Below are 113,304 nucleotides of genomic sequence, written 5' to 3' on the forward strand. Positions count from 1 at the left end.
GACCAGGGCCTGGCGTGTCATGCGCGTTCCCTTTCTCGCAGCTCCCGCCGCAGGATCTTGCCGGAGGCCGCACGGGGCACTCCGTCGGTGAATTCGACGCGGCGCACCTTCTTGTACGGCGCGACGCGCTCGGCGACGTAGGTCATGACATCCGCCTCGGTGAGGTCGGCGGCGTGCGGCTGCCGTACGACGTACGCCTTGGGGACCTCGTTGCCGTCCGCGTCGTATACCCCGATCACGGCCGCATCCGCGATGCCGTCGTGGGTGAGCAGGAGGGCCTCGAGTTCGGCGGGGGCCACCTGGTAGCCCTTGTACTTGATCAGCTCCTTGACGCGGTCGACCACGTAGAGCCAGCCGTCGTCGTCGACACGGCCCACGTCGCCGGTGTGCAGCCATCCGTCGGCGTCGATCATCGCGTCCGTCGCGTCGGGGCGGCCGAGGTAGCCCTTCATGCGCTGCGGGCCACGGATGGCGATCTCGCCCTCCTCGCCGACGCCGAGGTCCTTGCCGGGGTCGTGCAGGGACAGGATGCGCATCTCGGTGCGCGGCAGGAGCTTGCCGACGGTGCCCGGCGGCGGGTTCTCCGCGCTCAGCGGCACCACGTGCGTGCCGGGCGACAGTTCGGTCATCCCGTACGCCTGGAGGACCGGCCGGATTCCCAGGCGGTCGGCACATGCCTTCGCGAGGGCGGCGTCGAGCGGGGCCGCGGCGCTGACGACGTACTCGACCGACGAGAGGTCGTAACGTTCGACGGCCGGGTGCTTGGCGAGGGCGAGGACGATCGGCGGGGCGACGAACAGGGCGTTGATGCGTTCGTCCTGGATCGCCTTGAGGAACTGCTCCAGGTCGAAGCGCGGCAGGGTGACGACGGTCGCGCCGTGCGACAGCGGGATGTTCATGAGCGCGGTCAGTCCGTAGATGTGGAAGAACGGGAGCACCGCCAGCACCCGGTCGCCCGGCTTGACCGGGATGAACGGATGCAGCTGCGCCATGTTGGTGGCGATGCTGTGGTGGGTGAGCATGACGCCCTTGGGGACGCCGGTGGTGCCGGAGGAGTACGGCAGTGCGGCGACGTCCGTGCGGGGGTCGATGTCGACCTGCGGTTCGGGGTCCGTGGAGGCCAGCAGGTCGAGTACGGAGCGGTGGCCGGGCGCGCTGTCGCAGACCAGCACCTCCTCGATGCCGCCGGCGAGGGCGGCGGCCCGGCGGGCGGTGCCCAGGAGCGGGGAGACGGTGACGATCCAGCGGGCGGACGAGTCGCGCAGCTGCTTGGCGAACTCCTCCGGCGTGGACAGCGGGTGCACGGTGGTCACCGACGCCCCCGCGCGCGTGGCGGCGAAGAACACCGCCGGGTAGGCGATCGTATTGGGACTGTGCAGGGCCAGCACGTCGCCCTTGCGCAGGCCGGACGCGGCCAGGGCGGCGGCGATCCTGCGGTGGAAGGCGTCGAGTTGCGCGTAGCTGAGGGTGGTGCCGTTCGTCCCGTCGACGAGGGCGGGGCTGTCGCCGTACTCGGCGGCGCGTCCGAGGACCGCCTCGTGGACGGGCAGTTCTATGTCGGCCGTATCGGCGTACTCGCTGTGGAACACCATGAGGACGATCCCCTTCGACGCGGTGGTGCGACGGCATGACGTGACAGTGCGACGCGTGCGGGTGCGCTGCGCGGATGCGGGTGTGCGCTGTGCCGGTGCGACGTGGTGGCGCTGTGAGGTCGGGTGCTGGGGGTGCTGGGCGGTCCCGGTGCGGGGGGAGGTGCTGTGCCCGTGGTGGCGCGGTGCGGTCCGGGGCCGGCGGTACTGGGCGGTGCCGGTCGTGGCGCCGCTCGGTCCGGTACGGGTGCGGAGGGTCAGGATGCGTGCTGTCAATACGACTTGGGGAGACCCAGGGACTGGTGGGACACGAAGTTCAGGATCATTTCCCGGCTGACGGGGGCGATGCGGGCGACCCGGGAGGCGACGATCATCGTGGCGAGTCCGTACTCGCGGGTGAGGCCGTTGCCGCCCAGCGTGTGGACCGCCTGGTCGACCGTCTTCACGCAGGCCTCGGCCGCCGCGTACTTCGCCATGTTGGCGGCCTCCCCCGCGCCCGCGTCGTCGCCCGCGTCGTAGAGGGCGGCTGCCCTGCCCATCATGAGGCGGGCCAGTTCCAGCTCGATGTGCGCCTGCGCGAGGGGGTGGGCGATGGCCTGGTGGGCTCCGATGGGCGACTGCCAGACGGTGCGCTCCTTGGCGTACTCCACCGCCCTCCTGAGGGCGTAGCGGCCCATGCCGACGGCGAACGCGGCGGTCATGATGCGCTCGGGGTTGAGCCCGGCGAAGAGCTGGAGGAGCCCGGCGTCCTCGTCGCCGACGAGGGCTTCGGCGGGCAGCCGGACGTCGTCCAGGACGAGTTCGAACTGCTTCTCCGGGGCCTGGAGTTCCATGTCGATCTGCGCACGTCCGAAGCCGGGGGCGTCGCGCGGGACAATGAAGAGGCAGGGTTTGAGCCTGCCGGTGCGCGCGTCCTCGGTGCGGCCGACGATCAGGGTCGCGTCGGCGATGTCGACGCCGGAGACGAACACCTTGCGTCCGGTCAGCACCCAGCCGTCGCCGTCGCGGCGGGCGGTGGTGGTGATGCGGTGGGAGTTGGAGCCGGCGTCGGGCTCGGTGATGCCGAAGGCCATGGTGAGGCGGCCGTCGGCGAGTCCGGGCAGCCAGGCGGATTTCTGTTCCTCGGTGCCGAAGCGGGCGATCACGGTGCCGCAGATGGCGGGCGAGACGATCATCATGAGCAACGGGCAGCCCGCCGCCCCCAGTTCCTCCAGGACGATGCAGAGTTCGGAGATGCCGCCGCCCCCGCCGCCGTACTCCTCGGGGAGGTTCACGCCCAGGTAGCCGAGCCGGGCGGCGTCCGCCCACAGCTCGTCGGGGTGTTTTCCGGCGGCGACGACCTGGGCGAAGTAGTTCCGTCCGTAGCGTTTGCCGAGGGCGGCGACGGCGGCGCGCAGCGCCTGGTGTTCCTCGGTCTCGACGACAGTGGTGTTCATGCTTCCGGTTCCTCCCGTGCTTCCTGTACGAGGGCTTCCTGTACGGCGGCTTCCTGTACGACGGCGAGCAGTGCGCCGACCTCGACCTGGCGGCCGGGGGCGGCGTGGAGCGCGGTGAGCGTGCCGGCGGCGGGCGCGGAGACCTTGTGCTCCATCTTCATCGCCTCCAGCCACAGCAGGGGCTGGCCCGCCGCCACCCGGACCCCCTCCGCCAGCCCTTCCGCGATCCGTACGACCGTCCCCGGCATGGGGGCGAACAGGGAGCCCGGGGCGGTGCGGGCCTCGGGGTCGGGGAACCGGGGCGCGGCGTGCAGGGTGTGGGAGCCGGCGGGGGTGTCCACGTACACCCGGTCGCCGTGCACCGCCACGTGGTGGCGCAGCCGCACCCCGCCCGTTTCGAGGACGACCTCGTCGGGGGTGACGGAGACGACCAGGTCGACGCCCTCGACCCGGTAGCCGCCGTCGCGTCCCCGCCGGTAGCGCACCTCGTGCGTGCCGTACGTCTTGCGCTGCGGCTGCGAGGGGACGTTGCGCCAGCCCCCTTTGAAGCGGCCCCCCCGGCGGGCGGCGTCCGCGAGGGCGGCAGCGACGGCGGCGAGTGCGGCGCCGGGCCGCTCCCCGGTCAGGTCGGGGAGGTGCCGGTCGTAGAACCCGGTGTCCTGTTGTCCTGACGTGAAGTCGGGATGCAGCAGCGACCGTACGAGGAGGTCCCGATTGGTGACGGGGCCGTGCACGCGGGCGCGTACGAGCGCGTGGGCGAGCTTGCGCACGGCGGCGGCACGGGTGGGCGCCCAGGCGATCACCTTGGCGAGCAGGGGGTCGTAGTTGACGCCGACGAGGTCGCCGCCCTCGTAGCCGCTGTCGAGCCGCAGGCCGGGCCCCTCGGGGACGTCCAGGGCGTACAGCGGTCCGGTCTGCGGCTGCCAGTCGTGGGCGGGGTCCTCGGCGTACAGGCGTGCCTCGACGGCGTGTCCGCGCGGCTGCGCAGGGGCGTCGGGAAGGGGATGACCTTCGGCGACCAGGAGCTGGAGGGCCACCAGGTCGACGCCGAACACGGCCTCGGTGACGGGGTGTTCGACCTGGAGGCGGGTGTTCATCTCCAGGAAGTACGCGCGGCCGTCCGCGTCGAGCAGGAACTCGACGGTGCCCGCGCCGACGTACCCGACGGCGCGCGCGGCGGCGGTGGCGGCGTCGTGGAGGGAGGCGCGGAGTTCGTCGGGCAGCCCGGGGGCGGGGGCCTCCTCGATCACCTTCTGGTGGCGGCGCTGGAGCGAGCAGTCCCGGGTGCCGAACGCCCGGACGGTGCCGTGCGCGTCGGCGAGCACCTGCACCTCGATGTGACGGCCGCGCTCCACGTACGGTTCGGCGAAGACCTCGCCGTCGCCGAAGGCGGACCGCGCCTCGGCGGCAGCCGCGGTCAACTCGCCCGGAAGGTCGGCCAGTTCGCGTACGACGCGCATGCCGCGTCCGCCGCCGCCGGCCGCTGCCTTGAGGAGCAGCGGCAGGTCCGCCGCGGTCGCCGCGGCCGGGTCGACGGGCGCCAGCAGCGGCACCCCCGCCTTCGCCATCAGCGCCTTCGCCCGCGTCTTGGACGCCATCGCCTCGATGGCCTCGGGCGGCGGCCCCACCCAGGTCAGTCCGGCGTCGCGCACGGCGCGGGCGAAGCCGGCGTTCTCCGACAGGAAGCCGTAGCCGGGGTGCACGGCGTCCGCACCGGCCGCGAGGGCCGCCTTCACGATCAGGTCGCCGCGCAGGTAGGTGTCGGCGGGAGCGGCGCCCGGCAGCCGTACCGCCGCGTCGGCCACGCGCGCGTGGAGCGAGTCGGCGTCCGGGTCGGAGTGCACGGCGACGGTGGTGATGCCGAGTTCGGCGCAGGTGCGGAAGACGCGGCACGCTATTTCGCCGCGGTTGGCGACGAGCAGGGAGGAAATCACTGGGTTCTCCGGGATCATCGGTGGCCTCTCACATCCGGAAGACGCCGAAGCCGCCGCGCGCGCCCCCGACGGGGGCGGTGTGGATCGCGGACAGGCACAGGCCGAGGACGGTGCGGGTGTCGCGCGGGTCGATGACCCCGTCGTCGTACAGCCGGCCGGACAGGAACATCGGCAGGGACTCCGACTCGATCTGCTGCTCCACCAGGGCGCGCAGCCCGGCATCCGCCTCGTCGTCGTACGGCTGCCCCTTTGCGGCGGCGGAGGCGCGGGCGACGATCGACAGGACGCCGGCGAGCTGCTGGGGGCCCATCACGGCGGACTTGGCGCTGGGCCAGGCGAACAGGAAGCGCGGGTCGTAGGCGCGCCCGCACATGCCGTAGTGCCCGGCTCCGTAGGAGGCGCCCATCAGGACCGACAGGTGCGGCACGGTGGAGTTCGAGACCGCGTTGATCATCATCGCGCCGTGCTTGATGATGCCGCCCTGCTCGTACTCCTTGCCGACCATGTAGCCGGTGGTGTTGTGCAGGAAGACCAGGGGGATGTCGCGCTGGTTGGCGAGCTGGACGAACTGGGCGGCCTTCTGCGACTCCGCGCTGAACAGCACCCCCTGCGCGTTGGCGAGGATGCCGACGGGATAGCCGTGCAGTGCGGCCCAGCCGGTGACCAGACTCGTCCCGTAGAGCGCTTTGAACTCGTCGAAGTCGGAGTCGTCGACGAGGCGGGCGATCACCTCGTGGGGGTCGAAGGGCGTCTTGAGGTCGCCGGGGACGATCCCCGCCAGTTCCTCCGCGTCGTACCGGGGCGGCCGGGCGGCCGGCGGGTCCGGGTGCGCCTTGCGCCGGTGGAGGCGCGCGACGATGCGGCGGGCCTGCCGCAGCGCGTCCGGCTCGTCGACGGCGTAGTGGTCGGCGAGACCCGACACCCGCGCGTGCATCCGGGCGCCGCCCAGCGACTCGTCGTCGCTCTCCTCGCCGGTGGCCATCTTCACCAGGGGCGGGCCGCCGAGGAAGACCTTCGACCGCTGCTCGATCATCACGGTGTGGTCGGACATCCCGGGGACGTAGGCGCCCCCGGCGGTCGAGTTGCCGAACACGACGGCGATCGTCGGGATCCCGGCGGCGGACAGGCGCGTGAGGTCGCGGAAGAGCGCCCCGCCGGGGATGAAGATCTCCTTCTGGGAGGGCAGGTCGGCTCCCCCGGACTCGACGAGGCTGATCAGCGGGAGCCGGTTCTCGTACGCGATCCGGTTGGCCCGCAGCGCCTTCTTCAGCGTCCAGGGGTTGGAGGCGCCGCCGCGTACGGTCGGGTCGTTGGCCGTGATCAGGCACTCGACGCCCTCGACGACGCCGATGCCGGTGACCAGGGACGCGCCCACCGGGTAGTCGCTCCCCCAGGCGGCGAGCGGCGACAGTTCCAGGAACGGGGTGTCCGGGTCGATCAGCAGCTCGACGCGTTCCCGGGCGAGCAGCTTGCCGCGCGCCCGGTGCCGTTCGACGTACTTCTCCCCGCCGCCGGCCAGGGCCTTCGCATGCGCTGCTTCCAGATCGTCCAGTTTGGCGAGCATGGCGGCACGGTGGGCGGCGTACTCGGGGCTCGTGGTGTCGAGCGCGGAGGCGAGCACGGTCACAGGAGGACCTCCGGTATGTCGAGGTGGCGGGAGCGCAGCCATTCGCCGACCGCCTTGGCCTGCGGGTCGAAGCGCGCCTGCGCGGCGGCGCCCTCGCCGAGGAGTCCCGCGACGGTGAAGTTGAGGGCGCGCAGGCGGGGCAGGACGGTGCGGGTGACGTGCAGGGCGGCCGTCTCCGGCAGGAGTGCGCGAAAGCGCTGGACGGTCAGGGTGTGGGCCAGCCACCGCCAGGCGTCGTCGGTCCGCACCCACACGCCCACGTTCGCGTCGCCGCCCTTGTCGCCGCTGCGCGCTCCGGCGACAAGCCCGAGGGGGGCACGCCGAGTGGGGTGCGCCCGGTGCGCGGACAGCGGCTTCGGAAGCTCCGGCTCCGGTACGTCGGCGAGTACCCGCGTCCCTGCGGGGCCCGGAACCGGCACCTCGCTCCCGTCGGGCAGCACGGCCGTGTGCGCGACCCGGCGGGCGTCGAGGGTGTGCGCCTCGAAGATCCCGTACGGCGCCCCCTTGCCGGGCGGGGCGGTGACGTGGAAGCCGGGGTAGCTGGCAAGGGCGAGCTCGACGGCCGCACCGCTCACCGCCCTCCCGACCGCCTCCTGCTCCGCGTCCCGTACGACGAGGCGCAGCAGCGCACTCGCCGTCTCCTCGCTCCCGGCGTCGGCCCGGTCCGTCCGGACGAGCTCCCACCGCACGTCGGCGGGCCGCTTCCCGCCTGGTCGCGCGGGCGGGGGACTCGCGAGGGCCGGGCTCTCGGGGGCGGCACTCGCGGAGGCGGCACTCGCGGTGCCGGGACCCTCGAAGGCGTCCTCCACCTGCCCCCGCACCAGCGCGGCCTTCTCCTCGATGTCGAGCCCGGTCAGCACGAACACCACTTCGTTGCGCCATCCACCGAACCGGGTCACCCCGGCCTTGAGCGTGGGTGGCGGCGCCTCCCCGCACACCCCCTCGATCCGCACCCGGTCCGGCCCTTCCCGCACCAGCCGTACGGTGTCGAGGCGGGCGGTGGTGTCGGGCCCGGCGTAGCGGGCGCTGCCGGTCTCGTACAGGAGCTGGGCGGTGACGGTGCCGACGTCGACGACGCCGCCGGTCCCGGGGTGCTTGGTGATGACGCAGGAGCCGTCCGCCTGGATCTCGGCGAGTGGAAAGCCGGGCCGGCGGACGTCGTGCGCGCCGAAGAAAGAGTAGTTGCCGCCGGTGGCCTGGGCGCCGCACTCCAGGACGTGCCCGGCTACGACCGCGCCCGCGAGTTTGTCGTACTCCTCGGGACCCCAGCCGAACCAGTGCGCGGCGGGCCCGGTGACGAGTGCGGCGTCGGTGACGCGCCCGGTGACGACGATGTCCGCCCCGGCGTCGAGGCAGGCGGTGATGCCGGCCCCGCCGAGGTAGGCGTTGGCGGTGAGGTCGCCGTACTCCTTCGCGCGGCTCCACCGCCCGGTCGCCATGAGGTCGTCGCCGTGGACGTACCCGACCCGGACGCCGATCCCGAGCCGGTCGGCCAACTCCCGCACACCGTCCGCCAGTCCCGCCGGATTCAGCCCGCCCGCATTGGTGACGATGCGCACGCCGCGCTCGTGGGCCAGCCCGAGACCTTCCTCCAGCTGCTTCAGGAAGGTGCGCGCGTACCCCTTGGCCGGGTCCTTCAGACGCTCACGGCCGAGGATGAGCATGGTCAGCTCGGCGAGGTAGTCCCCGGTGAGAAAGTCGAGCTCGCCCCCGGTGAGCATGTCGCGGACGGCGTCGAAGCGGTCGCCGTAGAACCCGGAGGCGTTGCCGATCCGGAGGGGGGTGCGGGGGGACTCGGTGGGTACGGCGCCGGGGCCGTGGCCTGCGGCACTCACGAGACGGGGCCTTCCGGCTCGGCCCCCGCAGGCTCGGGCCCCTTCGGCACCGGCCCCTCCGTCCCGCTCCCCTTCGGCGCACGCCCCTCCCCCGGCGGGCCGGCGAAGGCCTGTGCGATGTCCAGCCACCGGTTGGCCTCGTCGCCCTCGGCCCGCAGTGCCAGATCGTCGCGATGGGCGCGCTGGGTGACCAGCAGACAAAAGTCGTGGGCGGGCCCACTGACGCGCTGGGCGGCACCCTCGGGCCCGTACACCCACAAGTCACCGCCAGGGCCCATCAGTTCGACCCGGAACTCCTCCCGGGGCGCGGCGATCCCCCGTACGAGATAGGCATAGTCCCGGGCCCTGACACCGATCCTCGCGACCTGCCGCAGCCGGTCGGTCGGCACCCGCCGCACGCCGAGGGCATCGGCGATGTCCTGCCCGTGCGCCCAGGTCTCCATGAGTCGGGCGGTGGCCATGGACGCGACTCCCATCGGCGGCCCGTACCAGGGGAGGCGCGTTCCGGCGGGGGCGGTCCTGAGCACCTGCCACAACCGGTCCCGCCCGTCCCGCCAAGCCGCCAGCAGCTCCCGGGGCGGTTGCGCGGCCCCGCTCTCGGCCCCCGCGTCGACGAACCCGTGCGGATTCTTCTCGGCCTTGGCGACCTCGCCCCGGAAGGCCTCCGGGTCGGTGGCGGCGAGCAGGGCGACGCTGTCGGTCCAGGCGAGATGAGCGATCTGATGGGCGATGGTCCAGCGCGGCGCGGGAGTGAGCAATCGCCACTCCCGTTCCCCCAACTCAGCGACCAGCAGATCTACTTCACGGCTCTCGTCGCGCAAATCGGCAAGCACGGCGTCGAGTTCGGACACGTAACGCTCCCCTCGGGGCACGGATGCGTGTGCGGAGCATGGCAGCCATCGGAGAAACAAGCAAGCATGCTTGAATTTGTCGGCGCACACGCTTCCGGCTCATCCGGCCGGCGAGGCCGGACGTCGTTCCGGACATTGCGCGCCGGGACGGCGTGTACACCGCCCGGCAGGCCGTCGTCGCCGCGCACACGCGGACCGCGCCGTCGGGGTCGCGGGCAGCACACGGATCGCATTCGAGACCCGACCGGCGCGCATGGCACGTGAGTTGCACGGCCTGGAGCGGGCGACGGACCCGTGACAGGATGCCCGGACCCGCCAGGACCTCGTCGACGTCTTGGCGACCGCGAACGAGAGGGGATGACATGGGGCAAGGACCCGTGCCACTGACGGATCACGAGATCGCGGAACGCCTGGAGGACCTGCCGGAATGGCAGCAGGTCGGCCACGAGATCGTCCGACGGTACGAGATCGGCTATGACGAGGCCGTCGCCGCCGTCGTCACGATTGCCGACCGGGCCCGACGGGTGCAGCACCACGCGGGTCTCGACCTCCGCGCCGACAGTCTGACCGCGCGGATCACCACGCACGATGCGGGGAATGTACTGACCGCCGCGGACTTCGACCTGGCGTACCGGATCGACGCTATCGTGGCTGCCCACCAGGCGCTTCCGCTGGACTGATCGCGGACGCATGAAGGACACCCCCACGTGGGCGGCCGGGGGGATGCTCACAGACCCCACCGGTGTCGGGTACTGACACCAGCACGCGCCACGCGAGACCCGACAACGCTCACGCGTGACGCCCGCCGTGTGCACTGTCAACGAGGTTTCTCATAGCCGTGCGAAGTGGACTTCTATAACGCGGGCACGGTGGCCGTGCCCGACCTGCGACCGTGCCACCTGGCCCGAGCACCGGGGAATGCCCCGGGCATGCAGTGCCGCCCGCCGATACGCCGTCCAGGCGCAGCCCGGCGCGGTGCGCTTCAACATGGCCAGGGAACCGTCCAAGCGGTACACCACAGCGGGGTCCCGGGGCGGTTGGTGCGCCCCAGGGCCTCGTACCGGGTCCGGCCGTCCTCTGCCGGGGGACCCCGCCAAGGTTCATTCAGCGCTCAACCGAGCCGGTGTCCACGCCGACTTGACTGGCAAGAGTTGCGTGAGTCCACCCGCCCGCCGCCATCGCCGCGCGTAACGTGCGCGCGCTCAGTCGTTCGCCGTCGGGCCGGTGCGGACGACCGCCTGGTCGCCGTGGGGGCCGAACAGGTGCAGGATTTCCACCGCTTCGGTGCCGGCGGGGCCGAACCAGTGGGGTTCACCGGTGTCGAACTCAGCCACCTGACCCGGCCCCAGAGTGAGCTCGCGCTCCCCGAGAATGAGGCGGAGCTCACCTGCGAGCACGTAGAGCCATTCGTAGCCGGAGTGGGTCACCAGGCGCGGCTCGCGGTGCGCGAGCACCTGCTTGAAGACCTGGACGCGGCCCGGGTACTGCGTCAGCGGGACGAGGACGCTGCCGGGCTCCCGGCTCCGCGGCTTCAGGTGGACCCGCGGATCACCGGTGGGCGGAGCGGTCACCAGTTGGTCCAGCGCGACGCGGTGGGCCCGGGCGAGCGGGATGAGCAGGTCGAGCGTCGGTCGCCGCCGGCCCGACTCCAGCCGCGACAGCGTGCTCACGGAGATTCCGGTGTCCTTGGCGAGCGTTTCGAGGGTGAGGCCGCGGTCGCGCCGCAAGGCACGCAGCCGTGGCCCGATGCTGTCGAGGAGTTCCGCGAGTTCGGTGTCCATGCAGCCATTTTGCGGTTTCCGCAAATTTCCTGGGCCCGGCCCCTCCCCCGGCCCGAGCCTGGGCGGCAACCGATCCCGTAGAAGGGGGACCTCCCGTGGTCGCCACATCCCTGACCACCCCGCCCTCCCCGCTGAGCGCGCGCCGACGCTGGACCGTGCTGACCGTCTGCGCGCTCAGCATGTTCCTGGTGGGGGTGGACACCACCATCGTCAACGTGGGCCTGCCCGAGGTCGGCCGGGGCCTCGACGTGGGCACCCGCGGCCTCGAATGGGTCGTCAACGCCTACACCGTGGTCCTGGCCAGCCTCCTCATCGTTTCCGGCGCGCTCGCGGACCGCTTCGGGCGCCGCCGGGTCTTCCAGTGCGGACTGCTCGTCTTCGGCCTGGCCTCTCTCGCCTGCGCCGTCGCCCCGTCGTTCGGCATGCTCGTCGCGGCCCGGGCCGTTCAGGGAGTGGGGGCCTCCATGCTGAGCCCCGTGGCCCTGGCGATCGTGGTGAACGCGATGCCCGACCCACGGGAACGGGCCCGGGCCATCGGCGTGTGGGCATCGGTCTTCGGGCTCAGCATGGCGGCGGGCCCGGTCACCGGCGGGGCGCTCATCGCCGCCTTCGGCTGGCGTTCGGTGTTCTGGATCAACGCCCCGGTCGTCGCCGCCGCCTTGGTCCTGGTCGCCGTGTTCGTACCGGAGTCCCGTGCGAAGCTCCCCCGGCGCCTCGATCTGCCCGGCCAGGTGCTCCTCACCGTGGTTCTCTGCCTCTCCGTCGGCATCCTCGTCGAAGGACCCCGCATCGGCTGGGCCTCGCCCACAGCACTCGCCGCCTACGCCGTGATCACAGCGGCGACGGCCGGTTTCATCCTGGTGGAATCGCGCCGCAGCGAACCCCTGATGGACCTCGCTCTCTTCCACCGGCCGCCGTTCGCCACGGCGGTCCTCGGTGCCGTGGCGGTGTTCGTCGCGCTGAACGTGAGCCTGCTCCTCAACACCTTCTACCTCCAGCACACGCGCGGCTGGACACCGCTTGCGGCCGGTGCCGTGACCCTGCCCATGGCACTCGGGGCGACGTTGTGCGCGCCGTGGGCCGGGGCTCTGGTGGGACGTTCCGGGCCGAGGCGTCCGCTGATTCTCGCGGGCGGATTCACCGCAGCCGGCGGTCTGTGCCTGATCAACCTGAGCCAGGACACGAGCGTCCCGCAGATCCTTCTCGCCCACCTGCTGATCGGCGTCGGGTTCGGCTTCGCCAACGCACCCCTGACCAATACCGCGGTCAGCGGTCTGCCGCCGTCCCGGGCGGGCGTGGCGGGGGCGATCACCTCCACCGCGCGCCAGGTCGGTGCGGCGGTCGGTATCGCCGTAGCCGGGGGTCTGGTCGCGGGTGCCGGCCCTGCCGGTATCACCGCCGCCGCACGTCCAGGATGGCTGCTCGTGACGGCCTGCGGACTGTTCCTCCTCGTCGTGGCGCGCGCCTCGCAGCCCGCGGCCAGCAGGACCCGCTAGTACGCAGAGGTTCACGCCGGGCTTCCGCGTCCACCTCCCGGACGGGAGAGCCCGCGACCCCGGCCTCCTGTCATGATCACCCGATGAGTGACGGCAAGCGCGTACACCCGTCCAAGGTGGCCGGCGACCGGGCGTCGCTGACCTCGTTCCTCGACTACCAGCGCGCGACCCTCGCCATGAAGTGCCAGGGTCTGACCGGCGAGCAGCTGAAGCAAAAGGCGGTTCCGACTTCGGGTCTGTCGCTCCTCGGCCTGGTACGGCACATTGCCGAGGTCGAACGGGGTTGGTTCCGGCTGGTGCTGAGTGGCGAAGACTGCAAACCTCTCTGGGCCGGGAGCGACGGCGAGCCCGCCGAGTTCCAGGTGGATGACGCCGACGTGGATGAGGCGTTCTCCTGCTGGCGCGAGGCGTGCGAAGGCTCCCGTGCCGTTGTGGACGCAGTCCAGTCCCTCGACGACACGGTGGACTTCAGGGGCGAGGTGATCTCGCTCCGGTACGTCCTCCTCCACATGATCGAGGAGTACGCGCGCCACAACGGCCACGCCGACCTGGTCCGCGAGGCGATCGACGGAGAGGTGGGCGAGTAGGCGTCGGTCGGCCCGGCCCGACGGCCGGGCCGCTCTACAGCGTCGCCACGAATGCGTGCCAGGCCTCGGCGGGGAAGGTCAGCGCGGGGCCGGTGGGGCGCTTGCTGTCGCGGACGGCGCGCCCGTCAGCAAGGGTGCATGCCACCTCTACGCAATCCCCTTGCTGGTCCGAGTACGACGACTTGGTGAACGGGCTTGTGATTTCAGTGGTCACAGTTCCTCTTCCAATTGCCTTGGTGCAGCGAGGAGTCGCTGAATCCGTTCCGCACTCTCTTCGGGGGACAGCGCGGCGGAACGGAGCCGGTCGAAGATATTGACGTACAGAGCCAGGTCCTCCGGCCCCTCGACCACAGAGGTGTTCGGCGCGTTCCGCACCGCTACAGCCTCCACGTGCGGCTCCAGCCCGAAGGAGAACGCCACGAACGCTCCGGACATGCCTGCTGCCACGCTGGCAGCGGTGGGGAGCACCTGGACCGTGACGTTCTGCCTGCGGCCGGCGTCGAGTAACCGCACCCATTGACCACTTGCCAAGTGCGGGTCGCGAGCCAACGAGGTGATGGCCGGCTCCCAGATGATCGCGGTGAAGTGCGTCCCGCCCTCTTCGATCCGTCTTTGGCGCTCCTGCCGGACTTTGACGGACTGGGCCACACGTTCCGGGGTGAAGAAGGTCGGCCCGGACCGGATGACGGTCTCCGCGTACTCCGGAGTCTGCAACAGCCTCGGAATGAGTGCGGGTTCCCAGGAGCGGATGTAAGTGGCGTCGCTCTCCAGCGTGATGTGGTCCGCATAGTCGGGGCGCACGATCTCTTGGTAGTCGAGCCACCAGCCCCGTTCATTGCTGGTGCGGGCCCATCCCTCCAACCGCTCACGCTCTCCCCGGTCTTGTACGCCGTACCGCTCCAGCAGAGTTCGTACTTCCAGCGCCGAGGCCGAGACCTGGCCACTCTCCAGACGACTCACCTTGGTGACGGACTTCATGATCGACTCAGCCGCTGCGGCCTGGTCCAGGCCTGCCGCCTCCCGGTGGCGCTTCAATGCCGCCCCCAGCCTCCGGCTCCGGACGGTGGGCCTACCACCTGCGGGCATGCCAACTCCTCTCCACGTGCTCCCAGTTTGCCGTCTCAACTCCAAGCCGAGCCAGCCAGACCGCACCGCCAAAAAGTCCGCAAATTTGCGAGAGAGCTACTTGCGGTAGCGAATCGAACGCCTCTAGCTTGATTGCGTGACGTGCTGCAAGCGAATCAATGCAGTGCGTGATCTTCGAGTCAAAACCGAAACCCCCGCGACCGTGCGACCGGTCCGGGGGCGTGGCCAACGCTTAAGAGGAGCGTCGACGTGCTGGATTTTATCTCTCGACTCTGCGGGCCGCTGCTGCGGGTCCTGTTTCCGCCATCGGGGCGGCATCGGCCGGACGTACCCGGCCCTCGGCCTGCGCGCCGGGACGTGGTGCGGCGGCGGCTCATGGTCTGCCGGGCCGCACTCCCCCTCGCGCCGCTCGGCTTCTCCGTGGCGCACGGAGGCGTGCCGCTCGACCTGGCGGCCCGGCGCTCGTACCAGCGGCAGGAGCGCGTGCAGACCCGGCTTCGGCGGGAGCGGCGGCGGGCACTGTGGCTCGCCACGTACGGGATCGACGTAGGGCCTCGCGTGATTCACGGAATGGCGGTGCGGTGATGGGTGAACGGGAGGACTTGGTGGAGTTGCGTTGGCAGCGGCATCCCAGGTGCGTGGGACTGGCACGTGGGGAGCTCCGCAAGTCCCTGGCCTCGTGGGGGCTTTCGGAGTGCGAGTTCACGGCCGTACTGGTGCTCTCCGAGCTGCTGACCAACGCCGTCCAGCACGCCCGGGTGCCGGGGCGGCAGGTGGCCACCCGGTTCAGCCGGAGCGGGTCCATGGTGCGTATCGAGGTGCACGACGCTTCCCCCGTATGGCCGGAGGTGAGGGTTCCGGACCCGTACTCGTGCGGCGGACGCGGGCTCGGGCTGGTGGCCGAGCTGTCCGACCAGTGGGGCGTGAGTGACCGTACCGGGGTCGGGAAGTGCGTCTGGGCAGAGCTGGGGCCGGGGTAGCCCTCAGCCGCCGGCTCCGTACAGGGGGGACGGGAACTCCGCTGCCGTGCCGGATGGCTCGGCGGCGGTGGTTCCGGCGGGGGGGGGGCGGGCTGCCTGGTCCCGCAGTGCCGCGTGGCGCGGTGCCAGGTGGCGCGGTTCCGCCGCGGGGCAGGGGGTGCCGGACCGTGCCGTCCGGCCGCACCCCCGGGGCTGCCGCGGGGCTCCGCAACCGCCCCTACGCCGACGGCACCTTCCGCCGCGACTGGCTGCGCACCGCTCCCACACTCGCGCCGATGACCAGCGCGATGGCCAGCGCGTCCACCAGCGACAGCGCCTGGTGCAGCACGAGGAACCCGGCCCCGGCCGCGATCGCCGGCTCCAGGCTCATCAGCACCGCGAACGTCGACGCCGGCATCCGCCGTAGGGCGATCATCTCCAGCGTGTACGGCAGTACGGACGACATCAGCGCCACGGCTGCCCCCAGCAGGAGCGTCATCGGGTCGAACAGCTTCGCCCCCGCGCTCACCACTCCCAGCGGCAGGCTCAGCACCGCGGCCACGCCCAGCGCCAGCGCCAGCCCGTCCGCCTGCGGGAACCGCCGCCCGGTCCGTGCGCTGAAGACGATGTACGCGGCCCAGCACGCTCCGGCACCCAGCGCGAAGGCCGCCCCCGCCAGGTCCAGCCCGCCGAACCCGGCGACCCCGAGCAGCGCCACTCCCGCCAGGGCGAGCCCGGCCCACACCACGTTGATCCACTGCCGGGTCGCGAACACCGACAGGGCGAGCGGCCCGAGCACTTCGAGCGTCACCGCGGCCCCCAGCGGAATCCGCTCCGCCGCCTGGTAGAACAGCCCGTTCATCCCCGCCATGGTCACGCCGAAGATCAGGACCGTCGACCAGTCCGCCCTCGTGTACCCGCGTACCTTCGGCCGGCAGATGACCAGCATCGCCAGAGCGGCCAGGGCGAGCCGGAGCGCGACCACGCCCGCCGCCCCCGTCCTGGGCATGATCAGCACGGCGAGCGAGGCCCCGAACTGGACGGAGAACCCCCCGGCCACCACCAGCGCCACGGGCCCCAGCCCACCGCCCCGCATGCGCCCGCGCAGCCCACCGCCCTTCAGCCCGCCCTTGCTCGCGGCGAGGACACCGGCCTCGGCGTCGGCGGTGACTCCGGCGGGAGCCTGAACCTCGTTCACTGTGATGCACCTCTTGTTCAATGGGCTGTACCTCATGGTGGCATGCCAGGTAGCTGCACCGCACCGGATTTCCGGGGCGGGCCCGGCCCCCCGCCCCGCACTACAGCGCGTCCGCCAGCACCTCGGCCAGGTGACGGGCGCGCGGTCCTTCCGTCAGCTGCTCCAGCTGGGTCCGGCACGAGTAGCCGTCGGCCAGGAGTTCACCGCCGGGCACCAGCGCCCGGACGGCGGGCAGCAGCTGGTCCTCGGCGCAGGCCGTGGACACCTCGTAGTGGCCCTTCTCGAAGCCGAAGTTCCCCGCCATGCCGCAGCAGCCACCCACCAGTGTGCCGGTCAGACCGGCCCGGTCGCGCAGCCGGCGTTCCGCGTCGTCGCCCAGGACGGCGTGCTGGTGGCAGTGGGTCTGGCCCGCGACCGGGCGGTCCAGCCGGGGCGGGGTCCAGTGCGGGGCGTACTCCTCCAGCGTCTGCGCGAAGGTACGGACGCGGGCGGCGAGGCGGGCCGCCGCGGGGTCGTCGGGGAGGAGCTCGGGAAGGTCCGTGCGCAGGGCGGCGGCACAGCTGGGTTCGAGGACCACCAGGGGGAGGTCCCCGGTGCGCGGTTCCCCGCCGGCCGCTCGCACGGAAGCGGCGGGCAGGCCCTGGCCGGCCGGCTCCGCGGTGGCGCCCGGCAGCTCCCCGCCGATCGCCCGCACGGTACGGCGCATGACCTCACGGGCCCGGTCGAGCTGGCCCGTGGAGACGTACGTCAGCCCGCAGCACAGGCCCGCGCGAGGCAGCCGTACCCGCAGACCCGCCGCCTCCAGGACGCGTACCGCGGCGATGCCCACGGAGGGCGAGAGGTGGTTGGTGAAGGTGTCGGGCCACAGGAGCACCGTCGGGGCCCCGGCGGCGACGGGGACCGGGGGGCGTGTGCGCGCCCAGTGGCGGAAGGTGCGGGGGGCCAGCTGCGGAATCCTGCGCTCCGGGGCGATGCCGGTCAGCTTCTTGGCCAGGGCGGACAGGGCGTCGACCCGGGCCGCCGCGTTGGCCTGCCGGGCGAAGGGGGCGGCCAGCCGCAGCCACTCGGCGAGGCGGCCCAGCGCGTAGTGGGAGGGCGGCCTGAGGCGGCCCCGGTAGTGCTGGTGGAGGAACTCGGCCTTGTAGGTGGCCATGTCCACGCCCACCGGGCAGTCCGTGCGGCAGCCCTTGCAGGAGAGGCAGAGGTCGAGGGCCTCGGCGACCTCGGGGGACCGCCAGCCGCCCTGGACGACCTCGCCCGCGAGCATTTCGTGCAGCAGCCGGGCCCGGCCGCGCGTGGAGTGGGCCTCCTCGCCGGTGGCCCGGTAGGAGGGGCACATCACGCCCGCGCTGCCCGCCACCGACTCCGTGCGGCACTTGGCCACGCCCACGCACCGGCGGACGGCGGCGGAGAAGTCGCCGCCGTCGTGCGGGTAGGAGAACGCGAGGCCGCGCACCGGCTCCGCCGGCAGAACGGCGAAGCGGAGGTTCTCGTCAAGGCGGGCGGGGCGGGCCAGCACGCCCGGGTTCATGCCGCCCGCCGGGTCCCAGACGTCCTTGAAGCGGGAGAAGAGGGAGACCAGTTCGGGACCGTACATCCGGGGCAGCAGTTCTGCCCGGGCCTGGCCGTCGCCGTGTTCGCCGGAGAGGGAGCCGCCGTGGGCGGTGACCAGGTCGGCCAGTTCCTCGGAGAACCGGCGGAAGGCGGCGATTCCCGGTGCGCTCAGCAGGTCGAAGTCGATGCGGACGTGGATGCAGCCGTCGCCGAAGTGGCCGTACGGGGTGCCGCGCAGGCCGTGCGCCGAGAGCAGCGCCCGGAAGTCGCGCAGGTACGCGCCCAGCCGGGCCGGGGGTACCGCGCAGTCCTCCCAGCCGGGCCACGCCTCGGAGCCGTCCGGCAGCCGGGTCGCCGTCCCGCTGGCGTCCTCCCGCACACGCCACAGGGCACGCTGCGCCGCCGCGTCCGCGATCACCACGCCGTCCACCGCGTCCGAGCAGCCCCGGACGATGTCCTGGGCCCGCGCCCGTGCCTCGGCCGCGCTGTCGCCGCCCGTCTCGACGAACAGCCAGGCCGCGCCGCGCGGCAGCAGCGCCCGCTGCCGCTCCGGTACGAGATCGGCGGCCATGCCCTCCACCGTCAGCGGCCCGTACGCGAGGACGCCGCACGCCGCCTCGGCCGCGGCGCTCTCGTCCGGGTGGCCCAGTACGGCGAGGGCACGCGCGCGTGGCGCTTCCACCAGGGAGACGACGGCTTCGGTGACCACGCCGAGGGTGCCCTCGCTGCCGCAGAAAGCGCGGGCGAGGTCGACGCCGTTCTCCGGGAGGAGGGCGTCGAGCGCGTACCCGGAGATGCGGCGCGGAAGCGCGGGGAATCCGGTCCGCAGCAGCGCGAGGTTCTGCTCGACGAGGGGGCGCAGGCCCGGCCGCAGCGTTTCGGGCACGCTGTCCCAGCCGCCGCGCGACAGGTGCAGTTCCTCGCCGCCGTAGGTCAGGACATTCAGTGTGCGCACCTGGTCGGCGGTGGTGCCCCAGGCGACCGAGTGCGACCCGCAGGAGTTGTTTCCGATCATGCCGCCGAGGGTGCAGCGGCTGTGGGTGGACGGATCGGGGCCGAAGGTCAGCCCGTACGGGGCCGCCGCCGCCCGCAGGTCGTCGAGCACGACGCCGGGGCGGACCAGCGCCGTGCGGGAGCCGGGGTCGAGGTCGAGGATCCGCCGCAGGTGCCGCGTGGTGTCCAGGACGACGCCCGTGCCGGTCGCCTGGCCCGCGAGGGAGGTGCCGCCGCCGCGCGGGACGACGGGCACGCCGTGGGCCCGGCAGACGGCGAGGGCGGCGGCGACGTCGTCGGGGTCGCGCGGGGCGACGACGCCCAGCGGGACCCGCCGGTAGTTGGAGGCGTCCATCGTCATGAGGGCGCGGGCGGCGGCGTCGAAGGACACCTCGCCGCGGACGGCCGCCCTGAGGTCCGCCGCGAGGGCGGAGGTGGGTCCGGATGCCAACTCGGTCGTCTCACGCCGCTGTTCAGCCATGCGCCCAGGATGCACGGTGCGGCCTATCGGTCGGAGTCGGCCGACTTGTCCCTCGTATTTATCGGGAATACGAACAAGAACTTTCCCAACTGATCATCAACTCTCTTATAGTGAGCACGCCTTACGGCGGATTTCCCGCTTCCGATCCTCCCTGCGCACTCCTCCCCCGCACTCTTCTCCCTCGCCCCCTCAAGAGGCCCCTCGCCATGTCCACGCGTCGAGCGTCCGCACTCGCCCTGTCGATCACGGCGGTCCTCAGCGGCCTGCTGCTCCTGTGGGCGGTGCTCGCCGCCCCCGAACAGGTGCGGTCCCCGCTGGCCTGGGGCGGGGGCCTGGCGGCCGTCCTGCTGACCGCCGCCGTCACCACCGCCACGTACGCCGGCGGGCAGGTGCGCGCCCTGCGCGACACCCTCGCCCGCAGGGACGACGACGCCCACCGGTTCGCCCACGAGACCGTTCCCGGCCTCGTCGGACGGCTGCGCTCCGGCGAGTCGACCGGCACCGCCCTCGCCGAGACCACCCGTTCCCTGGGCGAGCGCGCCGACGCCACCGCACGTGCCCTGCTCACCACGCTGGCCACCGAGGTCGGCCGCGGCGAGGCGTCCCGCGCGGCGGCGATGTCCGCGTGCGCGAACGCGGCGGGCCGCATGCAGGCACTGTCCACGAGCATGCTCGCCGACCTGCGCGAGATGGAGCACCGGCACGCGGACGAGGACGTACTCGCCGACCTGCTGCACCTGGACCACCGCACCGCCCAGGCAGGACGTCTCGCGGACAGCATCGCCATCCTCACGGGCGCACGTTCCGGTCGCCGCTGGGCGAAACCGATCGTGATGGAGTCGGTGCTGCGCGGGGCGATGGGCCGCATCAACGGCTACCAGCGCATCCGGCTGCACTCCACGAGCCAGGCCGCGGTCGCCGGTCACGCCGCCGAGGGCGTCATGCACGCGCTCGCCGAACTCCTCGACAACGCGGCGAACTTCTCCCCGCCCACGGCCGAGGTGCACGTCTACGTGGAGGAGGTCCCGGCCGGCCTCATCATCACCGTCGAGGACAGCGGCCTGGTGATGAGCGACGTGCAGCTGCGCCGCGCCGAACGCGCGGTGTCGTCGTCCGAACCGCTCGACCTGACGGGACTGTCGGGCACCCGGCTGGGCCTCGCGGTGGTCGGCTGCCTGGCCCGCAAGCACGGCCTCAAGGTCTCCTTCCGGCCCTCCGCGCGCGGCGGCACGGGTGCGCTGATGCTGCTCCCGCAGGAACTCCTCACCCAGCAGCCGCAGCCCAGCGCCCCCGCCCTGCGGCACGACACGGGCTCGACGCGGCTTCCGGCGCCCACCGCCGGCACCGGGCGCGAACCCACGGCCGGCGCCCCGCTCAAGGCGGCGACGCTCCCCGAACGGGAGAGCCTGCCGCCGGTACGCGCGAACCGCGAGCACTCCGCCGTACGCGACGACCGCGACCGTGGCCTGCCCCCCGTACGCGACGACCTCGCCTCCCCCGCCGCCCGGGACGACCTGGCCCTCCCCGTACGGGACCGGGAAGCCGTCCCCGACCACGCGCGCGCCGTGCAGCCGCCCGCGCCCCGCGCCGCGCTCCCCGCCGAGACCCGGAGCGTGGGCCAATCCGGGACCCGCGCCGGCCTCCCCGCGGAGACCTCCGAGCCCTCCGCACCCGAGACCCCCGCACCCGAGACCCCCGCATCCGAGACCACCGGCAGCCTCCCCCGGTTCGGCGACAGCGGCCTGCCCCAGCGGCGTCGCGGCCGGACCCTCGCCGCCGCGCACCCCCAGGGCCCGGACGCGCCGGCCAGGCCCGCCCCGCGGCCCGCCGAGCGCCGGGCCGCGACGAACCGCTTCAGCACGTTCCGCAAGGCAGTCCAGGGCCAGGACCAGGACGCCGCGCAGGACCCCGCCCCGAAGACCCCCCGCAGCACCGCCCCGCACCCGGAAGGCAACGACAACCGATGAGCGCCACCACCGACGAGAAGCTCAACTGGCTGCTGGAGAGCCTGCTGGAGCGCACCCCCGGCGCCCGGCACGCCCTCGTCCTGTCCCGGGACGGCCTGAAGCTGTGCCGCACCCCCGAGCTCTCCGTCGACCAGGCGGACCAGCTGGCCGCCATCGCCGCCGGCATCCAGAGCCTGACGCACGGCGCGTCGATCGAGTTCGGCGACGGCAGCGGCGGAGTGCGGCAGGCGATGGCCGAGTTCTACGGCGGCATCCTGTTCATCGTCGAGGCGGGCGCGGGCGCACACCTCGCGGTCGTCGCCGACGAGGACTCCGACGTCGGCCTGATCGGCCACAACATGAGCGAACTCATCGAGCAGCTCGGCGAGCACCTGAGCGCCGAACCGCGCACCGGCGACACGCACACCGCACGCGGCAGCACGGGCAAGGACGCCGACAGCACCCTTCCCGCATGAGTGCGCCCGGCACTCCGGGCGCACCGGACCGAAGGACCTCGCCGGGACGGCCGGGGCGCCCCGCGCACCGCAAGGCCCCCCGCCCCGGCCGCGACGACTCCCCCGACCGGCTCTACACCGTCACCGGGGGCCGCAGCCGTACCCATTCCGACGCGTTCGACCTGGTGACGCTGGTCGTCGCGGAGTGCGACCCGACGCCGGGCATGCAGTCCGAGCACGCGGCGATCCTGCGGATGTGCGACTACCCGATCGCCGTCGTCGAGATCGCCGCCGAACTCGGCCTGCCGGTCGGCATCACCCGCATCCTCCTCGCCGACCTGCTCGACACGGGCCGCATCAGCGCCCGTCACCCGCGTTCCGCCCCGGAATCCGCCCAACTCCCCGAACCCGAACTCCTGGAGCAGGTGCTCGTTGGCCTCCGCAACCTCTGACGCGACGACCGGTCAGGCACAAGAGCAGGCACAGGTCCCGGCCCCCCGCCCGGCCCCGGACCGTACGGGCGGCCCCCGCCTGTCCCGCACCGCCGACAACGGACTCAAGATCGTCATCGTCGGCGGCTTCGGCGTCGGCAAGACCACCCTGGTCCGCTCCGTCAGCGAGATCCGGCCCCTCAACACCGAGGAGACGATGACCCGCGCGGGTGAGGCCATCGACGACCTCAGCGAGGTCAGCGGCAAGTCCTCGACCACCGTCGCCTTCGACTTCGGCCGCATATCCGTGGATGCGCGCACGGTCCTCTACCTGTTCGGGGCGCCCGGCCAGGAGCGCTTCTGGTTCCTCTGGGACCGCCTCTTCTCCGGCACCCTCGGCGCGGTCGTCCTCGTCGACACCCGCCGGCTCGCCGACTCCTGGTACGCGATCGACCGGCTGGAGCACCACGGCACGCCGTTCGTCGTCGCCCGCAACGACTTCGGCGACGACAACCACACCGACGCCCAGGTCCGCGAGGCTCTCGACCTGCCCGACCACGTGCCGATGGTCACCTGCGACGCCCGTAACCGCACGTCCGCCAAGTACGTGCTGATCACCCTCGTCGAGCACCTGCACGCACTGTCGACCACGGCCCGGGAGAGCGCCCAGTGACCACACCACCCCCGGGCTGCCCGGCGCACGCCCCGTCCGCGGCGGACGCCTTCGCCGAGACGGCCGTCCCGCTGTCCGGGCCCCGCTTCCAGACCGATCCGGTCGCCCTCTACCGCGAGATGCGCCGCGAACACGGCCCGGTCGTCCCGGTCACCCTCCCCGGCGACCTCCCGGCCTGGCTGGTCGTCGGCTACCGCGAACTGCACCAGGTCACCTCCGACCCGGTGCTCTTCTCCCGCGACTCCGAGCTGTGGAACCAGTGGGAGCGGGTGCCCGCCGACTGGCCGCTGCTGCCCATGATCGGCCGCCGCCAGCCGTCGATCCTCTACACGGTCGGCGAGCGCCACACCCGCCGCGCCCGGATGGTCAGCGACGCCCTGGAGGCCGTCGACCCCTTCGAACTCAGGCGGTACGCCGAGCAGTTCGCGGACGGCCTGATCGACACGTTCTGCACCCGGGGCGAGACCGACATCGTCAGCCAGTACGCGATGCTGCTGCCCGTCCGCGTACTGGCGAAGATCTACGGCATCCCCGACACCCAGGGGCCGGGCCTCGTCACCGCCCTCAATGACATGATCGACGGCCGGGAACGCGCCCTCGCGGGCCAGCAGCACGTCGTCCGCACCGTCAGCGAACTCCTCGACGCCAAGCGGACGGTGCCGGGCCAGGACGTGGCGTCCCGGATGCTGGCCGACGCCGACGCCTCGGGTCCCGACGGCTTCGACACCGAGGACGTCCTCCAGGACCTGATGGTGATGATGGCGGCGGGCCACCAGCCGACCGCCGACTGGATCGGCAACACGCTGCGCCTGATGCTCACCGACGACCGCTTCACGGCCTCCCTGTCCGGCGGCCGGCACAGCGTCGCCGAAGCCATGAACGAGGTCCTCTGGGAGGACACCCCCAGCCAGAACGTGGCCGGCCGCTGGGCCGCCCGCGACACCCGCCTCGGCGGCCGGGCCGTCGCCGCCGGAGACCTCCTGCTGCTCGGCCTGGCGGCCGCGAACGGCGACCCCCAGATCCGTACCGACGCCTCCGTGCTGACCGGTGGCAACAACGCATTCCTCTCCTTCGGGCACGGCGAGCACCGCTGCCCGTTCCCCGCCCAGGAGACCGCCGAGGTCATCGCCCGTACCGCGGTGGAGGTCCTGCTCGACCGGCTTCCGGACATCGACCTGGCCGTCCCCGCCGACGCGCTCGTCCGCCGGCCCTCCCCGTGGCTGCGCGGCCTGTCCGCGCTGCCGGTGACGTTCACGCCGACACCCGCGCTCGCTCTGTGACCGGCCCGCCCGCACCGCTGCCCGCCGGCTGACACCCACCCCCACGGTGACGCCCGCCCCCACGACGCCCGATCCCGCCGACCCCCCACGGTGACCCCCACGTACCCACCCCTGCGCGCCCGGTGACGCTCACGCCCTCACCGGCGCCCACGCCCACACCTGCCCACGGAGGCCACGGATGACCACCGCACCGGACACGAACACGACCGCCGCGTCCTCCCCGGACGCCGCCCCGCAGTCCTGCCCGCACACCGGGGCCACCGGCACCCAGGACGCCGGGACGATCGTCCTCGACCCCTACGTCCGGGACCTCGTCGGGGAGGGCGCCCGGCTGCGCGCCGCCGGACCCCTCGCGCACGTGGAGCTCCTGGGCGGCGTGCGGTGCTACGCCGTCACCCACCACACCGAGGCACGCCAGCTCCTCAACGACCCGCGCCTGGTGAAGGACATCGACCACTGGAACGCCTGGCAGCGCGGCGAGATCCCGATGGACTGGCCGCTGATCGGCCTCGCCAACCCGGGCCGCTCGATGCTCACCGTCGACGGCCCCGAGCACCGCCGGCTGCGCACCCTGGTCGCGCAGGCGCTGACCGTGCGCCGGGTGGAGCGGCTGCGCGGCAGCATCGAGGACCTCACGAACACCCTGCTGGACGGCCTGGCGAGGCACGGCGCCGACGAGGTCGTCGACCTGAAGGCCGAGTTCGCCCAGCCGCTGCCCATGAAGGTCGTCACCGCGCTGATGGGCGTCGAAGGAGTCGACGGGCCGCGCATGAAGGAGGTCTTCGACCGGTTCTTCTCCAGCGAGACCGAGCCCGGCGAGATGCCGCGGATCATGGCGGAGATCGACGAGGTCTTCACCGCCGTCCTGGAGGAGAAGCGCGCGCACCCCGCCGACGACCTGACCAGTGCGCTCCTCCAGGCGGGCGAGGAGGGCGACCGGCTGACCGAGGAGGAGCTCCTCAACACCATCAAGGTGATGATCATCGCCGGTCACGAGACCACGATCAGCCTGCTCCTCCAGGCCGTCATCGGCCTGGAGACCCACCCGGAGCAGCGCGCGATGGTCCTCTCCGGGGAGGTGCCGTGGGAGAACGTCGTGGAGGAGACACTGCGCTGGTCCACCCCTACCTCGCACGTCCTGTTCCGGTACGCCACCGAGGACATCCCGGTCGGCGACACCGTCCTGCCCAAGGGCGAGGCGCTGATCGTCTCCTTCGGCGCGATCGGCCGCGACGAGCGGGTGCACGGCGACACCGCGGAGGACTTCGACATCACCCGCGACACCGTCAAGCACATCGCCTTCGGCCACGGCCCGCACGTCTGCCCCGGCGCCGCGCTGTCCCGGCTGGAGGCCGCCGTCGCTCTGCCCGCGCTGTACGCACGCTTCCCGGAGCTCACCCTCGCGGTGCCCGCGTCCGAGCTGCGCAACAAGCCCGTGGTCACCCAGAACGACCTCGTCGACGTCCCGGTCCGGCTCGGCAAGCAGGCCTGACCAGCACCTGTGCCCGGCGGAATCCACCGCGCGAGCCGGAGTGGCAGTCGTCTCATCCGCCGGACGGGTGTCACACCCGCCCCCGGAAGCGGCTACCCTCCGGCTCGTGGCTGAGATCCGGATTCCCGCTGACATCAAGCCCGCCGACGGCCGTTTCGGCGCGGGCCCCTCCAAGGTGCGGACGGAGGCGCTCGACGCGCTTGCCGCCACCGGCACTTCACTCCTGGGTACGTCCCACCGCCAGGCCCCCGTCAAGAACCTGGTCGGTTCGGTACGGGACGGCATCCGCGACCTGTTCTCGCTGCCCGAGGGGTACGAGGTCGTCCTCGGCAACGGCGGCTCGACGGCCTTCTGGGACGTCGCCACCCACGGCCTCATCGACAGCAAGTCGCAGCACCTGTCCTTCGGCGAGTTCTCGTCGAAGTTCGCGAAGGCCGCCAAGCAGGCCCCGTGGCTGGCCGACCCGACCGTGATCGCCTCCGACCCGGGCACCCACCCGGTGCCGAAGGCGGAGGCGGGCGTCGACGTCTACGCGTACACCCACAACGAGACCTCCACCGGTGTCGCCGCCCCCATCGAGCGCGTGGCGGGTGCGGACGAGGGCTCCCTGGTCGTGGTGGACGCCACCTCGGGCGCCGGCGGTCTCCCCGTCGACATCACCGAGACCGACGTCTACTACTTCGCCCCGCAGAAGTCCTTCGCGGCCGACGGCGGCCTGTGGGTGGCGGCGTTCTCCCCGGCGGCCCTGGAGCGCGCGGCCCGCATCCACGCGTCCGGCCGGCACGTCCCGGAGTTCTTCTCGCTGCCCACCGCGATCGACAACTCGCTCAAGAACCAGACGTACAACACCCCCGCCCTCTCCACGCTCTTCCTCCTGAACGAGCAGCTGGCCTGGCTGAACAAGCAGGGCGGCCTGGACTGGGCGGTCAAGCGCACCGGGACCTCCTCGGACGCCCTCTACTCGTGGGCCGAGACCTCCACGTACGCGACCCCGTTCGTCACCGACCCCGCCAAGCGCTCGCAGGTCATCGGCACGATCGACTTCGCGGACGGCGTCGACGCGGCGGCGATCGCCAAGGTGCTGCGCGCGAACGGCATCGTCGACACGGAGCCGTACCGCAAGCTGGGCCGCAACCAGCTCCGCGTGGCGATGTTCCCGGCGATCGACCCGGCGGACGTACAGGCACTGACGGCCTGCATCGACTACGTCATCGAGCAGCTCTGACGCCTTCGGGCGGCACGCAGGCAATGGGCCCCGGCACGCGGCGCGCGCGCCGGGGCCCATTGCTGTCCTCCGGCAGGAGTGAACTCGACCTGGCGGAGACCCTCCGAGCCGGGGGCCCGGGGCCACGGGCAGCTCCGGAGCCCGGAAACCCCTACCGGCTGAGCCGCCGGAACCTCCTCACCGCCAGGGGCAGAAAGACCGCCGTCACCACCAGCGGCCACACCACCCCCATCAGCACTGCGTTCTCCTCCACCCAACTCCCGCCGCCGGCCACCGGGTTGCCGAACAGCTCCCGTGCGGCGGTGACGGTGGAGGACACCGGGTTCCAGGCCGCGACCGTCCCGAGCCAGCCGGGCATCAGTGACGACGCCACGAAGAGCCGGGCTCTGCTCGGCCCGCGCACCCTGCACAGTCTGGAGGTGTCCCTGGCCGGGCTGCGCGGCATGACCGGATTCACCGATCCCGAGCTGATCTCGGTCATCATCGCCCTCCAGAGTTTCGCCACCGGCATCGCCCGCATGGAGGTCGAGACGACGGAGGCGGCGGAGGAGACCGGGCTCGACCACGAGTCGTTCTGGGCGGGCCAACAGCCCTATCTGGAACGGGCCATGGCGAGTGGGGTGTACCCGGTGATGGCGGGGCTGGCGGACGACACGTTCAACTACGAGTTCGACCACTTCGAGTTCGGGCTGGAGCGGATGCTGGACGGCTTCGAGGTACGGGTGGCGGACGGGGAGGCGGGAGCGCGACAGGAGTAGGGGGCCTTGGTGCGGAGCCGCGCGGTGGCCCCCTTGCACGGCTCCGCCGCGCGTCTCAGACGCCGGACGGGCTGAATGGCACCCCGCCCGCTACGCCCCGCGGCTCCGCTTGCGTCGCAGTCCCGCCCACAGCAGCACCGCTGCTCCGATCACCACCAGCGCGGTCACCCCGTTTCCCGCCGGTCCCCGTCCCCCGGCGGCGGACTCGGAGCCGTCCGACGGGCCGGGGCTCGCGCTGCCCGACGCACCGCCGGAGGACCCCGCCCCGCCGCTGCCCGGCGCCCCCTGTACCGCAAGCCGCGCCACCGCGCTCCGCTCCCCCTCCGCACCGAACAGCAACGACCTGCCGTCCAGGTCGAATGTGACCGACTCCGACTGCCCCCGGTAGCCGATATTCAGCGACCGCCCCTCGCCGAGTCCCCGGCCCCCGTCCTTCCAGGCGAAGCTCTCCGCCCCGAGGTAGGACCGCAGCACGAGCTCCCGCCCGTCGGGGGAGAACGCCCCGTCCGTCACCCACGGCACGTCCGCGACCTTCCGGAAGACGTTCGTCCCCTCCGTCGACAGCCGCGCCGGGCCCTCGTACAGGCCGCCCCCGCCCTGGTCCTTGCTGCCGATGTAGACCCGCCCCGTCGTCGGATGCACCATCAGCGCCTCCGCGTCCCGCGCCCCGTCCGCGTACTTCACGACGTACTGCGCCGCGTCGACCGTCCGGTCCTTCAGCACCTTCGGCTCCGCGAACCGGTAGATCCACACGTGGCTCCACGTGCCGCCCCGATTGTCCCCGATGTCCCCCACGTACACCGCACCGTCGGGCCCCACCGAGATCGCTTCCATGTCGCGCGGCTTCCCGACCCCCCGCATGGTGATCCGTGCGACCGTCTCGCCGCTCTTGCCGTCGACCGCGTAGACGTACGGGCCGTCCTGGTCGTTGTGCGTCCAGTACACGCCCGGATGCGCGCGGCTCGCCGCCAGCCCGCTGGACTCGGTGATCCGCGGATCCTTGATCGTGAACCCGTCGCCGTCGTCGGCGAGCGCGACCGGTGCGGACACGAGGACGGCCCCCAGTGCTGCGGCGGCCAGGACGACACACGTACGAGAAGAGCGCATGCACCCAAGTGTTCAGCATCACGGTGCACCGCCCGCACCGCATCCCCGATGATGATCGGATGCGCAGCTTCCTCTTCGTCGGCGACTCCATGACCATCGGCTGTCCCGGCGACTTCACATGGCGCTACCGCATGTGGCAGCACCTGGAAGCGACCCTGCACGGCGCGTACCGGATCGTCGGCCCGCGCACCGCGCTGTACGACCCGGCGACCGCCGCCCCCATCTCCCACGCGTACGGTGCCGACGACTTCCCGGCTGCCGCCCGCCGCCACCTCGCCGGCTGGGGCGAGGGCTGGCTGCACATGGCCCCGGCGATCCGTGCGGCCGTCACCGGGTCCGGCGCGGACACCGTGCTCGTCTCCCTCGGCCTCATCGACCTCGGGTTCTATACGAACGCCACGCAGACCGCCGCCAACCTCGACCTCTTCCTGGCCGAGGCCCGCGCCGCGAACCCGCACGTCCGTATCGCCATCCACCCCGTCATCCCCAACGTCCGGGCCGAACGCGACGCCGCGTTCGCCGCCGAGTGCGAACGCTTCAACGAGCTCCTCGCCAAGACGGTCGCCCACCGCGACGAGGCACGCTCCCCCCTCGTCCTGGCCACGCCCCACCCCACGTACGACATCCGCACCGACACCTACGACGGCACCCATCCCGGCCCGACCGGCGAACACAAACTCGCCGCGGCCTTCGCGGACGCGATGCACCAGGCGTGGGAACTGGGTGGCGCATACTCCCTCAATCATGCATTCGCGTAAGTCACCGGGATCCACCCCCGCCCCACCCGAGATCACGTACACCAACTGCCGCCGCTGCGGCACGGAGATAGCGGGTCTCGACGGCCGTTATGCCTGCGGCGTCTGCGGCTGGACCAACCATTACTCGGAGGGCTACCGTCCCCTCCCCACCGCGCGGGACGACCCGGACTGGACGGGCCCGCACTGCCGCTGACCAGCCGGGCGTTCGCCGCCATCCACCACGCCCGATGCCGCCCGTTCTCCCATGGCAGGCCGCTGCCCCGGGGCTTCGTAGGCGCACAACTCCTCGTCAGAGAAGGGGGTTGAGGTCCCATCGGTCCGACGGGCGTCGGACGGGCGGCCGTCCGACGTCATGAACCATGCCGCCGTCACGCACCGGCCTCCGACAGGATCGCGCGCGCCCCACCCCCTCCCCGCGGAATGCCCCGGTGACACGTGCACGTGAGACACTCTCCAGACCACCCTCCCCCTTCCGCGCAGCGCTCCAGCTCGCCGCGCGGGCTCCGTACGACCCCTCTCGGGCCCCCCGTCCGCCTCCGTGCCGACCCGCTCATTCCTGGCCCGGTTGGGCGCTCGCGCCCTGCAGGTGTCAGGATTGCCCCCATGGCAATCCAGACGTACTTCGACATCACCATCAACGACGAGCCCGCGGGCCGTATCACCTTCAACCTCTTCGAGGACGTCGTCCCGAAGACGGTCGAGAACTTCCGCGCCCTGTGCACGGGCGAGCAGGGCTTCGGCTACGCCGGTTCCGGCTTCCACCGCGTCATCCCGGACTTCATGCTCCAGGGCGGCGACTTCACGCGCGGCGACGGCACCGGCGGCAAGAGCATCTACGGCGAGAAGTTCGCCGACGAGAACTTCCAGCTCAAGCACACCAAGCCGGGCCTGCTGTCGATGGCCAACGCGGGCAAGAACACCAACGGCTCGCAGTTCTTCATCACGACGATCGTCACCGGCTGGCTCGACGGCAAGCACGTCGTGTTCGGCGAGGTCGCCGACGAGGAGAGCATGCAGCTCGTCAAGAAGATCGAGTCGCTGGGCTCGCAGAGCGGCCGCACCTCCGCGAAGATCACCATCGCGTCCTCCGGCCAGCTCTGAGCAACGGCCCCGGCACCACGCACCACCAGGGAGGCCCGGCGTCACGCCACCGTGACGCCGGGCCTCCCGGCATGCCGTCCCCGTGCTTCCCCCGTACTCGGTACTCGTGGCTCGTGTCTCGTGTCTCACGGGCTCGTCGGGGACGCGCCACTGCCCCTTCCCGGCCCTCACCCCGCCCCCCGCACCACTGCGGACACGGGCGCTTCGTGCGGGAGCCTACGGCCGGTGGAAGGAGACCTCCGGGTTCGCGGCCGTGGGGCCGTCCAGCAGGGGCTCCCGCTCGCCCTTCAGGTGGCGGTCGAAGAGGGCCCCGACGTAGTCCCGGGTGATCTCGGCGGCGCGCTTCCCGGAGAGGGGCGCCTGCGGGTTGACCAGACCTCGTTGCCCGCCCAGCACGGGGATGTCGTTGAAGGAGAAGTGCCCGGATTCGGCGACCGCCAGCCACCTCTTCCAGCCGTCGAGCCCCGCCCACGCCCCGAGCCACTCCTCGTGGCTGCCGGTGCCCGCACCGGGGCGGCGGTTGGCCTCGGTGCCGAGCAGCAGGAACGGCCGCCCGTTCATTCCCCCGCCCGGGTTCGCGTCCTTGAACCCGCCGTCCATGTTCGCCCCGGCCCTGATGCGGGAGTCCCGCGCCATCGCGACGGCGGAGCTGCTGCCGCCGATGGAGTGCCCGCCCATGCCGATCCGCCGCCGGTCGATGATCTTGGCGAACCCGCCGCTCCGGTCGAGGAGCCGGTCGATCAGGAAGGAGGCGTCGGCGGCCCGTACCCCGGGCACGTCCTTGGTCAGCGGGGCACGCAACGGGAGCGTGCGCCCGCCGGGGTACTCCGTGCCGAACGACTCGTGGGCGTGGTCCATGACCGCGACCACGTACCCCCGGGCGGCGAGTTCCTCGGCGAGGACGGTGAGCGTGGCCCGGTGCAGGGTGAACCCGGGAGAGAGCAGGACGAGCGGGTGCCTGCCGCCCAACGGCCGCGCCCCAGCCCGTGAGTTGACCCGCGTACCGCTGAGTTCCACGGCACTGATCTCGTCCGCGTACCCCAACCCGTCCAGCAGGGCCTGCGCCTCCCGCTTCTGCAGGTACGGGGAGGCGGCGGAGGCGGCACCCGCCGAGACGGCGGATGCGCCGAGGCTGAGGGCGACCAGGGCTGCTGCGGAGGCGACGAGACGCCGGTGTCGGTTCATGCCCCGAACGTACGGAGAGCAGGGCCCCTCCGCCCCTGCCGAGAGTCATGTCCTCGCCTTGACTTCCCTCAGGGTGCCCCGTGTGCCACGAGCCGGTTGGCGAAGGTGGACAGGGTGTACGTGCCGATCCCCAGGACCACTTCCAGCGCGTTGCGCCTGCTGTACCCGTGCGCACGGAACGCCTCCAGCTGCGCCGCGCTCACGTCCCCGGCACCGTCCATCACGGCACGCGTGAACTCCCGCACCGCCTCCAGCCTGCCCTCCGCCAGCGGGACTTGCCGTTCCAGCGCGTCGATCAACGCGGCGTCCGCCCCCAGTTCTTCCAGCTTTCCGGCGTGCATCCGTACACAGAAGCCGCAGGCGTTGCGTGCCGCGACGGTCATGACGACCACCTCACGGGCCACCGGCTCCATGGTCGTGCTCTCGAACATCGCACTGAGGCGCAGGAACCCGTTCAGCAGCTCGGGCGACTCGGCCTGCTGGGCGACGAGCGGGGGCAGGAAGCCGAAGTTCTGGACTACCCCCTCCATGGCCCGCCGGGACCCGGCGGGGGCGGTGTCGACGGTGTGCTCGGTGAAGCGCAGCCCGGCCCGCCCGCCCTGCTGCCCGGCTTGCTTGCCCTGCGCGTCCTGTTGCTCGGTCTGCTCCGGCTGCTCGGCCCGATCGGTGCCCCGCATACGCCCGTTCCCCTAAACTCGACAACATGGTTGACGAACAGAAGGTAAACCGGGTTGTCGATTACGGCAAGGGCATTCCCGGCGAGGACCGCGCCGAGATCGCCGCGGACACCACCGAGACCGCCGCAAGCACCGCCGACACCACTCCCGGCTGGGAGCTGCCCGTCCTGCTCTTCGCCGGCTTCCGCACCCTTGTCGACCGTCTGCACAGCGAACTCGCCGCCCAGGGCCACCCCGGCCTGCGTCCCGCGCACGGCTTCGCCCTGCAGGCGATCGGCGCGGACGGGCCGCACGGCACCACGGCCAGCGAACTCGGCCGCCGCCTCGGCGTCTCCAAACAGGCCGCCGGCAAGACCGCCGACCGCCTCATCGCCCTCGGTTACGCCACCACCTCCGCCGACCCCTCCGACGCCCGCCGCAAGCTCGTCCGCCTCACCCCGCACGGCCTCGACGCCCTGACCCGCTCGGCCGCCGCCTTCGACGCGCTCCGGTCCGAATGGGCCCGGACGCTGGGCCCGGCGCGCGTACGGGACCTGGAGTCCGCCCTGCGCGCCGTGGTCCCCCCGGCGGACCGCTTCCGGCTGGACACGGCGGGCTGGCTGGGCGGGTAGTCGCCTCCGGGAGGCCACGCCCTCTTGCATCGAGCGCGCTCGAAGGCGTTGGCTGGGCTGTCATGAAGTACACACAGCTCGGACGCACCGGACTCAAGGTCAGCCGTCTCGTCCTCGGCACGATGAACTTCGGGCCGCAGACCGACGAGGCCGACAGCCACACGATCATGGACGCCGCCCTCGGGGCGGGCGTCAACTTCTTCGACACCGCGAACGCCTACGGCTGGGGCAACAACAAGGGCCGTACGGAAGAGATCATCGGGTCGTGGTTCGCCCAGGGCGGCGGGCGGCGCGACAAGGTGGTCCTCGGCACCAAGGTGTACGCCAACATGGCCGGAGACGACGAGGCCCCGTGGCCCAACCACGACAAGCTCTCGGCGGTCAACATCCGCCGTTCCGTCGAAGCCAGCCTCAAGCGCCTCGGCACCGACTACATCGACGTCTACCAGTTCCACCACGTCGACCGCTCGACCCCCTTCGAGGAGATCTGGCAGGCCGTCGACGTCCTGATCCAGCAGGGCAAGATCCTCTATGCCGGCTCGTCGAACTTCGCGGGCTGGCACATCGCCCGCGCCAACGAGACCGCACGACGGCTCGGCTCGTTCGGGCTGGTCAGCGAGCAGTGCCTGTACAACCTGGCGGAGCGCCGCGCCGAGATGGAAGTCGTCCCGGCCGCCCAGGAGTACGGACTCGGTGTCATCCCGTGGTCGCCGCTGCACGGCGGGCTGCTCGGCGGCGCGATCAGGAAGGAGCGCGAGGGCGGCGGGGCGCGTTCGACGTCCGGCCGGTCCGCGGAGATGCTGGCGGACCCGACCGTACGGGGGCAGGTCCAGCGTTACGAGGAGCTGCTCGACAAGCACGGGATCGCACCCGGCGAGGCCGCCCTGGCCTGGCTGCTGACGCGGCCCGGGGTCACCGGACCGATCGTCGGCCCGCGCACCGCCGACCAGCTCGCGTCCGCGCTGCGCGCGATCGAACTGGAGCTTCCGGCGGAGGTGCTGACGGAACTCGACGAGATCTTCCCCGGACCGGGGCCCTCGCCGGAGGCGTTCGCCTGGTAGACCCGGCAGGGGATGCGGGCGGGGATGGGGCGCGGGCCGCTAGTTGCCCGTGAGGGACGCCACCGCGATGACGACGAACATCAGGACGAGGACGCCGGCCATGATCTGGTTACGGATTTTCGGATTCACCCCCCGAGCCTAACCGGACCACCCCCGCCCCCTCACTCGCCGGGTCTCCCCCGCCCCCACAGCCCCCTCGGGCGACGGGGCCACCCCGGGGGAAGGAACGGGCGGGCGAGGGGGCGGCGCCCCTACCGGGGGTGCCGTCCCCCGCCCTACGCCCACCCCCGCCCTCGCCCTCGCTCCAGGCACCCCGGGCGGCCGACCGGCCTGGGGACGGTTACGCCGCCGGGATCAGCTCGCGGCGGCGGCCACGCGCGCTCGGCACCAGCTGAAGATGCCGGTGCCCCCTCCGCAGGTCCAGCTTCGGGCGGAGGCCGCCCACCCGGCACAGCAGGACGCCGACGCCGGCCGCCGCGAGCGCGGAGATCACACCGCCCGCCGCGAAGCCGATCCGGGCCCCGTAGGTGTCGGTGATCCACCCGAGCAGCGGGGCCCCGACGGGCGTGCCGCCGGTGAAGACCATCATGAAGAGAGCCATGACCCGCCCCCGCATCGCGGGATCCGTGGCCATCTGCACGCTGGAGTTCGCCGTGACGTTGACCGTCAGGCCGAACATCCCGATCGGCACCATCATCACCGCGAACAGCCAGAACGAGGGCGCGAAGGCGGTGACCGTCTCCAGCACGCCGAAGAGCACCGCCGCGCCGACCAGCAGCCGCAGCCGTGAGGTCCCCCGCCGCGCGGCCAGCAGCGCGCCCGCCAGGGAGCCCGCCGCCATCAGGGTGTTCAGCAGCCCGTACGTGCCGGCGTCCCCGTGGAAGACGTCGTCGGTGAAGGCGGAGAGCCAGATCGGGAAGTTGAAGCCGAATGTGCCGATGAAGCCCACCAGGACGATCGGCCAGATCAGTTCGGGCCGGCCCGCGACGTAACGCAACCCCTCCCGCAGCTGGCCCTTGCCGCGCGGCGTCCGCTCCACCTTGTGCAGTTCGGACGTGCGCATCAGCAGCAGGCCGGCGATCGGGGCGAGGAAGGAGAGTCCGTTGAGGAGGAAGGCGTAGCCGCTTCCGACGGCCGTGATCAGCACGCCCGCCACCGCGGGGCCGACCAGCCGGGCCGACTGGAAGTTGGCGGAGTTGAGGCTGACCGCGTTGCGGAGGTCGGCGGGGCCGACCATCTCGGCGACGAAGGTCTGCCGGGCGGGGTTGTCGACGACGGTCACCAGACCGCCCACGAAGGCGGTCGCGTAGACGTGCCACACCTCGACGTGTCCGCTCAGGGTCAGGGCGGCGAGCGCGAGGCCGGTGAGACCCATCGCGGACTGGGTCACCAGGAGCAGGGGGCGCTTCGGGAGCCGGTCGGCGAGTACGCCTCCGTACAGTCCGAAGAGCAGCATCGGGAGGAACTGCAGGGCGATCGTCAGACCGACGGCGGACGCCGAGCCGGTGAGCGAGAGGACCAGCCAGTCCTGGGCGATGCGCTGCATCCAGGTACCGGTGTTGGAAACGACTTGCCCGCTTGCGAAGAGCCGGTAGTTCCGGTTCCTGAGCGAGCTGAACATGGTCTGCTTGGGGGTGGTCGGTGCGGGGGCGGAGTCTGCTCCGGTTCCCGTACTCAAAATGAGTTCGCCTCCTTGGCGGCGCGCGAGGGTCGATGTCAGGGGCCCACCCCGGGCAGTTCTTACAGGTGGGCGAGTTTTTCCAGGACCGGGGCGGCAGCGCGCAGCTTCGCCCACTCGTCCTCGTCCAGACCGCCGACGACGTGCGACAGCCAGGCGTTCCGCTTGCGGCGGCTCTCTTCGAGCATGGCCTCGGCGGTCTCGGTCTGGCGTACCACCTTCTGGCGGCGGTCGTCGGGGTGCGGTTCCAGTCTGACCAGACTCTTCGCTTCGAGCAGTGCCACGATGCGGGTCATCGACGGCGGCTGTACGTGTTCCTTGCGGGCCAGTTCGCCGGGGGTGGCGCTGCCGCAGCGGGCGAGGGTGCCGAGCACCGACATCTCGGTGGGGCTCAGCGATTCGTCGACCCGTTGGTGCTTGAGGCGACGGCTCAGCAGCATCACTGCGGAGCGGAGAGAGTTCACGGCGGCGGCGTTGTCGCCGTGGGACAGGTCAGGCATGGTTGTTAGCGTAACTCATTACCCATGCTAAAGACCACTGCAATAACAGGGGCTCGGGCAGGGGTGCCGGAAGTCACCCGAACGAGTGAGACTGCGCCCGAAAGCGACGCGCGCCCGCCCGGCCGGGCCGGACCCTGGAACCGTGACCCCACCAGCGGCGGAATCCTCGGTACTCAGCCTGCGAATAGACGTCGAGCTGCTCGACCGTCTGCGCGAACATGCCGCCAGACGCGGAATGAGCGTCCAGGACTACGTGGTCCGGACGCTCATTCGCGACGACTTCGACGAGCGCTTCAAAACGGCGGTCGACGAGACGGAGAAGTTCTACGGGCTGACGTAGCGGCCCTCGGCGGTCACGTCAGGCCGAGCGCCGGCATCAGGTAGTAGAAGGCGAAGACGGCCGAGACGGCGTACATCGCCACCGGCACCTCGCGTCCGCGCCCGGCCGCCAGCCGCAGTACGCAGAAGCTGATGAAGCCGATGCCGATGCCGTTGGTGATCGAGTACGTGAACGGCATCATGAGCATCGTGAGGAACGCCGGGACGGCGATGGTGTAGTCGCTCCAGTCGATGGCCCTGATCGAGCCGGACAGGATCAGGAAGCCGACGGCGAGCAGGGCGGGGGTGGCCGCCTGCGAGGGGACCATCGTGACCAGCGGGGTCAGGAACAGGCCGAGCGCGAAGAGGCCGCCGGTAACCATGTTCGCGAGGCCGGTGCGCGCGCCCTCGCCGACGCCGGCGGTGGACTCCACGAAGCACGTGGTGGCGGAGGAAGAGGTGCCGCCGCCCGCCGCGACCGCGAGACCGTCCACGAGCAGGACCTTGTTGACACCCGGCAGGTTGCCCTTGGCGTCGGTCAGCTTCGCCTCGTCGCCGACCGCGAGGATCGTGCCCATCGCGTCGAAGAAGCAGGACAGCAGTACCGAGAAGACGAAGAGGACGCCGGTGAGGAGGCCGACCTTCTCGAAGCCGCCGAACAGGCTGACCTCGCCGACCAGCCCGAAGTCCGGCATGGCGACCGGGTTGCCGGGCCACTCGGGCGTCGTCAGGCCCCAGCTCTTGACGTCCGCGACCGCGTGGACGGTCATCGCGACGACGGTCATCACGACCATGGAGATCAGGATCGCGCCGGGCACCTTGCGGGTCATCAGGGCGAGGGTGAGCAGGACGCCCAGGACGAAGACCAGGACGGGCCAGCCGTTGAGGTGGCCGCCGGCGCCGAGCTGCAGCGGAACGGTGGTGTGCGCGGCGTCCGGCATGCGGGAGACGAACCCGGAGTCGACGAGTCCGATCAGCATGATGAACAGGCCGATGCCGATCGCGATGCCCTTGCGCAGACCGAGCGGCACCGCGTTCATCACGCGCTCGCGCAGCCCTGTGGCGACCATCAGCATGACGACGACACCCGCGAGGACGACCATGCCCATCGCGTCCGGCCAGCTCATCCGGGGAGCGAGCTGGAGGGCGACGACGGTGTTGACGCCGAGTCCGGCGGCGAGCGCGATCGGGACGTTGCCGATGACACCCATCAGGAGCGTGGACAGGGCGGCGGTCAGAACGGTCGCGGTGACCAGCTGACCGTTGTCGAGCTGGTGCCCGTACATGTCCTTGGCGCTGCCGAGGATGATCGGGTTCAGCACGATGATGTACGCCATCGCGAAGAAGGTGGCGAGACCGCCGCGCAGCTCGCGGGCGACCGTCGAACCCCGCTCAGTGATCTTGAAGAACCGGTCGAGTCCGTTGACCTGCCCCTGCGGCTGGGACTGCGGGGGGCCGGACTGCGGCTGTTCGGCGGCGTCCACCGGGGAGCTGGCGGGGGGCATGCGTGACCTCACGGGGAGACAAGGAGTGGGGAGCGAATCCGGTCGAACTTGGAGGTTTAAACGAACGGAACCAGTCAAACCGGGACTGTTTCAGTATGAACGCATAGGAGAAAGATCGGTATCTCCGCGCGTAGACCCATGGGGCAACCGGCCCGCCGGGCTGTCCGCGCCGCGCAGCACGCCCCCGCCTACACTGGCGCCCATGGCGAAGTGGACTGCGAAGCACGAGGCACCCGAACCCCTGGAGGGGCCCGTCGTCGGCACCGTCGTCGGCGGCACGGTCATCTGGTTCGTGATCTTTCTCGCCCAGGCCGCGTTCCACGGCTGGTTCGCCGACCGGGACCTGATCTGGTGGTACTGGACGCCGCTGGCCGGCACCGGCCTGGGGCTCATCGGCATCTGGTACGTGCGCGGACGCGACGCGGCCCTGAAGCGGCACGCGGCGGAGCAGGCGGCCGGGACCTCGTCCTCCGCTGCGTGACGCGCGAACCGGCCGGCGCCCCGGGCCGCCCGTAGGGGACCGACGAACCGGATCGCCCGCGCGGGACCGGCTCCCCCCACCGCCCGTAAGGGAGCGCACTCCCGGGTCGGCCGCGTTACGCCTGAGCTCCCGCGTAACGCACGAAAGCAGGGGCGTCCGTACGCCTCCCGTCCCACCCGTGTCGTCCCCGGGTCGGATCTTGCTCCCGGTGGCCCTGAAATCCCGCACTTCGGCGAGTCAACACGCACATCCGGCCGTACCGTCGGAGCCATGACGCACATCGACGCGGGCGCGGAGCTCGACCCCGTACACCCGGTGAAACCTCCCGCCGCAGAAGGGCCGGTGGCCGGGCGCGCCGGCGGGCTGACCGCCGCCGAGGTGGCGGAGCGGATCGCGCGGGGCGAGGTCAACGACGTCCCGGTGCGCAGCTCCCGCTCCACGGCGGAGATCGTCCGGGCGAACGTCTTCACCCGCTTCAACGCGATCATCGGCGTGCTCTGGATCATCATGCTGTTCGTCGCGCCCATCCAGGACAGCCTGTTCGGCTTCGTGATCCTCGCGAACACCGGCATCGGCATCATCCAGGAGCTGCGCGCCAAGAAGACCCTCGACGGGCTGGCGGTCATCGGCGAGGCGAAGCCGACCGTACGGCGCGACGGCGTGCCCGCCGCGATCTCCACCTCGGAGATCGTGCTGGGCGACGTCATCGAACTCGGGCCCGGCGACAAGGTCGTGGTCGACGGCGAGGTCGCCGAGGCCGACAACCTGGAGGTCGACGAGTCGCTGCTGACCGGCGAGGCCGACCCGGTGCTGAAGAAGCCGGGCGACGTGATGATGTCCGGGTCGTTCGTGGTGGCGGGCGGCGGCGCCTTCACCGCCACGAAGGTCGGCCGGGAGGCGTACGCGGCGCAGCTCGCCGAGGAGGCGTCCCGCTTCACGCTCGTCCACTCCGAGCTGCGCTCCGGCATCTCCACCATCCTCAAGTACGTCACGTGGATGATGGTCCCGACCGCGCTCGGCCTGATCCTCAGCCAGCTGGTCGTCAAGGACAACGACTTCAAGAACTCGGTGGCCAGGACCGTCGGCGGCATCGTCCCGATGATCCCCGAGGGCCTGGTCCTGCTCACCTCGGTCGCCTTCGCGATCGGCGTCATCCGGCTCGGCCGCAAGCAGTGCCTGGTCCAGGAACTCCCCGCGATCGAGGGCCTGGCCCGGGTCGACGTGGTCTGCCTCGACAAGACGGGCACGCTGACCGAGGGCGGCATGGACGTCACCGAGCTGCGCCCGCTGGGCGACGCGGACGAGGCGTACGTACGACGGGTGCTCGGCGCGCTCGGCGAGTCCGACCCCCGCCCCAACGCCAGCCTCCAGGCGATCAAGGACGCCTACCCGGACGAGGCACAGTGGCGGGTCCTGGAGTCGCTGCCCTTCTCCTCCGCCCGCAAGTACAGCGGGGCGTCCTTCAGCGACGGTACCGGCGAGAACTCGACGTGGCTGCTCGGCGCCCCCGACGTGCTCCTGCCCTCCGGCGACCCGGCCCTCGGCGAGATCGACGAGCTGAACGCGCAGGGCCTGCGGGTGCTGCTGCTGGCCCGGACGGCCGGCTCGGAGCTGGACGCAACGGACGTCGCGGCGGGCGCCACCGCCACCGCGCTGGTCGTCCTGGAACAGCGGCTGCGGCCCGACGCCGGGGAGACCCTCGCCTACTTCGCCGACCAGGACGTGGCCGCCAAGGTCATCTCCGGCGACAACGCGGTATCGGTGGGCGCGGTGGCCGGGAAGCTGGGCCTGGCGGGCGCGGAGAACACCGTCGACGCGCGGCAGCTGCCGACCGACCGGGCCGAGATGGCGAAGGTGCTCGACGAGAACGCCGTGTTCGGACGGGTCACCCCGCAGCAGAAGCGGGACATGGTCGCCGCCCTCCAGTCGCAGGGACACACGGTCGCCATGACGGGCGACGGCGTCAACGACGTCCTCGCCCTGAAGGACGCCGACATCGGCGTCTCGATGGGTTCCGGGTCGGAGGCCACCCGGGCGGTCGCCCAGATCGTCCTCCTCAACAACAGCTTCGCCACCCTCCCCTCGGTGGTCGCCGAGGGCCGCCGCGTCATCGGGAACATCACCCGGGTCGCGACGCTCTTCCTGACCAAGACGGTCTACTCGGTGCTGCTGGCCATCCTGGTGGTCTGCTCGCAGGTCGAGTACCCCTTCCTGCCACGTCATCTGACCCTGCTGTCGACGCTGACGATCGGCGTCCCCGCCTTCTTCCTGGCGCTCGCCCCCAACAAGGAACGGGCCAAGCCGCACTTCGTGCGCAGGGTGATGCGGTACGCGATCCCCAGCGGCGTCATCGCGGCGACGGCGACGTTCTCCACGTACCTGCTCGCACGGACGCACTACTCCGGTTCCGAGGCGCTCCAGGCGGAGACCAGCGCGGCGACGCTGACGCTCTTCCTGGTGTCGATGTGGGTGCTGGCGATCATCGCCAGGCCGTACACGTGGTGGCGGGTCGGGCTGGTCGCGGCGATGGGCACGGGGTTCCTGATCGTGCTCGTGGTGCCGTGGCTGCAGGAGTTCTTCGCGCTGCGACTGGTGGGGACGACGATGCCGTGGGCGGCCGTGGGGATCGCGGTGGCGGCGGCGGCGCTCTTGGAGGGGGCGTGGAGGTGGGTCGGGCGGAAGTGGCCGGCGTAGGGGGCGGTGCGAGGGTGTGCGGGGGAGTACGGCGGGGCGCGTGCTGTGCGGTACGGGGGTGTAGGGGCCTTACGTAGCGGCAGGGGGCGTGGAGCCGGGGCGGCACCGTCCGGTGGGGGGCCGCCCCCTTGCCCGCCCGTTCCGCCCCCGGGGGGCGGCCCCGCCGCCCAAGGGGGCTGACGCGTCGAGCGACCCGCCGCCCCAGGGGGCTGACGTCGAGCGGCCCGCCACCCAAGGGGGCTGACGCGTCGAGCGACCCGCCGCCCCAGGGGGCTGACGCCGGGCGGCCCGCCGCCCAAGGGGGCGGGCGGGCGGCCTCGGGGGCTGTTCAGTCGGCGGAGGGGTCAGTCGAACCAGCGGTTGCGGGCGAGTTCCGGGGCGCGGTCCGGGGCTTCGAGCAGTGCCGCGACTTCGAAGCGGCGCGGCCACTGGCCCGCCGCCCAGGCGAGGCCGGCCGCGACCCCCTCCAGGGTGGCCGCGTGGATCGTCCCGTCCCCCGTCCGGCGCCAGTCCAGCTCCACTCCCCCGGCGCGGAGTTCGTCGTGCTCCACGTATGTCGCGGGCACGCCCGCACCCAGCAGCACCCGTACCTCCGGCGGCACCGCCCGTTCCGTACCCGGGCTGGTCACCTGCGCCTCGACGGTGTCGCTGATCCTCCGCACCTGGAGAAGTTCGGCGAGTGCGGCCGCGCGTGCCGGGGCGACCGGCAGCAGGGGCAGCCCGCCGGTCAGCGGCAGCAGGTCCGGCGCGTCGGCGATCAGCGCGTCCGCCGCGTCGACGACCTCCGGCCTGCCGTCCACGACGACTCGCAACTCCTCCGGCAGGGTGACCTGTTCGGGGTCGAGACCGGCCAGCGACGTGTACAGGGCGTGCAGTTGCGACTCGGTGACGTCCGCTTCCGGGTCGGTCAGCCGTCCGAGCAGTTCCGCGGCCCCGCCCGGCTCGGCGAGCAGCGAGGTCAGTGTGGTGCGCACGCCGAGCGCCCGCAGTACCTGTTCGTCGTCGAACCCGGTCGCGTCCGCCTCGTCGTACAGGCCCTCCAGCAGGGCGTCGCCGCCCGCCGCGAGCAGGCCCGCGGGGCGCCGCCCGTCGAGCACCGGATGGTCGCGCAGCCACCAGGCCGTGTACGGCCGTACGGAGCGCGTCGTGCCGTCGGGCAGCAGGACGCGCACCTGCTGGGTCAGGGCGTCCCGCAGCGGCGGCTGCGCAAGGAGGGCGAGGGCCTGCGGCCACTTGTCGTCGTCGACGAGGTCCAGGTCCCGTACGGCCACGATCTCCGTCGCGACCGGCGGCACCGGGGTGTCGGGGAGCTGGTCGAGCACGTCCTCGCACCACACGTCGACGGCGTCCAGCAGCCCGGCGTCGTCCGGCTCCGGATAGTCCCCCTCGCGGGGTTCGAACTCGTCGGGGTCGAGGACGACGTCGGTCGCCCGGACGAGGGCGAAGCCGGCCAGCACACCGACGGCGGCCAATGTCGGCTCACCCCATGTGTCGGCGAGTTCCTGGTCCACCAGGGCGAGTTCGTCCTCGCGCATCACGGAGGCGAAGGCCGAGCCGGGAACCACCAGTTCGCACGCCGGGGACAGTTCCCCGTCCTCGTCGGGCAGGCCGAGCGCGCCCAGCCAGGGCTCGTCGCCCGGGGCGAGGTCCGCGTCGCGCACCAGCCCCAGCACCGTCTCGATCAGCTCGTCGCCGTCGAGCGCGTCCTCGTCCCAGATGTCCGTGCCGTCGAGGGAGGCGGCGACCGCCGCCCGCACCTGGGGGGTGGTGAGGACGGCCCGTGGGGTGGCGGGCAGGGCGCCCAGCTTCTCCAGGAGGGGGTGGGCGGCGTCCGCGTGGGCCACCCGCAGTCCCAGCCGGGCGAGTTGCTCGGCGGCCCCGGCGGACGTGTCCGGCAGCGGGAGCAGCACCTGGCGCGGGCCGACCGCGGTCCGTCCGTCGGCGAGCGGCACCGGCAGCCCGGCGAGGCGGTCCGGGTCGACGCCGGCCAGCGACTCGTACAGCCGCCGCCACCAGCCGGGGGCCCGTTCGGCGCCCGCGATGCGTTCGATCGCGTCGCCGAGCGGAAGCCGTCCCACGCCCAGCGTGCGCAGTTCCGCCCGGCGTTCGAGCCCGGCGGGCAGCAGCGTCGGCAGCACCTCCGCGAGCACCCGTACCGTCTCGTCCCCCGCTCCCTCCACGATTTCCGCCTCGAACGGGCGCAGTGCGGGCTGGTCCTCGGTGGGCGCGGCGGGCAGCAGGAACGGGACGCGGGGCAGCCGGGCGACGACCGCCGCCCGCAGTGCCCCGTCCAGCGCGCCCTTGCCCAGCGGCCCGGGGACCAGGGCGAGCGTGCCGACGCACACCGGCTGCCAGTCGCCGAGCAGCCCGGCGTAGACGTCCGCCGCCCGCTCCACGAGGAAGTCGGTGAGCGGTCCCGGCGCGGGGTGCCGGCGGGTGGTGTCCAGCGGCAGCGACGCGATGAGCAGCGCCGGTACGCCCAGCGGCTCGTCGGTGGGCGTCGGGGCGTGCACGACGCGCGCGGTGCGGGGCGGCAGCGGCGACCCGTCCTCGTCGACGGGCACCGCCCAGGTGAGCGACCAGTGCGGGCGCAGGCGTTCCTCGACGGGGCGGTCGGCGAGGAGGTCTCGGGTGAGGGCGCCGGACGCGGCGGCGGTGCGCCAGCGGGTCGTGCCGTGGGCGCTGTCCTGGACGTGCACGTACGGCCCGTCCACGGACCGGGTCAGTACGCGCTCCCCCTCGGGGGTGTCGACGACGACCTCGCCCAGGCCCGGCAGCGTCAGCAGCAGCGCGTCGTCGATCGCCGCGAGCAGGTGCTCGACGAGTGCCACCGCCGCGGGGTCCCGCAGCGGCAGGACGACCACCGTGTCGTACCCCTCGGGCGCGGTGCCCTCCGCGGGCAGCGGCAGCCGCAGCAGCGGCACGTGCCCGTCCCGGCGGCGCAGTTCGTCCCCGAGGCCCGGACTGCGCAGGGCGGCGTCCACCGTCATCCCGCGCGCCTCGGCGAGGGACCAGCGCACGCCGCCGTGCCGGCCGAGGACGGCGGGTTCGTCGCTGACCGCGAGGACGGCCGCGAAGCCGACGCCGAAGCGCCCGACGGCCGTGTCGGTGTCCTCGCGCTTGGCGGAGGCGCGCAGCGTGCTCAGCGACTCCGCCCCGGCGGCGTCCAGCGGCGCCCCGGTGTTCGCGGCGGCCAGTACCGCGGGCGAGTCGGCGGTCGCCCGGTGCAGGCTCAGCCGCAGCCGCCCCGGCACCCCCGCGCGTCCCGCCGCGTCGGCCGCGTTCTGCGCGAGTTCCACGACGAGGCGGTCGCGGTAGCCGCCGAGGGCCAGGTCCTCCTCCGCGTTGGCGTCCTCGCGGAACCGGGCGGGCGTCGCGGTCCAGGCGTCGAGCACCCCGCGCCGCAGCCGGGCGGTCCCGAACGGGTCGCCCGGTGCGCCTTCGTCAGCCCCGGTGGTGTCCGTCTCCTGAACGCTCACGGTGGTGCTCCTCTGTCGTGGTCTGCGGCGTGCAAGGTACCGCGCGGCTGACCACTGCCCCTGCCCTGAGCGGGCGGGGCGCACTCCTGACCACCCCGGTAACGCCACGCATCATCACGTCACGCACACGAAGTCGCCCAGCGGGCCCTACGAGTGACCCAGGTCCTCCGACGCCGGGTCCGCGGCCTCCGGTACCGAGCCGCCCTCCGGGTCCGGCCGCAGCGGGAAGGCGTCGACGGCCATCGAGTCGTGCACCGGGCCGACCGGCTTGGGCGTCTTGGGCATGACGGCGGCCTCCGAGTGGCCCCCGCAGCCGTACGAGAGGGACACGACGTGGCCGTCGGCCGGACTGAACTCGTTGGCGCAGATGCCGAAGGCCTGGCCGAGCGAGCCGGAGACCGGGATGAGGAACGCACAGGAGACGCAGGTGTCGGGGGCGGCCTGGGCCATCGGGGTCTTCGCGCCGTACTCCTCGTCCCAGCGGTCGGCCGCGAGGTGCAGGCCGTAGCGGGACAGGACGCGGGCGCGGCGCATGCCGAGTTCCTCGGCGACCGAGGTGATGGAGCCGCGCACGGGGGGCGCGGCGGCGATCGGAGCGGTGAGTTCCGCGTCCTCGGCCTCGGCGACGTCGGCGAGCGCCCGGGACTCCACGGCCTGGCCGGCGGCCGTCTGACGTTCCATCTCCTCGGAGAGGAGGGAGTTCGGCGGCGGGGCGTCCTCGCCCGTCCAGCCGGGTTCCAGCCGCAGGTCCTCCGCCTCGGTGGGCAGGAGGTCGCCGGGGCCCATGTCGCCGGGGCGCAGCCGCTCGCTCCACGGCACCCATTCGGGGGCCTGGAGGGAGTCGGGGCCGGGCAGCAGGCACACCTCGTCGAGGGTGACGATCTTCGCGCGGGAGGCGCGGGCGACCGTCACCGCCCAGCGCCAGCCCCGGTAGCCGGGCTCCTTCGCCTCGAAGAGATGGGTGACCACCCGGTCGCCCTCGGCGAAGAGAGTGACGTGCTCACCGACCACTCCGGGGAACGCGGCATCCTCGGCGGCCTCGCGCGCGAGGTCTACCGCCTCGGCGCACAGGCGGTCGGGCGTACGGCTTCTCGTCGTCGCAGCACTCACAGGTCTCGCTTCTCTCCTACGCCGTATCACGGGTGCGCCTGCCGATGAGCGATGCAGGTGGATGTACGGGCTGCGGGCGGAGCGGACCGAAGGGCCGCGTCGACGTCCGCGCCCGATCTGCCTACGTGCCTCGGGCGCACCTTCCACGATCCATTCTGCGGGATCGCCGAGCGGCGCGCGGCCGAGAACAACCGCCGGTGGCGCGCTACGCACGCTACCCCCTCCACCGCCCCCATCCCACCTGCGCGTCCGAATCCCGGTTCGGGTCGGGTGGTACGTCCGCGGCATTGGGGCACTATTGCGGGGTGACCACCGCACGATCGTCGTCACCTTCGAACGCCCCAACTGGGCCGCTGCGCAGGGCGGGTCGGGCGGTCGGTCATGCCCTCCACCTGCCGTTCACCGGTACGGCGCGCGGTATCCGGCGGGCCACGCACGCCCACGGCGCGGGCGAGTCGGGCCTCGGAAAACTCATTGAACTGCATGCCGTCAACGGCGCGGGCGACGTATTGATCACAATCGCACTCGCGTCGACGGTCTTCTTCTCCGTACCGACGGACGAGGCGCGCGGCCGGGTGGCGCTGTACCTGGCGATCACCATGGCCCCGTTCACCCTCCTCGCCCCCGTCATCGGCCCGCTCCTGGACCGGCTGCCGCACGGACGGCGGGCCGCGATGGCCGGTGCGATGCTCGCGCGGGCGGTGCTGGCGCTGGCCATGTCCGGGGCGGTGGCAACCGGCGGCATCGAGCTGTACCCGGCCGCTCTGGGCGTGCTGGTGGCGTCCAAGGCGTACGGGGTGGTCCGCAGCGCCGTCGTGCCGAGACTGCTGCCGTCGGGCTTCTCCCTGGTCAAGGCGAACTCGCGGGTCACCCTCGCGGGACTCCTGGCGACGGGAGCGGCTGCGCCCATCGGGGCGGGGTTGCAGCGGATCGGCCTGGCGTGGCCGCTGTACGGAGCCTTCCTCGTCTTCGTCGCGGGCACTTTTCTCGCCTTCTCCATGCCCGGAAAGGTCGACTCCGCCAAAGGGGAACGGCGCGCGCATCTGGCCTCCGACCATCCGGGGGAGGAAGAGGCCCCCGAGCGGCCGGGACGCGGCCTGCGGGACGTGGGCCCCTCCGTCGTGCACGCCCTCCAGGCGAACGCGGCGCTGCGTGCCCTGTCCGGTTTCCTGATCTTCTTCCTGGCGTTCCTGCTGCGCCAGCACCCGCTGGACGGGCGGAGCGCCGCCGTCTCGCTCGGCATCGTGGGCATCGCGGCGGGGCTCGGCAACGCGGTGGGGACGGCGGTCGGCGCGTGGCTGAAGTCGCGGGCCCCGGAACTGATCATCGCGACGGTGCTGGGGGTGGCCCTGGCGGTGTCGGCCCTCACCGCCGCGTTTTTCAGCGGCTTCCTGGTGGCCGTACTGGGCGCCACGGCAGGGCTCTGCCAGGCGCTGGGCAAGCTGTCGCTGGACGCGTTGATCCAGCGGGACGTGCCGGAAGCGGTCCGCAACTCGGCGTTCGCCCGCTCCGAGACGCTGCTCCAGGTGGCGTGGGTGGTGGGCGGCGCGATCGGCATCGCGCTGCCACTGGTGGCGTGGCTGGGAATGAGTGTGGGGGCCGGGCTGGTGGCGGTCGGCCTGCTGATGGCCCTGCGGGGGCTGGTGTGCGCGGGACGGAAGACGCCGGGCAAGCGGGTGCGGTAGGAGGGCGCGGGCGTCGCGGCAGGCGGGCCGGCCCGCCTGCCCGCCCGTTCCCGTACTCCGTCCCCCCGGCGGAACGCCACGAACACCCCCGTAAACCCCCCGGCGCAGCCGACCCGCCTCCGGGCGATAGCCTTCGCGCATGACCGTTGCGCTGTTCTCGGGCAAGGCCCGCCGTACCACTGCCGCCCTGGGTGTCGCGTCCGCCGGGCTGCTCCTCCTCTCCGCCTGCGACAAGCCGACGCCGCGCGCGACCGTGACGGTCGGCTCGGACTCGGTGAGCTCCGAGGCCGTCTGCTACGACGACGGCGCCAAGGGCATCGCAGAGAAGGCGATGTCGGACTGCCTCAACAAGAAGGCACCGGAGACCCTCAAGATCGCGGTGGACGACAAGGTCCGCTTCGGTGTCGACCCGGAGGTCGCCGAGAACGGCTGGACCCTCTTCGTCAACGGCCGCCAGGGCGAGCCCGAGCCGTACAAGAAGACGTACCGGACGTTCCCCGGCAGCGCCTTCTTCGGCGCGACCCAGGACGGCCAGCCCTCCCCCAAGGAGCTGACGATCAGCATCGTGGAGACCGGTGGCAAGAAGCTCATCGGTGTGTGGAGCTTCAAGCTGGAGAAGGCCTCCTGACCCCCGTGCCCCCCGTGAACGTCCTCGTCGTGACCGCGGTCCCCGCTGAGCGGGACGCGGTCACGCGTGCGCTCGCGGGCGGCCGGGGGTGCGAGGTGCTCGCGGGCGGCGTGGGCCCCGCGGCGGCCGCCGCCTCCACCGCCCGTGCGTTGGCGACCGCCCGGTACGACCTGGTGGTCTCCGCCGGCATCGGCGGCGGCTTCGCGGATCTCGCACCCCTCGGGTCGGTCGTCGTCGCCGACGCGATCGTGGCCGCCGATCTGGGCGCCGAGACCCCGGACGGGTACGTTCCGGTCACCGGCCTGGGCTTCGGCACCGTCGAGCACCTGCCGCCGGCCGCTCTCGTACGGCAGACCGCCGCCGCCACCGGGGCCGCCACCGGCACGGTCCTCACCGTCTCCACCGTGACCGGTACCGCCGCACGCGCCGCCGAGCTGCGGGCCCGGCACCCGCGGGCCGCCGTCGAGGCGATGGAGGGCTTCGGGGTGGCGGAGGCCGCCGCCCTGTTCGGCCTGCCGGTGCTCGAAATCCGTGCCGTCTCCAACGCAGTCGGGCCGCGCGACCGCGACGCCTGGCGGATCGGGGACGCACTGGCCGCACTGACCGACGCCTTCGGGAAGACGCGGCCCGTACTGGAGGGTTGGACCCCGTATGACCACCGCTGACGCCTTGCAGATCGCCTACTCCCCCTGCCCCAACGACACCTTCGTGTTCGACGCGTGGGCACACGGCCGCGTCCCCGGGGCGCCCGCCCTGGACGTCACCTTCGCCGACATCGACGTCACCAACGGCATGGCCGAGCGCGGCGAGTTCGACGTGCTGAAGGTGTCGTACGCCGTGCTGCCGTGGGTCCTCGACGACTACGCGCTGCTGCCGTGCGGCGGGGCGCTGGGCCGGGGCTGCGGGCCGCTCGTACTGACCCGTGAGCCGGGCACCGGCCTCACCGGGAAGACCGTCGCGGTGCCGAGCGAACGCTCGACGGCGTACCTGCTGTTCCGGCTGTGGGCCGCCGACGTCGTGCCGGGCGAGGTCGGCAGGATCGTGGTCATGCCGTTCGACCGGATCATGCCGGCGGTACGGGACGGCGAGGTGGACGCCGGACTGGTCATCCACGAGGCCCGTTTCACCTACCGGAACTACGGGCTGCACAAGCTCGCCGACATGGGCGAGCACTGGGAGGCCACCACCGGGCTGCCCATCCCGCTCGGCGCGATCATCGCCAAGCGGTCGCTGGGCGAGGCACGGCTGCGGGAACTGGCCGCGGCGGCGCGGACCTCCGTAGGCATGGCGTGGGACGAGCCGGAGGCGTCACGGCCGTACGTGCTGGAGCACGCGCAGGAGATGGACCCGGCCGTCGCCGACCAGCACATCGGGCTGTACGTCAACGAGTTCACGGCGGACCTCGGCGAGGACGGGTACGCGGCCGTGCGCGGGCTGCTGGAACGAGCGGCGGCCGAGGGGCTGGTTCCGCCCCTCGGCCGCGACGCGCTGGCTTTCCCGTAGACCGGGCGGCTACACGTCCAGCTGGTCCGCCACCGCACGCAGCAGGCCCGCGATCTTGGCGCCCGCCGCCTTGTCGGGGTAGCGGCCGCGCTCCAGCTGCGGGGTGATGTTCTCCAGTAGCGTCGTCAGGTCCTGGACGATGGAGGCGAGTTCGTCGGGCTTGCGGCGCTGGGCGGCGGCGACCGACGGGGCCGGGTCCAGGACCGTGACCGACAGCGCCTGGTCACCGCGCTGACCGGCGACGACGCCAAACTCCACCCGCTGGCCCGGCTTCAGGCTCTCGACACCGGCCGGGAGCACCGAGGAGTGCACGAAGACGTCGCCGCCGTCGTCGCGCGAGAGGAAACCGAAGCCCTTTTCGCCGTTGAACCACTTGACCTTGCCGGTAGGCACCGTCTGTCCTCGTCCTCGTACTCGTCGGGTCCGGAAAGCCGCGAAAACGGCTCCGGATAGCACTGGAGCGGGTCGTCAGTGACCCGCCACTCCCCAGGCTAATGCTCTGGGACGTACTGACAAGAGCCGCCGGATGCTTCCTCATCAGGGCAGGGAACTACCCTTGCCGGGTGAGCTACGAAACCAAGACGGACGAGACCGTGACCGACGGCGCGCAGGACGGCCCCGGGGACCGGCTGGTGCGCGCCGGCGGCATCGTCTTCCTCATCGGCGCCCTCGCCACGCTCGTGACGGTCGCCCCGCTGTTCCTGAAGACGGATCCGTTCCCGCCGGTGGCGTACGCGGTGTGCATGCTGATGGGCGTCGGGTTCGTGATCGCGGCGGCGGGCGTCCTCCAGTCGATCGCCGCCCAGCGCCGCGCGGCCCGGGGCGCCTGACCCTCCCTCACATACCCCGGGCAGCCCCCGGACGGCCGGCCCGTCAGACCGCCGCCGTCTTCGCCACGTGCCCCGTGAGCCAGGCCGGAAAGGCCGTGAGGTCCGGCAGGACCACGTCCGCGCCCGCCTCCCGCAGTGGCTCCGCGCCGTACGGGCCCGTGGTCACGGCGACCGCGAGTGCGTCCGCCGCGCGGGCGCCGCGGATGTCGCCGAGGTGGTCGCCGACGTAGATGCTCACCCCGTGCTCGCGCAGTGCGAGCGCCTTGCCCTCCGCCCAGACATTGCCGATGACCGCGTCCACCTCGATGCCCAGGTGCGCGAGGTGCAGTTTGGCGTTGGGTTCCCATTTGCCGGTGACGACGACCGTCCGGCCGCCCACCTCCCGTACCGCTTCGACGGCCGCACGGGCGCCGGGCAGCGGGGTGGTGGGGGCGATGGCGTAGTCGGGGTAGAGGGCCCGGTAGCGGTCGGCGATCTCCCCGATGCGCGCGGCGGGGAACCAGTTGGCGATCTCGTCCTCCAGCGGCGGGCCGAGCCGGGTGACGACGAGGTCGGCGTCGATCCACACCCCGGTCTCCACGGACAGCTGACGGTAGGCGGCCCGGATGCCGGGGCGGGAGTCGATGAGGGTCATGTCGAGGTCGAACCCGACGGCGAGGTGTGCGTGCGCGGTCATGGCTGCCATTGTGCCGGGGCGGCGCTTTCTCGTGTCGGGGCGGCGCTTTCCTGTGCCGTGGCCGCGTTTCCTTGTGCCGTGGCTGCGCTTCCGTCCGCCGGGGCGGCGTTCCGGCGCCGCCCGTACACTTAGGCCCGCCTTACCTGCTGTATCTCCAGCCCGCCCCGCCTGCCTGCGCTGCCTCCGGATTGGGACCGATGCCGACCGCCGCCCCGCCCGCCACCAGGCCTGCCCCGCCTCCTTCTCGTGGTCGCGGCGCGACCCTGACGCGCCGTTTCGGCTGGACGGCGGCCGCCGTCGCGGCGCTGCTGGTGGCGGTGCTGCTGAGCCTGGCGGTGGGCGCGAGGACCGTGGCGCCCGCGGCCGTGCTCGATGCTCTGGTGCACGGCGGCACCGGCGCGGACGCCGTGGTCGTACGTCGGATGCGGGTGCCCCGGACGGTCATCGGCGTCATGGTGGGCGCGGCCCTCGCGCTCGCCGGAACGGCCCTGCAGGGCATCACCCGCAACCCGATCGCCGACCCGGGCATTCTCGGCATCAGCCAGGGCGCCTCGGTCGGCGTCGTCCTCGCCATCGCCTTCGCGGGCGTCCACACGCTGAACGGTTACGTGTGGTTCGCCTTCGCGGGCGCGGCCCTCGCGTCGGTCGCGGTGTACGCCATCGCGTCCGGCGGGCGCGGCGGGGCGACCCCGGTGAAGCTCGCGCTGGCCGGTGCGGCGATCAACGCGCTGCTGGTGTCGGTGACGATGGCGGTGCTGACGACGAAGGCCGCCGCGCTGGACGAGTTCCGCTTCTGGAACGTGGGTGCGCTGGCCGGCCGCGACATGGGCGTCGTCGCCCAGGTCTGGCCGTTCCTGCTGGTCGGCCTGGTGCTGCTGCTGTCGGTGGCGCGCGGTCTTGACGCACTGGCGCTCGGCGAGGACGTGGCGCGGGGGCTCGGCCAGAACGTCGCGGTCGTACGGGTGATGGGCGACCTCGGCGCGACCGTCCTGACCGGGGTGGCGGTGGCGGCGGCCGGGCCGATCGCGTTCATCGGCCTCGCGGTGCCGCACCTCGCACGGGCGGTCGTCGGCAGCGACCACCGGTGGATGCTGCCCATGGCGGCGCTGCTCGGGCCGGTGATGCTGTTGGTGGCGGACGTCGTCGGGCGGGTGCTGTTCCCGCCGAGCGAGGTCCCGGCCGGGGTGATGACGGCGCTGATCGGCGTGCCGTTCCTGGTGGCGCTGGTACGCCGGAAGGCGGTGCGGGCATGAGCACGGCCACCCTCGGCAAGGACGCGCGCCCCGCCCGCCCCACCGGTCCCGTCCGTCCCGCCGGATACGCGCTCGTACGGGCCGGGAGCGCGTCGTTCCTGCTGCACCGCGGGGCCGCCCTCGTCGCGGCCGGGCTCGCGGTGGTGCTGGCGGCCGTGTGCGTGGCGTACCTCTGTGTCGGGGAGCGCTTCGTGCCCCCGGGCGAGGTCCTGCGCGTGCTGTTCGGGCAGGACTCCCGCAGCGAACTCGTCGTCGGCACCCTGCGCCTGCCCCGGATGACCGTCGGCCTGCTGGTCGGCCTCGCGTTCGGGGTCGCCGGGGCGCTCATCCAGACCGTCGCCCGCAACCCGCTCGCCAGCCCCGACATCATCGGCATCAGCCAGGGCGCGAGCGCGCTGACCGTCGGCGCCATGATCTTCGGCATCACGTCGTACGACGTCCTGCCGTACCTCTCGGTCCTCGGCGGAGTCCTGGCCGCCGCCCTGGTGTACGTCTTCGCCTGGCGCGGCGGCCTGCACGCGACCCGGTTCGTGCTGATCGGCATCGGCTTCGCGATCGCCCTGCGCTCGGTCACCCAGCTGTTCATGACGAAGGGCGACTACCTGGTCGCCCAGCAGGCCCAGATCTGGATGACCGGCTCGCTCAACGGACGCGGCTGGGACGAGGCCACCACCCTGGGCTGGGTGCTGCTGGTCCTGCTGCCGGGCGTCGCGTGGGCCGCGCGGGCGCAGCGCACCGCCGCGATGGACGACGACACGGCGGTGGCGCTCGGCGTACGGCTGGGCCGGGTGCGGCTCGGGCTGGTGGCGCTCGGCGTGGTGCTGGCGTCGGTGGCGACGGGTGCGGCCGGGCCCGTGGACTTCGTGGCGCTGCTGGCCCCGCAGATCGCCCGCCGGCTGACGCGCACCGCGCAGATCCCGCTGCTGTGTTCGGCGCTGCTCGGCGCGGTCGTCGTGGTGGCCGGGGACCTGCTGGCCCGCAGGCTGTTCTCGCCGACCGAGCTGCCGGTGGGCGTGCTCACGGCGGCCGTGGGCGCCCCGTATCTGATCTGGCTCATCATGCGTGGGCGTACAGGAGGCAAGGCATGAGTTCCGACCCGGCGACCGGGCCCGTGACGCGGCTGCGGGCGGCTTCGCTGTCCCTCGGGTACGAGGACCGCACCGTCGTCCACGAACTGGACCTGGCGATTCCGGACGGCCGGGTCACCGTCATCGTCGGCCCGAACGCCTGCGGCAAGTCGACCACGCTGCGCGCGCTGGGCAGGCTCCTGAAGCCGAAGGGCGGCGCGGTCCTCCTGGACGGCGCGGAGCTGGCCCGCATCCCCACCAAGAAGATCGCCCAGTCGATCGGGCTGCTGCCGCAGACCCCGGTGGCACCGGAGGCGATCACCGTCGCCGACCTCGTCTCGCGCGGCCGGCAGCCGCACCAGGCATGGTGGAAGCAGTGGTCCGCCGACGACGAGCGGGCCGTCACGGCCGCCATGGAGCGCACGGACGTGGCGGCGCTCGCCGAGCGCCCGGTGGACGCGCTGTCGGGCGGTCAGCGGCAACGCGTGTGGATCGCGATGGCCCTCGCCCAGGAGACCGACCTGCTGCTCCTGGACGAGCCGACGACGTACCTCGACATCTCCCACCAGGTGGAGGTGCTCGACCTGGTCCGCCAGCTCAACCGGGAGCAGGGCCGCACCGTGGTCGTGGTGCTCCACGACCTCAACCAGGCGGCCCGGTACGCCGACCACCTGGTCGCGATGAAGGAGGGGCTGGTCGTCGCGGAGGGCACTCCGGACGAGGTCGTCACCGCGGAACTCGTCCGGGAGGTTTTCGGTCTGGAGTCGGTCGTTGTGCCGGACCCGGTGACGGGATCTCCGCTGGTGGTGCCGGGCGCGCCGTGGACGCCGGGGGAGGGAGGCCCCGGGGCCGGCGGAGCCGCCGAAGCCGTTGAGGACGCGTCCTTCTCCTCCGCCCCCTGAAAGCCTCAGCCTCCCTGAACGCCTTCTCCTCCTGGCAGCCTCCCGACCCGGACGTCCGTCCCCTGAAAGCCTCCCTCCCCGAAAGGCAGTCACCTGATGAGCAGCGCATCTCCGGCCACCGCACGTCGTCACCGCCAAGGCGCAGCCGCCGTCTCGCTCGCCGCCGTCGGCGCACTCGCGCTGTCCGCGTGCGGGGGCGGGAACTCGGCCGGTTCCGGTACGAAGAGCGAGGGCGACGCCCCCGGGACACGCACGGTGAAGACCGCCATGGGCGACGTCCGGGTTCCCGCCGTCCCGAAGCGCGTCGTCGTCCTGGACACCGCCGAGCTGGACTCCGCGATCACGCTCGGGGTGAAGCCGGTCGGCTCCACGCACGCCGACGTCGAGACCGGCTTCCTCAACTACCTGCCCGAGAACGAGGTCGCGGGGATAGCGGACGTCGGCGAGATGATGACGCCCAACCTGGAGGCCGTCGCCGAACTGGAGCCGGACCTCATCCTCACCAGCAAGGTCCGCCACGAGGACAAGTACCGCGAGCTGAAGGCCATCGCTCCGACGGTGATGACGGAAGGCACCGGCCACCCCTGGAAGGAGAACTTCCAGCTGCACGCCGAGGCCCTGGGCAAGCAGGCCGAGGCGAAGAAGGTCACCGACGAGTACACCGCGCACGCCGCGAGGGTGACCGAGGCGCTCGGCGGCAGGGACAAGGCCGCGGCGACCCGGGTCAACGTGGTGCGCTTCGTGGAGGGTGCGGACATCCGCATCTACGGCAGGAAGAACTACATCGCGACCGTCCTCGCGGATGTCGGCCTCGGCCGCCCCTCTGTCGTCGACAAGGCCAAGGACGGCTTCTCGTACGACGTGAGCCCCGAGAAGATCGACCTCGCGGGCGAGGGCGCCGACGTCGTCTTCCACTCCACCTACGGCGACCCGGCCAAGGCCAAACAGACCCAGACCCTCAACTCGGCGCTCTGGAGGAACATCCCGGCCGTCAAGGCGGGCAAGGTCTTCGCCGTCGACGACCAGCTGTGGATCCAGGGCATCGGCTACACCGCCGCGAACAGGATCCTGGACGAACTCCAGGCCCGCCTCACCGCGTAGCAGGGGCACGGGGTCGGGGCGTCAGGGCGCCGTCCCGGAGCAGCGGGAGGACGGGGTCCGGGTCACCCCCTCCTGACGCGGACCCCGGTCGCCGGCCCCGTGCCGCCGGACCCGGACGCCACGTGCCCTCGGCGCTACCGCCCGAGCCGCCGCGCCCGCCACACCAGGTACAGCGCCGTGGCGACAGCCGCCGTCCGCAGCAGCACCGGCCACAGCCCCGTCAGCGCGTCCCCCAGCGCGCCCTCGGTCTGCAGGGACAGCGGCGTGCCCCAGCGCCCCTCGGTACGCCCCCACAGCCACACCGCGCCGCCGACCGCCACCAGGCCCGGCAGCCCGAGCACGGCCCACTTCGCCTCCGTACGGGTGAGCTTCCGCGAGAGGTAGGCGAGGAACCAGCCGCCACCGAGCACCAGCAGATTCCCCATGACGGCCCCGACGACCAGCAGCAGCGCGGCCACCAGCAGGAAGAAGCTCCCCGGCGGGATCAGCGGCCCCCGGCCGGAGACGACCACCTCGTCCGTGGCCACGACCTCCACCACGGGGGTGCGCCGCCGGAACCGGCCCGGAACAAGCCGTCGCCGCCCCGTGTCCTCGACCGCACCACCGTCGCCGTCGTCGTCCCCGCCCTCCCCCTCCTCGTCCTCGTCCTCCTCCTCGTCCTCCGGCGGCGGCTTGAGTATGTCGGGGATCTCGACGCCGCCGGTGAAGCCGGGTACGGAGGTGCCGGGGCCGCCGAAGGGCGCGGGGTCGGTACGCCACCAGTCGGCGTCGGCGCCCTCGGCCTCGTGCGGGCCGAGCTCGTCCATACCGGCCAGGTGCGGGCCGGGCACGAACGGGATGCCGGGCCCGATGCCGCCCCCGGGCTCGTCCTCACCGGGTCCGCCACCTCCTCCGGGTCCGTTGCCGCCGGGTCCGTTGCCGACCGGTCCATTGCCGCCCCACCTGCCGCCCGGCCCCTCGTAGGACCCCACCGGCTCCTTCTCGAACCCCACGGGCCTCTCGCGGCCACTCTCACGTTCCGTCGCACGGCCGGCCTCGCGCCCCGCCCCGCGTCCGCCCCGGCTCTCGGCGTCGCTCCCGCCTCCGCCCCGGGTCCGCGACGTGCGGCGCTGCCCGGGCAGCACCCTGCGTGACGTACGGGAGGCCAGCACCGCCTCCACACCGCCGCCGCCCACCGCCTCCACGATCTCGTCGGGCGTGCCGAGCCGGCCGAGGATGCGCTGCACGGCGGCCGCGCTGTCCGGGCCGCCGACGGCCTTGGCGCGCTGCCGGTCGATCTCGCCGCGCAGCATGGACACGAGGCGCATCCGGTCGCCGGAGTTCAGCTGTCGCTGCTGGGCGAGGTCACCGACCCGGCTCAGATAGTCGAAGACCAACTGGTCGCTCTCGATCCCCACGGCGTCCGCCCGTCCCCTTTGCTCTGCTGCTGCGTCTGCTGCGTCCTGCTGCTGCGTCTTCGTGCTCTGCCACGGCCGCGTCTTCGTTTCGCGTACCCCGCAAGTGACCGGCGGCTACGCGCAGTTGTCGTCCCGCCCCGGACCGACGTTAGCGCCTGCCGCGAGGGAGGGGACCGCGCAGGGGCTAACGTGGGGCGGATGGGGACCAGCGAGCGCGACCTGGAGGCGCACGTGCCCGAAGGAAACACCACCGACCGCACGACCGCCGGAGTGCCGACGGAGCCGTCCGGCACACCGCCCGACCGGCCCTCCGGCCCGCCCGGCACCACCTCGCCCGGCAGCACCGCGGCCGACACCGGCCCGCGCGACAGCACCACGGCGGGCACCGGCACCCCCGCCAGCACCACAGCCGGCGCCGAAGCAGCCCGCAGCACCACGGCGGGCACCGGCGTCCCCGGCAGCACCGTGCCCGGCCGTTCCGCGCCCCCGCGCGCCCCCGGTAGTGGCGCCGCGCCCCCTCGTACCCTCGCCGAGGCCCTCCGTACCCGGGACGACGACTCCCTCGCCGCGCTCCTGCGCGCCCGGCCGGACCTGCTCTCCCCCGTGCCCGGGGACCTCGGGCTGCTCGCCACCAGGGCCGGGACCCGCGCCTCCGTCGTACGTGCCCTGGAGCGCCTGGACCGTTTCACGCTGCAGGCCGCGGAAGCGCTGGCGGTGGCCCCCGATCCGGCGACGTACGACGCGCTCCGCGCCCTGATGACCGGCGACGAGGGCGACCCGGAGACCGAGGCGGCCCTGCCGCACGCCGTGCACGTGCTGCGCGAGCAGGCGCTGCTGTGGGGTGCGGACGACCGGCTGCGGCTCGTACGGACCGCCCGCGAGCTGCTCGCACCGTCCACGGCACACCCCTCCCCGACCGGTCTCGGCCCGACAGTGGCGGAGGCCACCGCCGGAATGTCACCGACCCGGCTCCAGGCGATCCTGGCGGCGGCCGGACTGCCCACCACGCACGACCCGGTGTCCGCCGTGCACGGGCTGACCTCGCTGTTCACCGACCGGTCGCGGATGGACGCGCTGCTGAACACCGCCCCGACGGACGCGCTGGCCGTGCTCGACCGGCTGGTGTGGGGGCCGCCGTACGGGGAGGTCAGCTCCGACCCGGCGCCTCCGGTGCGCTGGCTGCGCGACCGGGGGCTGCTGCTGCCCACCAGCGCGCGTACGGTCGTGCTCCCCCGGGAGGTCGCCCTGCACCTGCGGGCGGGGCGTGCCCACCGCACCCCGGAACCCCACCCCCCGCGGCTCGGCACGGCGTCCGCGCACTCCCCGAAGATGGTGGACCTGACGGCGGCCGGGCAGGCGTTCACCGCCCTGTCGACCGTCGAGGACCTGCTGAAGGACTGGGACAGGGGCGGTCCGGCCGTCCTGCGCTCCGGCGGGCTCAGTGTCCGCGACCTGAAGCGCACCGCGTCCGCGATGGACCTGCCGGAGCCGACGGCCGCGTTCTGGCTCGAACTCGCTTACGCAGCCGGGCTGGTGGCCTCCGACGGCGAGAGCGACGAACGGTACGCCCCCACTCCCGCGTACGACGACTGGCTCGACCTGCCGCCCCAGGAGCGCTGGTCCCGCCTCGCCGCCACCTGGCTGCGCGGCACCCGTACGGCGGGTCTGGTCGGCGTGCAGGACGCGAAGGGCCGCGCCCTTTCCGCACTCGGGCCCGACCTGGACCGTTCGGCCGCCCCGGAGGTACGCCGCCGGGTCCTGGCCCTCCTCGCCACGCTTCCCGAGGGCACCGCCCCCGACCCGGGCACCGTCCTCGCCCGGCTGCACTGGGAACGCCCGCAGCGCGGCACCACCGGCGACCTCCGCACCCGCCTCGCCCTGTGGACCCTCGACGAGGCGGAACTGCTCGGCGTCACGGGTCGCGGCGCGCTGTCGGCCCACGGCCGGGCCCTGGCAGACCTGGACCGAACGCCGGACACGGGTCCGGGCACGGACCACGCCCCCACCCAGGCCGAGGCCGCCGCCTGCGCGCTGCGGGCAGCCACCCTGCTCGCCCCTCTCATCCCCGAGCCCCTCGATCACGTCCTCCTCCAGGCCGACCTGACCGCGGTGGCGCCCGGCCCGTTGCAGCGCCCGCTGGCCGAGACGCTGTCCGTGCTGGCGGACGTGGAGAGCAAGGGCGGGGCGACCGTCTACCGGTTCACCCCCGGCTCGGTCCGCCGCGCCCTGGACTCCGGACAGGCCGCCTCCGACCTGCACGCCTTCCTCGCCACGCACAGCCGCACCCCGGTGCCGCAGCCGCTCACCTACCTGATCGACGACGTGGCCCGCCGGCACGGGCACCTCCGGGTCGGCTCCGCGTCCTCGTACGTGCGCTGCGACGACGACGCGGTGCTGGGCGAGATCCTCGCCGACAAACGGTCGGCGGGCTTCGGGCTGCGCCGTCTCGCGCCGACCGTGCTGGCCGCCCGCGCCGAACCGGCCGCGCTCGTCGACGGACTGCGCACGATGGGCTTCGCGCCCGCCGCCGAGTCCGCCGCGGGCGACGTGCTGATCACCCGCGCGGACGCCCGCCGCACCCCGGCACGCACCGCGCCCGCTCCCGTGCCGGAAGGCCCTCCGGTACCGGACGAAACGCTGCTCGGCGCGGCGCTGCACGCGATCCGGGCGGGAGACATGGCGGCGAACGCGGTCCGCAAACCGGCCGCCGACGACCCGACCGCCGCCGCGTCCGCCGGATCGCTCCCCCGTACCTCCTCCGCGGAGACCCTGGCCACCGTCCAGGCGGCCGCCATGACCGGCTCGGCGCTGTGGATCGGCTACGTCAACGCGGACGGCGCGGCGAGCCAGCGCGTGATCGCACCGGTACGCGTGGAGGGCGGCTTCGTCACCGCGTACGACCACACCGCCGACCAGGTGAAGACGTACCCGCTGCACCGCATCACGGGCGTCGCGGAGCTGGCGGACGATCCGGCGTAGCGGCTCACTTCTTCCGCAGTACGGAACGGAACAGGGAACCCGGGGCGGAGCCACGCGAGCCGCCGGGGCTGCCCGCACCACCGGGACTGCGCGGCGCGACGGGTGCGCGGCCGGAGCCAGGGGTGGTCCCGTCCCGCGGCGGCAGCCCGTCCTCGGGCTCCGGCACGTCCGCCGGTTCCGGCACCTCCCGGTACCGCTTCCGGTGCACCACGCGTCCCAGGCGCCGCCCCAGCACCAGGTACCCGATCAGCGCGCCGGTCGTGTTCATGATGACGTCGTCGACGTCGAAGGCCCGGCCGGTGACGATCGCCCCCTGCGCCAGCTCGACCAGTACGATCACCGCGATCGTGGCGAGCATCATGCGCAGGAACCGCCAGCGGCGTGCCCCCAGCACCGGCAGCAGCACCCCGAACGGCACGCCCAGCAGGATGTTGCCGCCGACCTGCTTGCACGCGGCGAGGAAGGTGTAGTCCTGCGCGTACTGCCGCAGTGACGCCCCGGGCCTGAGGTTGCTGTGCACGATGCCCTCGGAGGCGGGTGACGGCATCAGGGTCAGTTTCGCCAGGACGACGGAGAAGGCGATCAGGACGAGGAACGCCAGCACGATCAGGGCTCCGCGCAGCAGGACCCAGCTCCGTAACGGACGCCGGGACTCGGCGGGTTCGGCGGACTCGGCGAATTCTGCGGCAGTCGCGCGCTCGGCAGTCATGGCGTGTCGTCTACCCCGGCATCGGCCGCATGCACCCACCGCCGGCCCGGCTCACACCGGGCGCGCTTGCGCACGTACGGCACACTGGAGGTTTGACCGCGCGCGGAAGGACTCACGGCGTTGAATGGTCCCCTCATCGTCCAAAGCGACAAGACGCTCCTCCTGGAGGTCGATCACGACCAGGCGGGCGCCTGCCGTCGTGCCATCGCCCCGTTCGCGGAGCTGGAGCGCGCGCCGGAGCACATCCACACCTACCGGCTGACCCCGCTGGGCCTGTGGAACGCGCGGGCCGCCGGGCACGACGCCGAGCAGGTGGTGAACGCGCTCGTCGAGTTCTCCCGCTACCCGGTGCCGCACGCCCTGCTCGTGGACGTCGCGGAGACGATGGCGCGCTACGGCCGCCTCACCCTCTCCAAGCACCCGGTGCACGGTCTGGTCCTCACCTCCACCGACCGGCCGGTCCTGGAGGAGATCCTCCGCTCGAAGAAGGTCCAGCCGCTGGTCGGGGTACGGATCGACCCGGACACGGTCGCCGTGCACCCCTCCGAGCGCGGGCAGATCAAGCAGACGCTGCTGAAGCTGGGCTGGCCGGCCGAGGACCTCGCCGGTTACGTCGACGGCGAGGCGCACCCGATCGAACTGGCCGAGGACGGCTGGGCGCTGCGCCCGTACCAGAAGCAGGCCGTGGAGGGCTTCTGGCACGGCGGGTCCGGTGTCGTCGTCCTTCCCTGCGGTGCCGGGAAGACGCTGGTCGGCGCGGGTGCGATGGCGGAGGCGAAGGCCACGACGCTGATCCTTGTGACCAATACGGTCTCGGCCCGCCAGTGGAAGCACGAGCTGGTGAAGCGCACCTCGCTGACCGAGGACGAGATCGGCGAGTACAGCGGGACGAAGAAGGAGATCCGGCCGGTCACCATCGCCACGTACCAGGTGCTGACGACCCGGCGGAAGGGCGTCTACCCGCATCTGGAGCTGTTCGACTCGCGCGACTGGGGTCTGGTGATCTACGACGAGGTGCATCTGCTGCCCGCTCCCGTCTTCAAGTTCACCGCCGACCTCCAGGCGCGGCGGCGGCTGGGCCTCACCGCGACTCTCGTACGCGAGGACGGCCGGGAGTCGGACGTCTTCTCGCTGATCGGGCCGAAGCGTTTCGACGCGCCGTGGAAGGAGATCGAGGCGCAGGGCTACATCGCCCCCGCGGACTGTGTGGAGGTACGGGTCAACCTCACCGACTCCGAGCGGCTCGCGTACGCGACCGCAGAGGCGGAGGAGAAGTACCGCTTCTGCGCCACGACGGCGACGAAGCGGAAGGTGACGGAGGCGCTGGTCGCCAAACACAAGGGCGAGCAGACCCTGGTCATCGGCCAGTACATCGACCAGCTCGACGAGCTGGGCGAGCACCTGAACGCGCCCGTCATCAAGGGCGAGACGCCGAACTCGCAGCGCGAGAAGCTCTTCGACGCGTTCCGCACGGGCGAGCTGAACGTCCTCGTCGTCTCGAAGGTCGCCAACTTCTCGATCGACCTGCCCGAGGCGACGGTGGCGATCCAGGTGTCCGGCACGTTCGGGTCGCGGCAGGAGGAGGCGCAGCGGCTGGGCCGCGTCCTGCGGCCGAAGGCGGACGGGCACGAGGCGCGGTTCTACTCGGTGGTCGCCCGCGACACCATCGACCAGGACTTCGCCGCCCACCGGCAGCGGTTCCTGGCCGAGCAGGGCTATGCGTACCGGATCGTGGACGCGGACGACCTGCTGGCGGGGGACGGCCAGCAACCGGCCTGACCAGCGTCTCCGGGCGCTCGTCCGATGCGACGGGCGCCCACACGGCACCCGGCGACGGGCACCCGTCGAGCAGGGGCGGATCCGTGGGGAGCAGGGGCGGATCCGCAGCGACCTGAGCCGAGTGCGCAGCGACGCGGGGCAGGCAGCCGCGCCGGGGCGACGCCGAACGTCGCAGGCCCGCCCCCTCCCTCACTTCGCCGAGCGTGCCTCCGACGCGGACTTCCTCGGCTCCGGCATGGCCCCGTACACCGTCCGCCCCTGCGGCCGGCCGCCGCGCAGCCGCCACGCCAGCCACCCCAGCAGCCCGAGCGACGCCATCGCGTACGGCGAGAGGCCCGGCTGCTGCCACCACGGCAACTGCACGTCCAGGTCCCCGTGGTGCGGCAACGCCCAGAAGCTGCGGCAGGTGAAGAGAGCCGCGAGGGCGGCGGCCGCACGGTAGCGGCGTTCACCGCACAGCAGGGCGAGCAGCGGTACGCACCACACCCAGTGGTGCGACCAGCTGATCGGCGAGACCAGGAGCATCGTGAGCGCGACGGTCACGATGCCCCACTCCTCCAGCCCGGCGCGGACCGCCCTGCGGGCCAGCCACAGCCCGGCCAGACCGACGACCGCCGCGCAGCCGAACCACACGAGCCCCGGCTCCATCGAGTTCATCGCCCGCGCGATCATCCCCTGCAGGGACTGGTTGTCGACGATCCACACCTTGCCGACCCGCTCGGTCTCGAACATGCGCCGGGTCCAGAAGTCGAGACTCGCGGACGGCAGTACGAGGATGCCGAGCAGGACGGTGGCGACGAAGGAGGCGAGCGCCGTCAGCCCGTTCCGCACCCGGCCGGTGATCAGCAGGTACACGATGAAGATCGCCGGGGTGAGCTTGATCCCGGCGGCGACGCCGAGCCCGATGCCCTTGCCCAGGGCGCCCTTGGGCCGGTTCAGGTCCCACAGCACCAGGCATGCCAGCGCCAGGTTGATCTGGCCGAACACGAACGTCTGGAAGACCGGCTCCAGCCAGATCGCGGCGGCCGTCGCCACCAGGACAAGCTCGGGCCGCTGCGGCAGCTTGGCGAACCGCCACGACAGCCGCACGAGGACGGCGAGGAGGATGAGGTTCCCGACGAAGAAGCAGACCTTCATGGCCACGACCGGCACCCAGGTCGTCGGCACGAAGAGGATCGCGGCGAACGGCGGATAGGTGGCGGGCAGCTTCCACTCCGTCGTCACGAAGTCGTACAGGCTCGTCCCGTCGACGACGGCCTGTCCTTCGGCCCGGTAGACGAGGGTGTCGCCCAGCGGGATACGGGTCACGAGGAAGAGGGCCGTGAGCGCGGCCACGGACAGCAGGAGCAGTACGCGGGCGCCCAGGAGGGCGCGGGGGCGGGCGGGGCGGCTGCCGCCGGCCCCGGGGCTCGCACCCGTGGTGCGCGCGGCCCGGGGACTGGCTTCCTCGGGTCGGTCAACGGCGCGGGCGTTCTCGGTCCGGTCTGTCGTCACGACGGCAACCCTATGAGGCACGGGGCCCGACCGGGCCACGCCCGCTCTGCTTCGCGCCACACGCGGGAGCGGGACGATGGCCGCGCGGCGCCGTGCAGGGGGGCTGGTGACCGAAGGTGCGCGCGCGTGCAGGCGCCGGACGCATGGGCCCGCGCGTGCCGTACAGGGGTCGGCTGCGACAGGCTCGCGCACGTGCAGGCGCCGGACGCATGGACCCGCGCGGCGCCGTGCGGAGGCCGCCTACGGCAGGCGCGCGCACGTACAGGGGCCGGGTTGCGCGTATGCGTGCGTGCGCTGGGTCCGGTTCCGTCATGGCGCACGCACGCACTCGGTCCGGTCCTGGGGGCACGTACTCGGTCCGATTCACGTCGGGGCGTACCCGGCCCGGTTCCCGCGGGCGCGTGCCGCGCGGTGTTCAGCGCTCCGTGGGGGTCCTGCGGCCGTCCGCCCACGCGTCGCGCTCGTACCGCCAGTCCTCGCCCGTGCGGTCGCCCGCGTTCCGGTTCTCGGCCTTCCAGTCCTCCGCGTAGTCGCCGAGCAGGACCACGCCGACCGCCGCGCCCACGAAGATCCGGACGGCGCGCAGCGCGCGGACCGCGCGGTGCGGTTTGTCCGAGACCGCGGTGGCACCGGACTGTCCGTGGCCCGTCGGTCGGGCTCCTGCCATTCCTGTTGCTGCACCTGGGGTGAACGTCGCTGTACTCATACCTCCATGGTGTCCGCCGCCCCTCCTCCGCACATCGAACCCGGGGGTGAACCTCCCCCGTCTCCGCCTCCACCCCCAGGCTGACTCCGCCCCTCGAACTCACCCCGGAGTCTGACGGGTTGCCCCCACCCCGCGCGCTCCCGCTGCCTGGGCCCCTACCCCGCCGCGGGGAGAAAGCCGTTCGCCACCGCCCCTCCCCGCCGCTACACTCGCCCGTCTGCCCGCCTCCCTTCCGTGGAGCGCGCCGCCCGGACGGAAACCGGGCGGCAGCCAAGTCGTGATCAGCCCGCGTGATCATCCAGACGTGATCCCCGCCGAGCCGTGCCGCACACCCGGCCGCCCCGGTCCTCGCCCCGCGCGCAGGACCCGGCCGCCGCAAGGAACCCGGCCGCCCGGCCCGCGTACCCAAGCCGGAGGCAAAGCCGTGCCCGCGCACGTTCCCGACAGTGACCCCAGCACCCCGCCCAGCACCACTGCCACCACCCCCACGCCCGGCAGCACCAGCACCAGCCTCCTCGCCGACGACCCCCTCGCCCGCGAACGCGCCCATCTCGCCGCCTCCCGTTCCGCACTCCGCGCCATGCGGGAGGACGTCGAGAACCTCGACATCAGGGACGTCACCGCGAACTGGGTCAACGCCGCAGTCCTCACCGCCCAGATCGACGACCGCATCAAGGCCCTCGCCGACCTCTCCCACACCCCCCTCTTCTTCGGCCGCCTCGACTACCTGCACACGGTCGGCGCCGATCTCGCCGAGGGTTCCGCGGGGGAGAGCTTCTACATCGGCCGTCGGCACGTGCACGACGCCCACGGCGACCCCATGGTCATCGACTGGCGCGCCCCCGTCTCGCAGCCCTTCTACCGCGCCTCCCGGAAGAACCCGCAGGACGTCGGGCTGCGCCGCCGCTTCGGCTACACGGGCGGCGAGCTCACCGCGTACGAGGACGAGCACCTCACCGACGCCACCGAGACCGAGCGGACCAGCAAGCTCCTCCAGGCGGAGATCGAGCGTCCCCGCGTCGGCCCGATGCGGGACATCGTCGCGACGATCCAGCCGGAGCAGGACGAGATCGTACGGTCGGGGCTCTCCGGCTCGGTCTGCGTGCAGGGCGGCCCCGGCACCGGAAAGACCGCCGTCGGCCTGCACCGGGTCGCCTACCTCCTCTACGCGCACCGCGAGCGCCTCGCCCGCACCGGCACCCTCGTCATCGGCCCGAACAGGTCCTTCCTGCACTACATCGAGCAAGTCCTGCCCGCCCTGGGCGAGTTGGAAGTGAAGCAGGCGACCGTGGACGACCTCGTCACCAGCGGGGCAGGCGCGGGCATCGAGATCCGCGCCACCGACGAACCCGCCGCGACCTCAGTGATCAAGGGCGACGCCCGGATGGCCGAGGTGCTGCGACGCGCGATCCGCGCACACGTGACGATGCCGACCGAGCCGGTGGTCGTCGTGCGCGGCTCGCGTCGCTGGCGGGTCCCCACGTACGAACTGGAGGGGATCGTGGGCGAGTTGCTGGCCCGCGACATTCGTTACGGTGCGGCCCGCGACGCCCTGCCGCGCCGCATCGCCCACCAGATCCTCGTGCGGATGGAGGAGGCGGGCGAGGCCCCCGACGACCGCGTGCAGGACACGGTCGCCCGCGATCCGGCCGTGAAGCAGGCGGTCAAGGCGATCTGGCCGCCGGTCGACCCGGCGAAACTGGTCCTGCGCCTGATCTCCGACGCCGGGTTCCTCGCCGAGCACGCGGACGGCGTTCTCACCGACGACGAGCAGCGCACTCTCCTGCACCCCAGGCCCGCCCGCTCCCCGAAGTCCGCGAAGTGGTCGGCGGCCGACGCCGTACTCATCGACGAGGCCCGCGACCTGGTGGAGCGCACGCACTCGCTCGGCCACGTCGTGCTCGACGAGGCGCAGGACCTGTCCCCCATGCAGTACCGGGCGGTGGGGCGCCGGTGCTCGACCGGGTCGGCGACGATCCTCGGGGACCTCGCACAGGGCACCACACCGTGGGCGACGGGGAGTTGGGCCGAGGCGCTCGCCCACCTCGGCAAGCCGGACGCGGTCGTCGAGGAACTCACGGCCGGTTTCCGGGTCCCGCGCGACGTCATCGCGTACGCGTCACGGCTCCTCCCCCTCATGTCCCCGGGCCTCACGCCGGTCTCCTCCGTACGCGAGAGTCCCGGCGCGATGTCGGTCCAACTCGTGCCGGGCGAGGCGGACCTGGACACGGCAGTGGTGGCCGCCTGCGAGGAGGCCCTCACTCACGAGGGCTCGATCGGCCTGATCGCCGCCGACACCCGCATCCCGGCCCTGGCGAAGGCACTGGAGGCGGCCGGTCACTCCTGGCTCTCCCCCGGTGAGGAGACCACCGCGGCGTCCCGCCTGACCCTCGTACCGGCCTCCCTCGCCAAGGGCCTCGAATACGACTACGTGGTCCTCGACGAGCCGGCGGCCGTAGTCGGCGCCGAACCGGACGAACGGACGGGCCTGCGCCGGCTGTACGTGGCCCTGACCCGAGCGGTGTCGGGCCTGACCGTACGACACGCACTCCCCCTGCCGGAGGCACTGAGGGACTGACGGGCCGACCGGAAGCGGCCCAGGGGCGGCAGGACGGCCGGCGAGACGCCTGGACCCCGCGCCGGCAGTGCCCGCGCGGGGTGGGCCTGGGCGCGTCCCGTGCGCGAGCCGTACCCGCACGGGGCCGTGGGGTGGGCCTGGGCGCGTCCCGCGCGGGGTGGCGCGTCCCGCGCGGGACGTACCCGCGTGGGGCGCCCTGGGCACGGCACGCGACCCGGGCGTCCGTCGCCCCCCTCCCCGGCCCTCCGGTCAACGGCTCCTGGCAGGAGGCAGGGCCCCCGTCCCGGGCCGCGTGCCACCTCAGGCGTCCAGCACCCGCCGCCACTCCCGCACGGCCGCCGCCGACACCGGCTCCGCCCAGCCGCCCGGCCGGGCCGCGCCGCCGATGTGGAACGCGTTGATCCCCCCGGCCCGCAGCTGCGGCAGATGGTCCAGTCGCAGTCCGCCGCCCACCAGGATCTGCGCCCCGTATCCGGGCTCACCCGCCCGGCCGGCCTCCGCCAGCAGCGTCGGAAGGCCCGCGTCGACGCCCTGCGCCGACCCCGCCGTCAGGTAGGTGTCGAGTCCCGGGAGGTCCGCCAGTTGCTTGCGCACCGCGTCCCGGTCGTCCGCCCTGTCGATCGCCCGGTGGAACGTCCACCGGCACCCCGCCAGCTCCGCGACGAGCCGTTCCACCGCGACCAGGTCCGCGTTGCCGTCCGCGTCGAGGAATCCGAGGACGAACTCCTCGGCGCCCTCCGCGCGCAGCCCGCGCGCGCTCTCGGCCAGCGCGTTCACGTCACCGGCCGCGAATCCGTCGGTGGCCCGCAGCATCACGCGCAGCGGAATGTCCACGGCGGCACGGATCGCGGCGAAGGTCTCGCGGGGCGGGGTGAGTCCGTCCGCAGCCATGTCCGTGACCAGTTCGAGCCGGTCGGCCCCTCCGGCCTGCGCCGCGACCGCGTCCTCGGCACTGAGGGCGATCACCTCCAGGACTGCACGCTCACTCATGGGGTTTCCGCTTCCTTCGCCATCACCAGTCGACACGGCCACGAACAGACATAGGTCTAGTCCAATCCCCAGACTAGAGGCCCCGCTCGGCCCGCGCACCTTCCGTGCACGCGTTTCCCGTTCACCGCCCACTGTCCCGCATACCCCCGGGGAGTACAAAAACTCCACTTGCCCCGCATGGGGGAGGGGGGTATACAGGAACCAAGCCAATTATACCCCCAGGGGGTAATAGGCGCCGAGAGATCAGCACCGCGTGATCAGCACCGCGTGATCAGCACCGCGTGATCAGCGTGGGGTGATCAGCACCGCACCACCGGCACGTACCGCACACCCGGCACCAACAACAGCACGGACACCACATCTCGCGTCCCAGGAGAGTCGTCATGACCGTCCAGACACCGGCACCCAAGCCGTCCCCGGCAGCCGCACCCGCGTCCCCCGCCCTCGTCGAACTCGCCATCGGCGGCATGACCTGCGCCTCCTGCGCCGCCCGCATCGAGAAGAAGCTCAACCGGATGGACGGCGTCCAGGCGACGGTCAACTACGCCACCGAGAAGGCGAAGATCGCGTACGACGGCGAGAACACCCAGGTCGGCGACCTGATCGCCACCGTGGAGAAGACCGGCTACACCGCGCGGCAGCCCACCCCCCAGGAACGCCCGCCCGAATCCGGTACGACGGGCGACAGCGAGGGGACGGCCCCCGAAGAACCCGACCCCGCGCTCGTCTCCCTCCGCCAGCGCCTGGTCACCGCCACCGTCCTCGCCGTCCCCGTGATCGCGATGTCGATGGTCCCGGCGCTCCAGTTCCCGTACTGGCAGTGGCTGGCGCTCACCCTCACCGCGCCCGTGGTGACGTACGCCGCCTGGCCCTTCCACCGCGCCGCGTTCACCAATGCCCGGCACGGCGCGGCGACGATGGACACGTTGATCTCGGTCGGCACCTCGGCCGCGTTCCTCTGGTCGCTGTGGGCCCTCTTCCTCGGCACGGCGGGCATGCCCGGCATGACGCACCCCTTCGAGCTGAAGATCTCCCGGAGCGACGGCGCCGGGAACATCTACCTGGAGGCGGCTGCCGGGGTGACCGCCTTCATCCTGGCCGGCCGCTACTTCGAGGCCCGCTCGAAGCGCAAGGCGGGCGCGGCCCTCAAGGCGCTCCTCCAGCTCGGTGCGAAGAACGTCACCGTCCTGCGCGACGGCACCGAAGTCACCGTACCGACGGCCCAGTTGAAGGCAGGGGACCGCTTCCTGGTCCGCCCCGGCGAGAAGATCGCCACGGACGGCACGGTCGTCGAGGGCACCTCGGCCGTCGACGCGTCGATGCTGACCGGGGAATCCGTGCCCGTCGAGGTCGGCGTGGGCGACAGCGTCACCGGCGCCACCCTCAACGCGGGCGGCCGGCTCGTCGTCGACGCCACCCGGGTCGGCTCGGACACCCAGCTGGCGCGGATGGCGCGCCTCGTGGAGGACGCGCAGAACGGCAAGGCCGCCGCCCAGCGCCTCGCCGACAGGATCTCCGCGGTCTTCGTACCGGTCGTCATCGCCCTGGCACTGGGCACCCTCGGCTTCTGGCTCGGCAGCGGGGCGGGCGCGACCGCCTCCTTCACCGCCGCGGTGGCCGTCCTGATCATCGCCTGCCCCTGCGCCCTGGGCCTCGCCACCCCGACCGCCCTCATGGTCGGCACGGGGCGCGGCGCGCAGCTCGGCATCCTGATCAAGGGACCCGAGGTCCTGGAGACCACCCGGAAGGTCGACACGATCGTCCTCGACAAGACCGGTACCGTCACTACCGGCCGCATGACCCTCCTCGATGTGCACCTCGCGGACAACGCCACCGAGACCGACGTACTGCGCCTGGCAGGTGCGTTGGAGAACGCGTCCGAGCACCCGATCGCGCGGGCGGTCGCGGTCGGCGCCGTCGAGCGCACCGGCCCCCTCCCCACCCCCGAGGACTTCGCCAACGTCCCCGGGCTCGGCGTCCAGGGCGTCGTCGACGGCCACGCGGTCCTCGTCGGCCGTACGCGCCTTCTCGCCGACTGGTCGATTCCCCTCCCCGCCGCCCTGGAACGCGCCAAGGCGGACGCCGAGGCCGCCGGCCGTACCGCCATCGCCGTCGCCTGGGACGGCGAGGCCCGCGCGGTCCTCACGGTCGCCGACGCGGTGAAGGACACCAGCGCCGAAGCGGTCACCCGGCTCAAGGCCCTCGGCCTCACCCCGATCCTGCTGACCGGCGACAACAGGGCGGTCGCGGAGGCGGTCGCCGCCGAGGTCGGCATCGAGGAGGTGATCGCCGACGTCATGCCCGAGGACAAGGTGGCAACCGTCAAGTCACTGCAATCCGAAGGGCGCTCGGTGGCCATGGTCGGCGACGGCGTCAACGACGCCGCCGCCCTCGCCCAGGCCGACCTGGGCCTGGCGCTGGGGACGGGCACGGACGCGGCGATCGAGGCGGGCGATCTGACGCTCGTACGGGGCGACCTGCGGGCCGCGGCGGACGCGATCCGCCTCTCCCGCCGCACCCTCCGCACGATCAAGTCGAACCTGTTCTGGGCGTTCGCCTACAACGTCGCCGCACTCCCGCTCGCCGCACTGGGCCTCCTCAACCCGATGATCGCGGGCGCGGCCATGGCCTTCTCGTCGGTCTTCGTGGTCGGCAACAGCCTCCGTCTGCGGGGCTTCAAAGCGGCCTGACCGCTCCCGGACGGCCACTGCACGGGGTGGCCTCCCGGCCCCCTCCCTCGGCCCGGGGGGCCGCCCCCTGCCCGTGCCCGCCGCTCCGGAGCGGAGACCGGACGTCGGCCCGCCCCGCGCCTCGCCGCCCCCCTGCCGCAGAGCGACCGCACGGCGCCCTCCCGGCACACTGTGGGCATGACGAACACGCACGACGCGGAGGACCTGCACCGCCGGTGGGCCGAAACCGTGACGGCGGTCCGCCACGGACACACCGCGGACCCCGCCCCGTACGCCGCCCATCTCCTCGCTCGCTGGTCGGAGCCCCAGCGGCACTACCACACCGTCGCCCACCTCTCCGCCGTCCTCGGCCACCTCGACACCCTCGCCGGCCACGCCGCCGACCCGGAGCTGGTGCGTCTCGGCGCCTGGTTCCACGACGCCGTGTACCACCCGGAGCGCGACACCAACGAGGACCGCTCCGCCCGCCTCGCCGAGCGCGCCCTTCCCGAGCTGGGCCTCTCCCCCGCCGCCACCGCCGAGGTCGCCCGCCTGGTCCGGCTCACCACCACCCACGACCCGGACCCCGACGACACCAACGGTGAGGCTCTCTGCGACGCGGACCTGGCGGTCCTCGCCGCGCCCCCGGAGGCGTACGCCGCCTACGCCTCCGCGGTGCGCACCGAGTACGCCTTCGTGCCGGACCCCGACTTCCGGCAGGGCCGCGCCGCCGTCCTCACCCAACTCCTCGCGTTGCCCCGCCTGTTCCGTACGCCGTACGGAACCAGGCACTGGGAGGACGCGGCCCGCCACAACCTCTCCACGGAGCTGATGCTGCTCTCCCCGTGAACCGCCGCGACGGGGGCGGTGCGCCCACCGGCCTCCCCACCCGGCCCTCGGCAGCACTCGGCCCTCGGCAGCACCGGCCCCCACCGGAGCCGCCCCGGCCCCGCACCGCGGGCCCCTCCCCGCAGCCCAGGCACTCTCCCCGGCGCCCCGTCCGCCCCCCGTGCGCGGCCCCCGCTACCGCCGGTGCCGTACGAAAGTCGCCACCATCTCCGCCAGCCGTCCCGCCGTCTCCACGTCGCAGCGGCCGAGGTCGATGAGCGGGGCGGGGACGTCGCGGGCGCAGGAGGCGGGGTCGAGGGTGAGGGAGGGGAGGTTCAGGCCGGCCGAGGCGAGCGCCTCGCGGAGGGCGCGGATCGTTTCTTCGGCGGCGGGAATGGCGGGCTGTGCAGTAGTCATGATCCATACCTCTACCGTTCGTATGGTGCTTATGCATCGGCGGAGTTGAAAGCATTCTCAAGTGGACGAATTCGGTGGGCGGCGGGCGCGGGAATGGCCGGGTCGGACGGCTTGTTGAACGCTGTTATGCCCCCCTCCGATCACGCGCGCCCCACGCGCCCGCCGCGCGACCGCGCCCGCATGCCCCTTGCCGTCTACATGCTCGGTCTCGCCGTCTTCGCCCTCGGCACGAGCGAATTCATGCTGTCGGGGCTGCTGCCGCCGATCGCACGCGACATGGACGTGTCCATTCCGCAGGCGGGGCTGCTGATATCCGCCTTCGCGGTCGGCATGGTGGTGGGCGCTCCGCTGCTCGCGGTGGCGACGCTGCGGCTGCCGCGACGGACGACGCTGATCGCGCTGATCACCGTGTTCGGGCTGGGACAGGTGGCGGGGGCGCTCGCACCCTCGTACGAGTTGCTCTTCGCGTCGCGCGTCGTGAGCGCGTTCGCGTGTGCGGGGTTCTGGGCGGTGGGGGCGGCGGTCGCCATCGCGATGGTGCCGGTGACGTCCCGGGCACGGGCGATGGCGGTGATGATCGGCGGGCTGAGCATCGCGAACGTGCTCGGGGTCCCGGCCGGAGCGTTCCTCGGCGAGAGCCTGGGGTGGCGTTCGGCGTTCTGGGCCGTGGGTGCGGCCTCCGCGGTCGCACTGGTCGGTGTCGTGACCCTGATCCCCCGTATCCCGCTGCCCGAGGAGAAGCCGCAGCTGCGGCGCGAGCTGGGTATCTACCGGGACCGGCAGGTGCTGATCAGCGTCGCGATCACGGCACTGGCCGCCGGTGGTGTCTTCTGCGCGTTCAGCTACCTGTCCCCGCTGCTGACCGACGTCGCCGGGCTGGACTCGTCGTGGGTGCCGTGGGTGCTGGGGCTGTTCGGGTTCGGGGCGCTGGTCGGTACGACGGTGGGCGGCATGGTCGCGGACGCGCGGCCGTTCGGCGTCCTGATCGGCGGGATCAGTGCGTCGACGGTGCTGCTGGTGGCGCTGGCCCTGTTCGGCGGTACGGCGGCGGTCGCGGTCGCGCTCTCCTTCGCCCTCGGCTTCTCCGCGTTCTTCACGGCGCCGGCGCTGAACGCACGGATGTTCAACGTGGCGGGCGCCGCCCCGACGCTGGCGGGGGCGACGACGACCGCCGCCTTCAACATCGGCAACACCGGTGGCCCGGGGCTCGGCGGCACGGTCATCGACGCCGGCTGGGGCTTCTCCGCCACCGCGTGGGCGGGCGCGAGTATGACCGTGGTCGCGGTGGGATGCGTACTGGTGGCACTGCGGTGGCAACGCGGCGCGGGCCGGGGCACGGCCCCTCAGTCGCGGGTGGTCGCGACGGGAGCCACGGCGGCACAGGAGGCCGGCGCCGTACGGAAGTGAAGGCGTCGGGACGGGCCGCGGGCGGCTCCACCTGCCGCAGGACGGGTGGAGCCGCCCCGCTGCGCCGCCCGCACCGGAGCGTCCGGCGGCAGACCGGAGAATTGGCGGGCTGCCGCCCCCGGTGCCGTCTGCGTCGCGTCCCCCGCCCCCGAGCGGTCAGGGCTGTCGCGCCCTTCGCCGTGACATTCGCCCCGATCCACTCCGCGTGGGCCACGCGCACCCCCCGTCACGCACGCCCGCGCCACGCGCGAGCCTCACCCGCCCGTGTAGCCGTGCTTGCGGCGGCGCAGGCCCGCCGCCGTGATCCGGCGGACCAGTTCCTTGCTGCCGATCTCCACCGCACCCGCCGCGACCGCGTCGGCGTACCGCGCCTGGGGAACGTCGTAGTGGTCGCGCTCGAAGGCGCGCGGCGGGCAGCCGATGCGAGCGGCGAAGGCGTGCAGTTCGTCGTACGAGACGTCGCTGACCAGATGCGACCAGAGGCGGCCGTGGCCGGGCCAGGTCGGCGGGTCGATGTAGAGGGTCATGCGGGCGTGCGCCTTCCGGGCCGGGTCGTCATGCGGGCGGCAGCTTTCCGACCGGGGACACGGCGACGACGGCCTTCGTGCAGACCCAGTGCGGGTCGGGGCCGAGTTCGGGTTCGACTTGGAGGGCGTGCGGGTCGCCGTCGTGGCAGACGGAGCACAGCGGCCAGCGGCCGTACTTCTCCAGGAGGGCGTCCTGTACGTCCTGGGCGACGAGGCCCGCCACGTACGAGGCGCCCTCGGGCCACTGCTCGACCCACCAGCGCCGGTGCACGACCGCGTCCTCGACGATCGACACGATGCCGGGGTCCGCGACGTCGCGGGCGGTCAGGTCGGCCATGACCTGGGCGCGGGCGGAGTGCAGAGCCTGTTCGAGGGTGTCCATGAGGCCATTGTCGCGCGGCCAAGCACGGCCGAGCACGGCGGACCGAAGCCCTCGGCCGCCCCGGGACCTCCGCCCCATTGACTCACCCCCGGACTGAAAATATCTTTCAGTGGTGAGCGATTCATTGAAGGAAAGTTCCACGGGCTCGGACACAAGCTCGTCCCCGTCCACGGTTCCGGCCGTCCCGGACGTGCACCCCGCCCCGACCCCAGCCGCCGCCACGGCCGCCCCCGCCCCTGCCGCCCTCGCCGCGAAGGTCCGTACCCTCGCCCCCTCCATGACCCGCTCGATGCAGCGTGTCGCGGAGACCGTCGCGGGCGACCCGGCGGGCTGTGCCGCGCTCACCGTCACGGGGCTGGCCGAGCTGACCGGCACCAGTGAGGCGACCGTGGTCCGGACCTCCCGGCTCCTCGGGTATCCGGGGTACCGGGACCTCCGTCTCGCTCTGGCCGGGCTCGCCGCCCACCAGCAGTCGGGACGCGCGCCCGCCGTCACCGCCGACATAGCCGTGGACGATCCGATCGCGGACGTCGTGGCGAAGCTCGCCCAGGACGAGCAGCAGACCCTCGCCGACACCGCGGCCGGCCTGGACACCGTCCAGCTCGGTGCGGCCGTCGCCGCCCTGGCCGCCGCCCGCCGCATCGACGTCTACGGGGTCGGCGCGTCGTCCCTGGTCGGCGCCGACCTCGCGCAGAAGCTCCTGCGCATCGGCCTGATCGCGCACTCGCACACCGACCCTCACCTCGCCGTCACCAACGCCGTCCAGCTCCGGGCCGGGGACGTGGCCGTCGCCGTCACGCACTCCGGGTCGACCGCCGACGCCATCGAGCCCCTCCGCGTCGCCTTCGAGCACGGCGCGACGACGATCGCGGTCACCGGCCGGCCCAAGAGCCCCGTCACCCAGTACGCCGACCTCGTCCTCACCACCTCCACCGCCCGCGAGAGCGAACTGCGGCCCGCCGCGATGTCCAGCCGTACGAGCCAACTCCTGGTTGTGGACTGCCTGTTCGTGGGCGTCGCCCAGCGCACGTACGACACGGCGGGCCCCGCGCTGGCCGCCTCATACGAGGCACTCGCCCACCGCCACGACCCCCGCACCGCCCGGTAAGGAACCCCGCCATGACCAGTACCGCGCCCTACGGCGAACTCCGCGCCCAGCTGGAGACCCTCACCACCGAGGCGTTCCGCCCCGAACTCGCCGAGATCGACCGGTTGTCCACGGCCGAGCTGGCCGCCCTGATGAACGGCGAGGACGCGACCGTTCCGGCGGCCGTGGCCGCGCAGCTCCCGCAGATCGCCGCCGCGATCGACTCCATCGCCGAACGGATGGCGAGGGGTGGCAGGCTGATCTACGCCGGTGCCGGTACGGCGGGACGGCTCGGCGTGCTCGACGCCTCCGAATGCCCGCCCACCTTCAACACCGACCCCAGCGAGGTCGTCGGACTGATCGCCGGGGGCCCGTCCGCCATGGTCAAGGCGGTGGAGGGGGCCGAGGACAGCAAGGAGCTGGCGGCCGCGGACCTCGACGGGCTGAAGCTGACCGCGGAGGACAGCGTCGTCGGCGTCTCCGCGTCCGGCCGCACCCCGTACGCCATCGGCGCCGTCGAGCACGCCCGTACGGCAGGAGCCCTCACCGTCGGGCTGTCCTGCAACGCGGACAGCGCCCTCGCGGCAGCCGCCGAGCACGGCATCGAGGTCGTCGTCGGCCCCGAACTCCTCACCGGCTCCACCCGGCTGAAGTCCGGAACGGCGCAGAAACTCGTCCTCAACATGATCTCGACGCTCGTCATGATCCGGCTCGGCAAGACGTACGGAAACCTGATGGTCGACGTCCGCGCGTCCAACGAGAAACTGCGCGCCCGCTCGCGCCGCATCGTCTCCCTCGCCACCGGAGCCGACGACGCCGAGATCGAGGCCGCGCTCACCGCCGCCGGCGGGGAGGTGAAGAGCGCCATCCTGATCATCCTCGGCGGCGTCGACAGCGCCACCGCGACGACCCTGCTCGACGACGCGCACGGTCACCTCCGCGCGGCACTGCGTTCCGCCGCGGACGCCGCCTCCTCCCGCTAGACCCCCTGTTCAACGCCACCCGCACAGCAAGGCACTCCACCATGGCTGACCCCAAGAACCGCGCCACCGCCGCCGCGATCCTTCCGCTCGTCGGCGGCGCGGACAACGTCACCTCGGTCGTCCACTGCATGACCCGGCTCCGGCTGGGCCTGCGCGACCGTGCGCTCGTCGACGACGAGGCGCTCAAGGCGCTGCCGTCCGTGATGGGCGTCGTCGAGGACGACACATACCAGATCGTGCTGGGACCCGGTACGGTCGCCCGGGTCACCCCCGAGTTCGAGGCGCTGGTGGCGGAGGAACGCACGGACACCTCCGCGCCCGGCCCTGGAGAGAACGGGGAGAGTGCCGCGCCGGTGCCCGCGCCGAGCCCCGACCACGCGCTCACCGCCGCGGAGTTGGCGTCCCAGGGGGCGGCACTGAAGGCCGCACGGAAGGCGAAGAACGCCACCCCGTTCAAGCTGTTCCTGCGCCGTATCGCGAACATCTTCGTCCCGCTGATCCCCGCCCTCATCGGCTGCGGCATCATCGCGGGCCTCAACGGGCTGCTGATCAACCTGGGGTGGCTGCCCGCCGTCACCCCGGCGCTCGCCGCCATCGCCTCCGGCTTCATGGCGCTGATCGCCGTCTTCGTCGGCTTCAACACGGCGAAGGAGTTCGGCGGTACGCCGAGCCTGGGCGGGGCGGTGGCCGCGATCATCGTCTTCCCGGGCGTCGCGAAGATCGACGCGTTCGGCAACACGCTCTCCCCCGGCCAGGGCGGGGTCCTGGGCGCCCTGGCCGCGGCCGTCCTCGCCGTGCACGTCGAGAAGTGGTGCCGGAAGTGGGTTCCCGAGTCGCTCGACGTGCTGGTCACCCCCACGCTCACCGTGCTTCTCTCCGGACTGGTCACGATCTTCGGCCTGATGTTCGTCGCCGGCGAGGTCTCCACCGCCATCGGCACCGGGGCGGACTGGCTGCTGACCCACACCGGCGCCTTCGCGGGCCTCGTCCTCGGCGGCCTCTTCCTCCCGCTGGTCATGCTCGGCCTGCACCAGGCCCTCATCCCCATCCACACCACCCTCATCGAGCAGCAGGGCTTCACCGTCCTGCTGCCGATCCTGGCGATGGCGGGCGCGGGCCAGGTCGGCTGCGCGGCGGCGGTCTACCTCCGTCTCCGGCACAACCACTCGATCCGCAACACCATCAAGTCCGCTCTGCCGGCCGGCATCCTGGGCGTCGGCGAGCCGCTCATCTACGGTGTCTCGCTCCCCCTCGGCCGGCCCTTCGTCACGGCGTGCGCGGGTGGCGCGGCCGGCGGGGCGTTCGTCGGGCTGTTCTCGATGCTCGGCGACAAGGTGGGCTCGACGGCCATCGGCCCGTCGGGCTGGGCGCTGTTCCCGCTCCTCCAGGGCAACCACGGCCTGGGCACGACGATCGCCGTGTACGCGGGCGGCCTGCTCGTCGGCTACCTGGTGGGCTTCGCCGCGACGTACTACTTCGGCTTCACGAAGACGATGCTGGCGGAGCTGAACACTCCGGCGGCGGAAGCGGCGGCCGACCCCGAGAAGCCAAAGGAGCCGGTCGCGGCCTGAGGGTCAGTGCGGAAAACGTGCGGTGTCCAGCTGCCCGCCGAACGGCTCGGGCAGCACCACCGTCTCACCGAACGGCACCCTGTCCGCGTGCTTGTACGCGCCGTTCTGCGGCTCCGTGAACAGGGTGCTGGTCGGCCCGTGCTCGTCGAACCGGTCGATCAGGAGATAGGCGGGGACGGGCGCGTGCGCGTAGGCCCAGAGCTTCCTGGTCCGGTCCTCACGGGCGTTCCCCTTGGAGGTGATCTCCACGACGAGGAGCGCCTCGGCGGCGTCCAGCGGGTCGGCCACCGCCGGGTCGGCGTCCACCACGAAGCGCTTGGGCATCACCACGAGGTCGGGCACGTACAGCTTGTCGAGGGGCGCGATCAGGATACCGAGCGTCTGGTAGATGCCCGTGGCGGCGGGTTTCGCCCCGTAGAGGAACTCCTGAAGTTCATCGGCGATGGCGTTGTGATGCGGGTGCGGCGGCGGTACCAGGACGATCCGTCCTTCGTCGATCTCGGCGCGCCAGCCCTCGGGCACATCCAGTCCGCGCCAGGTTTCCAGCAGGTAGGCCCACGGCCGGGCGGTCAGCGGCTGATCGTGCTCAGCCATCGCAGCGGTCATCGCGGTTCCCTTCTCTCCTGGCCCGAGGACGGCGCAACACTAGGACGACGAACGGGCGGGTGTCTGCCTCTTCCGCCAGCATCCCACGAAGGGGTGACATCCCGCCCGTACCGTACGCGCGCCTACCGCTCCCAGCACTCCACTTCCCGCAGGTCCGGCATCCGGTCCCGCGTGAACACCGGGTCGATCCCCATGCGCCGCTGCTCCCGGTAGTCCTCCAGCAGCCGGAACGCGATCGCCGAGAGCGGAATGATCGCGGCCATGTTCACCAGCGCCATGAAGCCCATGAACACGTCGGCCAGGTTCCACACGATGGACACCGACCCGAGTGCGCCCAGGAACACGGTCACCAGCACCAGCACCCGGTAGGCGGGCAGCACCCACTTCTTGTCGTCACCGGTGATGAACTCGATGTTGGACTGCCCGTAGTAGTAGTTCCCCATCATCGAGCTGAACGCCAGCATGAAGACGACCACCGTCAGCACGTGCCCGGCCCAGTCGCCCAGCGACGACGTCAGGGCGGTCTGCGTGAGGTCGGCGCCCTGGCGGGCGCCTCCGAGGTCGGGGGTGGTCGTCAGGATGATGAAGGCCGTCATCGTGCAGATCAGGATCGTGTCGAAGAAGACGCCCAGCGACTGCACGAGGCCCTGCTTGACGGGGTGCGAGACCTCCGCCGCGGCACCCGCGTTCGGGGCCGAGCCCAGGCCCGCCTCGTTGGAGAACATGCCGCGCCGGATGCCCTGCTGGATCGCCGTGCCGATCGCACCGCCCGCGACCTCCCGGAAGCCCAGGGCCCCGCCGACGATGTCCGCCAGCACCCGGGGCACGTCGGTGATGTTGAGGACGACCACCACGGCGCCCAGCAACAGGTACACCACGGCCATCACGGGCACGAGCACCTGCGCGACGCTGCTGATGCGCCGTACGCCGCCGAAGACCACCAGGCCGAGCAGGACCGCCAGCACCACGCCGATCACCGGCTCCCGCCACGGGGCGTCGCCGCCGAAGGACCCGCCGACCACCGAGACGATCGTGTTGGCCTGCACCGCGTTGAAGACGAACCCGAAGGTGAGCGTGATGGTGACGGCGAACAGCACGCCCAGCCACCGCTTCCCCAGGCCCCGCTGCATGTAGTACGCGGGCCCGCCCCGGTAGGTGCCGTCGTAGTCCCGGACCTTGTACAGCTGGGCGAGCGCGGACTCCACGAACGCGGACGCCGCGCCCACCGTCGCCATCACCCACATCCAGAACACCGCACCGGGCCCGCCCAGCGTGATGGCTGCCGCTACGCCCGCGATGTTCCCCGTACCGACCCGGGCCGCCGCCGAGATGGTGAAGGCCCCGAAGGACGACACGGACTTCCGCCCGCGTGCGTCGGGCAGGGCCTTGTCACCCAGCACTCGGATCATCTCCGGAAACATCCGCAGCTGGACGACCTTCGAACGGAACGTGAAATAGAGGCCCGCGCCGATCACGAGCGGGATGAGCAGATAGCTCCAGAAGACGTCGTTGACGTCGATGATGAATGAGTCCAGGTTTCCCATGGGGCACAGCTTGCGCAGCAATAGCCGGGTTTATCCAACCGAAACCTTCTGAATGCCCGTCGGATACGCCACTGGGGCGGCATCCCGAAGGGATACCGCCCCAGTGGACGTACCTACTGCGTCAAGCAGAGGGAGGTGGACTCAGAAGTCCATGTCCCCGCCCGGCATGCCGCCCGGGGCGGCAGCGCCGGCCTTCTCGGGCTTGTCGGCGATGACGGCCTCGGTGGTGAGGAACAGCGCGGCGATCGACGCGGCGTTCTGGAGGGCGGAGCGCGTGACCTTCGCCGGGTCCAGGATGCCCTCGGCGATCATGTCGACGTACTCACCGGTGGCGGCGTTCAGGCCGTGACCGATGGGCAGGTTGCGGACCTTCTCCACGACGACGCCACCCTCGAGACCACCGTTGACGGCGATCTGCTTGAGCGGGGCCTCCAGCGCGAGCTTCACGGCGTTGGCGCCGGTCGCCTCGTCGCCCGTGAGCTCCAGCTTGTCGAAGACGGCCGAGGCCTGGAGGAGGGCGACGCCACCACCGGCGACGATGCCCTCTTCGACGGCGGCCTTCGCGTTGCGAACGGCGTCCTCGATGCGGTGCTTGCGCTCCTTGAGCTCGACCTCGGTGGCGGCACCGGCCTTGATGACGGCCACGCCGCCGGCCAGCTTCGCCAGGCGCTCCTGGAGCTTCTCGCGGTCGTAGTCCGAGTCGCTGTTCTCGATCTCGGCACGGATCTGGTTGACGCGGCCGGCAACCTGGTCGCTGTCACCGGCGCCGTCGACGATGGTCGTCTCGTCCTTGGTGATGACGACCTTGCGGGCGCGGCCGAGCAGGTCGAGACCGGCGTTCTCCAGCTTGAGGCCGACCTCTTCGGAGATGACCGTGCCGCCCGTGAGGATGGCGATGTCGTTCAGCATGGCCTTGCGGCGGTCGCCGAAGCCCGGGGCCTTGACGGCGACGGACTTGAACGTGCCGCGGATCTTGTTGACGACCAGCGTGGAGAGCGCCTCGCCCTCGACGTCCTCGGCGATGATCAGCAGCGGCTTGCCGGACTGCATGACCTTCTCCAGCAGCGGAAGGAGGTCCTTCACGTTGCCGATCTTCGAGTTGACGATGAGGATGTACGGGTCGTCCAGCGACGACTCCATGCGCTCCATGTCGGTGGCGAAGTACGCCGAGATGTAGCCCTTGTCGAAGCGCATGCCCTCGGTGAGCTCGAGCTCCAGGCCGAAGGTCTGCGACTCCTCGACCGTGATGACGCCTTCCTTGCCGACCTTGTCCATGGCCTCGGCGATGAGCTCGCCGATCTGGGTGTCGGCGGCGGAGATGGAGGCCGTCGAAGCGATCTGCTCCTTGGTCTCGACATCCTTCGCCTGCTCCAGCAGGGCGGCGGAGACGGCCTCGACGGCCTTCTCGATGCCACGCTTGAGGGCCATCGGGTTCGCGCCGGCGGCTACGTTGCGCAGACCCTCGCGGACCAGGGCCTGGGCCAGGACGGTCGCGGTCGTCGTGCCGTCACCGGCGACGTCGTCGGTCTTCTTCGCGACTTCCTTGACCAGCTCGGCGCCGATCTTCTCGTACGGGTCCTCGAGCTCGATCTCCTTGGCGATGGAGACGCCGTCGTTGGTGATCGTGGGCGCGCCCCACTTCTTCTCAAGGACGACGTTGCGGCCCTTGGGGCCAAGGGTGACCTTGACGGCGTCGGCGAGCTGGTTCATGCCACGCTCGAGGCCGCGACGGGCCTCCTCGTCGAACGCGATGATCTTGGCCATGTGAAGTGGTCCTCCCAGGACGTAGGGGGCACCCCCTGCTCCTCATGAGCTTGGGGGAGGATTTCTTCGGACCGGTGGTCGGCGCCCGCGACGGACGGCCCGAGAGTGCGGGGGAATCCCTACCCCCACGCTCTTCGGACCTCACCTACCTGGTCCAAGTTTCTGTCACTCTCACGGGGAGAGTGCTAACGCCAATGATTAGCACTCGGCATAGGAGAGTGCAAGCGACTACCACGGATCCGGGGGGTCGTGGCACCCCGTGGACCGGACGCACGCAGGGCCCGCACCCCGGTGACGGGGTGCGGGCCCTGCGTGCGTGAGTACTGGTGAGTGCGTCGGTGGCCGATCGCGCCGAGATCAGACGGCGAGCTTGACCATGTCCGCCTGCGGACCCTTCTGGCCCTGCGAGATCTCGAACTCGACTCGCTGACCCTCTTCAAGGGTGCGGTAGCCGTCCATCTGGATCGCGCTGTAGTGGACGAAAACATCCGCACCACCGTCGACCGCGATGAAGCCGTACCCCTTCTCCGCGTTGAACCACTTGACGGTGCCCTGAGCCATGCCTAACTCCCCTATTACTGGCCCTTGCGCGGGACCGCACTTCGCGGCCCCGGGTCAGACCCCACCTTCCGACAGGAGTGGAAGGTGTGCGCCGTAGCGCGTCGACCGCGGCTGAATGTATCCGCCCAACTGCCCTCTGCAACAGGCCAATCGGACGGAAATTCTGGGCACGCCCGAACACTCGGATCGGTCAACTGCCCATATTCCAGGGCAAGTCGGGTCGGACATAATGTGCGCATCGGCAGCAAAAGGCTCGAACACGCGGGCCGCATCTTGTCGCGTTCTCATATGCGCGGGGCATGGGCGGCGACCGGGGCTTCCCCTACTCTACCCCTTTCAACCCTACGGAATTGCCCCCTCCGCTTGTGAGCGAAGGGGGCAACCGGAAGTGATGCGGGGGCAGTTGTACGGCTCAGCCGCCGGCGACGGCGGGAATGATGGAGACGCCCGCACCGTCCGGCGTCGCCGTCCCAAGACCGCTCTCGAAGCGCACGTCGTCGTCGTTCACGTACACGTTCACGAAGCGGCGCAGCTTGCCCTGGTCGTCCAGGACGCGGGCGGCGATGCCCGCGTGGTTCTTCTCCAGGTCGGCGATGACCTCGGCGAGGGTGGCGCCCTCGGCGGCGACCTCGGCCTCGCCGCCGGTGTACGTGCGCAGGATGGTGGGGATGCGGACCTTGACGCTCATGGTGTTCAGCCTTCCGGTACGGGGGTGGTTCAGCGGGCCAGGCCGGCGTCGCGGAACGCCTCCAGGCTCGGGCGGATGGTCGCGGAGGGGCCGGTGGTCGGCGCCACCGCGTCCAGCGTCTTGAGGCCGTCGCCCGTGTTGAGCACGACGGTGGTGAGCGTCGGGTCCAGCAGCCCGGCCTCGATGAGCTTCTTCGTGACGCCGACGGTCACTCCGCCGGCGGTCTCCGCGAAGATCCCTTCCGTACGGGCCAGGAGCTTGATCGCGTCGACGACCTGCTCGTCGTTCACGTCCTCGACGGCGCCGCCGGTGCGGCGGGCGATGTCCAGGACGTACGGGCCGTCCGCCGGGTTGCCGATGGCGAGGGACTTGGCGATGGTGTTCGGCTTCTGCGGCTTCACGACGTCGTGCCCGGCCTTGTACGCGGTGGAGACCGGCGAGCAGCCCTCCGCCTGGGCGCCGAAGATCTTGTACGGCCTGTCCTCGACCAGACCCAGCTTGATCAGCTCCTGAAGACCCTTGTCGATCTTCGTGAGCTGGGAGCCGGAGGCGATCGGGACGACGATCTGGTCGGGCAGCCGCCAGCCGAGCTGCTCGCAGATCTCGTACGCCAGGGTCTTGGACCCCTCGCCGTAGTACGGGCGCAGGTTGACGTTGACGAAGCCCCAGCCCTCGCCGAGCGGGTCGCCGATCAGCTCGGAGCAGAAGCGGTTCACGTCGTCGTAGTTGCCCTCGATGCCGACCAGCTCGCCCCCGTACACGGCGGCCATGACGACCTTGCCCTGCTCCAGGTCGTGCGGGATGAACACGCAGGAGCGGAAGCCGGCCCGCGCGGCGGCGGCGCCGACGGCACCGGCCAGGTTGCCGGTGGAGGAGCAGGAGAGGGTGGTGTAGCCGAAGGCGCGGGCCGCCTCGACGGCGATGGCGACGACGCGGTCCTTGAAGGAGTGCGTCGGGTTGCCGGAGTCGTCCTTGACGTACAGGCCGCCGGTGACACCGAGTTCGCGGGCCAGGTTGTCGGCCTTGACCAGCTTGGTGAAGCCGGGGTTGAGGCTGGGCTTCTCGGCGACGTCGGCCGGCACGGGCAGCAGGGGGGCGTAGCGCCAGATGTTGTCCGGGCCGGCCTCGATGCGCTTGCGCAGCTCCTCGGGGTCCTCGGCGGGCAGGTCGTAGGCGACTTCCAGCGGGCCGAAACAGAGCTGACAGGCGAAGATCGGGCCGAGCTCGAAGCGCTCTCCGCACTCGCGGCAGGAGAGGGCCGCGGCGGGGCCGAGGTCGACGGTGGTGGTGGCTTCGGTGGCCTGCACAACCATGATGGCGAGGTCCTTCCTCATCTTCCCCGCGACGGCTTTCGCCGCGAGACGGAATTGGCACCTTCCCGGCCTGACCTCGCGGTCGGCAGGGGGGTTGCCGGGACTTCGACGGGCCGTTTCCCTCAGTCCCTCTGGATGAGCGCTGTGACTCCGGATTGCCCCGCGTGAGCGGGCCGGGTGTTTGTGGGCGCCGACGACCCCGGCATGCGCCGGTCGTCCGCGTTGTTCAAGACTGTAACCGAACCCCCGGGGGCTTGAGACAGTCGTCCGGACCGCGAGATGGATCACAGAACCGGGAGTGGCAGAGGTGCTGGAAGAGGTGGAGCGCTGGCTGCGCACGCGGTCGTGGGCGGCTGCCGACCGCCCGCTGGAGCGGCTGCTCGCCGCGAAGGCGGCCCGCGGCACCACCGTCAGCGTCGTCCTGCCCGCGCTCGACGAGGAGGCGACGGTCGGGGCGATCGTGGCCGCGATCCGCCGCGACCTGATGGGGCCGCGCACCCCTCTGGTGGACGAACTGGTCGTGATCGACTCCGGCTCCACGGACGGTACGGCGCGGGCGGCGGCCGACGCCGGGGCCCGGGTCGTCCACCGGGACGACGTCCTGCCACGCCTCCCGGCCGTGCCGGGCAAGGGCGAGGTGCTGTGGCGCTCCCTGCTGGTCACCGGCGGCGACGTCGTCTGTTTCGTGGACGCGGACCTGCGGGACTTCGACGCGTCGTTCGTGTCGGGGATCGTCGGCCCGCTGCTCACCGAACCCGACGTGCAGTTCGTCAAGGCGACGTACGACCGCCCGCTGGACGGGGCGGCCGGCCAGGGCGGCCGGGTCACCGAGCTGATGGCCCGCCCGCTGCTCAACCTGCACTGGCCGCTGCTGGCCGGTTTCGTCCAGCCGCTGGGCGGCGAGTACGCGGTCCGCCGCTCTCTCCTGGAGCGCCTGCCCTTCCCCGTCGGGTACGGGGTCGAGATCGGACTCCTCATCGACTCGCTGCACACCGTCGGCCTCGACGCTCTCGCCCAGGTCGACGTGGGCGTCCGCGTCCACCGCCACCAGGACGGCCAGGCACTGGGCCGGATGGCCGCCGCCATCTACCGCACCGCGCAGCTGCGTCTCTCGCGGGGCCACCTGATACGCCCGTCGCTGACCCAGTTCGAACGGGCGGACGGCGCCTTCGTCCCCCGCACCCATCCCGTGGACGCGGAGGAGCGGCCGCCGATGCGGGAGATCGCCGAGTACGAGGCGCGGCATGCGGCGTAATCGCGGCCTGGCTGGCGTGGCGCGACCGCACCCGTCACGCTCCGTGTCCGATGGTCGCCCCATGCGACTCCTGCGCCCCCTCCGCACGTCCGGTGTCCTCCTCGCCGCCACCGCGCTGGTGGCCGCCGGGCCGAGCGCGTCCGCCCACGAGCCGGGGGCTCCCGGGCATCCGGCCCGCAGCGACTCCGACCGCCGGGAGCTGTGGCTGGCCACCGGGGGCACGGCGGCCCTCGCGGGCCTCGGCGTGCTGGGCGTGGCGTCCGTGCGGAGCCGGCGCAGGCAGTGCACACGGCGGGCGGAGTGCCGTACGCACGTTTGAGGGGAAGCTTTACCGGCTAGGTTTCGCCACATGACCTCCGCGCACGACCATGCCCAGACCCACAAGGCCCAGATCCTCGTCGCGTCCAACCGCGGCCCGGTGTCGTACACCCTCGGTGACGACGGCGAGCTGACCGCCAAGCGCGGCGGCGGCGGCCTGGTCTCCGGGCTCTCCGCCATCGGCCCGGACGCGGACGCGCTGTGGGTGTGCTCGGCGCTCGGGGAGGGCGACCGGGAGGCGGTGCGGCGCGGTGTCGGCGAGCCGGGCGTACGGATGCTGGACATCGACGCGGACACCCACGCGGCCGCGTACAACGGCATCTCCAACTCGGTCCTGTGGTTCGTCCACCACATGCTGTACCAGACCCCGCTGGAGCCGGTCTTCGACGCCGCATTCCGGGAGCAGTGGGCGGCCTACGAGGCGTACAACCGGGCTTTCGCCGAGGCGCTCGCCGAGTCGGCGGCGGAGGGTGCGGCGGTCCTCATCCAGGACTACCACCTGTGCCTGGCCCCCGGCATGCTCCGCGCGCTCCGCCCCGACCTGCGCATCGGCCACTTCTCGCACACCCCGTGGGCCCCGGTCGACTACTTCCGCCTGCTCCCCGACGACATCGCCGAGCAGCTGCTGCGCGGCGTCCTGGGCGCGGACCGGGCCGCCTTCCTGACCCGGCGCTGGGCCGACGCGTTCACCGCGTGCGCGCTGGAGCACCTCGGCGAGGAGGCCCTCGACGGCAAGCGGATCGGCGTGCACGGGCTCGGCGCGGACGCCGACTTCCTGCGCGAGCGCGCGCACCGGGACGACGTGGAGGAGCGCCTGGTCTCGCTGCGCGAGCAGGTCGGCGGCGACGGCACCCGCAAGACGGTCGTACGCGTCGACCGCACCGAACTGTCGAAGAACATCGTCCGCGGCCTCCTCGCCTACGAGCACCTCCTGCACACCCGCCCCGAGTGGCGCGAGAACGTCGTACACATCGCCTTCGCTTACCCCTCCCGCCAGGACCTGGCCGTCTACCGTGAGTACACGGCGGAGGTCCAGCGCACCGCCGACCGCATCAACTCCGCGTACGGCACCCCCGCATGGACCCCGGTCGTGCTCCACGTCAAGGACGACTTCGCCCGCTCGCTGGCCGCGTACCGGCTCGCCGACGTGGCCCTGGTCAACCCGATCCGCGACGGCATGAACCTGGTCGCCAAGGAGATCCCGGTCGTCTCGGACGAGGGCTGCGCACTGGTCCTGTCCCGCGAGGCCGGCGCGTTCGAGGAACTCGGCGACGACGCGATCACCGTCAACCCGTACGACGTGACGGGCACGGCGGACGCCCTCCACGAGGCGCTCTCCATGGGCGCGGACGACCGCGACCACCGCACGAAGCGCCTCGCGGCGGCGGCGACGGCACTGCCCCCGCAGAAGTGGTTCCTGGAACAGCTGGAAGCCCTGCGCTCGTGAACTCCCGTGCTCCAGAAAGCTGTTGAGGCGCGTGTGACCGCGCGGCGAGGGAACCCGGCCCCCTGGGAGGGGAGTCACCGGCTTCCTCACGCGGAGCGCGCCGCAGGCGGTCCGCATCCCGGCGATGGTGGCGGTCGGGGCGCTCGGAATCTTCGCCTGGGCGTACTTCCACCACCGCACGGAGGCGCACAGCGACGGGTGACGGCGCCCGGCGGAACGGAGGGGCCGAGAGGGCCTGCCGGACAGGGTGTCACGGGTACAACGCCGAAGGCCCCGGGACTCTGACGAGTTCCGGGGCCTTCGGTCCTGCGAGTAGCGGGGACAGGATTTGAACCTGCGACCTCTGGGTTATGAGCCCAGCGAGCTACCGAGCTGCTCCACCCCGCGTCGGTGAACACGACACTACGGGGTTTCGTCCGCGGTGGGAAATCGGTTCACGGCCGGCGCCCTCGCGCGGTCACCCGACAGCGCCGCGCAGCACCGGACGGAGCCGGGTCCGGGCCTCCGCCGACGGTGCCGATACCCTCAGCCGGCACCTGCCCACTCCGCCCCGCACGGGAGACCACGCGTCATGCTCAAGGGATTCATCGCCGCCTTCACGACAAGCCACTTCTTCGGCCTCGGCGACCAGCCCTGGTGGGTACGCGTGCTCGTGACCGCCGCCACCCTCGCCGCACTGTGCCTGGCCGTCGAAGGTGTGCGCCGTCTGCTCAACCGCCGCAAGACCGCGCGGGCTTAGGCGCGGCCGTCCGGCGAGGCGCCCAACGCATCCGCCAACGCCCCCAGCAGGCCGGCGATTTCGGCCGGACCGTCCAGCAACAGGTCCGCCCTGCTTCCCAGTTCGGGTACGGCCGTACCGCTGCACACCAGCAGGCCGGGTACCCCCTCGGAGCGGAGCTTCTCCACGGCGCCGTACGCCGGGAGGTCTCCCAGGTCGTCGCCCGCGTACAGCACGGACGTCGCGCCGACCTCGTGCACGAGGTCGGTGAGAGCGACGCCCTTGTCGATGCCCGGGGGCCTGAGCTCCAGGACCATGCGTCCCGGTTCGACGATCAGGCCGTGGCGGACGGCCAGCTCGGTGAGGGGCCCGCGCAACGCGTCGAAGGCCGCCTGCGGATCGGAGGCGCGCCGGGTGTGGACGGCGACGGCCTGCCCCTTCTCCTCCACCCAGGTGCCGCGCCATGCGCCGTGCGTGTCGAGCACGCCGGGCAGCTCGGCGCGGACCGCGGCGATACCGGGGTGCGGGGCGGGAGCCCGGACGGTGCCGGTCGCGGCGTCCCAGCGTTCCGCTCCGTAGTGGCCGAGGACGGTGAGGTGGTCGAGGCCGGGAACCTGGGCGAAGCCGCCGTACCGTACGGCGACGGCTGCCGGGCGGCCGGTGACGATGGCCACTGCCGCCACGCGCGGGGCGAGGGCGGCGAGCGCGGGCACGGCATCGGCGTGCGCGCGGGCCTGCTCGGGGTCCGCGACGATGTCGGCGAGCGTGCCGTCGAAGTCGAGGGCGACGAGGGAGCGGCGGGGCGCCGCCAGAATCGCGGCGAGGCCGTCGCGCCCGGCGGGCGTGGACGGTTCCGGTACGGCGAAAGTGTCCATGCGCCGACCCTACCGGGGCCCTCCCGAAAGGGGCCGCTAAGGGTCGGCGGAGGTCTCAGCGGCGCGCTCGCCTCTCATCGCGGATCCGCCGCAGGCGGTTGACCGTGACCGGGTCGTGCGCGACGGCCCGCGCATCGTCCAGCAACGCGTTCAGCAACTGGTAGTAGCGCGTGGGCGAGATGCCGAGCTGCTCGCGGACGGCCCGTTCCTTGGCCCCCGGCCCGGCCCAGCCCTGCCGCTCGACGCCCAGCACGGCCAGCTCCCGCGCCGAGAGGCCCGAGGGCTCCGGCCCCTCGGCGGCGCCGGGTCCTTCGTGCGGCTCGGGCGCCGCCGCTCCGTACGGCTCGGGCCCGTTGCCGAACGGCTCAGGCCCGGCGCCGGGCCGCTCGGCGCCGGGCCGCTCGGCGCCGGGCCGATGCTCGGGCTCGATGCCGCGCCGCCCGGGCTCGGCGCCGGGCCGCTCCGGCGCCTCTTCGTTCGGCTCAGGCACGTCCATGCCTCCCAGCCTATTGCTGCGCGCTGTCCACTGCCGCCGCCTCCCGCGACAGCGCTCCCAGCACGCCGCCGGGCGTGTTGCCGGGCTCGACGGCCGCGCCGATCTCCTGCTTGATGTTCTCGCTGACCTTCGCCCAGGACGTCTTGCCCACCGGGTAGAGCTTCGCGGTCGGCATCGCGTCGAGGAACTTGCGGGTCTTCTGGTGCTTGCTGTCGGCCAGCATCTTGTCGGTCGCGGTGAGGGTGACCGGCTGGAGGTCGAATTCGTCGGCGAAGGCCAGCACGTTGGCGTCCTCGTAGGCGAAGTCGAGGAACTTGCCGATCTCCTTGCGGTGACCGTTCTGCTTGAAGCCCATCATCCAGTCGGCGACGCCCATCGCGGACCGCTGCTTGCCGTCCTTGGTGGGCAGGGGCACCATCTCGTACTCGACGCCGTTCTTCTCGGCCTGCTGCATCAGCGACGGGTGGCCGTTGAGCATGCCGACCTCGCCCTTCGCGAAGGCCGCGAAGGCCTCCTTGCGGTTGAGTTTGCCGGGGGCGACGGGGCCGGTCAGGCCGGGGCCGACCAGCTTGTCCTTGAGGAACGTGAAGGCACCGATGTTGTCGGCGGAGTTGATCGAGTACGCGCCGATGTCGTCGGTGTAGCCGGAACCGGCGGCCAGCATCCAGTTCATGGTCTCGGCCTGTGCCTCCTCCGGACCGAGCGGAAGCGCGAACGGGTACTTCACGCCTTCCTCCTTGAGCGTCTTCGCGTCGGCGGCGAGGGCGTCCCAGGTCTTCGGGGCGGAGTCGATGCCGGCCTTCTCGAAGAGGTCCTTGTTGTAGAACATCAGGCGGGTGCTGCCGACGAAGGGCATGCCGTACTGCATGCGGTCGACCTCGCCCGCCTTGGCGAGAGGAGCCAGGAAGTTGGCCTGGGTGGGGATCGAGACCATTTCCTCGACGGCGTAGAGCTTGCCGTCGGCGACGTAGTCGGCGTAGGCGCCGATCTGGGCGATGTCGGGGGCCTTGCCTGCCTCGACCATCTCGGCGACCTTGCGGTCCACGTCGTTCCACGAGTGGATCGAGACGTCCACCTTGACGCCCGGGTTCTTCGTCTCGAATTCGCGGGCGAGGTTGTTCCAGTACTTCTTGGTGCCGTCGCCGCCGTCGATGTTGTAGTCGGCGGCGACGAACTTCAGCGTCACCTCGTCGGAGCCGCCGATACCGAGACTGCCGCAGCCCGCGACGGTCGTTGCCACAGCAAGCGCGGCTATCGCCGCGGTCAGACCCAAGTAGCGCCGCTGCACAGCCCGTTCCACCCTCTGATGCTCATTTGTCTGCCCGTTTTGCGCCAGTGTGTACGGCACCCTCGTGAGGCCCGCGCATCCTACCGACACCCTTGTCCGCATGAGTTGCGATGAGTTGTGATTTTCCCTCACACACGACTACCCGGTCTACACCACTTGGGTATCTCTTACGCAACACCTTCCGCAAATCCCGTAAGGGCTGCTAAGCAGGGCGGCGTCAAGGTCAACAACGCCGTCCACGTTCCCGAGGAGCCGTCGCGCATGTCCCGTACCTCAGTTGAGATTGCCACCCAGCCGACCTGCTGGCGGCGCGCCGCCGAGTACGCGACCGACTTCGAGGGCCTTCCCCTGCCTGGTGAACGCGTTGCCGTCACCGGCTGCGGCACGTCGTGGTTCATGGCGATGGCGTACGCGGCACTGCGCGAGGCGGCGGGCCAGGGCGAGACGGACGCGTTCGCGTCCTCCGAGTTCCCGGTCGGCCGCTCCTACGACCGTGTGGTGGCAATCACGCGCTCCGGCACCACGAGCGAGGTGCTGGCGCTGCTCGCGGAGGTACGGGGGAAGGTCCCCACTCTCGCCCTCACCGGCGACCCGAAGACTCCGGTCATGGACGCGGCCGACACGATCGCCGTCCTCGACTGGGCCGACGAGGAATCCGTCGTGCAGACCCGGTTCGCGACGACCGCGCTCGCCTTCCTGCGCGCGGGACTCGAACGCACGGGCCCTCTCGCGCCCGGCGTGAAGACCGTGACCGCGGCCGCCGTCGACGCCGAACTCGCCGTGACCGAGCCCCTCCCGGAGTCCGTCACCTCCGCCGAACAGTGGACGTTCCTCGGGCGTGGCTGGACGTACGGGCTGGCCCAGGAGGCCGGTCTGAAGATGCGCGAGGCGGCCGGCGCGTGGACGGAGTCCTACCCGGCCATGGAATACCGCCACGGCCCCATCTCGATCACCGGTCCTGGCCGGGTGACCTGGGTGTTCGGCCCCCTCCCGGAGGGCCTCGCGGGCGATGTCACGAACGTCGGCGGCACGCTCGTCACCCACGCGGGCGCCGACCCGATGGCCGACCTGATCCGCGCCCAGCGCCTGGCGGTCGTCCTCGCCGAGTCCAAGGGCTACGACCCCGACCACCCCCGCAACCTCTCCCGCAGCGTCATCCTCGCCTGACTCCGCCCGCAGCCCCTTGGGCGGGACCGCCCTCTACGCCAGCCCCCTTGCGCGGCGCGGCCGCCCTCTACGCCAGCCCCCCTCGGGCGGCGGGGCCGCCCTCTACATCAGCTTCCCTTGGGCGGGGCCCCCTCTACATCAGCTTCCCTTGGGCGGCGGGGCCGCCCCTCGGGGGCGGGACGGGCGGGCAAGGGGGCGGCCCCCACCGGACGGTGCGCCCCCGCCCTGCGCCCCGCTACCCCCGAGCGCCCCACGCCCGCCACCCCCCGTACGCCCCACGCCCCGCCGCCCGGCCGTACGCCCCGCCACCCCCGAACGCCCCCGTACGCCCCCCAGCCCCCGACCCGCCCCCCAGTGGACTAGACCTATCCGAGGTCGACGCGCGACACTACCCCCGTGAAACACGTCATCGCCCTCGATGTAGGCGGCACCGGCATGAAAGCCGCCCTGGTCGCCCCCAACGGCACCCTCCTCCACGAGGCCCGCCGCCCCACCGGCCGGGACCGCGGTCCGGAAGCCGTCGTCGAGTCGATCCTCGCCTTCGCCGAAGACCTCCGCACCCACGGCGAGGAGCACTTCGGCGAGAGCGCCTCGGCCGCCGGTGTAGCGGTCCCGGGCATCGTCGACGCCGAGCACGGCATCGCCGTCTACGCCGCCAACCTCGGCTGGCGCGACGTCCCGATGCGCACCCTCCTCGGCGAACGGCTCGGCGGCATCCCGGTCGCCCTGGGCCACGACGTCCGCACCGGCGGCCTCGCCGAGGGCCGGGTCGGCGCGGCCCAGGACGCCGATCGCTTCCTCTTCGTCGCCCTGGGCACGGGCATCGCGGGCGCCATCGGGATCGCCGGCGCGATCGAAGCGGGCGCCCATGGCAGCGCCGGCGAGATCGGCCACATCGTGGTGCGCCCCGGCGGCGTGGCCTGCGGCTGCGGCCAGCGCGGCTGCCTGGAGCGCTACGCCTCGGCCTCCGCCGTCTCCCAGGCCTGGGCGGACGCCTCCGGCGACCCCACCGCGGACGCGGCGGACTGCGCCAGGGCCGTCGAGAACGGCGACCCCACGGCCCACGCGGTCTGGCACGAGGCGGTGGACTCCCTCGCCGACGGGCTCGTCACCGCCCTCACCCTGCTCGACCCCCACACCCTCATCGTGGGTGGCGGGCTGGCCGAGGCCGGTGAAACCCTGTTCGTACCGCTGCGTGCGGCGGTCGCGGAACGCGTCACGTTCCAGCGGCTCCCCACGATCGTGCCCGCCGCGCTCGGCGACACGGCGGGCTGTCTGGGCGCGGGCCTCCTCGCCTGGGACCTCCTCGCCACGTACAACAACAGCACCGCCAACAACGACACCCGCACCACCAGCAACCGCACCGCCGACACCAGCACCACCCCGCTCGCGCCCGGCACCCCCATTCCCCGCACCCCCCACCCCATGCGCACCGACGACATGGACACCACGGAGGTAACCGACCGATGACCACCCACCAGGTCCAGGTCCTGTCCGGCGCCCAGGTGGTGCTCCCCACCGGCACCGTCGACGGCGGCCGGGTCATCGTCGACGGTACGAAGATCGCGGGAGCGCTCCCCGGCACCGCGGCCTCCGCCTCCGCCCCCGCCCACCACACCCTTGACCTTTCCGGTCACTGGATCGTCCCCGGCTTCGTCGACATGCACGTGCACGGCGGCGGCGGCGCGTCCTTCACCTCCGGTACGGCGGAGGAGGTGCTCCAGGCGGTCGCCACCCACCGCGCGCACGGCACGACCACGATGGTCGCCTCCACCGTCACCGAGGAGATGGACGTCCTCGCCTCCCGTGCGGCCCTCCTCGCCGAACTGGTCCAACAGGGCGACCTGGCCGGAATCCACTTCGAGGGGCCGTTCATCTCCCCCTGCCGCAAGGGCGCGCACAGCGAGTCCCTGCTCCGCGACCCGGACCCGGCGGACGTGCGCAAACTGATGGACGCGGCGCACGGCACGGCCAAGATGTTCACCCTGGCGACGGAGATGCCGGGCGGCCTGGACTCCGTACGCCTGCTCGCCGAGAACGGTGTGCTCGCCGCCGTCGGCCACACGGACGCCACGTACGAGCAGACCGTGGCCGCCATCGACGCGGGCGCCACCGTCGCGACCCACCTCTACAACGCGATGCCCGCCGTCGGCCACCGCGCCCCCGGCCCGATCGTCGCGCTCCTGGAGGACGAGCGGGTCACCGTCGAGCTGATCAACGACGGCACGCACCTGCACCCCGGTGCCTTCCGGTTCGCGTACCACCACGCGGGCGCGGCGCGCGTCGCGATGATCACCGACGCGATGGACGCGGCGGGCTTCGGCGACGGTTTCTACGACCTCGGGCCGCTCGCGGTCGAGGTGCGCGAGGGTGTGGCCAGGCTGGTCGAGGGGGGATCGATCGCGGGCTCCACGCTCACCCTGGACAAGGCGTTCCGCCGTTCGGTCACGATCGACGGGCTGTCCGTCGAGGACGCCGTGCGGTCGCTGTCCGCCAACCCCGCCCGTCTCCTCGGCGTCGACGACAGGGTCGGCTCCCTGGAGCCCGGCAAGGACGCGGACCTGGTCGTCCTGGACGCGGACTTCGCGGTCAAGGGCGTGATGCGCAGGGGCGCTTGGGTTCTGGACCCCCAAGTCGGCTGACCTCTCGCCGAATTCGCCCCGAATCGAAGGGAAGTGACCGGCCCGTCCCCCTGGGCCGGTCTCCTTCTCTTTGGCATGATCACCATGGCAGGCACATGAGAAAGTGCTTTCTCAGCAGGCGTCCGGCAACGCTACGGGGGTGAACGCGGGTCATGAGCATGATCCTGACGGTCACGCTGAACACCGCTCTCGACCTCACCCACCACGTTCCGCAACTCGTCCCCCATGCCTCGCACCGCGTCACGTCCGTCACGGAGCGTCCGGGCGGCAAGGGCCTCAACGTGGCGCGGGTCCTGGCCGCGCTCGGCCACCAGACGGTCGTCACCGGCTTCGTCGGCGGCGCGACGGGGGCCGTCGTCCGGGACCTGCTCGTGTCGGAGTCCCCCACCGACGCGCTGATCCCCATCGCCGGAAACACCCGCCGCACCCTCGCCGTCGTCGACGCGTCCACCGGCGACACCACCCAGTTCAACGAACCGGGCCCGGCCGTCACCCCCGCCGAGTGGCAGACGTTCCTCTCCTCGTACGGCGAACTCCTGGGCGGGGCACGGGCGGTGGCCCTCTGCGGCAGCCTGCCGCCGGGCATCCACGTCGGCGCGTACGCCGACCTGGTCCGCCGCGCCCGGGCGGCCGGTGTCCCCGTCCTGCTCGACACCAGCGGAGAACCCCTGCGCCGGGGCGTCGCCGCCCGCCCCGACGTCATCAAGCCCAACGCGGACGAGCTGGCCCGGCTCACCGGCTCCCGCGACGCGTCGACCGCGTCGGCGGACGCCCGCCGCAAGGGGGCGCGCGCGGTCGTCGCCTCGCTGGGCCCGGACGGGCTCCTCGCCACGACGGACGAGGGCCGCTGGCAGGCCGCGCCTCCCGCGCCCGTCCGGGGAAATCCCACCGGCGCGGGCGATTCGGCGGTGGCCGGCCTCCTCTGCGGCCTGGTCACGGGCCTCTCGTGGCCCGACCGGCTCGCGTTGGCGGTGGCTCTCTCGGCGGCAACGGTCGCCGCTCCGGCGGCGGGCGAGTTCGACCGGGCGACGTACGAGTCCCTGCTCCCCCGGGTCGAGGTCACCTCACCCGCGAGCGGCAGCGCACCCCGGTGAGTCCCACCCCGCCCCCGAGCACCAGAACAGGGAAGCCGACATGCCCCTAGTCCCCACCGGTGAACTCGTAGCCGCCGTCACCGGCTCCGCCTCCACCGCACTCGCCGCCTTCAACGTCATCTCCCTGGAACACGCCGAGGCGATCGCCGCCGGAGCCGAGCAGGCCGGCTCCCCCGCCGTGCTCCAGATCTCCGAGAACGCCGTCAGGTTCCACGGCGGCGATCTCCTCGCCCTCGCCTCCGCCACGGCCGCCGTCGCCCGCGCCTCCTCCGCCCCTCTCTCCCTGCACCTCGATCACGTCGTCTCGGTCGGCCTGCTGCACGCGGCCCACGAGGCCGGGTTCAGCTCCGTGATGTTCGACGCGTCGAAACTGGACTACGACGACAACGTGAGGGCGACCGCCGCGGCCGTCCGCTGGGGCCACGAGCGGGACATCTGGATCGAGGCCGAACTCGGCGAGGTCGGCGGCAAGGACGGGGAGTCTCCACTGGACGCCCACGCGCCGGGGGTGAGGACCGACCCCCAGGAAGCCGCCACTTACGTCGCGGACACCGGCGTCGACGCCCTCGCCGTCGCGGTCGGCTCCTCGCACGCCATGACCGAGCGCACCGCCACCCTGGACCACGCGCTGATCGCCGCCCTCCGGGAGGCGGTCCCGGTCCCGCTCGTCCTGCACGGCTCCTCGGGCGTCCCGGACGACGAGATCCGCCGTGCCGTCGCCGCCGGCATGGTCAAGATCAACGTCGGCACGGCCCTCAACACGGCCTTCACAGGGGCCGTACGGGCCTACCTGGACGCCCACCCCTCGGTCGTCGACCCCCGCAAGTACCTCGCGCCGGGCCGTGACGCGATGGCGGCGACGGTGGCCCGCTTCCTGGCCACCGTCGGCTGACGGACGGGCAGCAGACGGGGGTACGCGAAGGCCCCCGCCGGCCAACTGCCGACGGGGGCCGCGCGCTTCGCCCGAGCCGGGCGAAGCGCGCCGTCTAGGAGTTCTTGTGACCGGCGCTCAGGCCCACCCGGTCGAGGTTGGCCTCGCAGCCCTGCGGGCACGAGATCACGAAGGTGTTGTCGCCCTCCTTGAGGTTCACGTAGGAGTAGGTGTTGCTCCACCCCTTCTCCCAGTCGCCCTCCGGCGAGTTGCCGTAGTTCTTCATGGCCACGCCGGTCGCGTGCGGCTTCCCGTTGACCGTCAGCTCGGCCTTGGCGTCCTTGCCCGGGATGCCGTAGTCGACGGACAGCGTGTACGGGCCCGCCTCCGGCACCTTGACCGTCCACGTCGCCGTCGAGCCGGGCTTCGACAGCGGCACGTACGCCCCGCTGTCCGACTTCGCGCCCGGAATCGTCTTGTCGGTGGTCATCCCGGTGGCGAGCTGCAGCGCTCCCGCCTGCACCGTCGGCAGCTCCACCGGCGGCTTGGCGTCCTGCGTCGGCTTCGTGGTGGGCGAGGGCTCCTGGGTCTGCTGCTGACCGCCCGAACCGCCGGTGTTGGCGCCGCCCGCCTGGGCGCCCTTGTCGTCGCCCTCCTTGCCGAAGTACAGCGCCGCGCCGATGCCGAGCACCACGGCGGCGACCACCGCGAGCGCGCCGATCAGCAGACCGCGCGTGTTCGGACCGCGTCCGCGTCCGCCGCGACCGCCGTGCCCGCCCAGCCCGCCGTCTGCGAAGTGGGCGGCCGGGCGTGCGGGAGGCGCACCGCCGGGCTGCGTCTCGGGGGCCGCGTAGTGCGCGTGGGGCTGCCCGTACTGCTGCCGGCCGGCCTCGCCCGCGTACCCCTGCTGCTGCGGGAACGCCTGCGTGGCCTGCTGTCCGCCATGCGTCTGCTGGCCCTGCTGGTGGCCGCCGTACGTGCGTTCGCCGACTGCTCTCACCTGGTTGTACGACGTCCTGGGGACCCCGCGCTGCGAGCTCGGGCCCGGGTAGCCGTAGCCGCCGCCCGAGTGTGGCGGCTGCGCGCCTGCCGCGCGTCCGTCCTCGTAGAGGTAGCCGAACGGATCGTCGTCCTCGGGTGTGCTCGTGCCGTTGCTCCCGGCCGTCATCCCAGCGTCACTCCTCACCATGTTCGCCAGCGTCGCCGACCGGGCGAGCCTACCCGCTGTGGGCGAACCGCCTTGGGGACATGGGTCACATCGAGGAGTACGGAGGGTTTATCCGGCCCGCCGGTGCACCCTGGACTGGACCTTCGAACGCGACCGCTTCTCGATGTACATGCGCTGGTCTGCGGATTGCAGCACCTCGTCGACGGTCATCCCGCACGCCGCCCAGCCGATGCCGAAGCTGGCTCCGACCCGTACCGCGCGTCCGTCCACCCGGATCGGCGGAATGATCGCGTTACGGAGGCGGACGGCCAGGTCTGCGGCGTCCGCGCTGCCCAACCCGTCGGCCAGGACGACGAATTCGTCACCGCCGAGCCGAGCCACGGTGTCACCGTCCCGTACACACGTGGTCAGGCGTCGTGCCACTTCGATCAGCACCGTGTCACCGGCCTGGTGTCCGAACCGGTCGTTGATGGACTTGAAGCCGTCCAGGTCGCAGAACAGGACCGCCAGCCCCTTCGTCCCGTCGTCGATCGGAACGCCGCCCTCGGTGACGCCCTCCTGTGGTGCGACGGTGTGCACGTGGTGCTCGTAGAAGCCGGGCTCGCCCTCGCCCATCGGGTCGCCGTAGAACCCGTCGTCGTACGTGGCGACACCGTCGTACGTCACGCCGTCGTCGTACGCCCCGTCATAGGCGGCGTCCAGGGCCTCCACGGCGGTGGCGCGCACGGCGTGCGGCCTGCGGCACAGCCGGGCGCTCAACCGCGCGCGGAGTTCGGCGCTGTTGGGCAGGCCGGTGAGGGAGTCGTGGGACGCGCGGTGCGCCAGGTGCAGCTCGTGCCGCTTGCGCTCCTCGATGTCCTCGACGTGGGTGAGCAGGAAGCGGGGGCCGTCGGCGGTGTCGGCGACGACGGAGTTGCGCAGCGAGACCCACACGAAGCTGCCGTCGCGGCGCTGGAGGCGCAGTTCGGCCCGCCCGCCCTCGGCGGAGGTGCGCAGCAGTGTGCCGACGTCCTCGTGGTGGACGAGGTCGGCGAAGGAGTAGCGGCGCATCGCGGAGGCGGGACGGCCCAGCAGTCGGCACAGGGCGTCGTTGGTGCGCAGGAGGCGGCCGTGCTGGTCGCCGCCCATTTCGGCGATGGCCATGCCGGAGGGGGCGTACTCGAAGGCCTGCCGGAAGGATTCCTCGCTGGCGCGCAGGGCCTGCTGCTCGCGTTCCAGGCGTACCAGGGCGCGCTGCATGTTGGAGCGCAGGCGGGCGTTGATGATGGCGATGGCGGCCTGGGAGGCGTACATCGTGAGCGCTTCCTGCGCCCAGGCGCCGGGGCGGCGTCCGCCGCGCGGCCGGTCGACCGAGATGACGCCGATCAGCTCGCCCTCGCCGCCGGACGCGTACATCGGCGCGTACAGGCGGTCGCCGGGGTGCCATTCGTCGGCGAAGCGCGGGTCGGGGCCCTCGGTGTGCCACTGCGGCACGTCGTCCTCGACCAGCACCCACCCCTCGTGGTGCGGGATGAAGTGGAGGTCTCCCCACCGCTCGCCCATGGCCAGCCGCCGCTCCCAGGAGGAACGGGAACCGGCCCTGCCGGTGATCAGGGCCTCGGCCGCGCTGTTGCCCGCGAAGGCGGCGACGACGAGGTCGCCGTCGGGGCGTACGAGGTTCACGCACGCCAGTTCGTAACCGAGACCGGCGACTATGCCGTCCGCGACGGCCTGCACGGTGTCCGACAGACTTCGCGCGGTGTTGAGGTCAGCGACCACCCGGTGCAGTTGCCGCAGGGTCGCAAGACGGACGTACGGCTCCGACTCGGCCTCCATGACCCGCTCCCCGAGACCTCGACAGCAACGACAGCAACTCCAGGCTTCTCATCGTCCGATTGCCACGGCCACTGAATCACAGCGCGCTGCCCTCCCGGTACACAGGGTCAACAATATCTCCATTCTGTGACTCAAGTCACAAAGTACATCCGGAAGTTGACCTTGCGAAGTGGAAAGCGCTTCCGGACTGGCCACAGCCGCCGATTGGCCGGAAACACACGGCGAGCGGAAGGTGCGGCGCGGTATGTCGGCCATGCGACCTAGGTCGCGTCTGGTCCCTGTGCCCGATGTGCCGGGTCATGATCCCGCCTACCGTTGATCAGGTGTTGCAGACGACGGAAGCCACCCCCGAAAGCACCCTCCAGGGCCCCCTCGCTTCGCCCGCGCCGACGGCGACCCCCCATCCTGTGGGGGTGAGCAATGACGAGTTCCGCGCGGCGATGGCCCGTTTCACGGCGGGCGTGACGCTGGTGACGGCGCACGACGAGGACGGCGGCCCGCGCGGCGAGGACGTCGGCATGACCGCGACGGCCTTCATGTCCGTGTCCCTGGACCCCCCGCTGGTGATGGTCTCGGTGCGCAACGGCTCGCGCATGGACGACCTGCTCGCCGAACAGCCCCTGTGGGCGGTCTCCCTGCTGTCGGAGGGCCAGCGGCACATCGCGGGCCGCTTCGCCATGAAGGGCCGGATCAGCGACCGCCTGCTCTTCGCGGACATCCCGTGGAAGCGGGGCGAGGTCTCCGGCGCACCGCTCGTCGGCGGCGCGCTCGCCGTCGTCGAGTGCCGCACCCAGCAGCGCGTGGAGGCGGGGGACCACACCCTGGTCATCGGCCACGTCCTCGCGGTCGACCTGCCGAACGAGGACGACGGCCCCCTCGCCTACTTCCGCGGCACGTACCGCCGGCTGGGCTGACCCGCGCCGGACGGTGCGGCCGTGCTCGTCGGCCTTCTCAGCGGACGACGTCGAAGACGTTCTTCTGGAGGCCGTTGGCGTAGGCCTCGTGCTCGACGAGCTTCAGCTTCTGGGCGTCCTTGTCCGTGCCGCTGAACAGCCGCTTGCCCGCACCGAGCAGCAGCGGGAAGACGAGCAGGTGGTAGCGGTCGATCAGGCCGGCGTCGGAGAGGCCGTGGTTCAGGGACGCGCTGCCGTGCACGATGATCGGTCCGCCCTCGGTCTCCTTCAGCGCGGCGACCTCGTCGAGCGAGCGCAGGATCGTGGTCCCGCCCCAGTTCGACACCAGGTCGTCGTCGGTGAGGGTGGTGGAGACGACGTACTTGGGCATCACCTTGTAGTCCGCGAACTCCTCCATGCCGGGCCATACGGGACTGAACGCCTCGTAGCTGGTGCGGCCCATCATCAGCGCGGCGGATTCCTTCTGCTCGCGCTCCTTGATCTCGAAGGCCTCGGGCAGGAACTCGACGTGCTTGAAAGTCCATCCGGAGTTGCGGTACCCGGGCTCGCCGCCGGGGGCCTCGACGACGCCGTCGAGCGAGACGAAAGCAGTGCTGATCAGGGTGCGCATGGTGGAATCCTCGGCATCTCGTGTCCGGTTTCTCAGCAGGTACGGCCGGTGCACGCGGCCACGCCCCCCGCTCGCGGCCGCGTCGCACCCACCATGACCTAAGACCTTGGACCGCGCGGGAACTCATCGCTGTTTCCCCGGCCGATCCGCGGAACCTGCCTCGGCGGCCGTGGGTTCCGACCCGGCCCGGGGCCTCAGTGCCAGTCGCGGCCCGACCGGCCGCCCTTGGTCTGACTGCGCTGCTTCTTCTCGCGCAGCCGCCGTTCGTTGATGCCCCGTGGGATCTTCGTCGCCCGCCGCGGCCTCGGCGGCGGCGCGCTCGCCTCCGCGAGGAGCGACGCGAGGCGGACCGCGGCCGTCTCCCGGTTCCGCCACTGCGACCGGTGCTCGGAGGCGTGCACCGACACCACCCCGTCGGCCAGCCGCCCCGCCAGCCGCTCCAGCGCCCGCGCCTTCCACACCTCCGGCAGCGCGTCGGTCCTCGCGAGGTCGAAGCGCAGTTCCACTCTCGTGTCCGAGGTGTTCACGTGCTGGCCACCGGGACCCGACGACCTGGAGAAACGCCACATGAGCTCGGCCTCCGGGAGGGAGACGGAGCCACGGATGATGTAGGGCCCGGACATGCGTCCATAGTCCCTGCTCACCCCCCTCGGCGTCACTCCGGTTTCGCGCCAGCGGGCAATTGGGCAAAGAAAGTAAAGAGAACCGCGCGAAGCAGGAACTTCCTGGGGCCCTGGCCGCGTTAGATGGGTGACGGTAGCTTCGGCACTCGTACCGGAGCCCGCACATCACGAGGAAAGGGACATCCCATGGCAGTAAGCCTCAGCAAGGGTGGCAATGTTTCGCTCTCCAAGGAGGCCCCGGGCCTGACCGCCGTCACGGTCGGCCTCGGTTGGGACGTCCGCACGACCACGGGCACGGAGTTCGACCTCGACGCGTCCGCCATCGCGGTGAACCCCGAGGGCAAGGTCTACTCGGACGGCCACTTCGTCTTCTTCAACAACAAGGCGACGCCGGACCAGACCATCGTCCACACCGGTGACAACCGCAGCGGCGAGGGCGAGGGCGACGACGAGCAGATCAACGTCAACCTGGCCGGCCTGCCCGCCGACATCGACAAGATCGTCTTCCCGGTCTCGATCTACGACGCGGAAGCCCGCTCGCAGAACTTCGGCCAGGTCCGCAACGCCTTCATCCGCATCATCAACCAGGCCGGCGGCACGGAGATCGCGCGCTACGACCTGAGCGAGGACGCCGCCACCGAGACCGCCATGGTCTTCGGCGAGCTGTACCGCAACGGTGCGGAGTGGAAGTTCCGCGCGGTGGGCCAGGGTTACGCCTCGGGCCTCACCGGCATCGCCCAGGACTTCGGCGTCAACGTCTGAGGACGCACGACGCCCGCGTGACCTGACGGGTCACTGCGAAGGCCCCGCCCACCGCGCACCGCAGCGGTGGCCGGGGCCTTCGTGCGTCCGTGGGCGGCCGGCTCCCACCCGTCCCGGCGCGACCGGGTCATACCGTGTGCACCAGACGGAACCGAAACGGGTCTTCGCGGGGGCGTCTTCGGGAACACGGGGGCGGGCCGGGTGAAGGTCCGCCCGCCCTCCGGCCCCCCGCCATCGGCTGTCATCCGGCGGGAGTCGCCGGTTTGCCGTCGCCGTGCAGCCAGACCTTCCAGATGTCCGAGAGGTCCTCGTCCGTCGCGTCGTCGACGTACGCCGTGAAGTCCGCCGTGGAGGCGCTGCCGTGGCGGTGGTCGGCGGCCCAGCCCTGCACGATGCCGAGGAAGGGCTCGTCGCCGACCGCCTGCCGGATCCTGTGCAGGACCATGGCGCCGCGCTTGTACACGGGGGCGTCGGAGATGCGGCTCGGGTCCGGCGGGCTGCTGGGCGGAAAGGCCCAGTTGGCGCCGCGGGCGAACTCCCCCTCGAACCGCTTCTGCGCGCTTTCGCCCCCGTGGTCCTCCGTGTACATCCACTCCGCGTACTCCGCGAAGCCCTCGTTGAGCCACATGTCGCTCCAGGTCTTCGGCGACACCGAGTTGCCGAACCACTGGTGGGCGAGTTCGTGCAACTGTGCGGACTCGAAGCTCTCCATCCCCCCGTACACCGGCTTGGTCTGGGTCTCCAGCGCGTAGCCGACGTCGCCGTCCCGCGCGACGACCGACCCGACGGAGGAGAAGGGGTACGGCCCGAAGTTCAGGACGCACCACTCCATCATCTCCGGGATCTCGCCCCTGAGTTGTGCGCTCGGCCCGTCCATCGTCTCCTCGGCCGCCGCGTACACCGGGACCGTCCGTACCGCGTTCTCCTCGTCCGCGTCCAGTTCGGCGGGGGCCGTCGCCCGCATCACCTTGAACTTTCCCACCGCCAGCATCGCCAGATAGCTCGCCATCGGCTCACGCATGCGCCAGTCATAGGTGACACGCCCCGCCCGCACCGTCGGGGCATTCCTCAACTCCCCGTTGCTGATGGCGGTCTGGCCCTCGGGGACGGTGACCTTGATGTCGTACGTCGCCTTGTCCGACGGATGGTTGTTGCCCGGGAACCAGGTCATCGACCCCGTCGGCTGGCCGACTGCGAGGGACACCTTGCCGTCCTCGGAGCGCAGCCAGCCCTCCTGGTCGGTGTCGGCGTTGGTGATCCGGGCCGGCGTCCCGGAGTAGCGGACGACCGTCCGGAACGTCTCGCCCTTCCGCAGGTCCCGCTTCGGCCGGAGCGTCAGTTCGTTGCCGGCCCGGTTCACCGCCGCCTTCTGGCCCTCCACCGTCGCGCCGTCGACCTTCAGTCCGGCCAGGTCGAGGCTGAACGCGCTGAGTTCCTGCGTCGCCCGTGCCGTGATCTCCGCGATGCCCTTGAGCCGGTGGGCGGCCGGGTCGTAGTCCAGGTCCAGGGTGTAGTGCGAGACGTCGTAGCCTCCGTTGCCCAGCTTGGGGAAGAGCCGGTCACGCAGCCCGTGCGCACCCGGGGAACCGGTCACAGCACCGGGCGCCCCGGCCGTGCACCCGGAAGCGGCGGCCACCAGGAGAAGTGCGGCCACGGCGGAGACGACCGCACGAGCACGGGCAGGCCCGCGGCGACGGGCGCTACGGGCCGACCCATTGGTACGGAGGGCACGGGCCGACCCGTCGCTACGGAGGGCACGGGGCGACCCTGCGGTACGGAGGGCGCGGACCGGGCGGCCGACGGTACCGGGCGCAGGGACCGGTCCGACGGGACGGGCGACGCGGGAGGTACGGGTGGTGCGAGGGTTACGGGCCTCGTGGGGGCCGGCGGAGGGCATCCGGCGATCCTACGCGGCACGATCCGCCGGGGCGGGAGGCACGGGAGTCCCGCCCCCGGGCTTCCGCACCTTCCCCTCTGCGCCCCAGCCGGGCTTCTTCCCGTGTCCGTACGGAGGAGCAGTGGCCCGCTCGCTATCCCGGCCCCGGCCCCGGGCCCGGGGCGGGGCGGGGCGGGGGCGGTGCGGGAGCGATGCGACGCCTACTTCGCCAGCGAGGCCACGCCCGCCTGCGCGAACTTCTCGTCCAGGTCGCCGCTGGGCGCGCCCGCGACACCGATGCCCGCCACCGGGGCGCCCTTGACCTGCACCGGAGCGCCGCCTCCGAGGAAGAGGGTGCCGGGGATGTCCTTCAGGTTCGGGGCCTGGGCGAGCCGCTTGACCAGCTCGGAGGTGGGCGCGTTCCAGGAGACGGCGGTGTATCCCTTCTTCACGGCCGACTCGGGCGACTGCGGGCCGGCCCCGTCGCCGCGCAGGGAGACGATGGTGTTGCCGTTGCGGTCGACGACGGCGACGGAGACGCGCTGGTTCTCCTTCTTCGCCGCGTCCAGCACGGCCTCGGCGGCCTTGGTCGCGGCGGACACGGTGAGGTGGGTGGACTGCTGGAGGTTGCGGTTCGCGGTGTCGGCCTTGACGGCCGCGCGAGTCTCGGCTGCCGGGGCGGCGGCACTGGCACTCACCGCGCCGAAGGTGCCCGCGCCGAGGGCGGCGAGGACGGCGGAACCGGTGAGGACACGGGTGCGGAGGGAGAGATTGCGCATGGGGTGCTCCGTAAGTCGTCGGGTGGCCCGGGTGTTCGCCGAGGCCGGACCGGCGGGGCGCCGGTTTCGTTCTGCTTCCATGCTGGGCGCGGAACCGGCCCCGTACGGTCGGTACAGCGGCTGCCCCCGGCTACCTGTGCGGCCGATCCCCGGGTCAACCGATCGGCTGATGCGGGGATGCTCCCGGCGGGTCAGGGTGGGTACGTACGCGCTGATCAGGGGCGGTTCGTACGGTGAACGGGCAGCAGCCCCAGACCGGCGCATGCCGGACCCACACCCCCCGACCCTGCACCCCTGCACCCACACCCCGTACCCCCTGACCCACAACTCCGGACCCGACCTCCCACCCAGCCCCCTCCCTCCACGCCGGAGCGCCCCTTGCCCCAGGACGACACCCCCCGCTCCCCCGCCCCGCCGGACGATCCGGACACCCGCCGGCTCGCCCTCGTCATGCACGCGGCGTTCTTCGTCCTCCTCGGCGCTTCCCTGATCCGCTTCCTGCTGCGGCACCCCGGCGAGCCCCGCACGCCGTGGATCATCGGCCTGAGCGTCACCCTCGCCGCCCTGCACGTGCTGCTGTACGTCGTCCGCCCGGCCCGGCACGGCGACGGAACCGCCGCTTCCCACCCGCGCCTGCGCCTCGCCGTCGTTCTGCTCGTCTGGGCGCTGCTGGTCGTGCTCGCGCCGAGCTTCGCCTGGTGCGCCGTCCCCCTCTTCTACATCGCCCTGCGCACCCTCCCCACCCGTACCGCCCTCGCCCTCGTGACGCTCCTCACCGGTGTCGTCGTCACCGCCCAGCTCCAGCTCTCCACCGGCGGCCTCGACCCCACGATCGTCCTGGGCACGCCCGCCGTCGCCGCAGTGGCCGCCGCAACCTTCGTCCACATGCAGCGTCAGGCCGCACGCCAGCGCACCCTCATCGACGATCTCCTGCGCACCCGGCGCGAACTGGCCGCTACCGAGCGCCGCGAAGGAACCCTCGCCGAACGCCAGCGGCTCTCCATGGAGATCCACGACACCCTCGCCCAGGGCCTGTCCAGCCAGCAGATGCTGCTCCAGGCCGCCGACCGGATATGGGACGCGGACCCGGCGACCGCCCGGCGGCACGTCCGTACCGCCACGTCCATCGCGGAACGCAACCTCGCCGAGGCCCGCCGGTTCGTGCACGACCTCGCCCCCGCCGACCTCGCCGAGGCGGGCGCGCGCGGCGGCGGACTGGAGGAAGCCCTGCGCACGGTCGCCGCCCGCGAGGACGCCCGCTTCCGCGTCGACGGCACCGCGCCGGCCGCGCCCCTGCCGGACCGCGTCCAGAGCGCGCTGCTCCGCATCGCCCAGGGCGCCCTCGCCAACGTGCGCGAACACGCGCACGCGAGCGCCACCGCCCTCACGCTCACCTACCTGGACGATCAGGTGGTCCTCGACATCGCCGACGACGGCCGGGGCTTCGACACCCATACGCTGCCCGGCCCGACCGGTGTGCGCGGGCACGGTCTGCCCGCGATGCGCGCCCGTGTCCAGCAGCTCGGCGGCACCCTCGCCGTCGAGTCGGCGCCCGGTGAGGGCACCGTTCTGTCCGCCGCGATTCCGCTCGCCATCCCCCTGGAGCCCACCCCGTGACGACCCCCGGCCCCGTACGCGTCCTGCTCTGCGACGACCACGTGGTCGTACGGGCGGGCCTGCTCGCCCTGCTCTCCAGCGAACCGGACATCGAGGTCGTCGGCGAGGCCGGAAACGGCGAGGAGGCGGTTGCCACGGCCGCCAAACTCGGCCCCGACGTGGTCCTCATGGACCTCCAGCTCGGCGACGGCATCGACGGCGTCGAAGCCACCCGCCGCATCGCGGGCACCGGTCCGCACGTCCTCGTCCTCACCACGTACGACACGGACGCCGACATCACCCGTGCCATCGCGGCGGGTGCCACCGGGTACCTGCTGAAGGCGGAACGCCCCGAGGAACTCTTCGCCGCGATCCGCTCCGCCGCCCAGGGCCGCACGACCCTCTCCCCGCCGGTCGCCAGCCGGGTGATGGCGCAGCTGCGCGGCGCGGGCCGCCCCACCCTCACCGACCGCGAGTCGGAGATCCTCGCCCAGCTGGCCCACGGCCTCGGCAACCGCGAGATCGCCCGCGCCCTGTTCATCAGCGAGGCGACGGTCAAGACCCACCTGGGGCGCATCTACGCCAAGCTCGGAGTGGACACACGGGCGGGGGCGGTGGCGGTGGCGAAGGAACAGCGGCTGCTGCCGTGAACGCCTTACGTGCGACCATCGGCTACGTGCTCGACATCGGTTACTCCCTCTCCCGCCGCTTCCCCGACCCTCCGCAGACTGACTACCGCCGCGCGGACGTCCGGTCGCTGCGGCACGACCTGTTCTGCGGGGACGTGTACCTCGCGGACACCAAGGCGGACCGGGAGGTGTCCACGTCGTGGGGATGGGTTCCGGTGCTGGACTTCGCGTGGGCGCTGTGCGACATCGTGGAGCAACTCGACCAGGACCCGCGCGGCAGCCGCTCGGCGCACCGGCAGTACGCGGAGATCGACTTCACCGAGTCCACGGACCGGATGCTCTTCGAGCGACGTTTCGGCTGGGTGGACGTGGAGGCGGACTGGATGCCGGTCGAGGAGGCCCCGCTCACCTTCGGCCACCGTCTTCTGCGCCGCGAGGCCCGGGACTTCCTCCACGACCTGATCGCGGACCTCACGGACATGCACGACGGCCTGGCCGACAACCCGGCCCTGTGGACGCTCCAGGCGAAGTACCCGCGTATCGGGAACTGAGCCGCGCTGGCGCGGCCGGTGCACGAGTCGCGGGCCCGCACGGCAGGAGAGTCCCGGGCCTGTCCGCCGGGCGAGTCCCGTACCCGTACGCTGCGCGAGTTCCTGGCGCCTCGCGTGGAGCCAGTCCCTGGCTCGACCGGTGCACGAGTCGCGGGCCCGTCCGTCAGCCGATCCCGTCCCGTGGGCCGGTCCGGCGCCCGTCCGCCGCAGGGCGCGAACCTCGCCGCACCCGCTACATCCCCTCCACCCGCACCCCCATTGCCGCCGCGAAGACCGGCGCGAGGTCCAGCATCTGCGTGGGGCTGATCACCGCGCCCCGCAGCCTCTCCACGCCCCGTGCGATCCCCAGCTCCGCGACCGTGCGAAGGTCCACGTCCCGCATCGTCGTCCCGCTGAAGTCCGCCCCCTTCAGTACGCAGTCCCGGAACTCCACCCGCGTGAGGCCCGCGTCACCGAAGTCCGGTTCGACCAGCACGCACCCCTCGAAGAGGACGTCCACCAGCTTCGACTTCCGCAGGTTCAGGTAGTCGATCTTCCCGCCCCGCACCACCACCCGCTCCAGCACCGACCCGTGCATCTGCGTCCCGCCCAGCCGCGCGTCGACGATCTCCACGTCCCGCAGCGACACCTCCGCGAGCTGCGTACCGACGCCACGCACGCCCTCCAGTACGCAGTCCATGAACCGCGCCCGCCCCAGCCGCGTCTCGTCCAGCGCCACCGCGTACAGCCCGCAGTCCATGAAGCGCGCGCCCCGCCCCTCCTGTCCCGCGAAGTCGAGTTCCCGGAACTCCAGCGCGTCGTAGTCGCCCTCCGACTCCAAGACGCCGTCCTCGAAGGGCAGCAGCTCCGGCAGCCGCACCTCGGGACGCCGTACCGCCGGGACCTGGTTCTTCTTCACCGCACGAGCCATACGGCCATGCTGCCCCACCCCACTGACAATTCCTCCCCGGCCGCCCCCGGCCCCGCACTCCGCGCAGCCCGCGGCCCCGGGCCCACCGCCCCACCGGCCCGCTGAACGACCCGCTCCCCGCCCCGGGAAGCCCTGGTAGCACCGGGCAGTCCCCGCCCGGAAAGAACCCACGCCGACCGATGTCACACTGCGCCGCCCGCGTCCGTCACCACTCCCAAAGGCACCACCGCCCCAGCCCAGGGAGGCACCCGCCATGAATCCGCACCCCATCTCCACCCCCGGCACCGTCACCGTCGTCGGCGGCGGACTCGCCGGTCTGATCGCAGCCGTCACCGCCGCAGAGTCCGGCCACACCCAGGTCCGCCTCCACGAGTCGCACCGCACGCCGGGCGGTCGCGCCCGCACCACCACCGGCCCGTACAAGGCCAACGAGGGCCCGCACGCCCTGTACTCGCGCGGTCCGCTGTGGACCTGGCTCCAGCAGCGCGACCTGATCGGCCCGGTCGCTGCCGTCCCCTTCCGGGCGGCGGCCCGCACCCGCTTCCACCGCTCCGGTTCCCTCCACCGCATGCCGCCCCTCCCCCTCCTGCGACTCGGTCGCAAGCAGGCCGCCGAAGCCCCCGTCGACACCGACTTCCTCACCTGGGCGACGTCCCGAATCGGCGAACGGCAGGCCCGGTACGCGGCGAACTCCCTCGGCGTCGCCGTGTTCCACCACGACCCCGGCTCCCTCTCCGCCCGCTTCGTACAGGAGCGCCTGCACCGGGTCCTGGCCATGCCTCCCGAGGCCAAGTACCCGGTGGGCGGATGGAGTTCGGTCGTGGACCGGCTCGCCTCCCGCGCCCGCGGCCTCGGGGTGCACATCGAGACCGACTCGCGCCTCACCGCCGCCGACGTCGCCTCCGCCGCCGCCCACGGCCCGGTGATCGTCGCGACTTCCCTTCCCGCCGCCCGCGGCCTCCTCAGCGACCCCTCTCTCGCCTGGGACAGCGGCCGCACCGTGCTCCTCGACCTGGGGCTGCGCACCCGGCGCGGCGACGCGTTCATCGTGTCCGACCTGGACGCCCCCGGCTGGATCGAGCGCTTCACCGCCCAGGACCCGACCCTCGCCCCGCCCGGCGAACAGCTCGTCCAGGCCCAGTTCCCGGTGGCCCCGGCCGAGTCGAAGGCCGACGGCATCGCCCGCGCCGAACGCCTCCTCGACCTCGGTTTCCCGCACTGGCCCGGCCGCGTCACCCACCGCACCGAAGCCCTCGCCGCGGGCCGTACCGGCGCGGTGGACCTGCCCGGCACCACCTGGCGCGACCGCCCCGCCATCGACCGCGGCAACGGCGTCTATTTGGCGGGCGACCAGGTCGCGGCGCCGGGCCTGCTCGCGGAGGTGTCGTTCAACAGCGCACTGGAGGCCGTCTCCCTCGCTCTCCGCTCGGCACGCCCCCAGCACGCGGGGCGCCGACCTTGACCTCAAGCACGCTTGAGGTCGAAGAGTGGCCCTCGTACGGCGAAGACATCGCCTCACCAGGGGAGTTGACCATGCGCGCGATCCGCCTCCACGCCTTCGGCCCTGCCGAGAACCTCCTCTTCGAGGAGACCGCGGATCCCCGTCCCGGGCCCGGCCAGGTCCGGATGGGCGTCACCGCAGCCGGCGTGCACCTCCTGGACACGGCCCTGCGTCAGGGCATGCGGGGCCCGCTCCCCGCTCCCACCGAACTCCCCACCATTCCCGGCCGCGAGGTCGCCGGCATTGTCGAAGCCCTCGGCGAGGGCACCGACCCGTCCTGGCTCGGCAGGCGGGTCGTCGCCCACCTCGGGATGAACCCCGGCGGCTACGCCGAGCTCGCCGTCACCGACGCCGCCCGCCTCCACCCCGTCCCCGACACCCTGTCCGACGCCGAGGCCATCGCCATGATCGGCACCGGCCGCACCGCCCTCGGCATCCTCCTGTGCACCGAGATCACCGCCGACACCGTCGCCCTCGTACCGGCCGCCGCGGGCGGCATCGGCACGCTCCTCGTCCAGTACGTGAAGAACGCGGGCGGCACCGTCGTCGGTCTGGCGGGCGGTCCCGCGAAGACCGCCCACGTAGCAGCCAACGGTGCCGACCTCGCCGTCGACTACACGGTCCCCGGCTGGCCGGACGAGGTGTGCGGCTACCTCACCGAGCGCGGCCTGGGCGGTGCGACGACCGTGTTCGACTCGGTCGGCGGCGACACCGGCCGTGCCGCCGTGGACCTCCTCGCCCCGGGCGGCGAGCACCTCGTCTTCGGCTGGTCCGGCAAGGGTCCGCTCGACGGCGAACCGCTCACCTTCACCGACGCCGAACTCGCCGAGCGCGGCATCACCTCACAATCCGTCCTCGGCCCGCTCATGCTGCGGAAGGCGGGCGGCGACGACCCGATCCGCACCCTGGAGACCCGCGCCCTCGCCCTGGCCGCCGAGGGCAGCCTGCGCCCCTCCGTGCAGCGCTACCCCCTCGCGGAGGCCGCCCGCGCCCACCACGACCTGGAGAACAGGAACACGGTCGGCAAGGTCGTCCTGGAGCCCTGAGCACCCGCGCCCGCCCCCGCAATCTCGCCCCCGGGGCCTTACACCCCGCGGCCCTACTCCCCCGCGTACCGCCGCTACCGGTATCGCCCCTCCCTACACAGTCCCCAGCTGCTTGAGCGCGTCGTCCGTCAGCCGGTACACGTCCCACTCCTCCTGCGGGCGCGCGCCCAGCGCCTCGTAGAAGTCGATGGACGGCCGGTTCCACTTGAGCACCGACCATTCGAGCCGCTCGTACCCCCGCTCCACGCAGGTGCGGGCGAGCTCGGTGAGCAGGGCCTTGCCGTAGCCGCCGCCGCGCGCGGACGGCCGTACGTACAGGTCCTCCAGATAGATCCCGTGCACTCCCCGCCAGGTCGAGAAGTTCAGGAACCACAGCGCGAACCCGACGGCCTCCCCCGCCTCTCCCTCCGCGATGTGTGCGAACGCCGCCGGGTTCTGCCCGAAGAGCGCCTCCCGCAAGTGCTCCTCGTCCGCCCTCACCTCTTCCAACGCCCGCTCGTACTCCGCGAGTTCCCTCACCATCGCGAAGATTTCCGGAACGTCGCTCTCCACAGCTCTGCGAATCATGTCCGCAGCGTAAGCAGGGCCTCCGCGATCACCGCATGCGTGTCCGGCATCCGGGCTTCCCCTCGGGCCGGCTCCCACAAACTGCCCTGCATCACCCGCCCCAGCGTCCAGCCGGCGGCCCGCCGCCGGTCCAGGTCCATCACCTCGGTCATCAGGTCGAAGCGGCGCAGCACCTCATCGGCCCGGAAGCGGTTCCAGAGCGCGGGGAAGAGGTCGAAGCCGGGGTCCCCCGCGAGCGGCTTGGGGTCGATGGCGACCCACTGCTCCGCCCTCCCGGAGGGAGTTGCCTCCCCCTCGGATGCCGTCCTCCCACGGCCCTCCCGCCGGTCGGCCGCCCTCGGCGAGTCCTTCCTCGGCGCGAGGATGTTCTCCCCGTGCAGGTCCCAGTGCAGCAGCCGGTCGCCGGGCTCGTCCGCCACCTCGCGCAGAGCCGACGCACACCGCCACAACAGCGTGCGCTGCGCCGGATCCGCCACCCCCGGGAGCAGCTGCGGCACGGCGTCCAGCATGGCGTCGGCGAGGTCCCCGAGGCGCCGCAGGCCGGGCGGGGCCGGGTACGCGGTCAGCTCGGCCAGCAGTTCGGCGATCACCTGGACGCCCTCCACCGCGCCCGCCGCACCACCGAGCGACCGGTGCTCGTCGAGCCGCTCCAGGAGCAGGGTGCCGGTGGTGTCGTCGGCGTCCAGCAGCGCGACCGCCCGTCGCCCGCCCCAGGCTCGCAGCGCGTCGGCCTCCCCCGCGTTCTCCTCCTCCTGGAGCTGGAACTTCAGGGCGGCGGGCATGCCGTCCGCCTCCCGCAGCACGGGCAGCACGAGCGCCGCCGCCCCGTGCAGAGCGGGACCGTCGCGGCGCAGCCCCCAGCGCGCCAGGTACTCGGCGGCCTGGCCGGGCAGCGCTTCGGCCCAGGCGCGGCCCTCCTCCCCGTTCCACCGGACCTGCGACTCGACGAGTCCTGCGGGAACCTCCACCGGGTTCGGCTGCTGCACTCTCTTGCGCTCCTTCTCAGCACGCGGCCGGACGGGAACCCGTCGCCGCGCGGGGCCGACCGGGCCCGGCCGTACCCCTGGGCCGGTTCCGCTGTTGCGGATGTACGGGTCCCACTGTGCTGGGCAGACGGCTCCGACGGGCCGCGCGCGTTAAAACGCGGTGCGAGGGGGCGCTGCCTCCCGCTTCCCCTACGAGGTCCGGCGCGCCCCCGGACGCCGGGCGGACCGAACCCGCCGGACGGGC

The 113,304-nt window shown here is 72.4% G+C and carries 102 protein-coding genes, 1 tRNA gene, 2 pseudogenes and 1 riboswitch (1 of these 106 running past the window's edge); of the genes and pseudogenes, 55 read left to right on the forward strand and 50 right to left on the reverse strand.

Translation table 11 applies throughout. The features are described 5' to 3' along the window. The 7 genes from HNQ79_RS10000 to HNQ79_RS10030 form a co-directional block, all read right to left on the reverse strand. A protein-coding gene (locus HNQ79_RS10000; RefSeq protein WP_185029204.1) for an enoyl-CoA hydratase family protein crosses the window boundary here: on the reverse strand, nt 1-21 show its start. Its footprint begins 723 nt before the window's first position; the window shows 21 of its 744 coding nt (coding positions 1-21); its start codon is at nt 19-21; its stop codon lies off the left edge, out of view. Further along, the gene (locus HNQ79_RS10005; protein ID WP_185029576.1) at nt 18-1,592 is read right to left on the reverse strand and encodes an AMP-binding protein; all 1,575 of its coding nucleotides are present in this window, start codon (nt 1,590-1,592) and stop codon (nt 18-20) included. The genes HNQ79_RS10000 and HNQ79_RS10005 overlap by 4 nt, the downstream gene beginning before the upstream one ends. A gap of 269 nt (nt 1,593-1,861) precedes the next feature. Beyond that, entirely contained in the window at nt 1,862-3,025 is a 1,164-nt protein-coding gene (locus HNQ79_RS10010) for an acyl-CoA dehydrogenase family protein (RefSeq protein ID WP_185029206.1), read from the reverse strand. Next, nucleotides 3,022-4,959 (reverse strand): ATP-binding protein, encoded by a 1,938-nt coding sequence (locus tag HNQ79_RS10015; RefSeq protein ID WP_185029208.1) that lies wholly within the window; start codon nt 4,957-4,959, stop codon nt 3,022-3,024. The genes HNQ79_RS10010 and HNQ79_RS10015 overlap by 4 nt, the downstream gene beginning before the upstream one ends. A 28-nt stretch (nt 4,960-4,987) precedes the next feature. Next, nucleotides 4,988-6,586, reverse strand: a complete 1,599-nt coding sequence (locus tag HNQ79_RS10020; protein WP_185029210.1) for an acyl-CoA carboxylase subunit beta — start codon at nt 6,584-6,586, stop codon at nt 4,988-4,990. After that, the gene (locus HNQ79_RS10025; protein WP_185029213.1) at nt 6,583-8,421 is read right to left on the reverse strand and encodes an acyclic terpene utilization AtuA family protein; all 1,839 of its coding nucleotides are present in this window, start codon (nt 8,419-8,421) and stop codon (nt 6,583-6,585) included. The genes HNQ79_RS10020 and HNQ79_RS10025 overlap by 4 nt, the downstream gene beginning before the upstream one ends. Further along, a complete protein-coding gene (locus HNQ79_RS10030) occupies nt 8,418-9,272 on the reverse strand; it encodes a TIGR03084 family metal-binding protein (protein ID WP_185029215.1) in 855 nt (284 codons plus the stop codon). Before HNQ79_RS10030 ends, HNQ79_RS10025 begins: the two co-directional genes overlap by 4 nt. Nucleotides 9,273-9,649: 377 nt before the next feature. On the opposite strand from HNQ79_RS10030, the gene HNQ79_RS10035 reads away from it, so the two are divergent. Continuing rightward, a complete protein-coding gene (locus HNQ79_RS10035) occupies nt 9,650-9,952 on the forward strand; it encodes a 4a-hydroxytetrahydrobiopterin dehydratase (protein ID WP_308437341.1) in 303 nt (100 codons plus the stop codon). Between the two features lie 522 nt (nt 9,953-10,474). Here HNQ79_RS10035 and HNQ79_RS10040 read toward each other — a convergent pair. Further along, nucleotides 10,475-11,053, reverse strand: coding sequence for a helix-turn-helix transcriptional regulator (locus HNQ79_RS10040; RefSeq protein ID WP_185029220.1), 579 nt, complete (start codon nt 11,051-11,053; stop codon nt 10,475-10,477). Between the two features lie 95 nt (nt 11,054-11,148). On the opposite strand from HNQ79_RS10040, the gene HNQ79_RS10045 reads away from it, so the two are divergent. Next, on the forward strand, nt 11,149-12,549 hold the full coding sequence (locus HNQ79_RS10045) for an MFS transporter (protein ID WP_185029222.1): 1,401 nt from the start codon (nt 11,149-11,151) through the stop codon (nt 12,547-12,549). An 83-nt stretch (nt 12,550-12,632) separates the two neighbouring features. After that, the gene (locus HNQ79_RS10050) at nt 12,633-13,136 is read left to right on the forward strand and encodes a DinB family protein (protein ID WP_185029224.1); all 504 of its coding nucleotides are present in this window, start codon (nt 12,633-12,635) and stop codon (nt 13,134-13,136) included. Nucleotides 13,137-13,170: 34 nt separating this feature from the next. Here the strand turns inward: HNQ79_RS10050 and HNQ79_RS10055 are convergent, their stop codons facing one another. Beyond that, nucleotides 13,171-13,350 carry a DUF397 domain-containing protein gene (locus tag HNQ79_RS10055; protein ID WP_185029226.1) on the reverse strand — a complete coding sequence of 60 codons (180 nt, stop codon included), beginning with the start codon at nt 13,348-13,350 and terminating at the stop codon, nt 13,171-13,173. Then, nucleotides 13,347-14,222, reverse strand: a complete 876-nt coding sequence (locus HNQ79_RS10060) for a DUF5753 domain-containing protein (protein WP_185029227.1) — start codon at nt 14,220-14,222, stop codon at nt 13,347-13,349. The genes HNQ79_RS10055 and HNQ79_RS10060 overlap by 4 nt, the downstream gene beginning before the upstream one ends. A 249-nt stretch (nt 14,223-14,471) precedes the next feature. On the opposite strand from HNQ79_RS10060, the gene HNQ79_RS10065 reads away from it, so the two are divergent. Both HNQ79_RS10065 and HNQ79_RS10070 read left to right on the forward strand, forming a co-directional pair. Next, nucleotides 14,472-14,807 (forward strand): hypothetical protein, encoded by a 336-nt coding sequence (locus tag HNQ79_RS10065; RefSeq protein WP_185029229.1) that lies wholly within the window; start codon nt 14,472-14,474, stop codon nt 14,805-14,807. Between the two features lie 53 nt (nt 14,808-14,860). Beyond that, on the forward strand, nt 14,861-15,202 hold the full coding sequence (locus tag HNQ79_RS10070; RefSeq protein WP_229923527.1) for an ATP-binding protein: 342 nt from the start codon (nt 14,861-14,863) through the stop codon (nt 15,200-15,202). A 217-nt stretch (nt 15,203-15,419) separates the two neighbouring features. Here the strand turns inward: HNQ79_RS10070 and HNQ79_RS10075 are convergent, their stop codons facing one another. Both HNQ79_RS10075 and HNQ79_RS10080 read right to left on the reverse strand, forming a co-directional pair. Next, nucleotides 15,420-16,277, reverse strand: a complete 858-nt coding sequence (locus HNQ79_RS10075; RefSeq protein ID WP_185029577.1) for an EamA family transporter — start codon at nt 16,275-16,277, stop codon at nt 15,420-15,422. Nucleotides 16,278-16,479: 202 nt separating this feature from the next. After that, nucleotides 16,480-19,407 carry an FAD-binding and (Fe-S)-binding domain-containing protein gene (locus HNQ79_RS10080; protein WP_185029233.1) on the reverse strand — a complete coding sequence of 976 codons (2,928 nt, stop codon included), beginning with the start codon at nt 19,405-19,407 and terminating at the stop codon, nt 16,480-16,482. Between the two features lie 206 nt (nt 19,408-19,613). Here HNQ79_RS10080 and HNQ79_RS10085 point away from each other — a divergent pair, with 206 nt between their 5' ends. From HNQ79_RS10085 to serC, 7 genes are all read left to right on the forward strand, one after another. Continuing rightward, on the forward strand, nt 19,614-21,374 hold the full coding sequence (locus tag HNQ79_RS10085) for a sensor histidine kinase (RefSeq protein ID WP_185029235.1): 1,761 nt from the start codon (nt 19,614-19,616) through the stop codon (nt 21,372-21,374). Continuing rightward, the gene (locus HNQ79_RS10090; protein ID WP_185029237.1) at nt 21,371-21,829 is read left to right on the forward strand and encodes a roadblock/LC7 domain-containing protein; all 459 of its coding nucleotides are present in this window, start codon (nt 21,371-21,373) and stop codon (nt 21,827-21,829) included. The genes HNQ79_RS10085 and HNQ79_RS10090 overlap by 4 nt, the downstream gene beginning before the upstream one ends. Continuing rightward, nucleotides 21,826-22,260, forward strand: coding sequence for a DUF742 domain-containing protein (locus HNQ79_RS10095; protein WP_185029240.1), 435 nt, complete (start codon nt 21,826-21,828; stop codon nt 22,258-22,260). Before HNQ79_RS10090 ends, HNQ79_RS10095 begins: the two co-directional genes overlap by 4 nt. A 79-nt stretch (nt 22,261-22,339) precedes the next feature. Next, on the forward strand, nt 22,340-22,912 hold the full coding sequence (locus HNQ79_RS10100; protein WP_185029578.1) for a GTP-binding protein: 573 nt from the start codon (nt 22,340-22,342) through the stop codon (nt 22,910-22,912). Continuing rightward, the gene (locus HNQ79_RS10105) at nt 22,909-24,192 is read left to right on the forward strand and encodes a cytochrome P450 (RefSeq protein ID WP_373312561.1); all 1,284 of its coding nucleotides are present in this window, start codon (nt 22,909-22,911) and stop codon (nt 24,190-24,192) included. Before HNQ79_RS10100 ends, HNQ79_RS10105 begins: the two co-directional genes overlap by 4 nt. 178 nt (nt 24,193-24,370) lie before the next feature. Then, nucleotides 24,371-25,684 carry a cytochrome P450 family protein gene (locus tag HNQ79_RS10110; protein ID WP_185029242.1) on the forward strand — a complete coding sequence of 438 codons (1,314 nt, stop codon included), beginning with the start codon at nt 24,371-24,373 and terminating at the stop codon, nt 25,682-25,684. Nucleotides 25,685-25,790: 106 nt separating this feature from the next. Beyond that, nucleotides 25,791-26,909, forward strand: a complete 1,119-nt coding sequence (gene serC / locus HNQ79_RS10115) for a phosphoserine transaminase (RefSeq protein WP_185029245.1) — start codon at nt 25,791-25,793, stop codon at nt 26,907-26,909. Nucleotides 26,910-27,060: 151 nt separating this feature from the next. Here the strand turns inward: serC and HNQ79_RS33620 are convergent. Beyond that, a pseudogene (locus HNQ79_RS33620) lies at nt 27,061-27,285 on the reverse strand (ABC transporter permease); the annotation flags it as partial. Between the two features lie 43 nt (nt 27,286-27,328). On the opposite strand from HNQ79_RS33620, the gene HNQ79_RS10120 reads away from it, so the two are divergent. After that, nucleotides 27,329-27,667 carry a TetR/AcrR family transcriptional regulator C-terminal domain-containing protein gene (locus HNQ79_RS10120; protein ID WP_311772286.1) on the forward strand — a complete coding sequence of 113 codons (339 nt, stop codon included), beginning with the start codon at nt 27,329-27,331 and terminating at the stop codon, nt 27,665-27,667. 90 nt (nt 27,668-27,757) lie between these two features. Here the strand turns inward: HNQ79_RS10120 and HNQ79_RS10125 are convergent, their stop codons facing one another. Further along, nucleotides 27,758-28,774, reverse strand: a complete 1,017-nt coding sequence (locus tag HNQ79_RS10125) for an SdiA-regulated/phytase-like domain-containing protein (protein WP_185029247.1) — start codon at nt 28,772-28,774, stop codon at nt 27,758-27,760. 59 nt (nt 28,775-28,833) lie between these two features. Here HNQ79_RS10125 and HNQ79_RS10130 point away from each other — a divergent pair, with 59 nt between their 5' ends. The 3 genes from HNQ79_RS10130 (at nt 28,834) to HNQ79_RS10140 (ending at nt 30,633) form a co-directional block, all read left to right on the forward strand. Continuing rightward, a complete protein-coding gene (locus HNQ79_RS10130) occupies nt 28,834-29,532 on the forward strand; it encodes a GDSL-type esterase/lipase family protein (protein WP_185029248.1) in 699 nt (232 codons plus the stop codon). Beyond that, nucleotides 29,519-29,725, forward strand: a complete 207-nt coding sequence (locus HNQ79_RS10135; protein ID WP_185029249.1) for a hypothetical protein — start codon at nt 29,519-29,521, stop codon at nt 29,723-29,725. Before HNQ79_RS10130 ends, HNQ79_RS10135 begins: the two co-directional genes overlap by 14 nt. 410 nt (nt 29,726-30,135) lie before the next feature. Then, the gene (locus HNQ79_RS10140) at nt 30,136-30,633 is read left to right on the forward strand and encodes a peptidylprolyl isomerase (protein WP_185029250.1); all 498 of its coding nucleotides are present in this window, start codon (nt 30,136-30,138) and stop codon (nt 30,631-30,633) included. A 216-nt stretch (nt 30,634-30,849) separates the two neighbouring features. Here HNQ79_RS10140 and HNQ79_RS10145 read toward each other — a convergent pair whose 3' ends face one another. Continuing rightward, nucleotides 30,850-31,818: an alpha/beta hydrolase family protein gene (locus HNQ79_RS10145; protein ID WP_185029251.1), complete on the reverse strand. Its 969-nt coding sequence runs from the start codon at nt 31,816-31,818 to the stop codon at nt 30,850-30,852. Between the two features lie 68 nt (nt 31,819-31,886). Beyond that, complete coding sequence (locus HNQ79_RS10150) at nt 31,887-32,495, reverse strand: carboxymuconolactone decarboxylase family protein (protein ID WP_185029253.1); 609 nt, start codon at nt 32,493-32,495, stop codon at nt 31,887-31,889. A 26-nt stretch (nt 32,496-32,521) separates the two neighbouring features. Between HNQ79_RS10150 and HNQ79_RS10155 the strand changes: the two genes are divergently transcribed. After that, nucleotides 32,522-33,106, forward strand: a complete 585-nt coding sequence (locus HNQ79_RS10155; RefSeq protein WP_185029255.1) for a MarR family winged helix-turn-helix transcriptional regulator — start codon at nt 32,522-32,524, stop codon at nt 33,104-33,106. 62 nt (nt 33,107-33,168) lie between these two features. Beyond that, on the forward strand, nt 33,169-34,167 hold the full coding sequence (locus tag HNQ79_RS10160; protein WP_185029257.1) for an aldo/keto reductase: 999 nt from the start codon (nt 33,169-33,171) through the stop codon (nt 34,165-34,167). 340 nt (nt 34,168-34,507) lie between these two features. On the opposite strand, the gene HNQ79_RS10165 is transcribed toward HNQ79_RS10160, so the two are convergent. Both HNQ79_RS10165 and HNQ79_RS10170 read right to left on the reverse strand, forming a co-directional pair. After that, the gene (locus HNQ79_RS10165; protein ID WP_185029259.1) at nt 34,508-35,845 is read right to left on the reverse strand and encodes an MFS transporter; all 1,338 of its coding nucleotides are present in this window, start codon (nt 35,843-35,845) and stop codon (nt 34,508-34,510) included. A gap of 62 nt (nt 35,846-35,907) precedes the next feature. Further along, nucleotides 35,908-36,345, reverse strand: coding sequence for a MarR family winged helix-turn-helix transcriptional regulator (locus tag HNQ79_RS10170; protein WP_185029261.1), 438 nt, complete (start codon nt 36,343-36,345; stop codon nt 35,908-35,910). 142 nt (nt 36,346-36,487) lie between these two features. Between HNQ79_RS10170 and HNQ79_RS10175 the strand changes: the two genes are divergently transcribed. Further along, nucleotides 36,488-36,685: a ribbon-helix-helix protein, CopG family gene (locus tag HNQ79_RS10175; protein ID WP_185029263.1), complete on the forward strand. Its 198-nt coding sequence runs from the start codon at nt 36,488-36,490 to the stop codon at nt 36,683-36,685. 13 nt (nt 36,686-36,698) lie between these two features. Here the strand turns inward: HNQ79_RS10175 and HNQ79_RS10180 are convergent, their stop codons facing one another. Next, nucleotides 36,699-38,168: an NCS2 family permease gene (locus HNQ79_RS10180; protein WP_185029265.1), complete on the reverse strand. Its 1,470-nt coding sequence runs from the start codon at nt 38,166-38,168 to the stop codon at nt 36,699-36,701. A 202-nt stretch (nt 38,169-38,370) separates the two neighbouring features. Between HNQ79_RS10180 and HNQ79_RS10185 the strand changes: the two genes are divergently transcribed. Together HNQ79_RS10185 and HNQ79_RS10190 are read left to right on the forward strand one after the other, a co-directional pair. Further along, on the forward strand, nt 38,371-38,649 hold the full coding sequence (locus HNQ79_RS10185; RefSeq protein ID WP_185029267.1) for a DUF2530 domain-containing protein: 279 nt from the start codon (nt 38,371-38,373) through the stop codon (nt 38,647-38,649). A 270-nt stretch (nt 38,650-38,919) separates the two neighbouring features. After that, complete coding sequence (locus HNQ79_RS10190) at nt 38,920-41,343, forward strand: HAD-IC family P-type ATPase (RefSeq protein ID WP_185029269.1); 2,424 nt, start codon at nt 38,920-38,922, stop codon at nt 41,341-41,343. 344 nt (nt 41,344-41,687) lie between these two features. Here HNQ79_RS10190 and HNQ79_RS10195 read toward each other — a convergent pair whose 3' ends face one another. Then, nucleotides 41,688-44,822, reverse strand: a complete 3,135-nt coding sequence (locus tag HNQ79_RS10195; protein ID WP_185029271.1) for a sacsin N-terminal ATP-binding-like domain-containing protein — start codon at nt 44,820-44,822, stop codon at nt 41,688-41,690. Nucleotides 44,823-44,969: 147 nt separating this feature from the next. Further along, the gene (locus tag HNQ79_RS10200; RefSeq protein ID WP_185029273.1) at nt 44,970-45,932 is read right to left on the reverse strand and encodes a DUF3027 domain-containing protein; all 963 of its coding nucleotides are present in this window, start codon (nt 45,930-45,932) and stop codon (nt 44,970-44,972) included. A gap of 305 nt (nt 45,933-46,237) precedes the next feature. Between HNQ79_RS10200 and HNQ79_RS10205 the strand changes: the two genes are divergently transcribed. From HNQ79_RS10205 to HNQ79_RS10220, 4 genes are all read left to right on the forward strand, one after another. Continuing rightward, nucleotides 46,238-47,617 carry an MFS transporter gene (locus HNQ79_RS10205; protein WP_185029275.1) on the forward strand — a complete coding sequence of 460 codons (1,380 nt, stop codon included), beginning with the start codon at nt 46,238-46,240 and terminating at the stop codon, nt 47,615-47,617. Between the two features lie 139 nt (nt 47,618-47,756). After that, a complete protein-coding gene (locus HNQ79_RS10210) occupies nt 47,757-48,245 on the forward strand; it encodes a DUF2771 domain-containing protein (RefSeq protein ID WP_185029277.1) in 489 nt (162 codons plus the stop codon). A 14-nt stretch (nt 48,246-48,259) separates the two neighbouring features. Next, entirely contained in the window at nt 48,260-48,910 is a 651-nt protein-coding gene (locus HNQ79_RS10215; protein WP_185029580.1) for a futalosine hydrolase, read from the forward strand. Continuing rightward, on the forward strand, nt 48,897-49,748 hold the full coding sequence (locus tag HNQ79_RS10220) for a 1,4-dihydroxy-6-naphtoate synthase (RefSeq protein ID WP_185029280.1): 852 nt from the start codon (nt 48,897-48,899) through the stop codon (nt 49,746-49,748). Before HNQ79_RS10215 ends, HNQ79_RS10220 begins: the two co-directional genes overlap by 14 nt. 9 nt (nt 49,749-49,757) lie before the next feature. Here the strand turns inward: HNQ79_RS10220 and HNQ79_RS34475 are convergent, their stop codons facing one another. Continuing rightward, the gene (locus tag HNQ79_RS34475) at nt 49,758-50,141 is read right to left on the reverse strand and encodes a cold-shock protein (protein WP_185029282.1); all 384 of its coding nucleotides are present in this window, start codon (nt 50,139-50,141) and stop codon (nt 49,758-49,760) included. A 170-nt stretch (nt 50,142-50,311) separates the two neighbouring features. Here HNQ79_RS34475 and HNQ79_RS33630 point away from each other — a divergent pair, with 170 nt between their 5' ends. Beyond that, nucleotides 50,312-50,578 (forward strand): hypothetical protein, encoded by a 267-nt coding sequence (locus tag HNQ79_RS33630; RefSeq protein ID WP_229923525.1) that lies wholly within the window; start codon nt 50,312-50,314, stop codon nt 50,576-50,578. Nucleotides 50,579-50,621: 43 nt separating this feature from the next. Here the strand turns inward: HNQ79_RS33630 and HNQ79_RS10235 are convergent, their stop codons facing one another. Further along, the gene (locus tag HNQ79_RS10235) at nt 50,622-51,263 is read right to left on the reverse strand and encodes an HAD family hydrolase (protein WP_185029284.1); all 642 of its coding nucleotides are present in this window, start codon (nt 51,261-51,263) and stop codon (nt 50,622-50,624) included. 188 nt (nt 51,264-51,451) lie between these two features. Here HNQ79_RS10235 and HNQ79_RS10240 point away from each other — a divergent pair, with 188 nt between their 5' ends. The 4 genes from HNQ79_RS10240 to HNQ79_RS10255 all read left to right on the forward strand — a co-directional run bounded on the left by HNQ79_RS10240 (nt 51,452) and on the right by HNQ79_RS10255 (nt 55,577). Continuing rightward, nucleotides 51,452-52,507: a FecCD family ABC transporter permease gene (locus HNQ79_RS10240; protein WP_185029286.1), complete on the forward strand. Its 1,056-nt coding sequence runs from the start codon at nt 51,452-51,454 to the stop codon at nt 52,505-52,507. Beyond that, nucleotides 52,504-53,595 (forward strand): FecCD family ABC transporter permease, encoded by a 1,092-nt coding sequence (locus HNQ79_RS10245; RefSeq protein WP_185029288.1) that lies wholly within the window; start codon nt 52,504-52,506, stop codon nt 53,593-53,595. The genes HNQ79_RS10240 and HNQ79_RS10245 overlap by 4 nt, the downstream gene beginning before the upstream one ends. Continuing rightward, a complete protein-coding gene (locus HNQ79_RS10250) occupies nt 53,592-54,476 on the forward strand; it encodes an ABC transporter ATP-binding protein (RefSeq protein ID WP_221507555.1) in 885 nt (294 codons plus the stop codon). The genes HNQ79_RS10245 and HNQ79_RS10250 overlap by 4 nt, the downstream gene beginning before the upstream one ends. A 96-nt stretch (nt 54,477-54,572) precedes the next feature. After that, entirely contained in the window at nt 54,573-55,577 is a 1,005-nt protein-coding gene (locus tag HNQ79_RS10255; RefSeq protein WP_185029290.1) for an ABC transporter substrate-binding protein, read from the forward strand. A gap of 134 nt (nt 55,578-55,711) precedes the next feature. On the opposite strand, the gene HNQ79_RS10260 is transcribed toward HNQ79_RS10255, so the two are convergent. Further along, nucleotides 55,712-56,974 (reverse strand): hypothetical protein, encoded by a 1,263-nt coding sequence (locus HNQ79_RS10260; protein ID WP_185029293.1) that lies wholly within the window; start codon nt 56,972-56,974, stop codon nt 55,712-55,714. 198 nt (nt 56,975-57,172) lie between these two features. Here HNQ79_RS10260 and HNQ79_RS10265 point away from each other — a divergent pair, with 198 nt between their 5' ends. Further along, the gene (locus HNQ79_RS10265; RefSeq protein WP_185029295.1) at nt 57,173-59,953 is read left to right on the forward strand and encodes a helicase C-terminal domain-containing protein; all 2,781 of its coding nucleotides are present in this window, start codon (nt 57,173-57,175) and stop codon (nt 59,951-59,953) included. Between the two features lie 4 nt (nt 59,954-59,957). Here HNQ79_RS10265 and HNQ79_RS10270 read toward each other — a convergent pair whose 3' ends face one another. Continuing rightward, the gene (locus HNQ79_RS10270; protein WP_185029297.1) at nt 59,958-60,662 is read right to left on the reverse strand and encodes a VanZ family protein; all 705 of its coding nucleotides are present in this window, start codon (nt 60,660-60,662) and stop codon (nt 59,958-59,960) included. Nucleotides 60,663-60,782: 120 nt separating this feature from the next. Here HNQ79_RS10270 and HNQ79_RS10275 point away from each other — a divergent pair, with 120 nt between their 5' ends. Then, nucleotides 60,783-62,441 carry a DNA repair helicase XPB gene (locus tag HNQ79_RS10275; RefSeq protein WP_185029299.1) on the forward strand — a complete coding sequence of 553 codons (1,659 nt, stop codon included), beginning with the start codon at nt 60,783-60,785 and terminating at the stop codon, nt 62,439-62,441. Between the two features lie 189 nt (nt 62,442-62,630). On the opposite strand, the gene HNQ79_RS10280 is transcribed toward HNQ79_RS10275, so the two are convergent. Then, nucleotides 62,631-63,791, reverse strand: coding sequence for a glycosyltransferase 87 family protein (locus HNQ79_RS10280; protein ID WP_185029583.1), 1,161 nt, complete (start codon nt 63,789-63,791; stop codon nt 62,631-62,633). A 559-nt stretch (nt 63,792-64,350) separates the two neighbouring features. Then, a complete protein-coding gene (locus tag HNQ79_RS33635) occupies nt 64,351-64,602 on the reverse strand; it encodes a hypothetical protein (protein WP_229923524.1) in 252 nt (83 codons plus the stop codon). A gap of 463 nt (nt 64,603-65,065) precedes the next feature. Between HNQ79_RS33635 and HNQ79_RS10290 the strand changes: the two genes are divergently transcribed. Beyond that, nucleotides 65,066-67,219 carry a HelD family protein gene (locus tag HNQ79_RS10290; RefSeq protein WP_185029300.1) on the forward strand — a complete coding sequence of 718 codons (2,154 nt, stop codon included), beginning with the start codon at nt 65,066-65,068 and terminating at the stop codon, nt 67,217-67,219. 300 nt (nt 67,220-67,519) lie between these two features. Here the strand turns inward: HNQ79_RS10290 and HNQ79_RS10295 are convergent, their stop codons facing one another. Next, nucleotides 67,520-68,209 carry a copper homeostasis protein CutC gene (locus HNQ79_RS10295; protein WP_185029302.1) on the reverse strand — a complete coding sequence of 230 codons (690 nt, stop codon included), beginning with the start codon at nt 68,207-68,209 and terminating at the stop codon, nt 67,520-67,522. 383 nt (nt 68,210-68,592) lie between these two features. Between HNQ79_RS10295 and HNQ79_RS10300 the strand changes: the two genes are divergently transcribed. After that, on the forward strand, nt 68,593-70,899 hold the full coding sequence (locus tag HNQ79_RS10300) for a heavy metal translocating P-type ATPase (RefSeq protein ID WP_185029304.1): 2,307 nt from the start codon (nt 68,593-68,595) through the stop codon (nt 70,897-70,899). 177 nt (nt 70,900-71,076) lie between these two features. Next, on the forward strand, nt 71,077-71,727 hold the full coding sequence (locus tag HNQ79_RS10305; RefSeq protein WP_185029306.1) for an HD domain-containing protein: 651 nt from the start codon (nt 71,077-71,079) through the stop codon (nt 71,725-71,727). A 174-nt stretch (nt 71,728-71,901) separates the two neighbouring features. Here the strand turns inward: HNQ79_RS10305 and HNQ79_RS10310 are convergent, their stop codons facing one another. Next, nucleotides 71,902-72,123 (reverse strand): hypothetical protein, encoded by a 222-nt coding sequence (locus HNQ79_RS10310; RefSeq protein WP_185029307.1) that lies wholly within the window; start codon nt 72,121-72,123, stop codon nt 71,902-71,904. A gap of 180 nt (nt 72,124-72,303) precedes the next feature. Between HNQ79_RS10310 and HNQ79_RS10315 the strand changes: the two genes are divergently transcribed. After that, the gene (locus HNQ79_RS10315) at nt 72,304-73,530 is read left to right on the forward strand and encodes a Cmx/CmrA family chloramphenicol efflux MFS transporter (RefSeq protein WP_185029308.1); all 1,227 of its coding nucleotides are present in this window, start codon (nt 72,304-72,306) and stop codon (nt 73,528-73,530) included. A 254-nt stretch (nt 73,531-73,784) separates the two neighbouring features. On the opposite strand, the gene HNQ79_RS10320 is transcribed toward HNQ79_RS10315, so the two are convergent. Together HNQ79_RS10320 and HNQ79_RS10325 are read right to left on the reverse strand one after the other, a co-directional pair. Further along, nucleotides 73,785-74,057 carry a DUF4031 domain-containing protein gene (locus HNQ79_RS10320; RefSeq protein WP_185029309.1) on the reverse strand — a complete coding sequence of 91 codons (273 nt, stop codon included), beginning with the start codon at nt 74,055-74,057 and terminating at the stop codon, nt 73,785-73,787. A 28-nt stretch (nt 74,058-74,085) separates the two neighbouring features. After that, entirely contained in the window at nt 74,086-74,439 is a 354-nt protein-coding gene (locus HNQ79_RS10325) for a DUF8819 family protein (RefSeq protein WP_185029310.1), read from the reverse strand. A gap of 190 nt (nt 74,440-74,629) precedes the next feature. On the opposite strand from HNQ79_RS10325, the gene HNQ79_RS10330 reads away from it, so the two are divergent. From HNQ79_RS10330 to HNQ79_RS10340, 3 genes are read left to right on the forward strand one after another with little or no spacing between them, the layout of a single operon-like run. Further along, nucleotides 74,630-75,547 carry a MurR/RpiR family transcriptional regulator gene (locus tag HNQ79_RS10330; RefSeq protein ID WP_185029585.1) on the forward strand — a complete coding sequence of 306 codons (918 nt, stop codon included), beginning with the start codon at nt 74,630-74,632 and terminating at the stop codon, nt 75,545-75,547. Nucleotides 75,548-75,558: 11 nt separating this feature from the next. Further along, complete coding sequence (murQ, locus tag HNQ79_RS10335) at nt 75,559-76,509, forward strand: N-acetylmuramic acid 6-phosphate etherase (protein WP_185029311.1); 951 nt, start codon at nt 75,559-75,561, stop codon at nt 76,507-76,509. A 41-nt stretch (nt 76,510-76,550) separates the two neighbouring features. Next, complete coding sequence (locus tag HNQ79_RS10340; protein ID WP_185029312.1) at nt 76,551-78,080, forward strand: PTS transporter subunit EIIC; 1,530 nt, start codon at nt 76,551-76,553, stop codon at nt 78,078-78,080. A 3-nt stretch (nt 78,081-78,083) separates the two neighbouring features. Here the strand turns inward: HNQ79_RS10340 and HNQ79_RS10345 are convergent, their stop codons facing one another. The 6 genes from HNQ79_RS10345 to thrC all read right to left on the reverse strand — a co-directional run bounded on the left by HNQ79_RS10345 (nt 78,084) and on the right by thrC (nt 84,556). After that, nucleotides 78,084-78,686, reverse strand: coding sequence for a Uma2 family endonuclease (locus HNQ79_RS10345; RefSeq protein WP_185029313.1), 603 nt, complete (start codon nt 78,684-78,686; stop codon nt 78,084-78,086). 122 nt (nt 78,687-78,808) lie between these two features. Further along, a complete protein-coding gene (locus HNQ79_RS10350) occupies nt 78,809-80,230 on the reverse strand; it encodes an alanine/glycine:cation symporter family protein (RefSeq protein ID WP_185029314.1) in 1,422 nt (473 codons plus the stop codon). Between the two features lie 141 nt (nt 80,231-80,371). Beyond that, nucleotides 80,372-81,994 (reverse strand): chaperonin GroEL, encoded by a 1,623-nt coding sequence (gene groL / locus HNQ79_RS10355; RefSeq protein WP_185029316.1) that lies wholly within the window; start codon nt 81,992-81,994, stop codon nt 80,372-80,374. Nucleotides 81,995-82,351: 357 nt separating this feature from the next. Continuing rightward, on the reverse strand, nt 82,352-82,555 hold the full coding sequence (locus tag HNQ79_RS10360; protein WP_005315736.1) for a cold-shock protein: 204 nt from the start codon (nt 82,553-82,555) through the stop codon (nt 82,352-82,354). A 412-nt stretch (nt 82,556-82,967) separates the two neighbouring features. Next, nucleotides 82,968-83,243 carry a MoaD/ThiS family protein gene (locus HNQ79_RS10365; RefSeq protein ID WP_185029318.1) on the reverse strand — a complete coding sequence of 92 codons (276 nt, stop codon included), beginning with the start codon at nt 83,241-83,243 and terminating at the stop codon, nt 82,968-82,970. A 29-nt stretch (nt 83,244-83,272) separates the two neighbouring features. After that, nucleotides 83,273-84,556 carry a threonine synthase gene (thrC, locus tag HNQ79_RS10370; RefSeq protein ID WP_185029320.1) on the reverse strand — a complete coding sequence of 428 codons (1,284 nt, stop codon included), beginning with the start codon at nt 84,554-84,556 and terminating at the stop codon, nt 83,273-83,275. Between the two features lie 14 nt (nt 84,557-84,570). After that, nucleotides 84,571-84,698, reverse strand: a riboswitch (SAM riboswitch). Nucleotides 84,699-84,863: 165 nt separating this feature from the next. Here thrC and HNQ79_RS10375 point away from each other — a divergent pair. The 3 genes from HNQ79_RS10375 (at nt 84,864) to HNQ79_RS10385 (ending at nt 87,576) form a co-directional block, all read left to right on the forward strand. After that, complete coding sequence (locus HNQ79_RS10375; RefSeq protein WP_185029586.1) at nt 84,864-85,811, forward strand: glucosyl-3-phosphoglycerate synthase; 948 nt, start codon at nt 84,864-84,866, stop codon at nt 85,809-85,811. Nucleotides 85,812-85,872: 61 nt separating this feature from the next. Next, nucleotides 85,873-86,130 (forward strand): hypothetical protein, encoded by a 258-nt coding sequence (locus HNQ79_RS10380; protein ID WP_185029322.1) that lies wholly within the window; start codon nt 85,873-85,875, stop codon nt 86,128-86,130. A 30-nt stretch (nt 86,131-86,160) separates the two neighbouring features. Continuing rightward, a complete protein-coding gene (locus HNQ79_RS10385; protein ID WP_185029324.1) occupies nt 86,161-87,576 on the forward strand; it encodes an alpha,alpha-trehalose-phosphate synthase (UDP-forming) in 1,416 nt (471 codons plus the stop codon). 313 nt (nt 87,577-87,889) lie between these two features. Here the strand turns inward: HNQ79_RS10385 and HNQ79_RS10390 are convergent. After that, nucleotides 87,890-87,963: transfer RNA gene (locus tag HNQ79_RS10390), tRNA-Met, on the reverse strand. A gap of 184 nt (nt 87,964-88,147) precedes the next feature. On the opposite strand from HNQ79_RS10390, the gene HNQ79_RS10395 reads away from it, so the two are divergent. After that, nucleotides 88,148-88,315, forward strand: a complete 168-nt coding sequence (locus HNQ79_RS10395; protein WP_185029326.1) for a hypothetical protein — start codon at nt 88,148-88,150, stop codon at nt 88,313-88,315. Here the strand turns inward: HNQ79_RS10395 and otsB are convergent. From otsB to HNQ79_RS10410, 3 genes are read right to left on the reverse strand one after another with little or no spacing between them, the layout of a single operon-like run. After that, nucleotides 88,312-89,169 (reverse strand): trehalose-phosphatase, encoded by an 858-nt coding sequence (otsB, locus tag HNQ79_RS10400; RefSeq protein ID WP_185029328.1) that lies wholly within the window; start codon nt 89,167-89,169, stop codon nt 88,312-88,314. The genes HNQ79_RS10395 and otsB overlap by 4 nt on opposite strands. Nucleotides 89,170-89,224: 55 nt before the next feature. Next, nucleotides 89,225-89,665, reverse strand: a complete 441-nt coding sequence (locus tag HNQ79_RS33640; RefSeq protein WP_260421561.1) for a DUF3263 domain-containing protein — start codon at nt 89,663-89,665, stop codon at nt 89,225-89,227. A 10-nt stretch (nt 89,666-89,675) separates the two neighbouring features. Further along, on the reverse strand, nt 89,676-90,965 hold the full coding sequence (locus HNQ79_RS10410; RefSeq protein ID WP_229923523.1) for an ABC transporter substrate-binding protein: 1,290 nt from the start codon (nt 90,963-90,965) through the stop codon (nt 89,676-89,678). A 249-nt stretch (nt 90,966-91,214) separates the two neighbouring features. Here HNQ79_RS10410 and HNQ79_RS10415 point away from each other — a divergent pair, with 249 nt between their 5' ends. From HNQ79_RS10415 to HNQ79_RS10435, 5 genes and pseudogenes are all read left to right on the forward strand, one after another. Further along, a complete protein-coding gene (locus HNQ79_RS10415; protein ID WP_185029331.1) occupies nt 91,215-92,120 on the forward strand; it encodes an SIS domain-containing protein in 906 nt (301 codons plus the stop codon). A 396-nt stretch (nt 92,121-92,516) separates the two neighbouring features. Then, a pseudogene (locus tag HNQ79_RS10420) lies at nt 92,517-93,434 on the forward strand (ROK family protein); the annotation flags it as partial. Nucleotides 93,435-93,586: 152 nt separating this feature from the next. Then, entirely contained in the window at nt 93,587-94,762 is a 1,176-nt protein-coding gene (gene nagA, locus HNQ79_RS10425) for an N-acetylglucosamine-6-phosphate deacetylase (protein ID WP_185029336.1), read from the forward strand. Nucleotides 94,763-94,920: 158 nt separating this feature from the next. After that, nucleotides 94,921-95,856 (forward strand): 1-phosphofructokinase family hexose kinase, encoded by a 936-nt coding sequence (locus HNQ79_RS10430; protein WP_185029588.1) that lies wholly within the window; start codon nt 94,921-94,923, stop codon nt 95,854-95,856. A gap of 40 nt (nt 95,857-95,896) precedes the next feature. Beyond that, nucleotides 95,897-96,748 (forward strand): class II fructose-bisphosphate aldolase, encoded by an 852-nt coding sequence (locus HNQ79_RS10435; RefSeq protein WP_185029338.1) that lies wholly within the window; start codon nt 95,897-95,899, stop codon nt 96,746-96,748. A 94-nt stretch (nt 96,749-96,842) separates the two neighbouring features. Here HNQ79_RS10435 and HNQ79_RS10440 read toward each other — a convergent pair whose 3' ends face one another. Together HNQ79_RS10440 and cdgB are read right to left on the reverse strand one after the other, a co-directional pair. Beyond that, nucleotides 96,843-97,895: a carbohydrate-binding protein gene (locus tag HNQ79_RS10440; RefSeq protein ID WP_185029340.1), complete on the reverse strand. Its 1,053-nt coding sequence runs from the start codon at nt 97,893-97,895 to the stop codon at nt 96,843-96,845. Between the two features lie 108 nt (nt 97,896-98,003). Then, on the reverse strand, nt 98,004-99,710 hold the full coding sequence (cdgB, locus tag HNQ79_RS10445; RefSeq protein WP_185029342.1) for a diguanylate cyclase CdgB: 1,707 nt from the start codon (nt 99,708-99,710) through the stop codon (nt 98,004-98,006). Between the two features lie 323 nt (nt 99,711-100,033). Here cdgB and HNQ79_RS10450 point away from each other — a divergent pair, with 323 nt between their 5' ends. Continuing rightward, entirely contained in the window at nt 100,034-100,624 is a 591-nt protein-coding gene (locus HNQ79_RS10450; protein ID WP_373312558.1) for a flavin reductase family protein, read from the forward strand. A 37-nt stretch (nt 100,625-100,661) separates the two neighbouring features. On the opposite strand, the gene HNQ79_RS10455 is transcribed toward HNQ79_RS10450, so the two are convergent. Next, entirely contained in the window at nt 100,662-101,234 is a 573-nt protein-coding gene (locus tag HNQ79_RS10455; RefSeq protein WP_185029347.1) for a dihydrofolate reductase family protein, read from the reverse strand. 194 nt (nt 101,235-101,428) lie between these two features. Beyond that, on the reverse strand, nt 101,429-101,857 hold the full coding sequence (arfB, locus tag HNQ79_RS10460; protein WP_185029349.1) for an alternative ribosome rescue aminoacyl-tRNA hydrolase ArfB: 429 nt from the start codon (nt 101,855-101,857) through the stop codon (nt 101,429-101,431). Between the two features lie 186 nt (nt 101,858-102,043). On the opposite strand from arfB, the gene HNQ79_RS10465 reads away from it, so the two are divergent. Beyond that, on the forward strand, nt 102,044-102,619 hold the full coding sequence (locus tag HNQ79_RS10465; protein WP_185029351.1) for a TerD family protein: 576 nt from the start codon (nt 102,044-102,046) through the stop codon (nt 102,617-102,619). 241 nt (nt 102,620-102,860) lie between these two features. Here HNQ79_RS10465 and HNQ79_RS10470 read toward each other — a convergent pair whose 3' ends face one another. Further along, complete coding sequence (locus HNQ79_RS10470; RefSeq protein WP_229923522.1) at nt 102,861-104,273, reverse strand: M1 family metallopeptidase; 1,413 nt, start codon at nt 104,271-104,273, stop codon at nt 102,861-102,863. Nucleotides 104,274-104,716: 443 nt separating this feature from the next. Beyond that, on the reverse strand, nt 104,717-105,274 hold the full coding sequence (locus HNQ79_RS10475; protein WP_185029355.1) for a GlcG/HbpS family heme-binding protein: 558 nt from the start codon (nt 105,272-105,274) through the stop codon (nt 104,717-104,719). A gap of 450 nt (nt 105,275-105,724) precedes the next feature. On the opposite strand from HNQ79_RS10475, the gene HNQ79_RS10480 reads away from it, so the two are divergent. From HNQ79_RS10480 to HNQ79_RS10490, 3 genes are read left to right on the forward strand one after another with little or no spacing between them, the layout of a single operon-like run. After that, nucleotides 105,725-106,891, forward strand: coding sequence for a sensor histidine kinase (locus HNQ79_RS10480; protein WP_185029589.1), 1,167 nt, complete (start codon nt 105,725-105,727; stop codon nt 106,889-106,891). Then, the gene (locus HNQ79_RS10485; protein WP_185029357.1) at nt 106,888-107,520 is read left to right on the forward strand and encodes a response regulator; all 633 of its coding nucleotides are present in this window, start codon (nt 106,888-106,890) and stop codon (nt 107,518-107,520) included. Before HNQ79_RS10480 ends, HNQ79_RS10485 begins: the two co-directional genes overlap by 4 nt. 26 nt (nt 107,521-107,546) lie before the next feature. Then, nucleotides 107,547-108,050, forward strand: a complete 504-nt coding sequence (locus HNQ79_RS10490; protein ID WP_185029590.1) for a hypothetical protein — start codon at nt 107,547-107,549, stop codon at nt 108,048-108,050. 232 nt (nt 108,051-108,282) lie between these two features. Here HNQ79_RS10490 and HNQ79_RS10495 read toward each other — a convergent pair whose 3' ends face one another. Beyond that, nucleotides 108,283-108,960, reverse strand: a complete 678-nt coding sequence (locus HNQ79_RS10495) for a pentapeptide repeat-containing protein (protein ID WP_229923521.1) — start codon at nt 108,958-108,960, stop codon at nt 108,283-108,285. A gap of 253 nt (nt 108,961-109,213) precedes the next feature. Here HNQ79_RS10495 and HNQ79_RS10500 point away from each other — a divergent pair, with 253 nt between their 5' ends. Continuing rightward, the gene (locus HNQ79_RS10500; protein WP_185029360.1) at nt 109,214-110,422 is read left to right on the forward strand and encodes an NAD(P)-binding protein; all 1,209 of its coding nucleotides are present in this window, start codon (nt 109,214-109,216) and stop codon (nt 110,420-110,422) included. A gap of 71 nt (nt 110,423-110,493) precedes the next feature. Then, entirely contained in the window at nt 110,494-111,507 is a 1,014-nt protein-coding gene (locus HNQ79_RS10505) for a zinc-binding dehydrogenase (protein ID WP_185029591.1), read from the forward strand. A gap of 93 nt (nt 111,508-111,600) precedes the next feature. Here the strand turns inward: HNQ79_RS10505 and HNQ79_RS10510 are convergent, their stop codons facing one another. Beyond that, entirely contained in the window at nt 111,601-112,074 is a 474-nt protein-coding gene (locus HNQ79_RS10510) for a GNAT family N-acetyltransferase (protein WP_185029362.1), read from the reverse strand. Beyond that, on the reverse strand, nt 112,071-113,060 hold the full coding sequence (locus tag HNQ79_RS10515; protein ID WP_229923520.1) for an aminoglycoside phosphotransferase family protein: 990 nt from the start codon (nt 113,058-113,060) through the stop codon (nt 112,071-112,073). Before HNQ79_RS10515 ends, HNQ79_RS10510 begins: the two co-directional genes overlap by 4 nt. Nucleotides 113,061-113,304 lie beyond the last annotated feature (244 nt).

It is taken from the genome of Streptomyces candidus (assembly GCF_014207445.1).
GTDB classification, from domain to species: Bacteria; Actinomycetota; Actinomycetes; order Streptomycetales; family Streptomycetaceae; genus Streptomyces; species Streptomyces candidus.

Bases quoted from the DNA above. Each gene is read 5' to 3' on its own strand.
- HNQ79_RS10005 (WP_185029576.1), bottom strand. From the start codon at position 1,592: ATGGTGTTCCACAGCGAGTACGCCGATACGGCCGACATAGAACTGCCC.
- HNQ79_RS10010 (WP_185029206.1), bottom strand. From the start codon at position 3,025: ATGAACACCACTGTCGTCGAGACCGAGGAACACCAGGCGCTGCGCGCC.
- HNQ79_RS10040 (WP_185029220.1), bottom strand. From the start codon at position 11,053: ATGGACACCGAACTCGCGGAACTCCTCGACAGCATCGGGCCACGGCTG.
- HNQ79_RS10050 (WP_185029224.1), top strand. From the start codon at position 12,633: ATGAGTGACGGCAAGCGCGTACACCCGTCCAAGGTGGCCGGCGACCGG.
- HNQ79_RS10060 (WP_185029227.1), bottom strand. From the start codon at position 14,222: ATGCCCGCAGGTGGTAGGCCCACCGTCCGGAGCCGGAGGCTGGGGGCG.
- HNQ79_RS10075 (WP_185029577.1), bottom strand. From the start codon at position 16,277: ATGCGGGGCGGTGGGCTGGGGCCCGTGGCGCTGGTGGTGGCCGGGGGG.
- HNQ79_RS10080 (WP_185029233.1), bottom strand. From the start codon at position 19,407: ATGGCTGAACAGCGGCGTGAGACGACCGAGTTGGCATCCGGACCCACC.
- HNQ79_RS10085 (WP_185029235.1), top strand. From the start codon at position 19,614: ATGTCCACGCGTCGAGCGTCCGCACTCGCCCTGTCGATCACGGCGGTC.
- HNQ79_RS10090 (WP_185029237.1), top strand. From the start codon at position 21,371: ATGAGCGCCACCACCGACGAGAAGCTCAACTGGCTGCTGGAGAGCCTG.
- HNQ79_RS10095 (WP_185029240.1), top strand. From the start codon at position 21,826: ATGAGTGCGCCCGGCACTCCGGGCGCACCGGACCGAAGGACCTCGCCG.
- HNQ79_RS10110 (WP_185029242.1), top strand. From the start codon at position 24,371: ATGACCACCGCACCGGACACGAACACGACCGCCGCGTCCTCCCCGGAC.
- HNQ79_RS10125 (WP_185029247.1), bottom strand. From the start codon at position 28,774: ATGCGCTCTTCTCGTACGTGTGTCGTCCTGGCCGCCGCAGCACTGGGG.
- HNQ79_RS10130 (WP_185029248.1), top strand. From the start codon at position 28,834: ATGCGCAGCTTCCTCTTCGTCGGCGACTCCATGACCATCGGCTGTCCC.
- HNQ79_RS10135 (WP_185029249.1), top strand. From the start codon at position 29,519: ATGCATTCGCGTAAGTCACCGGGATCCACCCCCGCCCCACCCGAGATC.
- HNQ79_RS10140 (WP_185029250.1), top strand. From the start codon at position 30,136: ATGGCAATCCAGACGTACTTCGACATCACCATCAACGACGAGCCCGCG.
- HNQ79_RS10145 (WP_185029251.1), bottom strand. From the start codon at position 31,818: ATGAACCGACACCGGCGTCTCGTCGCCTCCGCAGCAGCCCTGGTCGCC.
- HNQ79_RS10150 (WP_185029253.1), bottom strand. From the start codon at position 32,495: ATGCGGGGCACCGATCGGGCCGAGCAGCCGGAGCAGACCGAGCAACAG.
- HNQ79_RS10155 (WP_185029255.1), top strand. From the start codon at position 32,522: ATGGTTGACGAACAGAAGGTAAACCGGGTTGTCGATTACGGCAAGGGC.
- HNQ79_RS10160 (WP_185029257.1), top strand. From the start codon at position 33,169: ATGAAGTACACACAGCTCGGACGCACCGGACTCAAGGTCAGCCGTCTC.
- HNQ79_RS10170 (WP_185029261.1), bottom strand. From the start codon at position 36,345: ATGCCTGACCTGTCCCACGGCGACAACGCCGCCGCCGTGAACTCTCTC.
- HNQ79_RS10180 (WP_185029265.1), bottom strand. From the start codon at position 38,168: ATGCCCCCCGCCAGCTCCCCGGTGGACGCCGCCGAACAGCCGCAGTCC.
- HNQ79_RS10185 (WP_185029267.1), top strand. From the start codon at position 38,371: ATGGCGAAGTGGACTGCGAAGCACGAGGCACCCGAACCCCTGGAGGGG.
- HNQ79_RS10190 (WP_185029269.1), top strand. From the start codon at position 38,920: ATGACGCACATCGACGCGGGCGCGGAGCTCGACCCCGTACACCCGGTG.
- HNQ79_RS10210 (WP_185029277.1), top strand. From the start codon at position 47,757: ATGACCGTTGCGCTGTTCTCGGGCAAGGCCCGCCGTACCACTGCCGCC.
- HNQ79_RS10220 (WP_185029280.1), top strand. From the start codon at position 48,897: ATGACCACCGCTGACGCCTTGCAGATCGCCTACTCCCCCTGCCCCAAC.
- HNQ79_RS10235 (WP_185029284.1), bottom strand. From the start codon at position 51,263: ATGGCAGCCATGACCGCGCACGCACACCTCGCCGTCGGGTTCGACCTC.
- HNQ79_RS10240 (WP_185029286.1), top strand. From the start codon at position 51,452: ATGCCGACCGCCGCCCCGCCCGCCACCAGGCCTGCCCCGCCTCCTTCT.
- HNQ79_RS10245 (WP_185029288.1), top strand. From the start codon at position 52,504: ATGAGCACGGCCACCCTCGGCAAGGACGCGCGCCCCGCCCGCCCCACC.
- HNQ79_RS10250 (WP_221507555.1), top strand. From the start codon at position 53,592: ATGAGTTCCGACCCGGCGACCGGGCCCGTGACGCGGCTGCGGGCGGCT.
- HNQ79_RS10255 (WP_185029290.1), top strand. From the start codon at position 54,573: ATGAGCAGCGCATCTCCGGCCACCGCACGTCGTCACCGCCAAGGCGCA.
- HNQ79_RS10265 (WP_185029295.1), top strand. From the start codon at position 57,173: ATGGGGACCAGCGAGCGCGACCTGGAGGCGCACGTGCCCGAAGGAAAC.
- HNQ79_RS10270 (WP_185029297.1), bottom strand. From the start codon at position 60,662: ATGACTGCCGAGCGCGCGACTGCCGCAGAATTCGCCGAGTCCGCCGAA.
- HNQ79_RS33635 (WP_229923524.1), bottom strand. From the start codon at position 64,602: ATGGCAGGAGCCCGACCGACGGGCCACGGACAGTCCGGTGCCACCGCG.
- HNQ79_RS10295 (WP_185029302.1), bottom strand. From the start codon at position 68,209: ATGAGTGAGCGTGCAGTCCTGGAGGTGATCGCCCTCAGTGCCGAGGAC.
- HNQ79_RS10300 (WP_185029304.1), top strand. From the start codon at position 68,593: ATGACCGTCCAGACACCGGCACCCAAGCCGTCCCCGGCAGCCGCACCC.
- HNQ79_RS10305 (WP_185029306.1), top strand. From the start codon at position 71,077: ATGACGAACACGCACGACGCGGAGGACCTGCACCGCCGGTGGGCCGAA.
- HNQ79_RS10310 (WP_185029307.1), bottom strand. From the start codon at position 72,123: ATGACTACTGCACAGCCCGCCATTCCCGCCGCCGAAGAAACGATCCGC.
- HNQ79_RS10315 (WP_185029308.1), top strand. From the start codon at position 72,304: ATGCCCCTTGCCGTCTACATGCTCGGTCTCGCCGTCTTCGCCCTCGGC.
- HNQ79_RS10320 (WP_185029309.1), bottom strand. From the start codon at position 74,057: ATGACCCTCTACATCGACCCGCCGACCTGGCCCGGCCACGGCCGCCTC.
- HNQ79_RS10325 (WP_185029310.1), bottom strand. From the start codon at position 74,439: ATGGACACCCTCGAACAGGCTCTGCACTCCGCCCGCGCCCAGGTCATG.
- murQ (WP_185029311.1), top strand. From the start codon at position 75,559: ATGACCAGTACCGCGCCCTACGGCGAACTCCGCGCCCAGCTGGAGACC.
- HNQ79_RS10340 (WP_185029312.1), top strand. From the start codon at position 76,551: ATGGCTGACCCCAAGAACCGCGCCACCGCCGCCGCGATCCTTCCGCTC.
- HNQ79_RS10345 (WP_185029313.1), bottom strand. From the start codon at position 78,686: ATGACCGCTGCGATGGCTGAGCACGATCAGCCGCTGACCGCCCGGCCG.
- HNQ79_RS10350 (WP_185029314.1), bottom strand. From the start codon at position 80,230: ATGGGAAACCTGGACTCATTCATCATCGACGTCAACGACGTCTTCTGG.
- groL (WP_185029316.1), bottom strand. From the start codon at position 81,994: ATGGCCAAGATCATCGCGTTCGACGAGGAGGCCCGTCGCGGCCTCGAG.
- HNQ79_RS10360 (WP_005315736.1), bottom strand. From the start codon at position 82,555: ATGGCTCAGGGCACCGTCAAGTGGTTCAACGCGGAGAAGGGGTACGGC.
- HNQ79_RS10365 (WP_185029318.1), bottom strand. From the start codon at position 83,243: ATGAGCGTCAAGGTCCGCATCCCCACCATCCTGCGCACGTACACCGGC.
- thrC (WP_185029320.1), bottom strand. From the start codon at position 84,556: ATGGTTGTGCAGGCCACCGAAGCCACCACCACCGTCGACCTCGGCCCC.
- HNQ79_RS10380 (WP_185029322.1), top strand. From the start codon at position 85,873: ATGCGACTCCTGCGCCCCCTCCGCACGTCCGGTGTCCTCCTCGCCGCC.
- HNQ79_RS10385 (WP_185029324.1), top strand. From the start codon at position 86,161: ATGACCTCCGCGCACGACCATGCCCAGACCCACAAGGCCCAGATCCTC.
- HNQ79_RS10395 (WP_185029326.1), top strand. From the start codon at position 88,148: ATGCTCAAGGGATTCATCGCCGCCTTCACGACAAGCCACTTCTTCGGC.
- otsB (WP_185029328.1), bottom strand. From the start codon at position 89,169: ATGGACACTTTCGCCGTACCGGAACCGTCCACGCCCGCCGGGCGCGAC.
- HNQ79_RS33640 (WP_260421561.1), bottom strand. From the start codon at position 89,665: ATGGACGTGCCTGAGCCGAACGAAGAGGCGCCGGAGCGGCCCGGCGCC.
- HNQ79_RS10415 (WP_185029331.1), top strand. From the start codon at position 91,215: ATGTCCCGTACCTCAGTTGAGATTGCCACCCAGCCGACCTGCTGGCGG.
- nagA (WP_185029336.1), top strand. From the start codon at position 93,587: ATGACCACCCACCAGGTCCAGGTCCTGTCCGGCGCCCAGGTGGTGCTC.
- HNQ79_RS10430 (WP_185029588.1), top strand. From the start codon at position 94,921: ATGATCCTGACGGTCACGCTGAACACCGCTCTCGACCTCACCCACCAC.
- HNQ79_RS10435 (WP_185029338.1), top strand. From the start codon at position 95,897: ATGCCCCTAGTCCCCACCGGTGAACTCGTAGCCGCCGTCACCGGCTCC.
- HNQ79_RS10440 (WP_185029340.1), bottom strand. From the start codon at position 97,895: ATGACGGCCGGGAGCAACGGCACGAGCACACCCGAGGACGACGATCCG.
- cdgB (WP_185029342.1), bottom strand. From the start codon at position 99,710: ATGGAGGCCGAGTCGGAGCCGTACGTCCGTCTTGCGACCCTGCGGCAA.
- HNQ79_RS10455 (WP_185029347.1), bottom strand. From the start codon at position 101,234: ATGCGCACCCTGATCAGCACTGCTTTCGTCTCGCTCGACGGCGTCGTC.
- arfB (WP_185029349.1), bottom strand. From the start codon at position 101,857: ATGTCCGGGCCCTACATCATCCGTGGCTCCGTCTCCCTCCCGGAGGCC.
- HNQ79_RS10465 (WP_185029351.1), top strand. From the start codon at position 102,044: ATGGCAGTAAGCCTCAGCAAGGGTGGCAATGTTTCGCTCTCCAAGGAG.
- HNQ79_RS10475 (WP_185029355.1), bottom strand. From the start codon at position 105,274: ATGCGCAATCTCTCCCTCCGCACCCGTGTCCTCACCGGTTCCGCCGTC.
- HNQ79_RS10480 (WP_185029589.1), top strand. From the start codon at position 105,725: ATGCACGCGGCGTTCTTCGTCCTCCTCGGCGCTTCCCTGATCCGCTTC.
- HNQ79_RS10495 (WP_229923521.1), bottom strand. From the start codon at position 108,960: ATGGCTCGTGCGGTGAAGAAGAACCAGGTCCCGGCGGTACGGCGTCCC.
- HNQ79_RS10500 (WP_185029360.1), top strand. From the start codon at position 109,214: ATGAATCCGCACCCCATCTCCACCCCCGGCACCGTCACCGTCGTCGGC.
- HNQ79_RS10505 (WP_185029591.1), top strand. From the start codon at position 110,494: ATGCGCGCGATCCGCCTCCACGCCTTCGGCCCTGCCGAGAACCTCCTC.
- HNQ79_RS10510 (WP_185029362.1), bottom strand. From the start codon at position 112,074: ATGATTCGCAGAGCTGTGGAGAGCGACGTTCCGGAAATCTTCGCGATG.